Below are 113,332 nucleotides of genomic sequence, written 5' to 3'. Positions count from 1 at the left end.
CAGCGGGCCCAGCAGGTGCCCGAGCGGCACTACCAGGCCCAACAGCGCGGAGAGGTGGCAGAACATCGCCCATTGCCGGATTTCGGCATTGGGCGGGGTGATCGACAGGTTCGAATCGCTCATGCCCCGCACCTCCGTGGCTGGCTTCAGTCAGCCAGTGCTGCCTGCTGCAGCTCGAAAATCTCGTTCATGCCCTTCTGCGCCAGAGCGAGCATGGCGTTGAAATCTTCCGGCTGGAACGGTGCGCCTTCGGCAGTACCCTGCACTTCGATGAAACCACCAGCGCTGGTCATGACCACATTCAGGTCGGTTTCGGCTGCGGAGTCTTCCAGGTAGTCCAGGTCGAGCACCGCTTCGCCTTGGTACATGCCGACAGATACCGCTGCGATCATGTGCTTGAGCGGGTTGCCGCCCTTGAGGCCGCCGCGCTTCTTGATGACTGCCAAAGCGTCGCACAAGGCAACCATGGCGCCGGTGATGGACGCGGTACGGGTACCGCCATCGGCCTGGATCACGTCGCAATCGACGTACAGGGTGATGTCACCGAGCTTGCTCATGTCCAGCGCGGCGCGCAGCGAACGGCCGATCAGGCGCTGGATTTCCAGGGTGCGGCCACCCTGCTTGCCACGGCTGGCTTCACGCTGGTTACGTTCGCCGGTGGAGCGCGGCAGCATGCCATACTCGGCGGTCAGCCAGCCTTGGCCCTGGCCTTTGAGGAAGCGCGGTACACCGTTTTCAACGCTGACCGTGCAGATGACTTTGGTGTCACCGAACTCGACCAGTACCGACCCTTCGGCGTGCTTGGTGTAGTTGCGGGTGATGCGGATCGAGCGGAGCTGATCGGCAACGCGACCACTTGGACGTTTCATCTGGGATACCTGTACTGGGACTTTGAATCTGCCGAGCATTATAGAGCCCGCAGCCCGGGGAAGACATGCCTATTGTCGCGCCCGGCACAGCCCGTCGCCTTTTCCTATCGCAGTAGCCACCCGTCGGTAACATAGGCGGATTGGGCGCCACGGCGACACTGCGCTACAATCCTGCGCCTTGCAGCCGAGAGGCTCCCACCGTTCATTCATCTACGCGAGGTACTCCCCATGGTGCACAGCATGACCGCTTTTGCTCGTGTCGAGCGCGCCGGCAGCCAAGGCACCCTGGTCTGGGAGCTGCGTTCGGTCAACCACCGTTACCTGGAGCCGCACCTGCGCCTGCCCGAGGCCCTGCGCGACCTCGAAGGCGGTGTACGTGAAGGCCTGCGCCAGGGCCTGTCACGCGGCAAGGTGGAATGCACCTTGCGCCTCAACGAAGACAGTAATGGCAAACCGCTGAAAGTGGACCATGAGCGCGCCAAGCAACTGGTTGCCGCCGCCGAAGAAGTGGCGGGCCTGATCAAGCAGCCTGCCCCCCTGAACCCGCTGGAAGTGCTGTCATGGCCAGGCGTGCTGGTGGCCGACACCAGCGACCCACAGGCACTGAACGCCGAAGCCATGGCGCTGTTCGACGAAGCGTTGGCCGAACTCAAGGCCGGGCGCCAGCGCGAAGGCCAGGAACTGGCGCGGCTGATCAACGAACGCCTGGACAACATGGCCAGCGAAGTCACGACCCTGCGCGCCCTGGTGCCGCAGATGCTGGCGGCGCAGCGGCAGAAGATTCTCGACCGCTTCGGCGACATGCAAGCCGAGCTGGACCCACAGCGCCTGGAGCAAGAGATGGTACTGCTGGCCCAGAAAAGCGACGTGGCAGAGGAGCTCGACCGCCTCAGCACCCACGTCACCGAAGTGCGCCGCGTGCTCAAGGGTGGCGGCGCCGCTGGCCGGCGCCTGGACTTCCTGATGCAGGAGCTCAACCGCGAGGCCAACACCCTTGGCTCCAAGGCCTTCGACCCACGCAGCACGCAAGCGGCGGTCAACCTGAAGGTACTGATCGAACAGATGCGTGAACAAGTACAGAACATCGAGTAAGGCCACCCCTACCATGAACCACAGCAGCGGCACCCTCTACATCGTTTCGGCCCCCTCGGGTGCCGGCAAGACCAGCCTGGTCACCGCCCTGACCAAAGACGACCAGCAGATTCGCGTCTCGGTCTCGCACACTACCCGCGCCATGCGCCCGGGCGAGCAGCACGGGGTGAACTATCACTTCGTCGTCCACGAGGAGTTCAAGACGCTGATCGCGCAAGGAGACTTTCTGGAGCATGCCGAAGTGTTCGGCAACTTCTACGGTACTTCGCGCAGCGCGCTGCAGCACACCTTGGACCAAGGCTACGACCTGATCCTGGAAATCGACTGGCAAGGTGCCCAGCAAGTGCGCAAGCTGATGCCAGAGGCGCTGTCGGTGTTCATCCTGCCTCCAAGCCAGGAGGCGCTTCGCCACCGCCTGGACGGACGCGGGCAGGACAGCGAAGAGATCATTGCCGGGCGCATGAAGGAAGCGGTCAGCGAGATGGTGCACTACGACGAGTATGACTACGTGATCATCAATGATGATTTCGACGCGGCGCTGGCAGACTTGAAAGCGGTGTTCCGCTCGAATCGGCTGCTGTTGAAGAAGCAGCAGCAGCGTCATGCGGCGCTGCTGAAGCAAATGATCGGCTAAAGATCGATGGGGCCGCAGAGCGGCCCCATTGGTTTATTCCTGCAGTGGCAAGGTAGCCTGCTGACGCAGGGTAGCCCCGAGGAAGTACGCCGGCGCACGCATGCGCGACAGCATCATCAGGCCGATACCAAGCACCGAGATGATCGCGGCAATCACGAACACCAGCCCCAGACCGCCCACATGCGAGCCGCTGCCGAAGTCCGGCGACGCACTGTCGATGGCGGTACGCACGAAGATCACCGACAAGATCACCCCACCCACCAGCGGGCACAGGCCGCGCATGATGAAATGGCGCAGGCTGTCGAACAGGCTGCCGCGGAAATACCAGACGCAGGCAAACGCGGTCAGCGAATAGTAGAAGCAGATCATCATGCCCAATGCCGTGATGGTATCTGCCAGCACGTTCTCGCTCAGCGTACGCATGGTTACGTAGAACAGGCCTGCGGCCAGGCCGGCGCAGATGGTGGCATAGCGCGGCGTTTGCGAGCGCGGGCAGACGCTGGCGAACTTCTGCGGTACAGCGCCGTAATAACCCATGGCCAACAGGGTGCGCGCCGGCGCCACGAAGGTGGACTGCAGCGACGCCGCCGTACTGGCCAGCACAGCGATGGACATCAGGATCGCCAGCGGCCCCATGACCGGGCCGGCCAGGTGGGCAAAGACGTTCTCCTGGATGCGCGGGTTGTTCAGGCCCAGACCCGTTTCACTGATACCGGCAAACTGCAGGGTGGCGATGGCAGTGAACAGGTACAGGCCGAGAATCAACATCACGGTCCAGGTAGCGGCCTTGCCCGGCACCTCTTCGCTGCCCACCGATTCTTCACTGACGGTCAGGCAAGTGTCCCAGCCCCAGAAGATGAAGATCGACAGTGACAGGCCAGCGGCAAAGGCCGAGAACGACTCGACACCGAACGGGTTGAACCAGGCGAAATCGAACGCCAGCGGTGGCGGCGCGGTGGTGCCGCCGAAAGCGGCGAAAGCAAAGCCGATCAACACCAGCAACTGCAGGGCCACCAAGCCGTACTGCACAGTCATTGTGGTGGCGATACCCCGACAGCAGATCCACACTGCCAAACCAATGAACACGCAACAGGTAACGATGTTGATCAACAGGTTGTCGGCCAACGCTGCCAGCTCATGCTTGCCGGTGATCTGGCCAAGGAACAGGTAGAAGAAGTCCACCGCCACACCTGCCAGGTTCGACAGCACGATCGTGGTGGCAACCACCAGTCCCCAGCCGCCGATCCAGCCGATCATCGGGCCGAATGCACGCGCCGACCAGGTAAACGAAGTACCGCTGTCCGGCTCCGCCGAGTTCAGCTCGCGATAGCCCAGGGCAACCAGCAGCATCGGCAGGAAGCCCACGATGAACACGGCCGGCAGGTGGGCGCCCACCTCACGTACGGTCGGGCCAAGGGCCCCGGTCAGGGTATAGACCGGGGCGATGGTGGAAATGCCCAGCACCACGCTGGCCAGCAGGCCCAAGCGGCCCTTGGCCAGGCCTTTGCTGCGCTGAGTGTTGCCCGCGTCGGCCGCCACATCGGGTGGGCGGCCGGCTTCTGTGTAATTGCTCATGAGTATTTGCCGTAAATTTTGGAATTGTTTTAACAAGCCTTGGGTACAAGGCTCGCTTTCACTCATTGAAAGCTTGCTATCGGGGACGAGTCATCCGAGACCTTCGGCTGACGCCAGAATCATTCCTGCCGTGAGCCCTCCCGTGCTGCGTAGGCATTGCAGGCCTCGCGAAACGCCTCAAACAGACGCAGCGAAACCGGGTTTTCGTTGAAGCGCCACTCCGGGTGCCACTGCACCCCGAGCACAAAGCCCGGCGCCGCAGGCATGGACACCGCCTCGATCAGGCCATCCGGGGCCCGTGCCTCGACGCGCAGGCCCGGGGCCAGACGGTCGATGCCCTGGCTGTGCAGCGAATTGACCTCGAACTGCGCCACCAGCCCCAGGCGCTCGAACAACCCGCCAGGCTCGATGCTGACCGAGTGGCGAGGGCCGTATTGCACCTCCAGGGGGGCGTCCTCAGGTTCGCGGTGGTCAAGGTAGCCAGGCAGTTCCTGCACACGCTGGTGCAGGCTGCCGCCAAGGGCCACATTCAGCTCCTGATAGCCTCGGCAGATGCAGAATACGGGCACACCGACGGCAATGGCTGCCTGCAGCAGCGGCAGGGTCAGGCGATCACGCGCCAAATCATGCCGGGTACCCGCCACACTGGGGGCGCCATTGTAATGATGCGGCTCGATATTTGAAGGCGAGCCGGTAAAAACAATGCCGTGCAGGCGGGCCAGCAGCGCTTGCGTGTCGCTGCCGCCATCACGGGCCGGCAAGATCAGTGGCAAGCCGGCAAAGCCGGCCGCCTCGACATACTTGTCGCCGACCGTATGCGAGGAGTTCTTCCCTACCTGCTGACGGCAGGCGCTGACACCGATCAAAGGGACCGCATTTGCGCTCATGGGCTTACACCGTGTGCAGGTACCAGTTGTACTCGAGGTCGGAAATCGACACTTCGAACTCGGCCAGTTCGCTTTCCTTGCAGGCCACGAAGATATCGATGTAGTCCGGGCTGATGTATTGGTTGAGGACTTCGCTGTCATCCAGCGCGCGCAGGGCATCGCGCAGGTTGTTCGGCAGGCTTTGCTCCAGCTGCTCGTAGGAGTTGCCTTCGATCGGCGCCTCGGGCTCGACCTTGTTGGTCAGGCCATGGTGAACGCCGGCAAGGATCGCCGCGAGCATCAGGTACGGGTTGGCATCGGCGCCGGCTACACGGTGCTCAAGGCGCACATTGTCGCTGCTGTCGGTGGGCACGCGTACGGCCACGGTGCGGTTGTCCAGGCCCCAGCTCGGCGCATTGGGCACGTAGAACTGCGCACCGAAGCGGCGGTAGGAGTTGATGTTGGGGCACAGGAAGGCCATCGACGCCGGCATGGTTTCCAGCACGCCACCAATGGCGTGGCGCAGCGTATCGCTTTGCAGCGGATCGTCACTGGCGAAGATGTTCTTGCCGGTTTTCTTGTCCAGCAATGAAATGTGCACATGCAGGCCGTTGCCTGCCTGGCCCGGGTAGGGCTTGGCCATGAAGGTGGTGTCCATTTCATGGTCGTAGGCGACGTTCTTGATCAGGCGCTTGAGCAGGATCGCATAGTCGCAGGCCTTCAGCGGATCCGCCACGTGGTGCAAGTTGACCTCGAACTGCGCTGGGGCGCTTTCCTTGACGATGGCGTCGGCAGGCAGGCCCTGTTCCTTGGCTGCTTCGAGCATGTCCTGCAAGCAGTCGGCGTACTCGTCGAGGTCGTCGATCAGGTACACCTGGGTCGACTGCGGGCGCTTGCCGGAGATCGGCGAGCGCGGCGGCTGCGGGCGGCCGTTGAGGTTGTCCTGGTCGATCAGGTAGAACTCCAGCTCGAACGCGGCGCAAATATCCAGGCCCAGGTCGTCGAACTTGCTCACCACCTGGCGCAGCACTTCACGCGGGTCGGCGAAGAACGGCTGGCCATCCAGCTCGTGCATGGTCATCAGCAGCTGGGCGGTGGGGCGCTTCTGCCACGGCTCGTCCGACAACGTGCCGGGGATCGGGAAACAGATACGGTCGGCGTCGCCGATGTCCAGGCCAAGGCCGGTGCTTTCGACAGTGGAACCGTTGATATCAAGGGCGAACAGCGATGCGGGCAGGTTGATGCCCTTCTCGTACACCTTGTGCAGGCTGGCCCGCTCGATGCGCTTGCCACGTACCACGCCATTCATGTCGGAGATCAGCAGGTCTACGTACTGCGTGTCCGGATGGGCCTGGAGGAAGTCATTCATCTCGCTGGAAGAACTGGCGCACGGGGTTACCGACGTCATGGTGTACATCCTTTGATGTGCTGCGGCGATGTGGGGATACGGCTGGCGCCTCACGGGCGACGATGGTTGCAGCTGTTGTTCTTTTCACTTTCCCATCGTGGGGACTGGTTACCCGACCGGGCGCATTGATTCCGGGGGGCCGTTTCACTATAAAATGGCCCAGACGCAACAGACATTGGCAATTTGGCAAGCAGAGCGTGCATCAATGCAATATCAGATAACCCACGCAGACCTCTCTCTGGTCCTGGCACTGGAACGTGGCCGCTCGCTGGCCAAAGCCGCCGAACTGCTCAAAGTCGACGTTTCGACCGTATTCCGCTCGATCCGCCGATTGGAGTCAGCGCTGGGCACTGCTTTGTTCGTCAAGAGCCGAAAGGGCTATCTGCCGACTGACACTGCACAGGCCTTGGCCGAGCAGGCCGAACGTGCCGAGCAGGCGCTGGAAGCGGCGCGCATTGCCATGACCAGTGGCGAGCAGGTGGTCAGCGGCACGGTGCGCCTGACCTGCACAGAGGCGGTGATGCACAGCCTGTTGCTGCCGGCGCTGGCCGAGTTCATGTCCAACTACCCGGCTTTGTCGCTGGAGATGGGCACCTCCAATACCTTCGCCAACCTCAGCCGGCGCGACGCCGACATCGCCCTGCGCCTGACCAACACACCTCCGGAGCACCTGGTTGGCCGCAACCTGGGTTCGACCTCCTATGTAGTCTGCGGCCAGCCACAGTGGCGCGAGCGCCTGAGCGAGTCCCCCGCCAGCGTGCCGTGGATCGCACCAGACGACTCGATGCAGGACCACCCGACGGTGGTCTGGCGCAACCAACAACACCCGGGCCTGAGCCCGCGCTACCAGTGCAGCAGCATGTCGACCATCGCCCAGTTGGTAATGGCCGGCCTGGGCGTGGCAGCACTCCCGGACTACATGGTGCATGCGCTGCCTGGGGTGGATGCTCTCAGCGGTCCCCTGCCCGGCTGCGACACTCAGCTGTGGTTGCTGACCCGGCCGGATTGCCGGGCGTTGCGCTCGGTGCAGACCTTGTTCGAAGAGCTGACCCCGCGGTTGCGTGACGCGATGCTCTGAGGTTATCGTCAGGCTCATGCACTGAGGGTGTCTGTTCCGGCTCTTTCGCGGGTAAACCCGCCGCGACAAGCTACGCGGTCCCTGTAGGAGCGGGTTCACCCGCGAAGAAGGCATCGCAGGGTTTGCAGGTACCGCCCGGCAAAACAGCGCTTCCCTATTGGCTGGTGAATTTTTATACTATCGAGTCCGCCTGCCCATTAATGGGCTGCACGCCCACCGCAATTGCTACTGAGGAAGACCATGGCCCGCGTAACTGTTGAAGACTGCCTGGAACACGTGGATAACCGCTTTGAGCTGGTCATGCTCTCGACCAAGCGCGCTCGCCAGCTGGCGACCGGCGGCAAAGAGCCACGCGTTGCGTGGGAAAACGACAAGCCAACCGTTGTTGCCCTGCGTGAAATTGCCGAAGGCATCGTCACCAACGAGTTCATCGCCGCTGAAGAGATCGTCACCGAGGATCCGGTGTTCGCCGCGTTCGAGGACGAGAACAACGAGGCTGTCTGATTGATGCCAGGTCGACGTCGTACGGCGCAAGGCCCTCTTCCTCGGCAGGAGGTGAACCCATGCCGGGTATAGAAGCCTTGGCCGAACGGCTGTCGACCTATCTTGGCCCCGAACAGGTCAACCTGGTTCGGCGTGCCTATTTCTACGCCGAACAGGCTCACGATGGGCAACGCCGCCGCAGTGGCGAGCCCTACGTGACCCACCCGCTGGCCGTGGCCAGCATCCTCGCCGACATGCACATGGACCATCAGAGCCTGATGGCGGCCATGCTGCACGATGTGATCGAAGACACCGGCATCGCCAAGGAAGCCCTCAGCCAGCAATTTGGCGAGACCGTGGCCGAATTGGTCGATGGGGTCAGCAAGCTGACCCAGATGAATTTCGAGACCAAGGCCGAGGCGCAGGCGGAAAACTTCCAGAAGATGGCCATGGCCATGGCCCGCGATATCCGCGTGATCCTGGTCAAGCTGGCCGACCGCCTGCACAACATGCGCACCCTGGAAGTGCTGTCTGGCGAAAAACGCCGGCGCATCGCCAAGGAAACCCTCGAGATCTACGCCCCCATCGCCAACCGCCTGGGGATGCACACCGTGCGCGTGGAGTTCGAAGACCTTGGCTTCAAGGCCATGCACCCGATGCGCTCGTCGCTGATTCATCGTGCAGTGAAGAGCGCACGCGGCAACCGCAAAGAAATCGTCGCCAAGATCGAGCACTCGCTGGCCAACTGCCTGTCCGCCGACGGCATCGAGGGCGAGGTCAGCGGTCGGCAGAAACACCTCTATGGCATCTACAAGAAGATGCGCGGCAAGCGCCGTGCCTTCAACGAGATCATGGACGTGTATGCCTTCCGCATCATTGTCGACAAGGTTGACACCTGCTACCGCGTGCTCGGCGCCGTGCACAACCTGTACAAGCCGCTGCCCGGACGCTTCAAGGATTACATCGCGATCCCCAAGGCCAATGGCTACCAGTCGTTGCACACGACCCTGTTCGGCATGCACGGCGTGCCCATCGAAATCCAGATCCGCACCCGCGAAATGGAAGAAATGGCCAACAACGGCATCGCCGCGCACTGGCTGTACAAGTCAAACGACGACGAGCAGCCCAAGGGCAGCCACGCGCGTGCCCGCCAGTGGGTCAAGGGTATCCTCGAACTGCAGCAACGTGCCGGCAACTCCCTGGAATTCATCGAGAGCGTGAAGATCGACCTGTTCCCGGACGAGGTCTACGTGTTCACGCCCAAAGGCCGAATCATGGAGTTGCCCAAAGGCTCCACGGCCGTCGACTTCGCCTACGCGGTGCACACCGACGTTGGCAACAGTTGCATCGCGTGCCGCATCAACCGCCGCCTGGCGCCGCTGTCCGAACCGCTGCAAAGCGGCTCGACAGTGGAAATCGTCAGCGCCCCGGGCGCTCGGCCAAACCCGGCCTGGCTCAACTTTGTGGTCTCAGGCAAGGCACGCACGAATATCCGCCACGCGCTCAAGCAACAGCGCCGTTCCGAATCCATCAGCCTGGGCGAGCGCCTGCTGAACAAGGTGCTCACTGGCTTCGACAGCAGCCTGGAGAAAATCCCCCAGGAACGCATCGAGTCTATTCTCGCCGAGTACCGCCTGGAGCTGATAGAAGATCTGCTCGAAGACATCGGCCTGGGCAACCGCATGGCCTACGTGGTCGCGCGCCGCCTGCTGTCGGCCGAAGGCGAACAGCTGCCGGCGCCAGAAGGCCCGCTGGCGATCCGCGGCACCGAAGGCCTGGTGCTCAGCTACGCCAAGTGCTGCACGCCGATCCCGGGTGACCCGATTGTCGGCCACCTGTCGGCCGGCAAAGGCATGGTCGTGCACCTGGAGAACTGCCGCAACATCAGTGAAATCCGCCACAACCCCGAAAAGTGCGTGCAACTCTCCTGGGCCAAGGACATCACTGGCGAGTTCAATGTCGAACTGCGTGTCGAACTGGAACACCAGCGCGGGCTGATCGCCCTGCTGGCCAGCAGCGTCAACGCCGCCGACGGCAACATTGAAAAGATCAGCATGGACGAACGCGACGGCCGTATCAGCGTGGTCCAACTGGTGGTCAGCGTGCACGACCGCGTGCACCTGGCGCGTGTGATCAAGAAGCTGCGTACCCTGACCGGTGTGGTCCGCATCACCCGCATGCGTACGTAGTCCGCCAACCGCAAGGAGTCATCATGAGCAAAACCGTCATCAACAGCGACAAGGCCCCTGCCGCCATCGGCACCTACTCGCAGGCGATCAAGGCCGGCAACACCGTGTACATGTCGGGCCAAATCCCTCTGGACCCGAAGACCATGGAACTGGTTGAAGGCTTCGAAGCCCAGACCGTGCAGGTGTTCGAGAACCTCAAGGCCGTGGCTGAAGCTGCTGGCGGTTCGTTCAAGGACATCGTGAAACTGAACATCTTCCTCACAGACCTGAGCCACTTCGCCAAGGTAAACGAGGTGATGGGCCGCTACTTCGAACAGCCCTACCCGGCCCGCGCCGCCATCGGCGTTGCCGCGCTGCCGAAAGGCTCCCAGGTCGAAATGGACGCCATCCTGGTCATCGAATGATGCCCTGGTGACGGGCCCTGCCCGTCACCCTCCTTCCTCTGCAAGGTTACCCCGTCATGCGTCAAGCACTGCCCTTTGCGCTGGCAGCCCTGCTACTGGGCGGCTGCACCAGCCACAAACCCGAAGATTTCAACGGCATCTGGATCAACCAGGAAGCCATCACTGCGGCGGTCAAAGCCGGCAGCCTGCGCCAGGCGCTGAATGAGCACGGCCCAGTGTTCGAGTGGAAGCTCGACGTGGCCAATCAGCAAGCTAGCTATAGCAATGGTTTCGAGGCCGCTGACGGCCAGCTGAGCGCCAATGAAAAGCAATGGCAGGCCCGTTTCCAAGGCGGCCAGACCGAGCAGCTTTCGCTCGATGGCGACGAGCTGCTGGCCGTCGCCCAGAACGGCGCCAAGCAAACCTTCGTGCGCGCCAAGACACCGGCGACAGCCAATGCACCACTGGGCAGCAGCTTCGAGAAAGCGCTTTACCAGGCCTACCTGGGTGGTGACTGGAAGATCGTCGACGGCCAAGGCAAAGGTGCCAGTGTACGCTTCAGCGATACCGGCAACGTCACCGGCCTACCGGGGCCGGACCGCTTCGCCCTGTGCCTGGCAGGTGATTGCGCGACCATGGGTGGCAACAATGACAGCCTGTGGCTGGAGCGCAACCAGCGTGGTGCACCGTTCATCATCAAGCGCGATGGTGACAAGCTGGAGATTTTCCAGGCAGTGAACCGTGCACAGCCGGATGAAATGCCAGAACTGGCAGCGGGCAAGCGTCAGTGGGCGCTGGAGCGCAGCTGAGATGATGCGCGGCCCCTGTAGGAGCGGGTTTACCCGCGAAGAAGACACCGCGGTGGATGGCACGGGCTTCGCCCGTGTTCGCGGGCAAGCCCGCCCCCACAGGGATCGCGCCAGCTTTTAGAAATTGAGCAAGACAGTTGCTCCCACAAGGCATCGCGCCACTTGCCAGCTAGGCTTTTCCTGCCAGGATCGCGGCGTAGCCTTCCTTGTAGCTCGGATACTCAGGCGCCCAGCCCAGCGCCCGCGCCCGCGCATTGCTGCAGCGCTTGCTGCCAGTACGCCGCACCCGCTGCTCATCGGACCATTCGGTAACCCCCATGTACGCCCGTAGCCAGGCCACCACATCGGCCAGTGGCGCCGGGTCGTCATCAACGCCAATGTAGCAGTCGTCCAGAGCCTTGCCATCAGCATCGGCCTGCAGCAGAAACGCCAGCAGGCTGGCGGCATCTTCGGCATGAATGCGGTTGCCATACAGCGGCGGCTCCTCGGCAACGCGGTAACCCTGACGCACCTGGCTCAGCAACCACTCACGCCCTGGGCCATAGATACCGGTCAGGCGGACCACGCTCGCCGGGATGCCGCTGGCCAATGCCAACCGTTCAGCCTCCAGCATCACACGCCCGGAATAGCCCTCAGGCTCGGTGGCAGCGCCCTCCTCTATCCACTCGCCGCCTTTCTGCGCATACACACTGCTGCTTGAGATGAACAGCAGGCGACGCGGGCGCTGGCCACGCTCGGCCAACCAGGCCAACACATGGCGCAAACCATCGACATAGGCTGCTTGGTAACCCGCCTCATCGTGCTGGCTGGCCGCCACGCAGTACACCAGGTAGTCCAGCGGGCCCTGTGGCCAGGCCTGCGGTATCGACGGTTCGGCCAAATCTGCGGCAACCGGCTGAACCCCTGCGGGCAGCTGACCAACAGAACGGCGCAGGCCGCTCACCTGCCAGCCTTTAGCCAACATCTGCTTGGCCAGACGCCCACCCACATCACCACAACCCACCACCATCACGGAAAGGTCTGACATCTCTAAACTCCCTAGACCAATTGATCAGCCTGGCCACGCTACACGATGGGCGGCTAGACCATAGGCGAAAAAAGCTACAATATTACTTTTGTTAACAAGAATTACTTGCAATAATGGCCGCCAAATTGTTCTCGGCCTACATCGAGGCCTTGGAGAACGTTCACTTTTTCTTCATCAGGTCCGGCCAGCATGACACGTACTCAACCTTCCGCTTCGCCAACCCCGTCGCGCGCCTGGCGCGCCATCGCCGCGCTGACACTCAGCCTGGTGCTGGCCCCGGTGGCCATGGCCGATGAGCCAACCACCAACGCAGCCACACCTGCGGCTGCTACTGCCCCGGCCGCACCCGCTGCTGCCCCGGTCGATGCGCCGGCGCCTGGTGCCACTGCCACCAACCCGGCAGATGCAGACCCAAGCGTTCAAGCCCTGGTCGAAGACACCTCGCTGGGCATGGCCCATGACCTGTCCCCATGGGGCATGTACAAGAACGCCGACATCGTGGTGAAGATCGTCATGATCGGCCTGGCCATCGCCTCCATCATCACCTGGACCATCTGGATTGCCAAAGGCTTCGAGCTGATGGGCGCCAAGCGCCGCCTGCGGGGTGAAATCGCCCAGTTGAAGAAGTCCACCACCCTGAAGGAAGCCAGCGAAGTCTCCAACAAGGAAGGCACCCTGGCCCATACCCTGGTCCACGATGCCCTCGAAGAGATGCGCCTTTCGACTAACGCCCGCGAAAAAGAAGGCATCAAGGAGCGCGTCAGCTTCCGTCTGGAGCGCCTGGTGCATGCCAGCGGCCGTACCATGAGCAACGGCACCGGCGTCCTCGCAACCATCGGCTCCACCGCACCGTTCGTTGGCCTGTTCGGTACCGTATGGGGCATCATGAACAGCTTCATCGGCATCGCCAAGACCCAGACCACCAACCTGGCCGTCGTTGCCCCAGGTATCGCCGAAGCGCTGCTGGCCACGGCTCTGGGCCTGGTCGCGGCAATCCCGGCCGTGGTCATCTACAACGTCTTCGCCCGCTCCATTGCCGGTTACAAGGCGCAGGTGTCCGATGCCTCCGCTCAGGTACTGCTGCTGGTCAGCCGTGATCTGGACCACCAGGGTAGCGAGCGCGCCGCCCCGCACATGGTGAAAGTGGGGTAAGCCATGGGCCTGCATCTCAACGAAGGTGGCGACGACCTCGCCGAAAACCACGAAATCAACGTTACGCCGTTCATCGACGTGATGCTGGTGCTGCTGATCATCTTCATGGTCGCCGCCCCCTTGGCCACGGTCGACATCAAGGTCGACCTGCCGGCCTCAACCGCCAAACCGGCGCCAAGGCCAGAGAAACCGGTGTTCGTCAGCGTCAAGGCCGACCAGAAGCTGTATGTCGGCGACGATCAGGTTGCTGCACCCGACCAGCTTGGCCCGATGCTCGACGCCAAGACCAAGGGTGACAAGGAAACCACCATCTTCTTCCAGGCTGACAAAGGCGTGGATTACGGCGACCTGATGGAGGTGATGAACAACATGCGCGCGGCCGGCTACCTGAAAGTCGGTCTGGTAGGTCTCGAGACGGCAGCCAAGAAATGATGAAAACGCGCTCTAACATGGCGCGCTACGGTGGCAGCCTGGCGATCGTGCTGGGTGTGCACGTGGTCGCCGTGCTGCTGACGCTCAACTGGTCGGTACCACAGGCCATCGAACTGCCCCCGGCAGCGATGATGGTCGAACTGGCACCGTTGCCGGAGCCTGCGCCACCACCACCCCCAAAGGCAGCTCCGCAGCCACCGGCACCGGTCGAGGAACCACCGTTGCCGAAGCTGGCAGAAGCGCCCAAACCCAAGATCGCCATCCCCAAGCCGCCCAAGCCAAAGGCCAAGCCGCAGCCGCCCAAGCCCGAGAAAAAGCCTGAGCCGCCGAAGGAAGCACCACCCACCGAGCAAACGGTGGACGCACCGCCCAGCAACACGCCACCGCAGAAGTCCGCGGCACCGGCACCGAGCATTGCGTCCAACAGCAACGCCCTGCCAACCTGGCAGAGCGACCTGCTGCGCCACCTTGCCAAGTACAAGCGTTACCCGGAAGACGCGCGCCGTCGTGGCCTGCAAGGCATGAACCGCCTGCGCTTCGTGGTCGACGCCGAAGGCAAGGTCGTGTCGTACTCCATGGCCGGTGGCTCGGGCAGTGCCGCACTGGACCGGGCGACCCTGGAAATGATCCGTCGGGCCGGCACGGTACCCAAGCCGCCACCCGAGTTGCTGAACAATGGCACGATTGAAGTCGTGGCACCGTTCGTCTACTCACTGGACCGCCGCTAAGACTTTTGTTTCTGTCACAATTCGGCAAGTCTGATAACGTGCGTCTATCAATTGCAGCCGCTATGCTGGGCTCGCAACTTCATGGACGCACGTTATGACCCTCACAGAATTACGCTACATCGTCACACTCGCCCAGGAACAGCACTTCGGCCATGCCGCCGAGCGCTGTCACGTGAGCCAACCCACCCTGTCGGTCGGTGTGAAGAAGCTCGAGGACGAGCTTGGCGTTCTGATCTTCGAGCGCAGCAAAAGCGCAGTACGTCTGACCCCGGTCGGCGAAAACATCGTCGCCCAAGCGCAGAAGGTACTGGAGCAGGCCCAAGGCATTCGCGAGCTGGCCCAGGCCGGCAAAAATCAGCTGACCGCTCCGCTCAAGGTCGGCGCTATCTACACCGTCGGCCCCTACCTGTTCCCGCACCTGATCCCGCAGCTGCACCGCGTAGCGCCGCAAATGCCGCTGTACATCGAAGAAAACTTCACCCACGTACTGCGCGAAAAGCTGCGCAACGGCGAACTGGACGCGGTGATCATCGCCCTGCCGTTCAACGAAGCCGACGTGCTGACGCTACCGCTATACGACGAACCGTTCTGCGCCCTGATGCCTGCCGACCACCCATGGACGGCGAAGAAGACCATCGACACCGCCATGCTCAACGACAAGAGCCTGCTGCTGCTTGGTGAGGGCCACTGCTTCCGTGACCAGGTACTGGAAGCCTGCCCTACCCTGAACAAGGGGGGTGAAGGCTCACGGCACACCACGGTTGAGTCCAGCTCGCTGGAAACCATCCGTCACATGGTGGCTTCCGGCCTTGGCGTATCGATCTTGCCGCTGTCGGCAGTGCACAGCCATCACTATGCCCCCGGCGTCATCGAAGTGCGCCCGCTGACGGCACCGGCACCGTTCCGCACGGTCGCCATCGCCTGGCGCGCCAGCTTCCCGCGGCCAAAGGCCATCGAGATCCTCGCCGATTCGATCCGCCTGTGCTCGGTCGCCAAAAACCCTGCGGAACAACCGGCCTGAGTCATGAGTGAGCTGTCGAAGGTCCCGGTCACAGTACTGAAAGGCGTGGGCGAGGCTATGGCGGAGAAACTTGCCAAGGTCGGCCTGGAAAACCTGCAGGACGTGTTGTTCCACCTGCCCCTGCGCTACCAGGACCGTACGCGCGTGGTGCCAATCGGCCAACTGCGTCCCGGCCAGGACGCGGTTATCGAGGGCGTGGTCAGTGGTGCCGATGTGACCATGGGCAAGCGCCGCAGCCTGGTGGTGCGCCTGGGCGACGGGAGCGGTGTGCTGACATTGCGCTTCTACCACTTCAGCAACGCGCAGAAGGAGGGCCTGAAGCGGGGCACCCACCTGCGCTGCTACGGAGAAGCCCGCCCCGGCGCTTCGGGCTTGGAAATCTACCACCCGGAGTACCGTGCGCTGAACGGCAACGAGCCACCACCACCGGTGGAGCAGACCCTGACGCCGATCTACCCGTCCACCGAAGGCCTTACCCAGCAACGCCTGCGCCTGTTGTGCCAGCAGAGCCTTGCGCTGCTTGGCCCGCGTAGCCTGCCCGACTGGCTGCCTGACGAACTTGCCCGGGACTACCAGCTGGCACCCTTGGACGAAGCCATCCGCTACCTGCACAACCCGCCGGCCGACGCTGACCTCGACGAGCTCGCCGAAGGCCAGCACTGGGCTCAACACCGCCTGGCCTTCGAAGAGTTGCTGACCCATCAGCTGTCGCAGCAACGCCTGCGCGAAAGCCTGCGCAGCCTGCGTGCGCCGGTACTGCCCAAGGCCACGCGCCTGCAGGCGCAATACCTGGCTAACCTGGGCTTCCAGCCGACCGGCGCGCAGCAGCGGGTAGCCAACGAAATTGCCTACGACCTTAGCCAACACGAACCGATGATGCGCCTGGTGCAGGGCGACGTGGGTGCCGGCAAGACCGTGGTCGCTGCACTGGCGGCGCTGCAGGCGCTGGAGGCTGGCTACCAGGTGGCATTGATGGCACCCACCGAGATCCTCGCCGAGCAGCACTACATTACCTTCAAGCGCTGGCTGGAACCGCTGGGCATCGAAGTCGCCTGGCTAGCCGGCAAACTCAAGGGCAAGGCCCGGGCTGCTTCCCTGGAGCAGATCGCCAACGGTGCACCCATGGTGGTCGGCACCCACGCGCTGTTCCAGGAAGAGGTAAGGTTCAAGCACCTGGCCCTTGCGATCATCGACGAACAGCACCGGTTCGGCGTGCAGCAGCGCCTGGCCCTGCGCAAGAAGGGCGTGGCCGGCGAACTGTGCCCGCACCAGTTGATCATGACCGCCACACCTATTCCGCGCACGCTGGCCATGAGCGCCTACGCCGACCTGGACACCTCGGTGCTCGACGAATTGCCGCCAGGCCGTACGCCGGTGAACACCGTGCTGGTGGCCGACAGCCGCCGCTTCGAAGTGGTCGAGCGGGTACGCGCCGCCTGCGCCGAGGGGCGCCAGGCCTATTGGGTATGCACGCTGATCGAAGAGTCCGAAGAACTCACCTGCCAGGCCGCCGAAAGCACCTACGAGGAGCTTGGCAGCGCGCTAGGCGAGCTGAGGGTGGGGTTGATCCACGGGCGCATGAAACCGGCGGAAAAAGCCGAGATCATGGCCGAGTTCAAGGCTGGCAACCTGCAGCTTCTGGTCGCGACCACGGTCATCGAGGTGGGCGTGGACGTGCCCAACGCCAGCCTGATGATCATCGAGAACCCCGAGCGCCTGGGCCTTGCACAGTTGCACCAGCTGCGCGGCCGGGTAGGCCGAGGCAGTGCCGTGAGCCATTGCGTGCTGCTGTACCACCCGCCGCTGTCGCAGATCGGCCGCGAGCGCTTGGGGATCATGCGCGAGACCAACGACGGCTTCATCATCGCCGAAAAAGACCTTGAACTGCGGGGCCCGGGTGAGATGCTCGGCACCCGCCAGACCGGTCTGCTGCAGTTCAAGGTCGCCGACCTGATGCGCGACGCCGACCTGCTGCCGGCCGTGCGCGACGCGGCCCAGGCCTTGGTATCACGCTGGCCGGAACACGTCAGCCCGCTGCTGGACCGCTGGCTGCGCCACGGCCAACAATATGGCCAAGTGTGACGCCAGTCCCAGAATGGATCCAGATTTGCTCGCAGGCTGGTTATACTTCGCGTTTAAAAGAAACAGTGGATACGGACCATGACTGAAGTTGCCCTGGACACCGCAACCCCACACGCCCCCTCCGTCATCAGGCTGCTGCTCGACAAGCTCGGCGTGCCCTACCGCCAGGTGGTCGAACACTCGCACCTGCCTGCGGCTTCGCGGGTGCAGGCTGTCCTTCTCGACGACGAGGTCGGCGCCCTCATGGTGCTGTTCCCGCAGAGCCACCTGCTGGACCTCAACCGCCTGGCCGAGCTGACCGGGCGCAAGCTGACCGCGGTGTCGGTGCCGCGCCTGAAGCAGATGCTCGACAAGCACCACCTCAAGGCCCTGCCGGGCATCCCGGCGCTGACCAGCTCGCCATGTCAGTACGAAAAGAGCCTGCTCGACGCCGAAACTGTCTTTATCCAGTCAGGCGAAGCCGGCCTGTTGCTGGAAATCGAACGCGCACACTTCAAGCGCATGCTGGCCAAGGCCAGCGCCAGCAGCTTTGGCCAGCAAGTCGAAGCGATCAGCCCCAATCTCGACCGCCCCGATGACGACACCCGGGAAATCACCGATGCGGTCCAGGCCTTCACTGCCCGACGCATTCAGAAACGCCTGGAAGAAACCATCGAAATTCCACCGCTCGCCGACACCGCGCAGAAGATCATCAAGCTGCGGGTAGATCCCAACGCCAGCATCGACGACATCACCGGCGTAGTCGAAACCGACCCGGCGCTGGCGGCACAGGTGGTGAGCTGGGCTGCATCGCCCTACTATGGATCACCGGGCAAGATCCGCTCGGTAGAAGACGCCATCGTGCGTGTGCTGGGTTTCGACCTGGTGATCAACCTGGCCTTGGGCCTGGCGCTGGGCAAGACCTTGAGCCTGCCCAAAGACCACCCGCAGCAGGCCACGCCCTACTGGCAACAATCGATCTACACCGCCGCGATCATCGAAGGCCTGACCCGCGCCATGCCGCGCGCAGAACGCCCCGAGGCCGGGCTGACTTACCTAGCCGGGCTACTGCACAACTTTGGCTACCTGCTGCTGGCGCACGTGTTCCCACCGCATTTTTCGCTGATTTGCCGCCACCTTGAGGTCAACCCGCATTTGAACCACACCTATGTGGAACAACACTTGCTGGGCATCAGCCGCGAACAGATCGGTGCCTGGCTGATGAAGCTGTGGGACATGCCAGAAGAGCTGTCGACTGCCTTGCGCTTTCAGCACGATCCAGCCTACGACGGCGAATATTTCGCGTTCCCCAACTTGGTGTGCCTGGCCACCCGCCTGCTGCGCTCGCGAGGTATAGGCTCAGGGCCGCAGGAAGAGATTCCTGACGAGCTGTTGGAACGCCTGAGCATTACCCGGGACAAGGCTGAGGATGTGGTGAACAAGGTGCTCGAAGCCGAGAACCTGTTGCGTGAGCTGGCTTCGCAGTTCCACACACCGCATTAAGCATTAGCACATAGCCTGTGGGAGCGGGCACGCCCGCTCCCACAGGTGAAGCGTCAGCATCCCCGTCGGGTTTCAGCCTTTCTTCTTAGGTTTCAGGTATTTCATCAACCCTTGGAACCACATCACCAGCGCCGGATTGCCCTTGATCTGGATGTGCTTTTCCTGAATCCCCTGCATGAACGCCAGCTGCTTGTTACCCGCCTGCATGGTGGCGAAGCCATAAGCGGCGTCCCTGAAGGCAATGGCGAACGCCGGCTGTGGGTGCGCGCCGCCCTTGCTGCTGATGCGTTCGTTGTGGACGATGAAGTGTCGGGCGACCTTGCCGTCCAGGGTCTGCATCTGGAACACCAAGTCCTTGCCCTTGAGCTGCTGCTGGAATGCGGGGTTATTACGGCTGGCCCTGGCCATCAACAGCCCCATGGCCCAGAGAAGAAAGCGGAACTTCATCAACGCGCCTCGAATGAAAAGTGACTAAGGCGCGCAGTTTATCCTTTTCCAGAACTATTTATGCAAGTTCGAAACATTTTGCCTGCAGAAAGCACAACGGGCGCCTTGGGGCGCCCGCTTGGCCGACACTGGGGTTGTCAGGGAGCGATCACTTGCCTTTCTTGGCTGGTTTGGCGGGGGCGTTAACGCTGTCGCGCAGGTTCTTGCCAGGCTTGAAGGCCACGGTATTGCTGGCCTTGATCTTGACCGGTTCCCCAGTTTGCGGGTTCTTGCCGGTACGCGCGCCGCGATGACGTTTTTCGAAGGTGCCGAAACCGACCAAGGTCACGGTGTCCTTGTCCAGGGCACCGGTAATGCTGTCGAGAATCGCGTTCAAAACCTGATTGGCCTTTTCCTTGGTCAGATCAGGGCGGTTGCAGGAGCTGAGTGCAACACGGTTATTGAATTGAAACCGGAGCATCATGCCGCATTGCCATGGCATTTTGCATGACCTCTCCCATCACCTCGATGGGGCATTTGAAGTCGAAGCGCTTGCGCGGTCGCATGTTCAGTTGCAGCGCAATGGCGTCCAGCTCCTCCTGGCTATGTACCGACAGGTCTGTGCCCTTGGGCAAGTACTGGCGAATCAGGCCGTTGATGTTTTCGTTGCTGCCGCGCTGCCAGGGGCTGTGCGGGTCGCAGAAGTAGATCGCCACGCCGGTTCTTTGGGTGATCTCGGCGTGTCGCGCCATCTCCCGGCCCTGGTCGTAAGTCATGCTCTTGCGCATCTCCAGCGGCATGCTATTGAGCGCGGCGCTGAAGCCTTCCAGCGCCGAAGTCGCCGTTGCGTCGTTCATCTTCACCAACATCAGGTAGCCACTGGTGCGTTCCACCAGCGTACCGACGGACGAGGCGTTGGCCTTACCCTTGATGAGGTCGCCTTCCCAATGCCCCGGCATCAGCCTGTCTTCAATCTCCGGCGGGCGCACATGAATACTGACCATCTCGGGGATCTGGCCGCGCCGATCCACGCCACCAGAGCGCGGCCGGCGCGTCGTCTTGCCTTGGCGCAGACAGATGATCAGCTCCTTACGCAGCTCACCCACTGGCAGGGCATAGATCGCGTTGTAGATCGTCTCGCGACAGACGTAGGCATCTCGCAGGTTGGGTATGTTCATGCTGCGCAGCTTGCCGGCAATCTGCTCGGGAGACAAACGCTCACGCAGCATATGGGTCACCAGTTCGAAGCGCTCGCTACCCGGCAACAGTTTTCGCATCGGTCGACAAACCTGGCGGCGGGCCTGCATTTGCTGCTGAGCCAGACGGGCCGAGTAGCCACCGCAAGCACCTCGGTTACGGCGCAGCTCACGGCTGATGGTCGAAGGGGATCGGTTGATCAAGCAGGCAATCCTGCGCAGGCTGAAGCCTTGGGTACGACCGATTTGAATGGTGGCGCGCTCTTCAACGCTGAGTTCGGTATAAGACATAGGGGCAGCACCGTACCGGAAAGGTCAGGTGTTGCACTCAGTTTTTGCCGCCGCCCAGCCTTATCGGCGATGACGGCGGCGAGTTCTGGTTTGCGCATAGTGAAGCCTCTTTGACGGAATTCTTGTTGTTATGCCGTGCTGCCTCTGGGAGCAGCGCTCAAGGCACCGCAGGCTCTAATCTGCGGCAGACGGGAGTGAGAATGGCACGAGCTCAGGGGCCGCGCCAGTATCTGGGCGGCCATTGTGCAGGCAACAACAGGATAAATCCGACAGAACAGCCGCTATTTACGCCATAACCGCTGGTAACTGACGATTCAGCGCCAGCTTCTCCATCACCGCCGCTCCGGTCAGGGCGTAGCCCAGCAACTTGCCGTCGGCATCAAGGCAGAGCACCTTGAGGTCACTGCCCTGCCCCTCTACCTGCCAGGTGCCTTCGCAACCCTGTGGCGCTGGCGAGACGACCAGCGGACAGGCCGGGGTTTTAACGGTGATAGGCATCGGCCCGTAGGAAACTGCCGTCGGCTTGCCGGCCAGGGTTTGCGCCAGCGCCCGGGCACAGCTCATCAGCGGCATCACGTACAGCAGGTTGATGCCATCGACTTCGGCACAGTCGCCAAGGGCGAAGATGTTGGCGTGTGATGTACGTAGCTCGCGGTCTACGCTTACACCTCGATTGGTCTGCAGCCCAGCTGCGGCAGCCAGGTCGGTACGTGGGCGCAGGCCGATGGCCGAAACCACCAGGTCGCAGGCAATCACGCTGCCATCCGACAGGTGCGCCTCCAGGCCTTGGGTCACCTGCTGCAGGCGGGTCAGCACCGGCCCCAAGTGAAAGCGTACTCCCAGCCCCTCCAGCCCACCCTGTACAGCCGCCGCAGCGGCCGGGTGCAGCAGGGTCGGCATGACCTGTTCACACGGCGCCACAACGTCGACCTTGAAACCACCCAGGCTCATGTCGTTTGCGAATTCGCAGCCGATCAGGCCGGCGCCGAGGATCAGGACACGCTGCTTGCCCGCGGCGGCAGCACGGAAGCGCGCGTAGTCCTCCAGATCGTTGATCGGGAATACCAGATGGCCGCCATCACCCTCGATCGGCACTTGCACGGTCTGCGCCCCCCAGGCCAGCACCAGATCGCGGTATTCCACGGCTTCTTCGCCGATCCACAGCCGCTTGTGGCCCGGGTCGATGCCGCTGATGCGGGTATGGGTGCGGACCTCGGCGTTCAATTGCTCGGCCATGGCACCCGCCTCAGCCATGCACAGGCCGTCGGCGTCCTTCTGCTTGGCAAAGCCCATGGACAGCATCGGCTTGGAGTACGAACGACCATCGTCGGCGGTGATCAGCAACAGCGGCGTCTGCGTATCGAGCTTGCGAAATTCACGGGCCAGGTTGTAGCCCGCAAGGCCGGTACCGATGATTACCACAGGGGACGTCATGTCGTGCTTTCCTCGATTAACCGATGGAGATCATTTCAAAGTCGCTTTTGCCGACGCCACAGTCGGGGCACAGCCAATCCTCAGGCACATCCTCCCAACGGGTGCCGGGGGCGATGCCGTCGTCGGGCCAGCCTTCGGCTTCGTCGTAGATCAGGCCACAGACAATACATTGCCACTTTTTCATCAGGTCTATTTCCTCGGTTCAGGCTGGGGCTTGTGTTGCGGCTGATGGCCTCTTGGCGGGCAAGCCCGCGCCTACAGTGACCGCGCAGGCCGGGCGGGCTTGCCCGCGAATGGGGCCAGCGCGCAATGCGTGGGGGCTTTGTAGCGGCCCTGCCGGCAGTATGCAAGCAGTTGGGGCAATCATGCTAAGCTCGCCGCCTCTCTGGCTGTAACAAAGCATACCGACGTGTCGTACGAATCCCCGCAAGCAGCCGCTGTCGCGTGGCTGCCGTATTCACAGCTGGCGACCGACATCGACCAGCCCACCCTTGACTGGCTGTTCGACGAGGGCTCGCTGACCCGCCGCCTGACCCGTCTGTCCATCGATCACTTTTCCGTCACCCCGCTGTTCGAGGGCTGGCAGCTGCTGCGCGATGACGAATGCCAAGCGCTGGGCATCGCTGCTGGCGCCGAAGGCTGGGTGCGCGAAGTGTACCTGCGCGGCCATGGCCAACCTTGGGTGTTCGCCCGCAGCGTGGCCAGCCGTAGCGCACTGGAACGTGGTGGCCTGGACCTGGAATCCTTGGGCAGCCGCTCGCTGGGCGAGCTGCTGTTCTGCGACCAGGCGTTCATCCGTCATCCGCTCGAAGTGTGTACTTACCCACAGGCATGGCTGCCGTCCGAAGCTGCACATGCGGCGCTTTGGGGCCGCCGCTCGCGCTTCGAGCGCAACGGTCTGGACCTGCTGGTGGCAGAAGTGTTTCTGCCGGCATTGTGGCAAGCGGCCAAGGAGGAAAACCGCTGATGTACCTGCAACTGCTCAAGTCGCTCAACCGCCTGCACCCACGGGCCTGGGACTTCGTCCAGCTCAGCCGTATGGACCGGCCGATAGGCATCTACCTGCTGTTGTGGCCGACCCTGTCGGCAGTGTGGATTGCCGGCAATGGGTCACCCACCCTGGCCAATGTGCTCATCTTCGGCCTTGGTGTGGTGCTGATGCGCGCCGCCGGCTGCTGCATCAACGACTTTGCCGACCGCAAGGTTGACGGCCACGTCAAGCGGACCGCCGACCGCCCCCTGGCCAGTGGCCGGGTGCGGCCACGCGAGGCGCTGACACTGTTCGCGATTCTGGTCGGGGTAAGTTTCCTGCTGGTGCTGTGCACCAACAGCCGCACCGTCTGGCTGTCGTTCGGGGCGGTGGCCTTGGCGTTCTGCTACCCGTTCATGAAGCGCTACACCTACTACCCGCAGGTGGTGCTGGGGGCGGCGTATTCGTGGGGCATTCCCATGGCTTTCACAGCCGCTGGCGGTGAATTGCCGGCCGGCGCCTGGCTGCTGTATATCGCCAACCTGCTGTGGACGGTGGGTTATGACACCTATTACGCCATGGTCGACCGCGATGACGACCTGAAAATTGGTGTGAAATCCACTGCGATCCTGTTCGGCGACGCTGATCGCAGCATCATCCTGACCCTGCAGTTGCTGTCGCTGGGCTGCCTGTTGCTGGCCGGTAGCCGCTTCGACCTGGGTGGCTGGTTCCACCTTGGGTTGCTGGGGGCGGCGGCGTGCTTTGCCTGGGAATACTGGTCAACACGCAAGCTGGACCGGGAATCGTGCTTCAAGGCGTTTCTGCACAACCACTGGGCGGGGATGCTGGTGTTTATCGGGGTGGTGCTGGATTACGCGTTGCGCTGAGTAGTTTGGGGCTGCTGCGCAGCCCATCGCGACACAAGGCCGCACACATTGATCGGCGTACGTCGAACCATGTAGGAGCGGCCTTGTGTCGCGATGGGCCGCACAGCGGCCCCGGCTGTCTCAAGGCTTGGCAACGTGCCAGACGTCTTTCATGCCGTCACCGGTCATGTCACCGGCCTTCTTGTCCTTGATGAAGGTATACAGCGGCTTGCCGTCGTAAGCCCACTGCATCGACCCGTCGTCACGCTCTACATGGGTCCATTTATCCTTCGGTGCTTCGTCTTCTTTCTTGACCATCAACGGTGGCCAGTTCTTGGCGCACTCGCCATTGCACATCGACTTGCCACCCGCATCCTTGTCAAAGGTGTACAGGGTCATGCCGGCATCATCGACCCACTTGCCATCCTTCTCCATGGCATGGTGGGCCAACGCCACCCCCGGGAGCGCCAACGCAGTGAAAAGGGCCATCCAGCTCAGCGTATGTCGTGTCATTGGATTCACCATTGTTTCGGGGGAAATGGGTTCGGGTTGCCATTAAAGCGGCCCTCTGTAGCCTAGTTCAGTCATGGAATGTCGCCAGAACGGCCAACACCCTGTCACACAGCTGCAATAATTCCGTTATCTAATGCGGGCCAAGACACCGAATCCAGGAGAGGTTTTGAGCATGGTAGGCAGGAACATTCTGATCGTCGACGACGAAGCACCCATTCGCGAGATGATCGCCGTTGCCCTGGAAATGGCCGGCTATGACTGCCTGGAAGCGGAAAACTCCCAACAGGCCCACGCGATCATCGTCGACCGCAAACCGGACCTGATCCTGCTCGACTGGATGCTGCCGGGCACCTCCGGCATCGAGCTGGCCCGCCGCCTGAAGCGCGACGAACTGACCGGCGATATCCCGATCATCATGCTCACCGCCAAGGGTGAAGAGGACAACAAGATCCAGGGCCTGGAAGTGGGCGCCGACGACTACATCACCAAGCCGTTCTCGCCGCGTGAACTGGTAGCGCGACTGAAAGCCGTGCTGCGCCGCACGGGTCCGAGCGACAGCGAGGCGCCGATCGAGGTCGGCGGCCTGCTGCTTGACCCGATCAGCCACCGTGTGACCATCGACGGCAAGCCGGCCGAGATGGGCCCTACCGAATACCGCCTGCTGCAGTTTTTCATGACCCACCAGGAGCGCGCCTACACCCGAGGCCAATTGCTGGACCAGGTGTGGGGCGGCAACGTCTACGTCGAGGAACGTACCGTCGACGTGCACATCCGTCGCCTGCGCAAGGCGCTGGGTGAAGCTTACGAGAATCTGGTACAAACCGTCCGGGGCACTGGCTACCGCTTCTCGACCAAGAGCTGATCGAGCTCTGGAGCGCCAAGCTGCACATCGTTGTACAAGGATCGTCAATTGAACCAGAACTGGCATGCAACCCTGATTCGCCATCTGCTGTTGCTGATTACCGTCTGCCTGATCGGCGGGCTGGTCAGCGGCTACTATGGCTGGAGCCTGGCCATTGGCCTGGCGCTCTATCTGGGCTGGACCCTCAAGCAACTGCTGCGCTTGCACGACTGGCTGCGCAATCACCAACCGGACGAAGCACCGCCCGATGGCTACGGCCTGTGGGGCGAGGTATTCGATAGCATCTACCACCTGCAACGCCGCGACCAGCGCGTACGGGGCCGCCTGCAGGCAGTGATCGACCGGGTGCAGGAGTCCACTGCTGCGCTGCGTGACGCGGTGATCATGCTCGACAGCGACGGCAACCTGGAATGGTGGAACCGCGCCGCCGAGACCCTCCTTGGCTTCAAGACCCCACAGGACGGCGGCCAGCAAGTGACCAATCTGGTGCGCCATCCGCTCTTCAAAGAGTACTTCGAGGCAGAAAACTACCTCGAACCGCTGGAAATCCCTTCGCCAATCAATGACCGCATGCGTGTGCAGTTGCACATCACCCGCTACGGCAACAATGAACACCTGATGCTGGTGCGCGATGTCACCCGTATTCACCAGCTGGAACAGATGCGCAAGGACTTCGTCGCCAACGTGTCTCACGAGCTGCGCACGCCGCTGACGGTAATCACCGGCTACCTGGAAACCCTGCTGGACAACGTCGAGGACGTGAACCCGCGGTGGAGCCGCGCCTTGCAGCAAATGAGCCAGCAAGGCTCGCGCATGCAAACCCTGCTCAACGATTTGTTGCTACTGGCCAAACTGGAAGCCACCGATTACCCATCGGACAACCAGCCGGTGGCGGTCGATGCCCTGCTCGCCGCCATCAAGAACGACGCCCAGGCCCTGTCCGGGCCGCGCAACCAGCGCATCAGCCTGGAAGCTGCGCCTGGCGTCAAGCTGAAGGGCAGCGAGTCGGAATTGCGCAGTGCCTTTTCCAATCTGGTGTTCAATGCAGTCAAGTACACCCAGGACGAAGGCAGCATCCGCATCCGCTGGTGGGCCGATGCCCAGGGCGCACACCTGTCGGTGCAGGACTCGGGGGTGGGCATCGATGCCAAGCATTTGCCACGCCTGACCGAGCGCTTCTACCGCGTAGACTCCAGCCGTGCATCGAATACCGGCGGTACCGGGCTGGGGCTCGCAATCGTCAAGCATGTGCTGATGCGCCACCGGGGCAAGCTGGAAATCAGCAGTGTACCGGGGCATGGCAGCACCTTTACCTGTCACTTTGCGCCAGCACAATTGGCCAACGAAAAGGCTTGAGATTGAGGCTGCTGCGCGGGCCTTGGCGGGCATGCCTGCTCCCACAGGGACTGCAATGAGTCCGCTGCCCTTTGCTTTTACGGCCCCAGCCGCTACATTGGATCCCCTGTGCCAGCAAAAGCTGGCACTTTTTTTCTCTCTATCTCAAAGACGGACCCCGTAAAAACTCCATCATGGACCCTTCCTCTGGTATTAGCCTCACCTCGTTATTCGCCGACTTCGGCATGATCATCTTTGCCTTCCTGCTGGTGCTGCTCAACGGCTTCTTCGTTGCTGCGGAGTTCGCCATGGTCAAGCTGCGCGCTACACGCGTAGAGGCCATCGCCGAAAAGCACGGCTGGCGTGGCAACATCCTGCGCAAGGTTCACAACCAGCTCGACGCCTACCTGTCGGCCTGCCAATTGGGCATCACCCTCGCCTCGCTGGGCCTGGGCTGGGTGGGTGAGCCCGCCTTCGCCCACCTGCTGGAACCATTGCTGGCCTATTTCGGCGTGGACAGCGCCGAGCTGGTCAAGGCGATCTCGTTCTTCGTCGCCTTCTTCGTCATCTCGTACCTGCACATCGTGGTCGGCGAGCTGGCCCCCAAGTCCTGGGCTATCCGTAAGCCAGAGCTGCTGTCGCTGTGGACCGCCGTGCCGCTTTACCTGTTCTACTGGGCGATGTACCCGGCCATCTACCTGCTCAATGCCAGCGCCAATACCATCCTGCGTATTGCCGGCCAGGGCGAGCCTGGCCCGCACCACGAGCACCACTACAGCCGCGAAGAACTTAAGCTGATCCTGCACTCCAGCCGTGGCCAGGACCCAAGCGACCAAGGCATGCGCGTGCTGGCCTCGGCCGTGGAAATGGGCGAGCTGGAAGTGGTCGACTGGGCCAACTCGCGTGAGGACATGATCAGCATCGACGCCCATGCGCCTCTGAAGCAGATCCTGGCCCTGGTGCGCCGCCACAAGTTCAGCCGCTACCCGGTGTACGACGCCGAGCGCGAAGAATTCACCGGCCTGCTGCACATCAAGGACCTGCTGCTGGAGCTGGCTGAGCTGGAGCACTTGCCAGAGACCATCGACCTGGAGGACCTTGCCCGGCCACTCGAACGCGTGTCGCGGCACATGCCGCTGGCCCAGTTGCTGGAGCAGTTCCGTAAGGGCGGCGCGCACTTCGTGCTGGTAGAGGAAGCCGATGGCAAGGTGATCGGCTACCTGACCATGGAAGACGTGCTGGAAGTGCTGGTGGGCGACATCCAGGACGAGCACCGCAAGACCGAGCGTGGCATTCTCGCCTACCAGCCGGGCAAGTTGCTGGTGCGCGGCGACACCCCACTGTTCAAGGTCGAACGCCTGCTGGGTATCGACCTTGACCACATCGAGGCCGAAACCCTGGCCGGGTTGATCTACGAGACGCTCAAGCGCGTGCCGGAAGAAGAGGAAGTGCTGGAAGTCGAAGGGCTGCGCATCATCATCAAGAAGATGAAAGGGCCCAAGATCGTACTGGCCAAGGTGCTGAAGCTGGATTGATGGCCCAATCGGTCAGGGGTTGCCGGCAGTGAAATCCGGCATCCCGCTGATCGGCCTGTCGAAGCGGTAAGGTATCGACTCCAGCGCCAACCCCACATTGCGCTGCACCACAAAATGCAGGTGCGGCCCAGTGCTGTTGCCGGTATTGCCCGACTTGGCCAGCATCTGGCCCTGCCGTACCCGTTGCCCCTCCGCCACCATCACCGAACCACGCATCAGGTGAAGGTAGACGCCCATGGTGCCGTCCGGGTGCAAAATCCTGACAAAGTTACCCGAGGGGTTGGGGCCGCGCCCGCTCTGGCTGTTCTGCGTCTTCACCACCACCCCTTCCCGCGCCGCGATGATGGGGGTGCCTTCGGGCATGGCGATATCCATGGCGTAGCGCCCTCGGGGCCCAAAATGACTGACACGGCCATTGGGGCCCTGAGTGACGCGGAACGGCCCGCCAATCCACGGGAACGCATAGCGGAAACCTAGCGGCCGTTTGCCCGGATCACCCATGGCCTGCAGCAGGGTCGAACGGTAGTTCAGCAGCAGCCCGGGCCGCCCCCTGAGCACACTGAGCATCTGCGTGGTGCGCGGCGGCAGCAGCCGGCGCACGATACGCGGTGCATCACCGCCTTGTGCGTTGACCAGGTTGTCCAGCCGCAACTCTACCTCTACCGGCACATGCAGCTCGTTTCGTGCCGAAAAGCTCACGCCACCGTCGAAGGTTTTCGCGTTCAGCAGTACCTGGCCTTCGAGCGTTTCGACCATGGGTTCGAGCAACACCAAGGGCTTGGCGCCGGGGCCAGGGCGGTCGGAATAGGAGACGACACCGGAATCGTCAGTGATCTTGTAGAGCGTCACGCCCTGGCTCGACGCCGAGGCCATGAGCAATGCACAGAACAGCAGCAGGCGCGCGGGCATGATAGTGGCTTTTTGACAGTTATGATCTGTCGAAGCCTAGCAGCGGGTTTTACGGTAGGTATTGCAGTTGGTCGGATGGGGCAACTCGGGCTTGGGCAGGAGCACCCGTGTGCTGCTCCTGCCCAAAGCATGACCCGGGGCCGGGGTCAGGCACCGGGGGTGAAGTGCTTCTGCGCAGTGCCGCGGGCAATCAACCGAGACAGGTAGTCGAGCTTCTGGGCATCCTGGTCGACAAACTTGAACGTCAACTGCAACCAGTCGCTGTCAGGTTTTGGCTCCAGCGCCGCCACCGCATGCAGGTAGCCGTTCAGGCGAGCAACTTCGGCACTTTCGCCCTGCTCCAGGTCCAGCACCGCACCTTCCAGCACCTGTGGCAGCACTTCGCTGCGGCGTATCACCAGCAGTGCCTCTTTCAGGCTCAACGCCTTGATCACGCATGGCTGCATGCCACTGGCCAGGCGCAGCTGGCCCTGGCCACGGCCGCTCGGCGCGGGGGCAGCAGGTGCGGGTGCGGCGACCAAAGGCTTGGCCGGTACCGGCGCCGCAACCTTGACCGCTTCGGGCTTGCCCGCAGTCAGCGCGTTCAACGAATCGTTGGCAAACGCCGGGTTGGCTCGCGCCGGGCCGGTGGCCATCAGGCTGTCGAGCTTACCGATCTTGGTCAGGGCTTTTTTTACCTTGGTCAGCAGTTGCTCGTTGGTGAACGGCTTGCCTACAAAATCGGAAACGCCCGCCTGGATCGCCTGAATGACGTTTTCCTTGTCGCCACGGCTGGTCACCATGATGAACTGCAGGTTCTTCAGTGCAGGCTGCTGACGGCACCAGGTCAGCAGTTCCAGGCCTGACATTTCCGGCATTTCCCAGTCGCAGAGGACCAGATCGAACGCTTCCTTGCCGAGCATGGCCATGGCCTTGCGACCGTTGACCGCGTCGTCGATGGCCATACCCGGGAAGGCGTTGCGCAGACACTTGCGGACCAGATCACGGATAAACGGGGCGTCATCCACGACCAGCACATTCACTTTACTCATCGATACTCCTTATGAATCCCGACTAGCCTACTGCCAAATGATGGCCATTTGCTACAACCTGGTCACGCCGGGACTTCTTCACATCGTTCGCGGGTGCCTGCCGGCTCTCGACCGCAAACGAAAACGCCCGGCCAAGGCCGGGCGTCGATGCTCGGGAGCAACCTTACTTATCGTCAGATTCACCCGGAACATTAGCCTTTTCGCCGTTGGCGACAGCAGTGCCCTGCACTTCTGCCGTCATGCGCTTGAGGCCCATGTGGCGCACGTCGGTACCGCGCACCAGGTAGATCACCAGTTCGGAGATGTTGCGCGCATGGTCGCCAATACGCTCCAGCGAGCGCAGCACCCAGATCACGCTCAGCACCCGCGAGATAGAGCGCGGGTCTTCCATCATGTAGGTCACCAGCTCACGCAGCGCGGTCTTGTATTCGCGGTCGATGGTCTTGTCGTACTGGGCCACCGACAGCGCCAGGTCGGCGTCGAAGCGGGCAAAGGCGTCCAGCGCATCCCGGACCATGTTGCGCACCTGGTCGCCAATGTGGCGCACCTCGACATAACCACGCGGCGACTCGCCCTCTTCGCACAGCTGGATGGCGCGGCGGGCGATCTTGGTCGACTCGTCACCGATGCGTTCCAGGTCGATCACCGACTTGGAAATGCTGATGATCAGGCGCAGGTCCGAGGCCGCTGGCTGACGGCGGGCGAGGATGCGCAAGCACTCCTCGTCGATGTTGCGCTCCATCTGGTTGATCTGCTCGTCAACCTCGCGCACCTGCTGGGCCAGACCAGAGTCGGCTTCGATCAGCGCGGTAACCGCGTCGTTGACCTGCTTTTCCACCAGCCCGCCCATGGCCAGCAGGTGGCTGCGCACCTCTTCCAGCTCGGCGTTGAACTGCTGGGAAATGTGATGGGTAAGGCTTTCTTTGTTGATCATCGTTTTGTCCTTTGGTAGCGCGGCCCTGTAGGAGCGGGTTCACCCGCGAACACCGGCAACGCCGGTGCCAGACACCGAGGTGCCTGTTTCGCGAGCGGCGCTTAGCCGTAGCGACCGGTGATGTAGTCTTCGGTCTGCTTCTTCGCCGGGTTGGTGAACAGGGTATCGGTATCCCCGAATTCGACCAGTTTGCCCATGTACATGAACGCGGTGTAATCCGAAACACGCGCCGCTTGCTGCATGTTGTGGGTCACGATGACGATGGTGTACTTGGATTTCAATTCATAGATCAGTTCTTCGACCTTCAAGGTCGAGATCGGGTCCAGCGCCGAGCACGGTTCGTCAAGCAGCAGCACCTCCGGCTCCACGGCAATGGTGCGGGCGATGACCAGACGCTGCTGCTGGCCACCGGACAGGCCCAGCGCCGACTCGTGCAGACGGTCCTTGACCTCGTCCCACAAGGCCGCACCCTTCAACGCCCACTCGACGGCCTCATCAAGCACGCGCTTCTTGTTGATGCCCTGGATGCGCAGGCCGTAGACCACGTTCTCGTAGATGGTCTTGGGGAACGGGTTCGGCTTCTGGAACACCATGCCCACACGCCGGCGCAGTTCGGCAACGTCTTCGCCCTTGCGGTAGATGTTGTTGCCGTACAGGTTGATGGCACCTTCCACACGGCAACCGTCAACCAGGTCGTTCATCCGGTTGAAGGTGCGCAGCAGGGTCGACTTGCCGCAGCCGGATGGGCCGATGAAGGCGGTCACACGCTGCTTCGGGATGTTCATCTGCACGTCGAACAGCGCTTGCTTGTCGCCATAGAACAGGCTCAGGCCCGGCACTTCGATGGCCACGGTTTCTTCAGCCATTCGCAGGCTTTGCTTGTTGCGGCCCAGGGCAGACATGTCGATGCCATGGGTGTGGGAATCTTGCTGCATGGTCAACTCCATACGCTATCAAGTCGTTTCAAAGGGCCGCCCGGCTTACGGGCGACACGCTTGCAATCAGGGTCAGCCGTCCAGCGCCTTGTACTTCTCGCGCAGGTGGTTGCGAATCCACACGGCAGAGAGGTTGAGGGTCGCGATCACCAGCACCAGCAGCAGCGCAGTGGCATAAACCAGCGGCCGCGCAGCTTCGACGTTCGGGCTCTGGAAGCCGACGTCATAGATGTGGAAGCCCAGGTGCATGATCTTCTGGTCCAGGTGCAGGTACGGGTAGTTACCATCCACCGGCAGCGACGGCGCCAGCTTCACCACACCTACCAGCATCAGCGGCGCCACTTCGCCGGCGGCACGGGCCACGGCGAGGATCATGCCAGTCATCATGGCCGGGCTGGCCATGGGCAGGACGATTTTCCACAGGGTCTCGGCCTTGGTTGCGCCCAACGCCAGCGAGCCCTCACGCACGGTGCGCGGAATTCGCGCCAGGCCTTCTTCGGTGGCCACGATCACCACCGGTACCGCCAGCAATGCCAGGGTCAGCGATGCCCACAGCAGGCCCGGGGTACCCAGGGTCGGCGCGGGCAACGCTTCGGGGAAGAACAGGCGGTCGATCGAGCCGCCCAGCACATAGACGAAGAAGCCCAGACCGAACACACCGTAGACGATCGCAGGAACACCGGCCAGGTTGTTCACCGCAATACGGATAAGCCGGGTGACCGGGCCCTGCCTGGCGTATTCACGCAAGTACACGGCAGCCAGCACGCCAAACGGGGTAACGATCACGGCCATGATCAGGGTCATCATCACGGTACCGAAGATGGCCGGGAAGATACCGCCCTCGGTGTTGGCTTCACGCGGGTCGTCGCTGAGGAACTCCCAGACCTTGCCGAAGTAGGTGCCCAGCTTGGTAAACGCCGACATGCCGTTCGGCTGAACGGCATGCACCACCTTGCTCAGGTTGATTTCCACTTCACGGCCGTTGCCATCCCGGGCCACCAGGCTGTCGCGGGAGAAAGCCTGGTGCAGGCCGGTCAGGCGTTCTTCGATAGCCTTGTAGCGGCTGTTCAGTTCGGCACGGTCGGCGTCCATGTCGGCCTGGGCGGCGGCGTCCAGCTTGCCGTCCAGCTCCAGCTTGCGCGCTTGCAGGCGCAGGCGCTCAAGGCCATGGTTGATGGCACCAATGTCCTTCTTCTCCAGCTGCTGCAGCTCGCTGTTGAGCTGGTTGGCACGCTTGAGGCGGGCCTGCAGTTCGTTCCAGGCAGCGGGGCCTTCGGCAACCACACGGCCCTGTTCCTTGACGCTGACCAGGTAGCCATAGAAGTTGCCCCACTCGCGGCGCTCAAGGGCCATCAGGTCAGCCGGACGCTGTTCGTCGACCAGCCAGTCGCCGACCACCCAGGTAAAGTCGCTGCCGTTGAGGTCGCGGTTACCCACCTTGATCAGCTCCCGGGTCATGAACTCCGGGCCCTGGTCCGGTACCGGCAGGCCAGCACCCTTCAGACGAGCTCGGGGTACTTCCTCCTTCTGCACCACTTCGCCAATGACAACGTGATCGGCCTGGCCCGGCACCTTGTAGGTGGCCTGGACAAGATCGGCTGGCCAGAAGTGGCCCAGGCCGCGCACGGCGATCACCGCCAGCAGGCCGACGGTCATGATCACGGCCATGGCCACCGCGCCGCCGCTCATCCAGACGCCTGGGGCGCCGCTCTTGAACCAGCCTTTGAGGGAATCCTTTTTCACGGATCGCTACCTTTCTATCAAAGCGACGAGTATTTCTTGCGCAGACGCTGGCGAATCAGCTCGGCCAAGGTGTTCATGATGAAGGTGAACATCAGCAGCACCAGGGCGGCCAGGAACAGCACGCGATAGTGGCTGCCACCGACTTCCGACTCCGGCATTTCCACGGCCACGTTGGCGGCCAGGGTGCGCATGCCCTCGAACAGGTTCATCTCCATCACCGGTGTGTTGCCGGTGGCCATCAGCACGATCATGGTCTCGCCGACCGCACGGCCCAAGCCGATCATCAACGCCGAGAAGATGCCCGGGCTGGCGGTGAGGATGACCACGCGAGTCAGGGTCTGCCAAGGCGTCGCGCCCAGTGCCAGCGAGCCCAGGGTCAGACTGCGCGGCACACTGAACACGGCATCTTCGGCAATCGAGTAGATGTTCGGGATGACCGCGAAGCCCATGGCGATACCGACTACCAGGGCGTTGCGCTGGTCGTAGGTGATGCCTAAATCGTTGGTGATCCACAGGCGCATGTCGCCGCCGAAGAACCAGCTTTCCAGGTGCGGGCTCATGGTCAGGGCGAACCAGCCGGTGAACAGGATGACCGGAATCAGGATCGCCGCTTCCCAACCATCCGGTACACGCAGGCGGATCGACTCCGGCAGCCGGCTCCAGAAGAAGCCGGCCAGCAGGATACCGATCGGCATCAGCAAGAACAGGCTGAACACACCGGGCAGGTGGCCTTCCAGGTACGGGGCCAGGAACAGGCCGGCGAAGAAGCCGAGGATCACCGTCGGCATCGCTTCCATCAGCTCGATCACCGGCTTGACCTTGCGGCGCATGCGCGGGGCCATGAAGTAGGCGGTGTAGATGGCTGCGGCAATGGCCAGCGGGGCGGCCAGGATCATGGCGTAGAACGCGGCCTTCAGGGTTCCGAAGGTCAGCGGCGACAGGCTCAGTTTGGGCTCGAAGTCAGTGTTCGACGCGGTCGATTGCCAGACGTACTTCGGCTCGTCGTAGTTCTCGTACCACACCTTGCCCCACAGCGCGCTGAACGAAACTTCCGGGTGCGGGTTGCGCAGGCTAAACGGCAACAATTTGCCGCCTTCTTCGATGATGATGCGGTTGGCGCGTGGCGACAGGGCCAGCGTGCCAGGGCCTTCGGCAGCCGGCTCTACCAGCAGGGTTCGGTGTGCAGTGCTGTGGAACACGCCCAGTTTGCCTTCGGCGTCCAGGGCGATGAAGCCCTTGCGGCGCTCTTCGGCGTCGATCTGCACGATCGGCGCCTTGCCCATCTGGAAGGTACGGATCTGCTTGAAGCGCGATTCGCCATCCGGGTCGCGGGCCATGAACCACTGGGCCAGCCCGCCCTTGGAGTCACCGATGATCAGCGAAATGCCGCCAACCAGCTGGGCCGTGGCAGTAATTTCGGTGTCGGCGCTATCAGACAACTTGTAACGGCCGTTGAGGCTCTTGTCGCGCAGGCTGAACACGTCGGCCGTGGCGCGGCCGTTGATCACGTACAGCCAGTGCTGGCGTGGGTCGATGAAGATATTCTTCACCGTCTCGGTCATTTGCGGCAGTTCGATGCGGTTCTGCTCGGTGGTGACCTCTTCGGTCATCATGTTTTCCGTGCGCGTCAGCTCGACCACCTGCAGCTGAGCACCGGTAGAGCCGGCCAGCAGCAGGGTGTCACCATTGACGTTGACGCTGACGTGGTCCAGCGCACGCCCCTGCTCGTCGAGCACGAACGATTGCTCGCCGTACGGATAGTCGATGCCAGGGGTGATGGTTTTCTTGTTGTCCGGGTAGGTGATCTTGTAGGTGTGGTGGAACACCAGGGCCTGACCATTGGACAAGCCCAGAACCACCAGCGCGCTGCCCGGCTGGTCAGTACTGATGGACGTGACCTGGGTGTCCGCCGGCACTGCCAGATCGACACGCTTGAGTTCGTTACCGGTCTTGGTATCGAAGAACAAAGCCTGGCCCTTGTCCGAAACACGCATCCCCACCTGATTCTGCTCTTCAAGCGCGATCATCAGTGGCTTACCGGCATCCTGCTGCAGCCATGTCGGCTCCAGGGCTTTCTTGCTGGTCAGCTCGGCGCCCTGGAACAGTGGCAACACCACATAAGCCAGGTAGAAGAAGATCAACGTGATTGCCGCCAATACGGCAAGCCCGCCTACCAGCACATACCAGCGGGTCAGGCGGTCCTTGAGCGCGCGCATGCGGCGCTTGCGTTGCAACTCGGGCGTATTGAAATCAATGCGCACGGGCTGGGAGTTTTGGGTCATGTTGGAATTGGCCAGATCATTCATGCGCACACCCTAGCGGTCCCGTGTGACAAAAACATTACAAAGTGGTGACGCGCGAAAGCCCGCCGCACAGGGGACCTGGCTTCGGACTGGAAATTCGTGGAAGAGGCCGGGCTGTGGCACCGGCCTCCTCTTAATTACTTACTTCTTTGCAACGTTACCGGCGTGCGACAGGCCCAGGTCAGCCAGGGTCTTGTCGACGATTTTGGCCGGCAGCGGGATGTAGCCATCCTTCACCACCACCTGCTGGCCCGCTTGCGACAGCACCAGCTTGACGAACTCGGCTTCCAGCGGGGCCAGAGGCTTGTTCGGCGCCTTGTTGACGTAGACGTACAGGAAGCGCGACAGCGGGTAGGTGCCGTTCAGGGCGTTGGCTTCATTGTCTTCAATAAACTCACCGCCGTCTTTCTTGGCCAGGGCTACGGTCTTCACGCTGGCGGTCTTGTAACCGATGCCCGAGTAGCCGATGCCGTTCAGCGAGGAGCTGATCGACTGCACGACCGAAGCCGAGCCAGGCTGTTCGTTGACGTTAGGCTTGAAGTCGCCTTTGCACAGGGCTTCTTCCTTGAAGTAGCCGTAGGTGCCCGATACCGAGTTGCGGCCGAACAGCTGGATTGGCTTGTTGGCCAGGTCGCCGGTCACACCGACGTCGCCCCAGGTCTTGATCTCGGCCTTGCCACCGCACAGGCGAGTGGAAGAGAAGATGGCGTCAACCTGAGCCATGGTCAGGCCCTTGATTGGGTTGTCCTTGTGCACGAACACTGCCAGAGCGTCGACGGCGACTGGGATGGCGGTCGGCTTGTAGCCGTACTTCTGCTCGAAGGCTTGCAGCTCGACGTCCTTCATCTTGCGGCTCATCGGGCCGAGGTTGGCGGTGCCTTCGGTCAGCGCGGGTGGCGCGGTAGAGGAGCCGGCAGCCTGGATCTGGATGTTTACGTTCGGATATTCCTTCTTGTAGGCCTCGGCCCACAGAGTCATGAGGTTCGCGAGGGTGTCGGAACCAACGCTGGAGAGGTTGCCCGAAACACCCGTGGTCTTGGTGTAGGTCGGGATCGCAGGATCGACAGCGGCTACCGCGTTGGCGGTTGCAACGCCAGCGGCGGCAAAGGTAAGGGCCGCCATCAAACGCTTCAGTTTCATGCCTTGCTCCTAGCAGGAATATTGGGGTGTTGGATGGAACGGGCCCAAGTATCGGCAGGCCGCATGAACACGATATGACTTCATTATGACAATTGGATGAAAGGCCATCACTGAAAGCAGGTGTGGCCTCTTCGCGGCTAAAGCCGCTCCTACAGGTTCGGTGTCGGCCTTGAGGCCTGTGCAAAACCCTGTAGGAGCGGCTTTAGCCGCGAAGAGGCCAGTAGCCGTAGCGCAGATCAGCGCTTGTTGGCGAGCAGGTACAGGCCCACGGCCAGACCGACGGCGCACAGGCCTGCCACGTAGTAGGCAGGCGCCATCGGGCTCACCTTCAGCAGTGCGGTCACCACCATCGGTGTCAGCCCACCAAAGATGGCGTAGGCCACGTTGTACGAGAACGACAACCCGCTGAAACGCACCACCGCCGGGAACGCCTTGACCATTACATAAGGCACTGCGCCAATCACACCCACGCACAGGCCGGTCACGGCATACAGCGGGAACAGCAACTCGGGGCGGGTCGGCAGGCTGTGGTAGAAGGTCCAGGAGCTGGCCAGCAGCAGCAGGCTGCCGATCACGAACACGCGGCCTGCACCAAAGCGGTCGGCCAGGCTGCCGGCACCTATACAACCAAAGCTGAGCAACACAATGGCCAGGCTGTTGGCTTTGAGCGAGTCGGTCGGGCTGATGTGGTAGAAGCTCTGCAGCAGCGCCGGGGTCATCAGGATGACCACCACGATGCCGGCTGAAAGCATCCAGGTCAGCAGCATGGACAGGATGATCGGACCACGGTGGTCACGCAGCACGGCGCGCAGAGGCAACTCCTCGGCCAGTGCCTTGCGTTGCTGCATTTCGGCGAACACCGGGGTTTCGTGCAGCCAACGGCGCAGGTACACCGAGAACAGGCCGAACACACCGCCAAGCAGGAACGGGATACGCCAGGCGTAGTCAGCCACTTCTTCCGCGCTGTACACGCTGTTGATCAAGGTCGCTACCAGCGAGCCCAGCAGAATGCCGGCAGTCAGGCCGGCGGTCAGGGTGCCGCAGGCATAGCCGGTGTTGCGAGCCGGCACGTGTTCAGAGACGAACACCCATGCGCCCGGTACTTCGCCGCCGATTGCCGCGCCCTGGATCACACGCATCAGCAACAGCAGGATCGGTGCCCACATACCGATCTGCGCATACGTCGGCAGCAGGCCCATGATCAGGGTCGGCAGGGCCATCATGAAGATGCTCAGGGTGAACATCTTCTTGCGCCCGAGCAAGTCGCCGAAGTGGGCCATGATGATGCCGCCCAGCGGCCGCGCCAGGTAGCCGGCGGCAAAGATGCCGAACGTTTGCATCAGCCGCAGCCACTCGGGCATGTCGGCCGGGAAGAACAACTTGCCCACCACCGTCGCGAAGAACACGAAGATGATGAAATCGTAGAACTCCAGCGCGCCGCCCAGGGCGGACAGTGAGAGGGTCTTGTAGTCGCTGCGGGTCAGCGGCCGCGAGGGCTGCTCGATACTGCTGGGCACGGAAGTCATCGCTCGTTGTTCTCTTTATAGGGCATGCAGGCCGCTTGGCGCGCGGCTTCTGGATTGGAGACAAGCGAAGATAGCAAATTGCCGAGCTACGCCGAAAGCGATACAAAATCCACACAGATATTCGTGAATGCGCGGTCGTCGCTGGCCGTTATGCCCTATATACTGGCATTTCGTAGGATTATGTTGCTCCTAACGTGGGATGTTGTGCGAAAACGCCGGTCACTATTGTCAGGCGGTTTCGCAGAGTTTCCCTACGGCCGCCCAGTGAAACGAAATCGGCGTAGTATGTTTCAAGCTGAATCGTTTACCCGGCCTTTGCGCCACACCAACGAAAAGCGTCACGGGTCAGAGGCCCCATCGCATGATTGAGCTCGAACAAGAAGATCCAATCCCGCAAGGCGACCTGGCCTTGCAAATCACCGCATTGCCGCGAGAAACCAACGGTTTCGGCGATATTTTCGGCGGTTGGCTGGTTGCCCAGATGGACCTGGCAGGCACGGCCATGGCCAGCCGTGTCGCCGGCGGCCGCGTAGCCACCGTCGCCATCGACCGCATGGCCTTCCTGGTGCCCGTCGCGGTCGGCGCACAGCTGTCTTTCTATACCCAGACCTTGGAAATCGGCCGCAGCTCGATCCAGATGATGGTCGAAGTGTGGAGCGACGACCCGCTGTCCAGCGAATGGCGCAAGGTCACAGAAGCGGTATTCGTCTTCGTCGCCATCGACGGCAGTGGTCGTACCCGCTCGGTGCCTCGTCGCTGAGCCACGCTGGCGGTAAACTCATTGCATCTGCCCGGGTCCAAGGCCCACTGGCAATCAATGAGAAGAACGCAATGGCTACCTTTCAGGTCGTAACCGAGCAACATGGCGAACTCAACTGCTGGCGTATCAGCAGTGACCGTGCCGAACTCCTGATCGCCCAGCAGGGCGCACAGGTCCTCAGCTACCAGCAGGTGGGCGAACCGCCGCTGCTGTGGCTGAGCGACCAGGCCATCTTCCGCCAGGGCAAGTCGGTACGCGCCGGGGTACCGGTGTGCTGGCCATGGTTTGGCAACCTGCAGCGCAACCCTGAGGCCGTCCAGGCCATGTACCAGGGAACACCGGCGCCTGCCCACGGGCTTGCGCGCACGCGTGACTGGCAATTGCTGGGTATCGAGGAAGTGGGCGAGGCCCTGCGGATCGAGTTCGAACTGCCTGAAGCGCGGGGCGACCTGCCCGGTTGGCCCCATGATGTCGAGCTGAAACTGGTGGTGGAGATGGGCGCAGACCTGACACTGAGCCTGACCAGCCGCAACATGGGCAATACCCCCGTGACCATCAGCCAGGCCCTGCATAGCTACTTCGCGGTCAGCGATGTGCGCCAGGCGCGGGTCGAGGGTGTCGACGGGCTGGGTTATATCGAGACCCTGGCGAACTGGGAACAGCGCCAGCAGCAAGGGGCACTGATGTTTGCCGGGGAGACGGACCGGATCTACCTGAACACCCCGCAGACCCTCAGCATCGTCGACCCGCATTGGAATCGGCGGATTACCTTGGCCAGCAGCGGCTCGCGCTCGGCGGTGATCTGGAACCCGTGGACCGAGCGGGCGAAGGAGCTGGCGGACATGGCTGACGATGGATGGCAGCGAATGCTGTGCATCGAGACGGCGAATGTGTGGGATGACCTGGTGGAATTGAAGCCCGGGCACAGCAGTTCGCTAGCGGTCAGGATTGTCAGCGAAATGATCTGAGTTTTACGGCGCCTGTGCCGGCCTCTTCGCGGGTAAACCCGCTCCTACAGATACCCCGCGGCATGCGAGGCCTGTGGACGCCGGGTAGGAGCGGGTTTACCCGCGAAGAGGCCAGCACAGCCGTTCAGAGATCAGCATCCTCCACCACCCTCACCTTCCCCGCATCCAGCGCATAGGCCGCATCGGCCAGGTCATTGCTGACCTTCTCCACCTTCAGCTTGCCGCTGACCCACAGCGGGGTGTAGATGTCATCGATCTTCAGGCCTTTCGGGTAGCGCACCAGTACCAACTGGTTGGGCGGCGGTGGCGGCACATGGATGCACGCCCCCGGGTACGGCACCAGGAAGAACAACGTGCTGTTGCCCTTGGCGTCACTCTCCAGCGGCACAGGGTAGCCACCTAGGCGGATATCCTTGCCATTCATGGCTGCAACGGTCTTGGTCGAGTACATCACCGCAGGCAGGCCCTTGCTCTGCTTGAGGCCTCCCTTGGCGGTAAAGGTGCCCATGGCTTCCGGTGAGTTGTGGTCGATTTCAGGCATTTGTTCGAGTGCCTTCTGGTCCGACCTGGGCATCAGCTCCAGCCAGTCGGTTTCGGGCAGTTCGGCATGGGCCAGGGTACTGGCCAACAGCAAGGGGACAAGGAAAAAGGCACGCATGGAAATGCTCGGCAACTCGAATGAATTGCCGAGCATTCTAACCAGTAATCAGCGTTTCTTGATGAATCCGTAGATCACCAGCAGCACCACGGCACCGACCAGCGCGCCAAGGAAGCCTGCCGCTTGCCCAGCCTGGTATATACCCAGTGCCTGGCCACCATAGGTAGCCAACAAGGAGCCGGCAATACCCAGCAGGATGGTCATGATCCAGCCCATGCTGTCATCGCCCGGCTTGATGAAACGGGCCAGGAGGCCGACGATGAGGCCGATGAAGATGGTTCCAATGATACCCATGGCAATCCCTCTGCAGTGAAGTTGGAACAAGCCAAAGCCTAGACGGGCTTCGGCTTGTTGCCATATTCAGAGGGCATGCCGCTTGCGGAAGTTCGATTCGAAGCCCGATCAGTTGCTGATCAGCGCCTCTACTTCGGCAATCTTGCGCTCGAGGGTGGCCATGTCAGGGCAGCGCAGGGTGGCGTGTCCTACCTTGCGGCCAACCTTGAAGGCCTTGCCGTAGTGGTGCAGGTGACAGTCGCCGATGGCGACAACCTTGTCCACGGCCGGCACTTCACCGATGAAGTTGAGCATCGCGCTCTCGCCCACCTTGGCGGTCGAGCCAAGTGGCAGGCCGGCAACGGCACGCAGATGGTTCTCGAACTGGCTGCACTCGGCGCCTTCGATGGTCCAGTGCCCGGAGTTGTGCACGCGCGGGGCGATTTCGTTGGCCTTCAAGCCACCGTCAACCTCGAAGAACTCGAAGGCCATCACGCCAACGTAATCCAGCTTCTGCAACACGCGGCCGACGTAATCTTCGGCCAGAGCCTGCAGCGGGTGTGCCTGGCTGGCTACCGACAAGCGCAGAATGCCGCTCTCGTGGGTATTGTGCACCAGCGGGTAGAAGCGGGTTTCACCATCGCGGCCACGCACGGCCACCAGCGACACCTCGCCGGTGAACGGCACGAAGCCCTCCAGCAGGCATGGCACGCTGCCCAGCTCGGCGAAGGTACCCACCACGTCTTCTGGCGTGCGCAGCACCTTCTGGCCCTTGCCGTCGTAACCCAGCGTGCGGGTTTTCAGCACGGCCGGCAGGCCGATGCTGGCCACCGCGGCGTCCAGATCTGCCTGCGAGAGGATGTCGGCGAAGGCCGGGGTGGGGATGCCCAGGTCGCGGAACATGCTCTTTTCGAACAGGCGGTCACGGGCGATGCGCAGCGATTCGGCGCTGGGGTACACGGGCACGAACTGCGAGAGGAAGGCCACGGTCTCGGCCGGGACGCTTTCGAACTCGAAGGTGACCAGGTCGACTTCGTCGGCCAGCTGACGCAGGTGGTCCTGATCGCCGTAGTCGGCACGCAGGTGTTCGCCCAGGGGCGCAGCGCAGGCGTCCGGTGCCGGGTCGAGGAAGGCGAAGTTCATGCCCAGCGGGGTACCCGCCAAGGCCAGCATGCGGCCCAGCTGGCCGCCACCGATTACACCGATCTTCATGGGTTGAGCCTCAAGCCTGGCGCGGGTCTGGGTTGTCCAGCACGGTGTCGGTCTGTTCCGTGCGGAACTGCTTCAACGCCGCGTGGTACTGCGGGTACTTGGCGCCCAGAATGCTGGCCGACAACAGGGCAGCGTTGACCGCACCGGCACGGCCGATGGCCAGGGTGGCAACCGGCACACCGGCTGGCATCTGCACGATCGACAGCAGCGAATCGACGCCCGACAGCATCGACGACTGCACCGGCACGCCCAGCACCGGCAGGTGGGTCTTGGCGGCGCACATGCCTGGCAGGTGGGCTGCGCCACCGGCACCGGCGATGATCACCTCGATGCCACGGCCCTCAGCCTCCTCGGCATACTGGAACAGCAGATCCGGGGTGCGGTGGGCGGAAACCACCTTCACTTCGTAGGGAATGCCGAGTTTTTCCAGCATATCGGCGGTGTGGCTAAGGGTGGACCAATCGGACTTGGAGCCCATGATCACGCCAACCAGTGCACTCATCGTCGAGCCTCTCCTGCAAGCGCCTTCTGGCGCGCTAAAAGCAACAAGCCACGCAGGTGGGCCGGCGTGGCTTGTCATACGGATTCTGAATCGACCAGGTCGGCCGAAGGCGCGGGATTGTAACGTATTTAAAGGCTGGCCGCCCACCCCTACAAGCACATGCCGGATCAAAGGGCAAGCTGTCTCGTGGGACAACTTTTTCCTGCTGCCTCGGGGTCGACGAGTGCTGCACGCTCGCAGCCCTTAACTCGCGCACTTTGGTACGTCTACATGAAAACTCCATGCTTTTTCGCACTTTCGTTTGGCCTGGTACTCAGCTTGCAATTGCCAAGTGCTTCAGCGGCCCACTCGCTCACCGTCACCGTCTATGTGCACGACGACCTGGCCGATATGCACGACGGGCAATTGAACGAAGACTTCTTCCAGCATTGGCTGAACGAAATGCGCCGTTTCAGCCAACATCCCATCGAAGTGATATTTCAACGCAATGTAAAACACATAACCGATATTGCTTATGCAGGAATGCCGTCCGAAAAGCTCCTGGAAGCTTTCAGCCAGCAGGTGTATGCACAACAGCGACACCGGCTCTACTCTCTCATGGACAAACATCTCCTGCTCACTCGCAACAGCTACGATCATAGCGGCCTGAACTACAACGCCGGCTTGGCCTATTTCAAGCAGAAAACGGCCATTGCCTCTGTGGCCGCATACGGTGCTGCCGCTCATGAAATTGGCCATCTGCTAGGCGCCACGCATGAAGACGCCGAACTGAAGTTCAATGGCTGGGTGTGCGAAACGTACACGCACCCCCGTGTACCGGCACGATCCAACTGCTACCGCTACAGCGACAGGAATCGTGCAAATATCACTGATTACCTGACATACAACTCAAATTGACGCTTCACCTTGTGCGCCAGACGACTCCAGCTTGCGCCATAGCAAGCGGACGTTAGCCTTACGCACCAAAGCACAGCGGTACAGGCGGATTTCCAGCGGCACATGCCATTGGCTACCGCCGCAGATCGCCAGTTCACCGCGTTCGAGCTCGCCACGCATCGACAGGCGCGGCACCCAAGCGATGCCCATCCCCTCCAGGGCCATGCTCTTGAGGCTGTCGGCCATGGCGGTTTCGTAGACGGTGGTATAACGCAGGTTGCGCTGGCGCAACAGCAAGTTGACCGAGCGGCCGAGGAATGCGCCGGCGGTGTAGGCTAGCAACGGCACACTGCCCTCGCGCTCCAGGTCGAACAACGGCTTGCCATCGGCATCCACGGCGCACACCGGCAGCATTTCAGTGGTGCCCATGTGCAGCGACGGGAAGATCTCGGCATCCATCTGCAAGGCCGCGTCCGGGTCATAGAACGCCAGCATCAGGTCGCAGCCGCCTTCGCGCAGTGCATGCACAGCATCTCCGACGTTAGTCGCAACCAGGCGGGTGGCGATGTTCAAACCGTCGTTGCGCAGCTGGGCCACCCAACGGGGGAAGAAACCCGACGCCAAGGAGTGTGCCGCAGCTACCTGCACCACTTCGCCCTGCCCGCCTTCCAAGTGATGCAAATGGCGGAGAATTTCGCTCAACTGGTCGACAACAGTACGCGCTGTGACGAGAAATAGCTGACCCGCCTCGGTCAGCTCGATGGGTGTGCGAGAGCGGTTCACCAGTTGCAGGCCCAACGCCGCCTCAAGGCTGCGAATGCGCCGGCTGAAGGCCGGTTGGGTCACGAAACGCCGCTCTGCGGCCTGGGAAAAACTGCGGGTAGCGGCCAGAGCACTGAAGTCTTCCAGCCATTTGCTTTCAAGGTTCACGAAGCACATCTCCCGGCGCGCACCAAAATGGAACACGCTCGAATATCAATTGGCGTCACATGAAACACTATGCCGTTTGTGCATAGGTTAGCGTGCAATAGCATTGGCCGCAAAAACACCTTCAGGCCTAGGATTGGCGCCATTCCGGCATGTGCCGGGTCAAAATCGAGATGATATACATCATGTCCTCTGCTGCATCGTTCCGCGTCGAAAAAGACTTGTTGGGTACCCTTGAAGTTCCTGCAGATGCCTACTACGGCATCCAGACCCTGCGCGCTGCCAACAACTTCCACCTCTCCGGTGTTCCGCTGTCGCACTACCCGAAGCTGGTCGTGGCCCTGGCCATGGTCAAGCAGGCCGCTGCCGACGCCAACCGTGAGCTGGGTCACCTGAGCGATGCCAAGCACGCTGCCATTTCCGCAGCCTGCGCCCGCCTGATCAAAGGCGATTTCCACGACCAGTTCGTGGTTGACATGATCCAGGGCGGCGCTGGTACTTCTACCAACATGAACGCCAACGAAGTCATTGCCAACGTTGCGCTGGAGGCCATGGGCCACCAGAAGGGTGAGTACAAGTACCTGCACCCTAACAACGACGTGAACATGGCGCAGTCGACCAACGACGCCTACCCGACCGCAATCCGCCTGGGCCTGTTGCTGGGTCACGACGCGCTGCTGGCCAGCCTTGATAGCCTGATCCAGGCCTTCGCTGCCAAGGGTAAAGAATTCGACCACGTACTGAAGATGGGCCGTACCCAGCTGCAGGACGCCGTCCCGATGACCCTGGGCCAGGAATTCCGCGCCTTCGCCACCACCATGACTGAAGACCTGCAGCGCCTGCGCTCGCTGGCTCCGGAACTGCTGACCGAAATCAACCTGGGCGGTACCGCCATCGGTACTGGCATCAACGCCGACCCTGGCTACCAGGCCTTGGCCGTACAGCGCCTGGCCACCATCAGCGGCCATCCGCTGGTACCCGCTGCCGACCTGATCGAAGCCACCTCCGACATGGGCGCCTTCGTGCTGTTCTCCGGCATGCTCAAGCGCACCGCGGTCAAGCTGTCGAAGATCTGCAACGACCTGCGCCTGCTGTCCAGCGGCCCGCGTACCGGCATCAACGAGATCAACCTGCCAGCGCGTCAGCCAGGCAGCTCGATCATGCCAGGCAAGGTCAACCCGGTTATTCCAGAAGCTGTGAACCAGGTGGCCTTCGCCATCATGGGCAACGACCTGGCCCTGACCGTCGCCGCCGAAGGTGGTCAGCTGCAGCTGAACGTGATGGAGCCGCTGATCGCCTACAAGATCTTCGACTCGATCCGCCTGCTGCAACGCGCCATGGACATGCTGCGCGAGCACTGCATCGTCGGCATCACCGCCAACGAACAGCGCTGCCGTGAACTGGTCGAGCACTCGATCGGCCTGGTTACCGCACTGAACCCGTACATCGGCTACGAGAACGCCACCCGTATCGCCCGCGTTGCCCTGGAAAGCGGCCGCGGCGTACTGGAACTGGTGCGCGAAGAGAAGCTGCTGGACGACGCGATGCTCGACGACATCCTGCGTCCGGAAAACATGATCGCTCCACGTCTGGTTCCGCTGAAAGCGTAATCAGGCCGCTGTAAACAGTCTCACCAGGTCGAGGGACTAGACACCTCTCAACCTTTCCAAGGCCCGAGCGCTTGCTTCGGGCCTTTTTTTGCCTAAAGGTTTTGGAGGCCGCTATGCAGGCCTTCGCAACACCCGGCCGCGCCGGCAGGGTATGTGGTTTGCCTGCAGCCCCGGAGATCGGCACACAACTTGCTCCATAATGCGTCCCAGCCCAACGGGATTACCCAGCATGCTGCACAGCCACCTGACCACCCTCAACGCAGTTTCGCTGATCCTCAACGTCTTCCAGGCAGACGGTTGCGAGGCGTCGGCGTTGCTGGCCGGCAGCGGCATTGGCCCGGCAGACCTGGGGCATGCCGATGCGCGCATCACCACCCAGCAGGAGCTGCAGGTTTGCGCCAATGCTGTGGCCCGGCGCGAGGACATTGGCCTGGAACTGGGCCAGCGCATGCGTGTGTCGTGCTACGGCATGCTCGGTTACGCGCTGCTCTCCAGTGCCACTTTGGGTGACGCCTTACGCCTGGCGCTGCAGTATCCGGCACTGCTGGGAACAGTCTTCAAGCTGCGCTTGCTCGACGACGGCCAACGTGTCTGGTTCAGCGCCAGCGATTACCAGGACAGCCCGGCGCTGAGCGCTTTCAACGCCGAGTTCTGCCTGGTGTCGTTGAAAGTCATCTGTGACGACCTGCTTGGCCGGCCGTTGCCGCTGCTTGGCGCACGCTTCGAACACCCTCGCCCTGGTTACCACGCGCTCTATGCCGAAGCGTTTCAATGCCCGATCGGTTTCGCCGCCGAGGACAATGCCTTTGCCTTCGAACGGCGATGGCTGGATATGCCGCTGCCGCTGGCCGACCCGATTACTCACAAAGCCATGAGCGAGCGCTGCCGGCGCCTGAACCTTGAATTCACCGGTCGCCAGGCATGGCTGGGGCGGATTCGCCAGCTGCTGGCGCAGCAACTGGACGCAGCACCTGGGCTGGAAGGGCTTGCGCGGCAGATGAACTGCTCGTCGCGCACCCTGCGCCGGCATTTGCAGGCGCTGGGCAGCAGTTATCAACAGCTGCTGGACGAGCTGAGGTTCGAGCGGGCCAAGCAGTTACTGGCCGATGAACAGATGCCGATCTACCGGATTGCGGAGACTTTGGGGTTCAGTGAGACGGCCAGTTTTCGGCATGCCTTCCAGCGCTGGAGTGGCGTGGCGCCCAGCCATTTTCGTGGTTGACCTGTTCTGGCCTCTTCGCGGGTAAACCCGCTCCTACAGGGGCGTCACAACCCCTGACGCCCTGGTGGCCATTGCAGGAGCGGGTTCACCCGCGAAAGGGCTGGGCCTGCCGGCCAATGTCCAAAGGCCGTTCACCGTTGCCGCCGCTGCCTTACCCGCGACGAGGCTGGGATAGGTCACCACCTATCTGGCCATAGACCTTGGCCATATCGATCCCCTTTTGGCCGTTTGCGTCGTTCTCCCCTGCTGATCAGCCCATGACAATGGACCCACGCCAGTCCCACCGGAGAACAACAATGCTGACGATCTATTCCGATGACCACCGCCTGCACCACGGCCGCTGCGAGCTGATCGATGGCAAGCTGATGCCCTGTTTCGAAATGCCTTCGCGCGCCGACCATGTGCTCGACCAAGTGAAAAAACGCAACCTCGGCGACATCCAGGGCCCGACCGACTTCGGCCGTGCGCCGCTGTTGCGCGTCCACAGCGCCGATTACCTGGATTTCTTCGAAGGCGCCTGGGCGCGCTGGGCTGCACTGGGCCAAGAGGGTGACCTGCTGCCCTTCACCTGGCCAGCCCGCACACTGCGCCAGGTCAAGCCGACCGGCCTGCATGGCGAACTGGGTTACTACAGCTTCGATGCCGGCGCCCCCATCACCGCGGGTACCTGGCAGGCGGCCTATAGTGCTGCACAAGTTGCCCTGACCGCCCAGGCAGCGATTCAGCAAGGCGCCCATGCGGCGTTCGCCCTTTGCCGTCCGCCAGGGCACCACGCTGCCGGCGAAGTGATGGGCGGCTACTGCTATCTGAATAACGCCGCCATCGCTGCCCAGGCCTTCCTCGACCAAGGCCGACGCAAGGTCGCCATTCTTGACGTCGACTACCACCACGGCAACGGTACCCAGGACATCTTCTACAGCCGCGATGACGTGTTCTTCGCCTCGATCCACGGCGACCCGCAGGACGAATTCCCGTTCTTCCTCGGCTATGCCGATGAAACAGGCGAAGGCGCAGGCCAGGGCTACAACATCAACTACCCCTTGCCGGCCGGTAGCGACTGGGCCGCCTGGAGCGCAGCCCTGGAGGATGCCTGCAAGCGCATCGCCAGCTATGACGCCGACGTGCTGGTCATCTCACTGGGTGTGGACACCTTCAAGGACGACCCCATCTCGCAGTTCAAGCTGGACAGCCCGGACTACCTGGAAATGGGCAAGCGCATCGGCCAACTCGGCAAGCCGACCCTGTTCGTGATGGAAGGCGGCTACGCTGTGGAGGAAATCGGCATCAACGCGGTCAATGTGCTGGAAGGCTTCCAGCGCGCCCAGCCAGGAGCCCGATAATGGTCCGACTCAAACGTCTGCTCGCCCCGTTCATCGCTGCCACCCTGTTCGCGGGCGCCCTGCATGCGCAAGCCGAGCAGCGAACCCTGCGTGTATATAACTGGTTCGATTACATCACCCCGCAGACCTTGACTGCCTTCCAGAAGGACAGCGGCGTGAAGCTGGTGTACGACATCTTCGACACCAATGAGGCGCTGGAAGCCAAGCTGCTAACCGGCAACTCCGGCTATGACGTGGTAGTACCGTCCAACGTGTTCCTCGCCAAGCAGATCGAAGCCGGGGTGTTCCAGCCGCTGGATCGCAGCAAGCTGCCGAACTGGCAACACCTGGACCCGGCACTGATGAAGCTGATCGAGGCTAACGACCCGGGCAACAAGTTTGCCGTGCCGTATATGTACGGCACCGTGCTGATCGGCTTCAACCCGGCCAAGGTCAAGGCTGCGCTCGGCGACAACGCGCCGGTGGACAGCTGGGACCTGATCTTCAAGGAAGAGAACATCGCCAAGCTCAAGCAGTGCGGCGTGGCCCTGCTCGACTCGCCGTCGGAGATTCTACCGCTGGCCCTGCAGTACCTGGGCTTGCCGCCGAACAGCGACAAACCGGCTGACTACAAGAAGGCCGAGGAGCTGATGCTGAAGATTCGTCCGCATATCACCTACTTCCACTCCTCGAAGTACATGGCAGACATCGCCAATGGCGACATCTGTGTGGCAGTAGGCTACAGCGGCAGCTTCTCGCAGGCAGCCAACCGCGCCCGTGAGGCAAACAACGGCGTGGTGGTGGACATGCGCCTGCCCAAGGAAGGCGCGCCGATCTGGTTCGACATGCTGGCGATTCCAAAGGGCGCTGCGAACCCGGAGGATGCGCATACGTTCATCAATTACCTGCTGCGGCCAGAGGTGATTGCGCCGATCAGCGACTTCGTGGGGTATCCGAACCCGAACAAGGATGCGACCGACAAGGTGAATCCGACGATTCGCAACAACCCCAACCTGTATCCGACGGCAGAGGCGATGGCCAAGCTGTATACCCTCAAGCCTTTGACGCGAGATGCCGAACGGGCCAGGACCCGCGCCTGGACGCGGATAAAGTCCGGTACCTGATGTTGAACCGGGGGCTGCTTTGCAGCCCCACTCATTTTTTCCAGACTTTGCGTAGTTTCATCAAGGCCTCGGCAATCTCGCCCTCCGGCACTGCCGCAAAGCCCAGCACCAGCCCTGCCCGCTTATCCACAGGCACCTCGCAGTCCGCCAACCAGAAATTGCTCAGTGGTGTCACTTCCACCCCCACCGCCTCAGCCTTGGCCACCAACTCCTGCTCCCGAGCAAAGTTATCCACATCGACCTTCACATGCAGCCCAGCCGCCACTTCCGGCATTGCGCCCAACCCCGGAATATCCACAGGCCAACCGGCCTTGAGCACATCGCGCCGCTTCAATGCCGCCTTGCGCATACGGCGGATATGCCGCTGAAAATGGCCACGGGCCATGAACTCGGCCATCACGCACTGGCTGCTGACCTCCGAATGCCGCACCGCCAACGCTTTGCCTTGGCTGAAAGCCTGCACCAGCTTCGACGGAAGCACCAGGTAGCCCAGACGCAACGCCGGGAAGGCGATCTTGCCGAAGGTGCCGACATACAGCACCCGCCCGTGCCGGTCGAGCGCTGCCAGCGGGGCCAGCGGCGCACCGCTGTAGCGATACTCGCCGTCGTAGTCGTCCTCGATGATCCAGCCGTCACTGCGTTCAGCCCAGGCCAGCAATGCCAGGCGACGTGCAAGGCTCATGGTCACCCCGGTCGGGTATTGGTGCGCAGGCGTGACATAGGTCAGTCGGCAATCCGTCAATTGTTCCAGCCGGCTGCAGTCCAGCCCGTCTTCATCCACAGGCACGCCACACACCCGGCCGCCCGCGAGCGTAAAAGCATGAGCGGCCGCCCGATAGCCTGGGTTTTCCACAGCCACACCGTCGCCCGGTTGCAGCAGCAACTGTGCACAAAGGCTGATGGCCTGCTGCGCACCGCTTGTGATCACAATTTGTTCAGCCGTACAGCTCAGCCCCCGCGAGCGGCGTAGATAGGCCGCTATCAGTTCGCGCAAAGCCGGCTCGCCAGCGGGGTCACCATAACCCAGTTGCGCAGGGGACGGGTTGCGCCAGAAACCCGCCTGTAGCTTGGCCCAGACGTCAAACGGGAACAGGTCAAACGCCGGAATGCCAACGCGAAAAGCACGCGGCGCACCGCTTCTGGGCGGTGGCAAATGGTTGTTTTTCAGGCGCTGCAGAGGTGCGCTGAAAAGCCTCCCGCTGGATAAATCCTCAGTATTTTCTTCACGAAATGTGGATAACCCTGTTGATAAGCCCAGGGATAACCCTGTGGATACTTGTGTGGACAGTTTTGGCAGCCGGCTAACGTAGGTGCCATCACCGACCCGGCTTTCGATGAAGCCCTCGGCATACAGTTGATCGTAGGCGCGCACCACGCTGTTGCGTGAAAGCGCCAACATGGCAGCCAGGTCGCGCGTAGCCGGCAGGCGAGTACCACTGCTCAGGCGCCCATCCAGTACCCGCGCTCGCAACACCTGATACAGCTGCTGGCTAAGCCCGCGGCTGCGATCCAGGGCGATCCCGGCAGGGTCGAAAGGCAAGATGAGGGACGACTCGCGCATGATATTGGACCTATGAAAACAGGCATTAATGGATCTTACCCAGAACCAATAGCCTGCCTAGGATGGAACCATTCGACAAGGATCCCGCCATGTACAACAGTAAGCCGCACCAGGAACACGACCTCACCCGCTTACACCAGCACATGCTAGACACCCGCCTGGCCGTTCTGGTCAGCCAGGGCGAACAGGGCCTTCTGGCCACGCACCTACCGGTGCTGGTCGATACCGCCGAGGGCGATTTCGGCACTGTGTATGCCCACCTGGCCCGGGCCAACCGCCAATGGCAAGACCTTCAACACGGCGGCGAAGCACTGTTGGTATTCCCCGGCGCCGATGCCTATGTCAGCCCCGGCTTTTACCCGAGCAAGGCCGAAAACCCAAAGGTGGTGCCGACCTGGAACTACCTGGCGGTGCACGCTTATGGCCCGGCCGAAGTTATCCATGAGGCCGAGCCGCTACTGGCTATCGTAAGCCGCCTGACCGACCGCCACGAACAGGGTCGCAGCGAACCCTGGAAAGTCACCGATGCCCCTGCCGACTACATCGAGGGCATGCTCCGCGCCATCGTCGGTATCCGTCTGCCCATCGCGCGCCTGCAAGGTGCGCGCAAGCTCAGCCAGAACCGCTCCGGGCACGACATCGATGGCGTGCGCGAGGGCCTGAGCGCCAGCCCCGATCAACGGGACAATCAACTCGCGGCGCACATGCGCCAACTCTGAAGGAATAGCCCATGCCCAACCTTACCCTGCGCCCTGTCACTGCCCAAGATCACGCGGCCTGGCACGCCCTGTGGCAGGCCTACTTGCACTTCTACGAGACCGAGCTGGCCGATGCCGTCAGCCTGAGCACCTGGCAACGCCTGCTCGACCCCAGCGAGCCAACCCATTCGGCACTGGCCTGGGTCGACGGCAAGGCGGTGGGGATGGTCAACTTCATCTACCATCGTTCCAACTGGAGCATCGAGAATTCCTGCTACCTGCAGGACCTGTATGTGGACAGCACGCAACGTGGCCTGGGCATTGGTCGACAGTTGATCGAGCACGTCTACACCACTGCCAAAGCCGACAACTGCATCAAGGTGCACTGGCTGACCCACGAAACCAACGCCACCGCCATCAGCCTGTACCAGCAGGTTGCCGAGCGCTCGGGCTTCATCCAATTCCGCAAAGGCTTGTAGGCCGAACATGACAGACGCATTGAACTGGAAACCCGCCGCAACCCCCAAGGCCGAGCCCATTGAAGGCCGCTTCATCCGCCTGGAGAAGCTCGATCCAGGGCGCCATGGCGAAGACCTCTGGGAAGTGCTGCAGGGTCCGGCCTCCGATCCGGTGCTGTGGGACTACCTGCCGTACGGCCCGTTCGCCGAACGTGCCGCCTTTGACCGCTGGCTGGAAGGCAACGCTGCTGGCCGCGACCCGCTTTTCTACACCGTCATCGACCGCGCCAGCGGCCAGGCCCAAGGCATCCTCAGCCTGATGTCGATCGTGCCTGACCACGGCCGGATCGAGATCGGCCACATTGCCTTCGGCGCCGCCATGCAGCGTACGCCCAAGGGTACCGAGGCGGTGTACCTGCTGGGCAAGCTGGGCTTCGCGCTGGGTAATCGACGGCTGGAGTGGAAGTGCAATAACGCCAATGCCCGTTCCAAACGTGCGGCAGAGCGATTCGGCTTCGTCTACGAAGGGGTGTTCCGCAAGCACTTGGTGGTGAAAGACCATAACCGCGATACGGCGTGGTATTCGATTACCGATGATGAATGGCCGGCGGTGGCTGCCGGGTTTGAGCGGTGGTTGAGTGAAGAGAACCAGCAGCCGGGTGGCCAGGTGGAAAGCCTTGAGGTGTGCCGCAGAGGTTGAGCGGTGTGCTGAATCAGCTGGCCTCTTCGCGGGTGAACCGCCCCTACAGGGATGCGCGTTGTGAGGTTCGGGTCTACCCGCGCAGAGGCTAGTGATTCCGGCACAAAAAAAGGGGAGCATCCGCCCCCCAGAGGTTAACCAGTTGTAGATGAGGGCTTAAATCAGCCCTCGATCTCGATCAGGATCTCACCTGGCGTCACGCGATCACCCTTGGCCACATGGATGGCCACGACCTTGCCTGCGATGGCCGCCTGCACTTCGGTTTCCATCTTCATGGCTTCGGTGATCAAGACCGCCTGGCCGGCCTTGACCATGTCACCTTCCTTGACCAGCACATCAACGATGTTCCCCGGCATGGTGGTGCTTACGTGGCCAGGGTCAGTAGCCTGCTTGCGCTTGCTGCCGCCACCGCTGACGAACTCGTTGAGTGGCTCGAAGACCACTTCCTCCGGCATGCCGTCGATCGACAGATAGAAGTGACGCTTGCCTTCGGCCTTCACGCCCACACCGGTGATGTCGACGCGGTAGGTTTCGCCGTGTACGTCGATGACGAACTCGGTCGGCACGCCTTCACCGCCTGGGGCAGCCACGGCACCGGCTTCCGGAATCGGCAGCAGAACTTCAGGCGTCAAGGTGCCAGCTTCGCGTTCTTCGAGGAACTTGCGGCCAATGTCCGGGAACATGGCAAAGGTCAGCACGTCTTCTTCGCAACGGGCCAGGGCACCGATGTCGCTACGCAACTTGGCCATTTCCGGCTTCAGCAGGTCAGCCGGGCGCACATCGATCACTTCTTCGCTGCCGATAGCCTGGCGACGCAGTTGCTCGTTGACCACACCCGGAGCCTTGCCATAGCCACCTTGCAGGTACAGCTTCACCTCATTGGTGATGGTCTTGTAGCGCTCACCCGCCAGCACGTTGAAGAAGGCCTGGGTGCCGACGATCTGCGAGGTCGGGGTGACCAGCGGCGGGAAGCCGAGGTCTTCACGCACACGCGGGATTTCGGCCAGCACTTCGTTCATGCGGTTGAGGGCGCCCTGCTCCTTGAGCTGGTTGGCCAGGTTGGAAATCATGCCGCCCGGTACCTGGTTCACCTGCACCCGGGTGTCCACCGCGGTGAACTCGCTTTCGAACTGGTGGTACTTCTTGCGCACGGCGTAGAAGTACAAGCCGATCTCCTGCAGAAGCTCCAGGTCCAGGCCGGTGTCGAACTCGCTGCCCTTGAGCGCAGCAACCATCGACTCGGTACCCGGATGGCTGGTGCCCCAGGCGAAGCTGGAGATGGCGGTATCGATGTGGTCCGCGCCATTTTCCACAGCTTTGAGCTGGCACATGGCAGCCAGGCCGGCGGTATCGTGAGAGTGGATGAACACCGGCAGCGACTGTTCAGCCTTCAGCGCCTTGACCAGCTCGCCAGTGGCGAACGGGGTCAACAGGCCAGCCATGTCCTTGATCGCCACCGAGTCGCAACCCATGGCTTCCATCTGCTTGGCCTGGTTCACGAAGGCTTCGATGGTGTGTACCGGGCTGGTGGTGTAAGCGATAGTGCCCTGGGCGTGCTTGCCGGCGGCCTTGACCGCTTCGATGGCCACGCGCAGGTTACGCACGTCGTTCATGGCGTCGAAAATGCGGAACACATCGATGCCGTTGACCGCCGCCTTGGCGACGAAGGCCTTGACCACGTCGTCGCTGTAGTGGCGGTAGCCCAACAGGTTCTGGCCGCGCAGCAGCATTTGCAGGCGGGTGTTTGGCAGCGCTGCGCGCAGCTTGCGCAGGCGCTCCCACGGGTCTTCCTTGAGGAAGCGCACGCAGGCGTCGAAGGTGGCACCACCCCAGACTTCCAGCGACCAGTAGCCAACCTTGTCGAGCTTATCGCAGATCGGCAGCATGTCTTCGGTACGCATGCGGGTAGCCAGCAGGGACTGGTGAGCGTCGCGCAGGATCGTGTCGGTTACGTGAATTTTCTTGGACATTATAGGGTTCCTCACAGGCCTGCGTGGGCGGCGATGGCGGCGGCGATGGCCAAGGCCAGCTCTTCGGGTTTGCGCTTGATCGAGTAGTTGGTCAATTCAGGGTGGCTTTCGACAAAGCTGGTATTGAACTGGCCGCTACGGAATTCCGGATTGCGCAGGATTTCCTGGTAGTACGCGGCGGTGGTCTTCACCCCTTGCACGCGCATGTCGTCCAGGGCCCGCAGGCCGCGGTCCATGGCTTCTTCCCAGGTCAACGCCCACACCACCAGTTTCAGGCACATGGAGTCGTAGAACGGTGGAATGGTATAGCCGGTGTAGATCGCCGTGTCGGTGCGCACGCCCGGGCCGCCGGGGGCGTAGTAACGGGTGATCTTGCCGAAGCTGGGCAGGAAGTTGTTTTTCGGGTCTTCAGCATTGATACGGAACTGCAAGGCGTAGCCGCGGTGCTGAATGTCTTCCTGCTTGACCGACAGTGGCAGCCCCGAGGCGATGCGGATCTGCTCACGAACGATGTCGATACCGGTGATTTCCTCGGTAATGGTGTGTTCCACCTGCACCCGGGTGTTCATTTCCATGAAGTACACTTCGCCATCGGCGAGCAGGAACTCCACGGTACCGGCGTTCTCGTAATTCACCGCTTTGGCCGCACGCACCGCCAGGTCGCCGATGTAGGCGCGCTGCTCAGGAGTGAGCTGTGGGCTCGGGGCAATTTCGATGAGCTTCTGGTTACGACGCTGGATAGAGCAGTCGCGCTCGAACAGGTGCACTACGTTACCGAAGCTGTCACCGAGAATTTGCGCCTCGATGTGCTTCGGGTTGACGATGCATTTCTCCAGGAACACTTCGGCCGAACCGAATGCCTTGGTCGCCTCGGAAATGACCCGCGGGAAGTTCTGTTCCAGTTCTTCGCGGCTATTGCAACGGCGAATACCACGGCCGCCACCACCGGAGGTAGCCTTGAGCATCACCGGATAACCGATGCGATCACCTTCGCTCAGGGCTTCATGAATATCGGCAACGTTGCCTTCGGTGCCCGGGGTTACCGGCACACCGGCGGCGATCATGGTGCGGCGCGCTTCGGTCTTGTCGCCCATACGGCGAATCACGTCGGCGGCCGGGCCGATGAACTTGATCCCGCGCTCGGCGCAAATTTCTGCCAGTTCAGCGTTTTCCGAAAGGAAACCATAGCCCGGGTGCAGGGCATCACAGCCGGTTTCCACAGCCAGGTTCACCAGCTTGCGCGGGTTGAGGTAACCGGCCAGCGGCTCGGCACCGATGCTGTGTGCTTCGTCAGCGCGCTTGACGTGCAAGGCATGCCGGTCGGCGTCGGAAAAGATCGCTACCGAGCGAATGCCCATCTCGGCGCAAGCACGCACGATCCGAACTGCGATTTCACCTCGGTTGGCGATCAGGATTTTTTTTATCACTGGAGTCTTCCCAAAGCCGTAGGAACAGTCGAGCCGGTTCTACCGGTCGGCGCGTGACCAGACGATGCTGGCCAGTCGCGTATTCACCCTAGCGCTGTAGGTCGATAAACAAAAATCAATATTTGTTAGAGGCTGTATTAGCAAAAGCTTATAGTTGGGTAACAAGGTGTTGCCGAAGAGCAGATTAAAATGCGTAAGTCCTTGATGCGTATGACATTGCGTCAACTCCAGATCTTCAATGAGGTGTGCGATTTGCGGTCGTACAGCCGTGCTGCGGAGGAGATGGCGCTGACGCAACCCGCCGTTAGTCTACAGATCCGTCAGCTTGAAGAGCTGATCGGTCAGCCATTGTTCGAGTACGTGGGCAAGAAGCTCTACCTGACCGAGGCGGCCGAGGCCCTGCAGCGCGCCAGCCACGATATCTTCGGGCGCCTGGAGAGCCTGGACATGCAGCTGTCGGACATGCAGGGCTCACTGCAGGGTCAGTTGAAACTGGCGATCGAGTCCAGTGCCAAGTACTTCGTGCCACACCTGTTCGCCGCCTTCAAGCAGCGTCACCCGGAAGTCAACCTGACCCTGACGGTAGTCAACCGTGCCCAAGCCATCCGCCGCCTTTCCGATAACCGCGACGACCTGATCATCATGTCGATGGTGCCGCAAGACATGGGCCTGGAGTTTCTGCCGTTCCTCAACAACCCGATCGTTGCGGTTGCGCCGCCACAGCACCCGCTGTGCAAGCTGGACCAGTTGCGCATGCAGGACCTGGAGCCTCATACGCTGCTGGTCCGCGAGCAAGGTTCGGGAACACGCAAGGCGTGCGAAGAGTACTTCAAGGACAAGCGTGTGCATTTCGCCCAAACGCTTGAAGTAGCCTCGGCCGACGCCCAGCGCGAATGCGTGATCGCCGGGCTGGGGATCGCCCTGTTGACCCGTCACGCAGTCAACCTGGAGCTGGCCACCGGGATGCTGAAGGAATTACCGGTCGAGGAGCTACCGCTGTACCGTAGCTGGTGCGTGGTGCAGGCCAAGGCCAAGCGGCAGTCGCCGGTGGCCTTGGCGTTTCTTGCATTCATCCGCGGTGAACGTGCATTGATCAGCGCGCTTGTTGAACGTTTTTCGGGGAAACTGCCGCCGACGACTGCCATACCGTGAGTGCTTGCAGCTCGGGGTAGTCCGCCAGGTCGCGGAGCAGTTGACGTTGGTCGCAATAGCTCTCGATCGCGCGGCGGTATTCCATGCGACGCTGATCTTTTTCCTGCTGCTTGCGAGCCTTGGCGTTGGGTTGGTACGTACCGTCGAAGTCACGAGCCATTGCCTGTCTCCCAGATAGTATGCGGGAGTTTCAGACTGGCCTTGATGGTTTACCGTTTGGCGGTGGAATGGTGACAGAATCGTGAATTTTCACTGCCTGTACCGGCCTCTTCGCGGGCTTACCCGCTCCCACAGGAATTGCACCGATTTATAGAGGAGCACAGTACCTGTGGGAGCGGGCAAGCCCGCGAAGAGGCCAGTGCAGGTTGAATTCAGTCGTCGGTAGCCTTGATCGACTTGGGCGACAGACGCAAGCTGCGCAGGCTGCGTTTCACGCTCTTCAGGTGGTTGACCAGGCTAGGCCCGCGCGCCATGGCAACGCCCATGGCCAGCACGTCGATCACCACCAGGTGGGCAATACGCGAGGTCAGTGGGGTGTAGATCTCGGTGTCTTCATGCACGTCGATCGCCAGGTTGACCGTCGATAGCTCGGCCAGCGGCGTCTGGCTGGGGCACAGGGTAATCAGGTTGGCGCCGCTCTCACGGACCAGGTTGGCAGTGATCAGCAGGTCCTTGGAACGGCCCGATTGGGAAATACACACCGCCACATCACCCGGTTTCAGGGTAACCGCCGACATCGCTTGCATGTGGGGGTCGGAATACGCTGCCGCGCTGAGCAGCAGGCGGAAGAACTTGTGCTGGGCATCGGCCGCAACGGCACCGGAAGCGCCAAAGCCATAAAACTCTACCCGTTGCGCCTGGGCCATGGCGCTCACGGCTTGTTGCAGTGCCTGCGGATCAAGGTGCTCGCGCACTTCCATCAGGGTGTGCAGGGTGGTGTCGAAGATCTTCAGACTGTAGTCGGCGACCGAATCGTCTTCGTGGATGGCGAACTGACCGAAGCTGGCCCCGGCAGCCAGGCTTTGCGCCAGCTTCAGCTTCAGGTCCTGGAAGCCCGAGCAGCCAATGGCCCGGCAGAAACGCACGATGGTCGGCTCACTGATACCCACGCTGTGCGCCAAATCGGCCATGGAGCTGTGCATGACGGCAGCCGGGTCGAGCAGCACGTGGTCGGCCACTTTCAGTTCCGATTTGCGCAGCAGGTGGCGCGATTGGGCGATATGTTGCAACAGATTCACAGGCTGGACTCGGTTATGATCGGCGTGCCGGGTTGTAGCTTTCTTGTAGTTATACTACATGGACGCCAACCCGCCCAGTTAAACGAACGTGGAGAGTGGTGGTTTGACTATTCCTTGCGACATTCTGGTCTTCGGCGGCACCGGTGATCTGGCCCTGCACAAATTACTTCCGGCGCTCTACCACCTGTTTCGCGAGGCCCGTCTGAACCCTGCCGTGCGGGTCATCGCACTGGCCAGACGCAACCTGCCACGCATCGACTATCTCAAGCTCGCCGAACGCCATTGTCGGGCGCAGATTGCCCGCAGCGACTTCGACGAAGAGGTGTGGCAGCGGTTTTCCGCGCGGGTCGACTACTTCCCGATGGATGCTTCACAGAGCGCCGATTTTGGCCGCCTGGCACGCTACCTGGGTGAACCCGGCGGGCTGACGCGCATCTTCTACCTGGCCACCGCCCCCAACCTGTTCGTGCCAATTGCCAACCACCTGCGCATTGCCGGGCTGGCCGACACCGAAGCGCGCATCGTGCTGGAAAAACCGATCGGCCATTCCCTGGAATCCGCCACTGCCATCAATGAAGCCATTGGCACGGTGTTCGAAGAAAGACAGGTGTTCCGCATCGACCACTACCTGGGCAAGGAAACCGTGCAGAACCTGATGGCCCTGCGTTTTGCCAATGCCCTGCTGGAGCCGGTATGGCGCAACAACCAGGTCGACCATGTACAGATCAGCGTTTGCGAGACACTGGGCGTAGAAAACCGCGGTGCCTACTACGATCGCGCCGGGGCTATTCGCGACATGCTGCAGAACCACCTGCTGCAACTGCTTTGCCTGGTGGCCATGGAGCCACCCGCGCAATTCGAGGCAGAAGCGGTACGCGACGAAAAGGTGAAAATCCTGCGCGCCCTCAAGCCAATCACCGGCCAGGATGTGCAGGACAAGACGGTACGTGGCCAGTATGGTGCCGGGCGTATCGGCGGCCAGGAAGTGCCGGCCTACTACTTTGAAAAGGACGTCGACAACGACAGCGATACCGAAACTTTCGTTGCCATCGAGGCGCACATCGACAACTGGCGCTGGGCGGGCGTGCCTTTCTATCTGCGCACCGGCAAACGCATGGCGCGGCGCGCTTCGCAGATCGTCATCCAGTTCAAGCCAGTGCCTCACGAACTGTTCAGCGGCGGCCAGGTCAACCAGTTACTGATACAGCTGCAACCGGACGAACGCATCAGCCTTCGCATGATGACCAAGAGCCCAGGCAAAGGCATGCGCCTGGAACCCGTGGACCTGGACCTTAATCTGGCCCAGGTGTTCAGCCAGACTCGCCGCTGGGAAGCCTACGAGCGTCTGCTGCTGGATGTGCTCGAAGGTGATTCGACGCTGTTCATGCGCCGCGATGAAGTGGAAGCAGCCTGGGCTTGGGTAGATCCAATCATCAAGGGCTGTGAAGAGCACTTCCAGGCGCCCCGCCCCTACCCGGCTGGCAGTTTCGGGCCCGAGCAAGCCAACAGCCTGCTCGCCAGGCATGGCAGGCACTGGCATGGCTGAATGACCTGCGCGATGGCGCGACCTTTAATCTGAAACAGCAGCAGATGAAATTCGAAGGTGCGAAATCCATAACGTGAAGGCCTTCGACTAACGATGCCTCAGCCAGCTTGCGCAGGCCGTGACCTGGCCCCGGACCGATGAGCGGGATGCCGCCAGGTGAATATTCATACAGTAGATATTTGCCCCTTACCCGGCATCGCCCTAGAATGGCCCGATGCGCACAGACGACCTCTCTCTCCTGCTGAATTCCCTCAACGATGCCCAACGCCAGGCCGTAGCGGCCACGCTCGGGCGTCAACTGGTGCTTGCCGGCGCCGGTTCCGGTAAAACCCGCGTGCTGGTACACCGCATCGCCTGGCTGATCCAGGTCGAGCAGGCATCACCGCACTCGATCCTGTCGGTGACGTTCACCAACAAGGCCGCAGCAGAAATGCGCCAGCGGATCGAGCAACTGTTGGGCATCAACCCGGCAGGCATGTGGGTCGGCACCTTCCACGGCCTGGCCCATCGCCTGTTGCGGGCCCACTGGCAGGAAGCGCGGCTGGTGCAGAACTTCCAGATCCTCGACAGCGACGACCAGCAGCGCCTGATCAAGCGGGTCATGCGCGAGTTGGGCCTGGACGAGCAGAAGTGGCCGGCACGCCAGGCCCAGTGGTTCATCAATGGGCAGAAGGACGAAGGCCTGCGCCCGCAGCACATCCAGGCGGGGGGCGACCTGTTCCTGGCGACCATGCGCGAGGTCTATACGGCCTACGAGCAGGCGTGCGAGCGCGCCGGTGTCATCGATTTCTCCGAGCTGCTGCTTCGCGCCCTGGACCTGTGGCGTGACCATCCGGGCCTGCTGGAGCACTATCAACGACGCTTCCGCCACGTGCTGGTGGACGAGTTCCAGGATACCAACGCCGTGCAGTACGCCTGGTTGCGCCTGCTGGCACGCGGTGGCGACAGCCTGATGGCGGTAGGCGATGACGACCAGTCGATCTACGGCTGGCGCGGCGCCAAGATCGAAAACATTCACCAGTACACCGCCGACTTCCCCGACGCCGAAATGATCCGCCTGGAGCAGAACTACCGCTCCACCGGCGGCATCCTCAAGGCGGCCAACGCGCTGATCGCCAACAACAGCGGGCGCCTGGGCAAGGAACTGTGGACCGACATGGGCGAAGGCGAACCACTGACCCTGTACGCGGCCTACAACGAGCACGACGAAGCGCGCTATGTCGTGGAAACCATCGAGAGCCTGGTCAAGCAGGGCAATGCGCGCAACGAGATCGCCATCCTGTACCGCTCCAACGCCCAGTCGCGCGTGCTGGAAGAGGCCCTGCTGCGCGAGCGCATCCCCTACCGCATCTATGGCGGCCAGCGCTTCTTCGAGCGCGCCGAAATCAAGAATGCCATGGCTTACCTGCGCCTGATCGAAGGGCGTGGCAACGATGCCGCTCTGGAGCGGGTGATCAACGTGCCGCCGCGCGGTATTGGCGAAAAAACCGTCGAAGCCATCCGCGAGCACGCCCGCCACAGCCAGCTGTCCATGTGGGAGGCCATGTGCCAGCTGCTCGCCGCCAAGGCCCTGAAGGGCCGCGCCGCCAGTGCCCTGGGGGCCTTTATCGAGCTGATCGAGGGGCTGGCCGCCAAGGTTGTGGACATGCCGCTGCATACCATGACCCAGACCACCATCGAACAGTCCGGCCTGATCACCTATCACCAGGAGGAAAAAGGTGAAAAGGGCCAGGCACGGGTAGAAAACCTTGAGGAACTGGTCAGTGCGGCACGCAACTTCGAGTCCACCGACGAAGACGCCGACCTGTCCCCGCTCTCGGCCTTCCTTGGCCACGCCTCACTCGAAGCTGGCGATACTCAGGCTGACGAGCATGAAGACAGCATCCAGCTGATGACCCTGCACAGCGCCAAAGGCCTGGAGTTCCCCTATGTGTTCCTGGTGGGCATGGAAGAAGGCTTGTTCCCGCACAAGATGAGCCTGGAAGAACCCGGCCGCCTGGAAGAGGAACGACGCCTGGCCTATGTAGGCATCACCCGCGCCATGCGCCAGCTGGTCATGACCTACGCCGAAACACGCCGCCTTTATGGCAGCGAGACGTATAACAAGGTGTCGCGATTCGTGCGTGAAATTCCGGCCGGCCTGGTTCAGGAAGTACGCCTGTCCAACAGTGTCAGCCGCCCGTTCGGCGGGGCCAAGACGGCCACCAACAGCAACCTGTTCGCCAATGCCAGCATTCCGCAGACCGCGTTCAACCTTGGCCAGCGTGTGCAGCATGCGGTATTCGGCGAAGGCGTAATCCTCAACTTCGAGGGTTCTGGCGCTCAGGCGCGGGTGCAGGTGAATTTTGCCGAAGGTAGCAAATGGCTGATGCTGGGGTATGCCAAGCTCGAGGCTGTCTAAAGCCCACAAGGGTCGGGCCTGCCAACTTTGTAACATCAGGCAAAAGCTCGAAACACTATGTCGCTGGTCATGTGCCCGGGAACCTGTGCACCATGACGCGCGTGCAATCCACAACAGGGGATATCCCACTTATGCAACGTTTTCTTAGCATCGCACTGGCGCTCTGCGTCGGCCTGACGCTGAGCCTGGACGCCAGCGCCAAGCGTTTCGGCGGCGGCAAGAGCTCGGGCTCCGCGCCTATCCACCAGACCCGCCAGGCTACGCCAACCACGCCTGCTGCCGCGCCGACCGCACCTGGCCGTGCACCGGCTGCCGCCAGCGGTGCTTCGCGCTGGTTGGGCCCACTGGCCGGCCTCGCCGCCGGTGGCCTGCTGGCTTCCATGTTCATGGGCGACGGTTTCGAAGGCTTCCAGATCATGGACTTCCTGATCGTGGCGCTCATCGCCTTCCTCGTGTTCCGCTTCATCGCCGCGCGCCGCCGCCAGCAGCAGCCACAAATGGCCATGCCAGGCCATGCGCCGATGCAGCGTGAGGCTCACGCGCAGCCTGCCCAGCCTTCGATTTTCGGTGGTTCGGCCGCACCTGCTGCCGCAGCCGCACCGGTGATCAACGCCCCGGCCTGGTTCAACGAGCAGAGCTTCCTGGCGGCAGCCCGTAACCACTTCCAGTCGCTGCAGCAGCACTGGGATGCCAATGAAATGGACAAGATCAGCGAGTTCGTTACCCCGCAAATGCTTGAGTTCCTCAAGCGTGAGCGTGCTGAACTGGGTGATGGCTTCCAGTCTACCTACATCGATAACCTGGAAGTGCAACTGGACGGTGTCGATGACCGCGCCGACCGCACCGACGCGACCCTGACCTTCCGTGGCGTGTCGAAGAATTCGCGCTTCGACCAGGGCGAAGTGTTCAGCGAAAGCTGGCACATGGTTCGCGCCCAAGGCGAGAACCAGCCTTGGCTGGTAGCCGGTATCCGTCAAAACGGCTAATCGCTGCGTGCTAAACAGAGAACCCCGGGCTTGCCCGGGGTTTTTGCTTTTGCCAAAGTGGGCTACTAGGGTATAAGGCGCAGCGTTGTCATCTAGGTCAGAGGAAGTGAACCGTGGAAGAAGTGATCGAACAACTCCGTGAAGCGAATGAGCCAGTACCAGTGCCCCTGGAGCTTCCCGATGAAGACCAGCTGGTAGAGATCGAAGAACAGCTGTTCATCAATATTCCATTCGTGTTCAAAGAGTTTCTGCTGACCGTAAGTGATGTGGTTTACGGCTCCCTTGAGCCTGTTACCGTCACTGATCCGCAGTCGCACACCTACCTGCCAGATGTGGCCTCCAACGCCTGGGATGCCGGCGTACCGCGTGACCTGATTCCGCTGTGCCAGGACGGCGACAATTACTATTGCGTCGAAGAGGACGGCACCGTGGTGCTGTGGGATGCCGAAGAGGAAATTGTCGGCGAAGACAGTTGGGAATCGGTGTGGCACTGGGCGCGAGATGTTTGGCTGGAGAGCTGATCGCTAGCACCTATAGAGAAGCTCGCGATCTGAGTCAGTAACAATGACGTCTCAGCGCCTCAAGGTCGTTAAAATCGCCAGGCTTTTTGCGCCTGGCGACATCGCTATAATCCCATCTCCTCGGGCGGGCGAGATACCTTGCCCAGGGCGTAACCCCCTCAGTGCGAGTTCTCGCGACTGTTCTCCAGCGTCTCCAGCAACGCGATCTGCATGCGCGTGTGCACGCGGATAAACCAGCGCCACAACAACGCCACCACCACCGCAGCTACCACGGCAATCACCAGCAGCAATTCGCTGGTGGGCAGAATGCTGGCGGACAATGCCGACAGCAGCAGGAAAATCACCAGCAACGACAACAGCGGGATCACTTCGGCGATCACACGGCGCACGCGCTGGGTATGTCGCCCGGCCATTTCCGGCTTCACGCCCATCTCTGCCAGCAGCATCGAGAGTGCCTTTAGCTTGCGGTACGCAGCGATCAGGAATGGCAGTGACAGCAACAAAGCAGCCCCCCATATGACGGCCTTCTGCTGGCTGACATCGCTGACCCACTCGCTGAGCCAATTGCCGATACGCCCTGCAAAGTAGCCGCCACTGAAGAAAATGGCGATCACCAGCGCCAGGTTCACCCCCACCTGCAACAGGATGCGCCGGATCATCGCCGCCAGCATGGCACTCTCGCCCTGGGGCTGGATGTTGCGTAACCACTCGCCATACAACGACAACACGCGTGCGAGGCGGGCGGGCACCACATTGCCCAGTTTCTGCGACAACGGGTCAGCCGCGCGGATGAGGTAGGGCGTCAGCAGCGTAGTGATTGCCGATACTGCGACCGCCACCGGGTAAAGGAAGTCGCTGGTCACCTGCAGGGTCATGCCCAGCGCGGCAATGATGAAGGAGAACTCGCCAATCTGCGAAAGCCCCATGCCCACACGCAAAGACGTACGCCCGTCATTGCCGGCTATGAACGCCCCCATGCCGCAAGACAGCATTTTGCCCAGCACCACCGCCAGGGTGATGACAACGATAGGCCAGGCATAGTCGATCAGTACCTGAGGGTCGATCATCAGGCCGATGGCGACGAAGAAGATGGCACTGAACAGGTCGCGTACAGGCTCGATCAGGCGTTCGATCTTCAGCAACTGGCGTGATTCGGCCATGATTGCGCCAATCAGGAAAGCGCCTAGCACCATGCTGTACTCCAGCTTCACAACCAGCAGGCAGAAGCCGAAACACAGGCCCAGAACAGTGATCAGCAACATTTCGTTGCTTTCGAACTTGGCGACATAGGCCAGTAACCGCGGTACCAGCAAAATACCGATGACCAAGGCGACGATCATGAACAGCGACAGCTTGCCGACAGTGGAGAACACTTCGCCCGAGCTGACCGTGCCGCTGACCGCGATGCCCGACAGCAGGGCAATGATACCGATACCCAGAATGTCCTCGACGATCAGCACGCCGAAGATCAGCTGGGCAAAGCGCTCGTTCTTCATCTTCAAGTCGTTGAGCGCCTTGACGATGATGGTGGTGGAGGAAATGGCCAGGATGGCGCCCAGGAACAGTGAATCCATGGTGCTCCAGCCAAACCAGCGGCCAATCTCGAAACCGATCCAGATCATCAGGACGATTTCCAGGAACGCTGCGATAAACGCCGTGGCACCAACCTTGAACAGCTTGCGCAAGCTGAACTCGAGCCCCAGGCAGAACATCAGGAAGATCACCCCCAGTTCGGCGAGGGTCTTGATGGTGTCTTCGTCATGAATCAGGCCGAACGGCGGAGTGTGCGGGCCAATGATGAAGCCGGCGACAATGTAGCCCAGCACCACCGGCTGCTTGAAACGGTGAAAAAGAATGGTGACCACGCCAGCGACCAGCATGATGACTGCCAGGTCCTGGATGAAGCTGATGGCATGCATGGCGTGATACTCCTTTTCTCGTCTTGTGAATGCCTGGGCAGACCGCTCCTCTGCCGAGGCAAACCTGAGCGAGCAGCAAGTACATACTGTATTGAATCCGGGAACACCCACGTTGCATGGGCGTACTCAGGTTAACATCGCACCCCGCCGCAAAAAGCCAGTGCAATATGCAGAAACAGATCGGCTGGAAAAGCGCCGCTGATGGCATGATCAGCGTGACGATGATGCGCCAGCCAACGTCCCGTATCAGCAAGGCACATTCAAAAGAGGGGAACAGCAGTGTCAGCAGATAACGCCCTCCATTCGCCCGATTCAGCGCAACCTCACCGTGAGCACACTATGGAACCTGGAAACGCCCAGCTGAGCATGACCGTCCTGATGACCCCGGACATGGCCAACTTTTCTGGCAACGTACATGGCGGCACCCTGCTCAAGTACCTCGACGAAGTGGCTTATGCATGTGCCAGCCGTTACGCCGGCAGTTATGTGGTGACCCTGTCGGTCGACCAGGTGATCTTCCGTGAACCCGTGCACGTGGGTGAACTGGTGACCTTCCTGGCGTCGGTCAACTACACCGGCAACACTTCGATGGAAGTTGGCATCAAAGTCGTGACCGAGAACATTCGCGAGCGCTCGGTGCGCCATTCCAACAGCTGCTTCTTCACCATGGTCGCGGTCGACGACAACCGCCGTCCGGTGCCGGTGCCACCACGCCAGCCGCACAGCAGCGAAGAAAAGCGCCGCTTCCTGCAGGGCCAGCAGCGCCGGCAGATCCGCCAGGAGCTGGAAAAGCGCTACCAGGACCTGAAAACCGACGCCATTTAAAGCGCGAGCAACTGCGCTTCGAAGCGCACCCGTGGGTGCGCAATGCGGTCCTGGGCCCGTACCAGCTGCAATTCGTAGCTGGCGCAGGCCTGGGTTTCCAGCAGCACTTCATGCACTGCCGCAGCCGTGAATTCGAATGCCTGCACCCAGCTGTCGCCAAGCAGCACACGCGCCAGGAACAGGCCTGAGGTCAGGTCACCCACCCCCACCGGCTGACGCGGAAACGCCAGCAGTGGGCGGCGTAAGTGCCAGCTGTGCTCGGCGGTCACCAGCAGCATTTCGAAATGCTCTTCGGCCCGCCCGGGGTACGCCAGGTGCTTGACCAGTACAACCTGTGGTCCACGCTGCAGCAGGCTGCGCGCCATGTTCACGCAGTCCTCCAGCGACTGGGCGCGGCGCCCACAGAAGCTGTCCAACTCCAGCTGGTTGGGGCACAGGATGTCCGCCGTGGCTGCCGCCTCGTCAAGCAGGAACTCACTGACTTCGGGCGGCACGATGCAGCCCTTTTCCGGGTGCCCCATGACCGGGTCGCACAGGTATAACGCTTTTGGGTTTACCGCCTTGATCCGCTCGACACCGGCCAGGATCGCTCGCCCTTGTTCGGCACTGCCCAGGTAGCCGGAAAGCACTGCATCGCAGTGGCCCAGCTCACCGATGTTGGAAATGCCTTCCACCAACGCAGGAATTTGCGCTGGGGCAAGCACTTCGCCCGCCCACTGGCCATACTGTGTGTGATTGGAGAACTGCACGGTATTGAGTGGCCAGGCATTGACCCCGATACGCTGCATGGGGAATACCGCGGCGCTGTTGCCGGCGTGGCCGAACACCACGTGGGACTGAATGGCGAGCAGGTGCGGGGTACGTTTCATGCGGGAGGTTTCCAAAGCTGTTTCTAGGATTGTGCGCAGCGCAGTATGAACTCGATTGCTACCTGTACGACAGGCCAGGAACGCAGTTAAGCTGGATCTACCTGTTTGGAGCATATGCAAATGTTGACCCTGGAGAACCTCTTCGTCCTGATGCTGGTAGCCACGGCAGGCGCCTGGTTGTGGCACAACCATGGGTTGCGTGAAAAGGCCCTGGAACGGGTCAAACAGCATTGCGCCAAACTCGACCTGGAGTTGCTTGACGATGCCGTAGCGCTCAAGCGCATCGCCTTTGTCCGGGATGCCAATGGCCGCAAGCGCCTGGCACGCGTCTATGCCTTCGAATTCACCGTCACGGGTGAGCAACGTCACCCCGGCACCGCGACCCAGTTCGGCGCCCACAGTGTGCAGATCGAGCTGGCGCCCTACCCGTTCGAAATCAAGACCCCACCGCGCGCCGACAACGTCATAGAGATGCAGCAATGGCGCCAGGAGCATAACCGCTGGCGCAACTGATCAACTGACGCGACATTCATCCAACCCGGCTTGCAATGCGGGTTGCGGTTGCGGCTGATCGAAAATCAGCTCGATACGCGTGTCCTTCCGCCAGTCGCTGGGCTGCCAAGCGGGCATATCCCCATTCAGCCCATTGAATGACCACCAGCCCTCCATGCTGTGGATAACTCCCTTGGCCCGTCGCCATGGCCAAGCACACAAGAAAGCCTTTAGCCGCTGTGGATAAAACTGTTGGCCAGGGTGCCACCGCCAGCCAATACTCCAACCACCCTCCCCCTGCTGGGCAAGGCAAATCGGTTGACTCGGGTCAGCCCACAGTGCTGCTGGAGCGATTCCAGGATTGTCGACAATCCTGTTTTTCAAGAATGGGCTGTCAACAATCTGTGGAGATACCGTCGGGAGGCCGGAAAAAGGCAACTGCCCCTGCACGGTCCACATGATCTTCTTTTCTTTAAATTTATTACTTATCAACAACTTATGTATTTCATCCACAGCCTCTGACTTATTGAAAATCACGCTTTCAGAGGCGTTGAAAGCCTGCTGTTGAGCCTCTGGCAGAGGCTCGTTTCGAGCCATGGCCTGGGCATCCACAACCATCATGAGTGGCTGAATTGTCAGCACTCCAATCCAAGGCGCTTGTTGCAGCTGAGCCAGCAGCTGCAAGGGATGGCCCAGGCCGGAAGGTTCGATAAACAGCCGGTCAGGCCGCGATTTGCGCAGCAGTCGTCCCAGGCCCACCTGGAACGGCATGCCGTTGACGCAGCACAGGCAGCCCCCTGCGACCTCGCCGATGGCGATGCCGTCTTCGTCACGGCTGAGTAAGGCCGCATCCAGGCCGACAAGGCCGAACTCGTTGATCAATACCGCCCAGCGCTCGTTGGCTGGGCGCTGAGCCAGCAAGTGACGGATCAGCGTGGTCTTGCCAGCACCCAGCGGGCCGGCAATTACATGGGTGGGAATGTTCTGCAGCATGGGGTGGCTTCAGGCGGCGGTGATGCCTCACTATGCGCCGTCAGGCCAGCCAGTCAAGGCTGAGCAGCAAACGCCCCCGCTGCGTAGAAGGGGACCGATGCACCAGGCCTGCCCCTTCGTTACCCTGCCATTGTTCGCCTTTAAGTACCGCAACCTCGGCGGCTTGAAGGTGCTGGATGTTATCCACAGGTGGCTGAGCTGTGTGTAACTCTCCACGACAGCTATCCCGCTCTTGCAACCACTCACTACCTGGGCCGACGTAAGTGGTGAGCAAGCGCAACGGTACGTTATCCACATGGAAGCGTGGGCACATCGGAGCGTTCAACACGCGCAAGCGCAAACCGACCCGTCGTGCGCCAACCAGACAGGTATAAGCCGCCACCAACCACGTCACATCAGCAACGAAAGCTTCATACCCATGCAAATCCGCCGCTTCACGCAGCAGATCTGGCAATACCGGCTTCTGCTCCTCGTTCACATCAATCACCCGCTGATCAGCCAAGGGCTGGCCAAGGCTGATCACCAATGCGGCAAAGTCCTCCAGTTGTGCCGGCAAGCGCCGCCGCCAGACGGCCAGGTTCACGCCATCCTGCAGCACTTCGGCCAGCACTTGAGGCGTCTCGCCAAACACCTGAAAGATATCCACAGGTCGGTGAGCCAGGTTCATGCTGCCGCTTCCTCATGCCATGGGCCAAATGGGTCAGGTAAACGCAGCCAGCCCATGTGACCCAAGCCCATTTCTTGATCCGTCAACAGGCATGCATCCAGGGCTGTGGATAATTTTTCGACGTTGATATTCTGCCCAATAAACACCAACTCCTGTCGGCAGTCACCGGTGTCGGCGGTCCAGTGTTTCAAGATCGCATTCGTGTTATCCACATCCTGTGGCCACTGCTCGCGTGGCACGAAGCGCCACCAGCGGCCAGCCAGACCATGGCGCATCATGCCGCCCGCTTGCGACCAGCTGCCAGCTTCCTGATATTTGCTGGCCAACCAGAAAAACCCTTTGGAACGCAGCAGCCTTCCGTTTTCCCAGTCCTTGTGGATAAAGTCGTAAAAGCGCTGTGGATGAAGCGGGCGTCGAGCCTGCCAGGTCATGGCCGCGATACCGTACTCTTCGGTTTCTGGTACATGTTCACCGCGCAGCTCCTGCAACCAGCCTGGTGCCTGGGCCGCTTGATCGAAGTCGAACAGCCCGGTGTTGAGGATCCGTGCCAGCGGCACTTGGCCCATGACCATGGGTACGATCTGCGCCCGGGCATTGAGGCTGCGCAAAATGGCGATGAGTTCTTCGCGCTCATGTTGGCTGATCAGGTCGATCTTGCTCAGCAGCAGTACATCTGCGAACTCGACCTGTTCGATCAGCAAATCACTGATCGACCGCTCGTCTTCTTCGCCCAACGTTTCACCACGGCTGGCCAGGCTCTCTGCTGCTTGATAGTCGCGCAGGAAGTTCAAGCCATCGACCACGGTGACCATGGTGTCCAGTCGCGCCATATCGGACAGACTGCGACCCAGCTCGTCACGGAAAGTGAAGGTCTCAGCCACTGGCAGTGGCTCAGAGATACCGGTGGATTCGATCAACAAATAATCGAAACGTCCCTCTTCGGCCAGCCGTGCAACCTCCTCAAGCAGGTCTTCGCGCAACGTGCAGCAAATGCAGCCGTTGCTCATCTCGACCAGTTTCTCTTCAGCGCGGTTGAGGCTGACATTGCGCTGCACCTCACTGGCATCGATGTTGATTTCACTCATATCGTTGACGATTACCGCCACCCGCAGGTTGTCGCGGTTGCGCAGCACATGGTTGAGCAGCGTGCTCTTGCCGGCGCCCAAAAAGCCGGACAGCACGGTGACGGGAAGACGATTGGACATGGCGAACCCCTTCAGGCAGACGCATTCGAAACGATGCATTGCACAATGTTATAAAGTAACAATACAATTTCGCCAAGTGCTTCTCGACGGACGAGTGCTCACAGGGGATGAAAAATGAATCTGCCACGCGTCATGGCATTGCTGGTGCTCACCATGCCTGCCTCGCTGTTGGCCATGCCGCAAAACGGTGCATTGGCCCTTTGTACGCGAAGCGCGACGCTGCTCGCTTGCCAGGACGGCAAAGGCAACTACTACAGCGTGCGCACCGAAGGCAGCACGTTCTACCTTCGCGGCTATGACTTCAGCAGCCGCCGACTATGGGCACAAACCAACAGCCGCTATGGCACGTTGACTTTTTTTACCGGCCTGGCCAGCAATGGTGAGGCCTGGGTGGGTTACAGCCGCCGAGTAGGCTGGACCACCTTGAACCGCGTATCGAGTTCCAGCGGGGAGCGCTTCAAGCTGCATTGCAGCTTGATCGAGGGCTGCCGTTGATGCCTTCTTTTGTTTTGAAGGCTTTGCCTCTACTGCCGCCTATTCGCACATCAGCTTCGAGCACTTGCTGAAAACGCCTGCCTTGATCAGCCGTTCTCAGGCCTAAAAGCTATGCCTTAACCGCGTCGAGGCAAGGATTGAAAACGAAATGTTCCACGTGGAACTATTCGTTTCCCTACCGACTTCTGGAACTGGCCATGCTCGGCTGCTCGAACGGCAACAGAGGCTGCATGCCCACGACGCGGTTGCCACCCGCCAGTGGCAATGGAACTTCAGCTGCGCGGTTTGACTGTCCCGCAGTCATTGCCTAGCCACACCGCACGCGTGTTCATGCTGCCTTGCTGCTGCACACCCGATGCGTTGAACGTGCCACTGACCTGGGTGGTGAATTCCCGATCACTGAGAAATGTAGCCTGGCCACTACCCTGTGCCTTCGGGCAGCTGAACTGGAATTTCCACACGTTACCGGTACGGTCGGTAATCTTCTGAGTGCAGCCCGATTTCGGGTCCTGCAGCGGAATGTCATTCGTTGCCACCTGTTCTGGTGTCAGGCACGATCGCACACCCTTGCCACCTACACTGACCCCTTGTTTGGCCAACACCCCCTCCATCATTGCGCGCTGCTCTGGCGGCAGGTTCTTCAACTGGCCAAGCATGAATTCCATGTCGGGCAGCGGCTTGCCATCGACCTGCATGTTGCTGGTGGTCAGCTCCCACAACCCCGGTTGCAGCATCTGGGCTTGCACCAGCGGACTGCTCATGCCTAGGGCCAACGCCAACAGTGGCAGACGAATCTTCATGGACGAACGCTCCTGGAAAAAAACCGGTCAAACGGGCCGGACTGAGCCTTAGACGCCAAATCCGCCTGCGGGTTGCAGGCGGACCGGGAACGTGTTCTGTTACCTCAAGTGTACTCGGCAAGCAGGATGCATATGGATTACCACAGCCCCTACTTCTTTGGTTACCTACTCGGCCTGATCCATCTGCTGGGTATAGTCGCCGCACTGCATGCGCTGTTCACCGTGCGGACAGCTCAGGGTGCCATTGCGTGGGCGATGCCCTTGCTCTTCATCCCCTACCTCACCTTGATCCCCTACCTGATCTTCGGCGCCCGCTCGTTCTACGCCTACATCAAGGCTCGGCGTCAGGCCAACCAGGAAATGCACGTGGCCATGGCCAACCTCAACTGGCGACCTTGGGTTGAAGAAGCCCTTACCGCCCGCGAGTCCGAAAGCTACGCAGCGTTGCGGGCGATGCCCAAGCTGGGTCGCATGCCATGCCTGGCAAATAACCAGGTAAAACTGCTGATCAATGGCAAGGCCACCTTCGATGCCATCTTCGCAGCCATCGAAAAAGCACGCGATGTGGTATTGGTGCAGTTCTTCATCATTCATGACGACACCCTCGGCAAGGCACTGCAGCAACTTTTGCTACGCAAAGCCGCCGAAGGCGTGCAGGTGTTCGTGCTGTATGACCGTGTCGGCAGCCACGCCTTGCCGGCCAGCTACAGCCAGATGCTGCGTGACGGCGGCGTGCGGATCCATGCATTCGCCACCCGTCGCGGCTGGTTCAACCGCTTCCAGGTGAACTTCCGCAACCATCGCAAGATTGTGGTGGTGGATGGCTTGCTCGGCTTCATTGGCGGTCACAACGTGGGAGACGAGTATTTGGGTGAACACCCACAGCTTTCACCCTGGCGTGACACCCACGTACAGATCAGCGGGCCGGTACTGGCCTGCCTGCAAGAGTCGTTCGCCGAGGACTGGTACTGGGCCACGCGCCAGCTACCGCCGCTGATCCTGCCCGATACGTACCCGGATAACGGCGTACTGTGTCAGGCCCTGGCCAGCGGCCCGGCAGACCCACAAGAAACCTGCTCGCTGTTCTTCCTTGAAGCGATTCATTCGGCCACCCGCAGGGTGTGGATCACCAGCCCCTACTTCATCCCTGACGAGGCCGTGTTCGCCGCCTTGCGGCTGGCGGTACTACGAGGAGTCGATGTGCGGGTGCTCATCCCGTCACGGCCGGACCACCGCATCGTCTACGCCGCCTCCAGCCTGTTTGCCTTCGAAGCGGTGCGCGCGGGGGTACGTATGTTCCGTTACCAACCCGGGTTTCTGCATCAGAAGGTGGTGCTGGTGGATGATGACGTCAGCGCGATTGGGAGTGCCAACCTGGACAACCGCTCGTTCCGTCTGAACTTCGAGATTACCCTGCTGACAGTCGATCGCGGCTTCGCCGACCAGGTCGAGCACATGCTCCACGAAGACTTCGAACACGCGCGGGAAATTACTGCAGAAGACACCCAAGACACCCATCGACTACAGCAGTTGGGGATGCGGATTGCGCGGCTGATATCGCCGATTCTTTAAGGTGAGCACGCCCGTTGTGAGAGCGACCTTTACCGCGAAAGGGCCGTAACGCGGCCCCAGCAATATAGGCTGCACAGATAAAATGCAGGGGCCGCATTGCGGCCCTTTCGCAACACAAGGCCACTCCTGCAAAGCCTTATCAGCGCTGTGATACTTACGATTTCAGCGGTACAGGTCTTCCCGCGTCCAAGGCAGGTCATGATGCCCGTCGGCGTATGGCTTCACGGCCAATATCTGGTGCAGGTTGATCCAGCCCTTCTGAAAGGCGTAGGCACACCCGGCCAAGTACAAACGCCAGATCCGCAGGGTCTTCTCAGGCACCAGCGCTGCCGCCTTGTGCAATTGGTTCTCCAGGTTCTCGCTCCAGTGGTGCAAGGTTTTAGCGTAGTGCAGGCGCAGGCTCTCCACGTCCACCACCTCCAGCCCGGCTTCACAGATACTGGCGCTGATCATCGACAGGTGCGGCAGCTCGCCGTGGGGGAATACATAGCGATCGATGAACTCACCCGCCCCGCGCCCGACCGGTCGGCCATCGACGTGCTTGGCAGTGATGCCGTGGTTCATCACCAGCCCCCCTTCCCTCACCGCCCCGAACAGCTTCTGGCAGTACAGCGCCAGGTTGGCATGCCCGACATGCTCGAACATACCCACGCTGACAACCTTGTCGAAGCGACCATCCTGGGGTAGATCGCGGTAATCGAGAATCTGCAGGTCGACCTTGTCGGCAAGCCCTTCCGCTTGCACACGCTTGCGGCCGAGCTTCAATTGCTCCTTGCTCAGGGTAATGCCGAACACCTTGGCGCCATATTCACGGGCAGCGAACCGCGCCAGCCCGCCCCAGCCACAGCCAACATCGAGCAGGTAGTCACCGGCATCCAGACGCAGCTTGCGGCACAGGTGGTCAAACTTGTCCTGCTGCGCCTGGTCGAGCGTATTGTCCGGCTCACGGAAGTAGGCGCAAGAATAGGCCATGTCCTGGTCCAGCCAAAGCTGGTAGAACGCGTTGGACACGTCATAGTGGTAGGAGATGGCTTTGGCGTCGGTGCTCTTGTCATGAGACAAACGTGGCGGCGGCGTTTCATCCTCATCCGCCAGCAGCGCTTCGCTCAGCTCGTCGCACACGCGGATAGCCTCACCGATATCGCCTTCCAGCTCCAGCTTGCCTTCGACGAATGCGGTGCCCAGTTGGTCCATGCTTGGGTGGGTCAACTGGCTGATCAGCTGCGGTTCCTTCACCAAAATGGTGACCTGAGGACTAGGCCCAAGATCAATCTGGTTACCGTCCCACAGCTTCAGCCTCAGCGGCAGATGCAAGCTCTGCAATGCAGGTGGAAGTTGAGCAAGCATGAAACACCCCTCCTGTCCGTAATTAGCCACGACGCCTAATATTTCGAACGTCGCCGGATCAGAGTAGTTCATCTGTGGGATGTTTCCTCTAAACAAGACCATGGTCTAGAACCAACTGATCTTATCCATACAGCAGATTGTATACAATCTCTGCGTCTCAGCTTAACCTTGTGCCCTCTCGCGCTTCTACATCCTGGAGTTGAACCCATGAAATCCTATGACGTGGTGATCATCGGCGGTGGCCCTGGTGGCTATAACGCAGCCATCCGCGCTGGCCAGTTGGGCCTGAGCGTTGCCTGCGTGGAAGGCCGCTCGACCTTGGGCGGTACCTGCCTGAACGTCGGCTGCATGCCATCCAAGGCACTGCTGCATGCTTCGGAGCTTTACGAAGCTGCCAGCGGTGACGAGTTCGCCCACCTCGGTATCGAAGTAAAGCCCACCCTCAACCTCGCCCAGATGATGAAACAGAAGGATGAGAGCGTGACAGGCCTGACCAAGGGCATCGAATACCTGTTCCGCAAGAACAAGGTCGAGTGGATCAAAGGCTGGGGCCGCCTGGATGGCATCGGCAAGGTCGTGGTCAAGGCCGAAGACGGTAGCGAAACCGCGTTGCAGGCCAAGGACATCGTCATTGCCACCGGCTCTGAGCCCACCCCTCTGCCAGGTGTGACCGTCGACAACCAGCGCATTATCGACTCGACCGGCGCGCTGTCGCTGCCGCAAGTGCCCAAGCACCTGGTCGTCATCGGTGCTGGCGTGATCGGTCTTGAGCTGGGTTCGGTCTGGCGCCGCCTGGGTAGCCAGGTCACTGTCATCGAATACCTGGACCGCATCTGCCCCGGCACCGACACGGAAACGGCCAAGACCCTGCAGAAGGCGCTCGCCAAGCAAGGCATGGTGTTCAAGCTGGGCAGTAAAGTGACTCAGGCTACCGCAGGTGCCGATGGCGTCAGCCTGACGCTGGAGCCTGCCGCCGGTGGTACCGCAGAATCGCTGCAAGCCGATTACGTGCTGGTGGCTATCGGCCGCCGCCCTTATACCAAAGGGCTGAACCTGGAAAGCGTGGGCCTGGAAGCCGACAAGCGCGGCATGCTCAGCAACGAGCACCACCGTACCTCAGTGCCGGGTGTCTGGGTGATTGGCGACGTCACTTCGGGCCCGATGCTGGCGCACAAGGCCGAAGACGAAGCGGTGGCCTGTATCGAACGCATCGCCGGCAAGCCCCACGAGGTCAACTACAACCTCATCCCTGGGGTGATCTATACCCGCCCGGAGATGGCCACTGTGGGCAAGACTGAAGAGCAGCTCAAGGCCGAAGGGCGTGCCTACAAGGTTGGCAAGTTCCCCTTCACCGCCAACAGCCGTGCCAAGATCAACCACGAGACCGAAGGCTTCGCCAAGGTCATCGCCGATGCCGAAACCGATGAAGTACTGGGTGTGCACCTGGTGGGCCCAAGCGTCAGCGAGATGATTGGTGAGTTCTGCGTGGCTATGGAGTTCTCGGCCTCGGCAGAAGATATCGCCCTCACCTGCCACCCTCACCCGACGCGCTCCGAGGCCCTGCGCCAGGCGGCGATGAATGTGGATGGCATGGCCATGCAAATCTGACGAGCCCCATTCGCTGCGTCAGGCCATGCCCTTGCCTTCGGCATTCGCTTGGCGGGCATACAGGGATAGAGCCGCCTTTAATTCCGGCCGGCTCTATCTTCAGGTATCAAGTCACAGCCAAGCCTTGATCTGTGCGCTCACTGCGCCGGTGGAGATGCCGTAGCGGTCATGCAGCGTCGGCAGGGCGCCAGCATCGAGGAAGGCATCGGGCAAGGCGATCTGGCGGAATGTCGGCGTTACCCCGTTGCGCAGCAGCAGGCCCGCCACCGCTTCGCCCAGGCCGCCGATGATCGAATGGTTTTCGGCGGTGACACTGCCATCTCGCCAAGCATTCGCATTACCAGCACCACCAGAGCGCCAGCAAGCGCATAGGCAATGATTGCTGCCGGACCTGCCGCAGCGATCGCTTGTTCGGACCCTACGAACAAATCCGCGCCGATCACACCGGCAATCGACAACATGGTCACATGTCGAGGCTTGAATCCCTGAGCCAACTGATCGCTGGCTTTCCCAGACGTCGTCATAGTCATTATGGTCCCTGCTTTTGCTCTTGTTATGGGTAGGGTGCAGTGCCAGGGGCACTTCACCGCTTATCCATAGAGAGCGAAAACAGGGCTCAATTGACTGGTTCGGACATCAAATGGAGTGAGGCGGACATATCCCTGGGCTCCGACGTTTCATGACAACCTTGCCAATGACACATCAACGCCGGATTTATTCCTTATAAAGCAAACAACCATAGCCGTTACACCAATGCCGAACAGATACAGTGCTTGTGGACCGGCATGCTCCATCATCGCCCCTGCAACCAGCGGGCCGATGGTCGCGCCGATACCAAAGGTCATCAGCAGCACTCCGGCCAGCGATACACGCAGTTCCGGCTCTAGGTTGTCATTGGCATGAGCAACGCCCAGCGGATACAAACAGAACTGCAAGAAGCCGATGGCAGCCCCGGCCAACATGATCCACAGCTGCCCTGATGCCAGCCCGAAGGCCAGCGGCAAATAGGCTATGCACAGCAATGCAGCGGTAGCGCGGATCAAGGTGATGCGGGAAATATGATCCGACAGTTTACCCAGCGGTAGTTGTGCTAGAAGCCCGGCGGCAATGCTGACAGCCATGAACTGCCCGACCTGCGCCGGACTAAAGCCCAGTTGCGCAGCAAAGATCGGCGTCAGCCCATACAGGCAACCGTTCAGCAATCCCGAGGCAAGAATCGTGAACAACGATTGAGGAAGTCTACGCAGGTACAGCAAGGGTTTGATCCGGGCCTGGTTGATGTTGCTCGGCTGGGTACCGTTGTGCAGAGCCACGGGGATCAAACCAATGGCAAAAGCCATGGCCACGCCCGTCAACGCCAAGGTGTGCAGCCCATCTCCCAGACTGAGCATCAATTGCCCTAGCATCATGCCGACATAGCTGGCCACCATGTACAGCGACATGGCGCCGCCTCGCCGGCTGACCGGTGCGCAGTCGTTGAGCCAGCTCTCGATGACCATCAATTGGCCCATCATTGCCGCACCAACGACAAATCGCAGGGCAAGCCACAGCAGTAAGCCATCACTGAGCTGGTGCGAGAGCACCGCAGTGACAATCACCCCGGCGCTCACCACAAAGGCCCGAGCATGGCCGACCAGGCCAATCAGCCAATAACCGGAGCGGGCTCCCAACACCATGCCCAGCGCGTTGGCGGCCATAAGCGCACCACCCCATACCTGCGCCACACCGGAAGCATTCAGGCGCAGGGCCAGGTAGGTCATCAGCAGGCTGGAACCCAGCTGCATCAACAAGGCAGCGACATAAATCGTGCCGAACCGTTTGGATATTGCGAACAATTGGATTCCCCAGACCAGGGTGGTCGGTAGTCAGGCAAGGCCGTGGCGCTGTTTCCAATCACCCGGGTACACCACATAACCGAACAGCGCGTGGCCTGCGTACACCAGCTCCGTGCCTTCGGGAATCCACAGCACCTGACCTGGCGACACGCGGTACACCTCGCCGTTGGCCTGGAGTTCAAAACAGCCCTCAATGACAAAAATCACTTCGTCATAGAGCACCGTCCAGGCCACTTCAGCACCTTCCCAGCGGGCAAAGCCGATACCCAGGTTGGGCGACACCTCATTACTGACAGCACGCGCTACCGAGGCGCCGCCAGGCGGCCCGCCCCGGTGGACAAAGTCCAGGTTCCGGTGGTCGACCAGACGCACCGGGCCTTTTCCGCTGAGTGTGCGGGTCATACTTCGCTCCTACTGTTGAACGCGGCCCAGCGGATCCGGGCCCGCACCCCCATACCCAAGAACGGCTCAGGCGGGTTACGGGAGGGCAGGCCAGTCACTGCGCGGATGTCACTCAATTGCTGGGAGTCCGCCCCCACCGCCATGTCTGCCAGGAGCGTTCCGGAAATGGTGCCCCAGGCCGCGCCCACGCCGTTGTCGCAGGCGGTGGCGTAAACACCCTGATCGAGTTGGCCGAAATAGTTGGTAAAGTTGCGTGAGATCGCATAGACCCCACCCCAGGTATGGGTAAACGGCACTTGGGCCAGTTGCGGATAGCGCGCCTCGAAGGCCTTGCGATGGTCATCGCGAATCTTGTTGCGGGTAGCATCGGTTACGCTGCGACCGTAGCGAGGGACATGCTTGTAGGTATTGCGGATGATCAGGCGCCGGTCCTGGGTCATTCGTACGGTGGTACCGGCGTGGTCGGCAGGGGTGAGGCCCCAGTCGGCCTGGGCACCAACCGTCGCCATCTCGACGTCGCTCAGTGGTCGCGTCCAACTGGCGAAGGTCATCACCGGCAGGAGTCGGTTGCGCAAGTAGCCGAACTCCTGGGTGAAGATGCTCGTGCCCAGCAATACCTGCGGGCTCCGGATCAGCCCGTTGTCGCCCCGCACCAGCCACGTGCCGCAGGGGTCTTTCTGGAGTGTGCGGATTGGCGACTCTTCAAGCACTTCGACGTTGCCGGGAAGCGAATTACCCAGGCCACGTACCAGGGCAGCAGGCTGCATCAGGTAGCAACCGGGGGTGTAGATGGCGCGGCTGTAGTAGCGGCTACCGAGTACACCGGCTAGTTCGTCACGCCCGACCACGCGATAGGGCTCACCCAGGTCGGCCATCAGTTTTTCAAAGTGATCCAGATAACCCTGGCCACGTTCTCCCACCGCGCCCTGGTATTTTCCCGCATGGGACCACTGGCATTCGATGCCGTGACGGCCGATCAATGTTTGCAGTTGATCGATGGCTGAGCGGTTTAGGCCCAAGAGCCGTTGTTTATGCTGAGGATCGGGATGTTCGAGGGCGAATTTGTGCGGCAGGTCGATGACGAAACCCGAGTTGCGCCCGGAGGCGCCGTAGGCGATTCGCTGGGCATCTACCAAAACAATGCGCGACTGCGGCAGGTGCTCGGCCAGGCGCCGTGCGGCGGCAAGCCCAGCAAAGCCAGCACCGATCACCACATAATCGGCGTTATGTTCGCCACTTAGGCGCTTGCTCGGCGCCTGTTCAGGCAGCGCGGCATACCAGCCGCAATTGCGGTCATCGTGAGGCAGATTGACGATACTGTTCATGGTTCAGCCTCAGGCCACATTTTGTTGGGTGTCCTGGCAGTTTTGCAGCCAGGTATTTCGTTGCATTTGTGCCTGACGGCCGAGCAGCACGAACCCGCGCAGGGCACCTGCGTGGTCATGAAACGCAGCGCTCAATCCATCGCTGGTCGCATCGCAGCGCCATTGGCCCTCGCAACCACCGGGAGGTGTCAGCAGGCACAGAGGGGCGACCGGGGTTTTCACCGTCACGGGCGCCAATGGGTAGTGGGCGGCGGTCGGTTGGCCCAGCAAGGTCTTGGCGAGGGCACGAATGCCTTCGTTGATCGGCGCGAGGTAAGGCAGCAACTGGCCGTTGATCTCGACGCAATCGCCCAAGGCATAGATGCCCGGTTGTGAGGTCTGTAGTTGTGCGTCGACCTTGATCCCGCGGCCACAGTCCAGGCCGGCTTCCAGCGCCAGCTCAAGGTTGGGGCGCAAGCCCACTGCACTGAGCACCAGGTCTGCACCGACGACCTGACCGTCGGCAAGGGTCAGTCGGTAGCCTTCGCCGTCCGGCTCGATGCACTGCAAGGTGGTACGCAGGCTCCATTGCACCCCCAACCCCGATAGCGCTTGCTGCAAGTGCTGGCCTGCCGCCTCGGGCAGCAGGCGTTCCATGGGCCAGGCACCCAGGCCGATTACCCGAACCTGATAGCCATTGCTCGCAAGGTCGTTGGCAAACTCGCAGCCGATCAAACCGTCGCCCAGAATGGCCACTCTGCGCACGCCATCAAGGCGTTGGCGGAACGCCTGGTAATCCTGCAGGTTGTTGACACTGAGCAGTGCCTCGGCGCGGCCCTCGATAGGCAACCGCACGGGAGAAGCACCACTGGCTAGCACCAGTTGGCCGTAGTCCATTTCGCCGAGGCTGGTGTACAAGCGCTGCGCCTGGGCATCGATGCGTTCGACTTTGCAGCCGGTATAGATACGAATGCCAAGCCTCTGTTCGATCGCCAGCGGCGTTTCGGTGGCCAGGGCTGCGGCGGTGCGCCCCTGAGCCAGGGCGATGGATAGCGCGGGCTTGGAATAAAGATGCCCCGATTCCTGGGTCAGTACGCGAATCTCCAACTGCGGGGCGGCCTTGCGCAGGGCCTGTGCCAGGCCGTAGCCGGCATGGCCGCTACCGATGATGACCACGGGTTGGGCGGGACGAGCGGCAACCAGTGGTTGCGCCTGGATAACCGGCGCGGTAGCCACTGCTGCGATCGGGGTGCTGAGTTCGATCATTTCAAAGTCGGCTTTGCCGACCTTGCACTCAGGGCATAGCCAGTCTTCGGGCACGTCCTCCCAGCGGGTACCGGGGGCAATGCCGTCGTCGGGCCAACCTTTGGCTTCGTCGTAGATCAGACCACAGATGATGCAGAGCCAGGTTTTCATCATGCTGCCTCCTCACTCGCCCTTGATACGCACGGCCAGGTTCTTGGTCCTGACGTAGCTGTAGAGCGCCTCCTGGCCTTTTTCCCGTCCGAAGCCCGAGAGCCCGACGCCGCCGAACGGCGTTTCGATGCCACCGGCATACCATTCGTTGACGAACACCTGGCCGGTGCACAGTCGCCGGGCACAGCGCAGGGCGCGATTGAGGTCCTGGGTGAATACGCCGGCCACCAGACCGAACACGGTGCCGTTGGCAATGGCGAGGGCCTCCTCTTCGCTGTCGAAGGGAATTACTGCCAGCACAGGGCCGAAGACTTCAGTCTGGGCGATCTCCATCTGCGCAGTCACATCGCGCAATACGGTTGGCGCCATGTAATGCCCGCTCAGGCCGCTGATGGCCTCGCCGCCGGTTGCGACCACCGCGCCTTGCTGCTGGGCACGTCGGCACAAGGCCTCGATGCCTTCGAGCTGAGCAGCAGAAATCACGGGTGTGTGGTCAGGGTTGTCCTGGCCCAGGCCCACGGTCAGCCCCTCGGCCATCGCGACCACGTCAGCTACAACCTCGTCGTAGATAGAGCGATGTACCAGCAAGCGCGACATGGCAGAGCACACCTGGCCGGCATTGAAGAAGATGCCGCTTTTAACGCTACTGATCAGTTGCTCACGATCGGCATCCGGGAACACTAGGGCCGCCGACTTCCCGCCCAGCTCCATGACGCTGGGAATCGCGTGTTCGGCGGCACTGCGCAGAATGCTCTGGCCGGTGCCGACGGAACCTGTGAAGACGATCTGGTCGACATCGCGATGGCCGGCCAGGTAGGCACCCACTTCACGACCACGGCCGCAGATCAGATTGACGGCCCCCTGTGGCAGGCCGGCACGCTCGATGGCCTGCATCAGCACGCACAGGCCCAGTGGCGACAGTTCCGGCGACTTGATCACTACCGCGTTGCCGGCCGCCAAGGCAGGGGCCAGGGAGCGGGCGCAGATGGATACCGGGAAATTCCACGGCACGATCTGCAGCGACACGCCCAAGGGGTCGTAGACGGTGAAATCTATGTAGCCGTCGCCCAGCGGAATCGACTTCCCTTCGATCTTGTCGGCCATGCCGGCGTAGTATTCGAAGTAGCGCGCGGCCTCGATGAATTCGTCACGGGCATCACGCAGGCTCTTGCCGTTTTCCTGGCAAAGCACCCACGCCCCTTCGTCGGTGATCGCACGAATCTGCGCGGCAACCTCAAGCAACCAGGTCACCCGCTGCGCAGGACGCACACGGTTCAGAGCGTTGCTGTCAGCACAGCGCCGAGCCGCCTGCAGGGCGCATTCGGCGTCGGCCACACTGGCTTGGGCGATGGTCGCCACAAGGTCCGTGGTGCCAGGGTTGTGGATGCTCAGGTGCTGCTCACTGTCGGTCCACTGGCCGTCGATGAAGTTCAGCCAGTGCGGAGCTATCGGATGCATGATGATCACCTCAGGCGCGTTGAGCACAGTCAAGCAACTGGCGGGCAGCCCACTTGTGGAAGTAGTGAGTCGGCAGATCCATTTCCGGCGAGAACGCACCGCCGCTGTAACCAGGCGAGGAGCGGCCCTTCTGCATGCCTTCGACCGAGGCGATGTCTTCGGCGAACACTACGCGCCAGGATTCCATTACCGCTTTGCGCGAGGCGTCGTAACGGCTGTCGAGCGCTTCGTCACCCACGTAGAACAGGCGCAGGTGCTCGATGGTTTTACCCGGCGCCACAGGCTCGAGCATCATGGCGAACGCATGGTCGGCCTGGATGCCCAGCAGCACATTGGGGAAGAACGCCACGTACTCAGCAGTGCGCAGGCGGTCCTGTGGCCAGGATGGGAAGATCGGCAAATGGGTACCGGCAACGGCCGAGAGGTTGTAGGCGTGGCTGCCTTGGCCAGCGAATTCCTCGAACATGATGTTGTAGTGGTCTTCCAGGCGCGAGTAGCTGTTCAGGCTCGGGTGCACCCACGGCAGGTGGTAGGCCTCACAGTAGTTCTCGACTGCTAGCTTCCAGTTGCAGTTGACCTCGATGCTCATAGCACCACCGTTCGCTTCACGACGCAGCAGACTCATGCCGTCATTGCCCAGGAACTGAGTCCAGCGTTCGGTCAACGGCTGCAGTTGCTCTTCAAGCGCCGGTGCCTCGCCAGACAGGTTGATGAACACCATGTCCATCCAGATCGTGGTGCGCAGCGCCTTCAGGCCGTGTTTCTCGCATGCGAAACGTTCGTCTTTGTGCTGGTTGATCCCGCCAATGTGCGGAGTGCCTTTGAGACCTCCGTTCAGGTCGTAGGTCCAGGAGTGGTAGGGGCAGCGGATCACACCCTGCACTTCACCCGCCTGTTGAACCAGTTTCACGCCGCGGTGGCTGCAAACGTTGTGAAACACCTGCACCAGGCCTTCACGGTTGCGCATCATCAGCAGCGGCAGGCCCATGAAATCGACCGGCTTGACGTAGCTGTTGGTCGGCAAGTCGCTGGCAAAACCTATACACGCCCAGTTACGCCCCAGCACTTCGTCGCGCTCGAGTTCGAAATAGCGCTGGTCGGTGTAGAACTCGTTGGTCAGGCCATGAGCTTCATGGATAGGCGCCAGAACGGTTTCCAAGACGTGGACGGGAATAAGGCGGGAGTCAGTCGATACGGTCATTTTTTGTTTTCTCTTGTTAGATGCACGGCAGGCAATGCCTTGATGCCTGGTGCCAGTTTCAGCAAGAGAAGAAGGGCGCGACAAACGATTTATTTCAACGCTATTTATCAGTTTTTATCATTAATGATTTATTCGTCGATGACGGCAGTGGTAGATAATCGTTGATGAACTGCCAGGCTCTGGAATTTTCAGATTAATGACTTTTGGTAATCAATTAATGACTAGAAATGGTTTGTCGAAGAGCGGGTAATTCTCCCATTTTGATAGGGCCCGAGAGAGCGTACCGCGCCTTGGGCCTGCGGGAAGACCGCCGCCAGGGATCCGGCACCTGCCTGTGGCAGCGGCTCTACCCAAACCGTGACATCAAACCCTTGAACAAAAACAATAGGGGATAACCAATGCGTGCCGAATCTGGCCTGCTCAAAGGCCTCAATCCCACCGTGACGATCTGGTCGTTACTGGCCGTAGTAGCCTTTGTGCTGTTTTGCGCCCTGTTTGCCGAACATGCAGCAGCGGTTTTTCAACGTGCATCCGACTTCATCCTGCAGAATTTCAAATGGTTCTACCTGATTTCCGTCACGGGTGTGCTGGGGCTACTGATCTATCTGATGTGCAGCAAGTTTGGGTCTATGAAGCTTGGGCGAGACGACGACAAACCCGAGTTCAGCTTCGGCTCCTGGATCGCCATGTTGTTCAGTGGCGGCATGGGCATCGGACTGATCTTCTGGTCGGTTGCCGAACCCATGTGGCATTACGCTGGCAACCCGTTCGCCACCGGCCTCACCGACGAAGCCGCCACCACAGCTATGCGAATTACCCTATTCCACTGGGGCCTGCATCCCTGGGCTATTTTCACCATCGTTGGCCTGGGCCTTGCTTACTTTGCCTATCGCAAGGGCTTGCCGCTGAGCATGCGCTCGATCCTTTACCCGCTGATTGGTGAGCGCATCTATGGGCCCATCGGACATGTGGTGGACATCCTTGCCGTGGTGATTACCGCGTTCGGTGTATCCCAGTCGCTGGGCCTGGGTGTGGTGCAAATGAACACCGGGCTGAGCCAGGTGTTTGACCTGCCCATCAGCCTGGGGGTGCAGATCACCCTGATCGTGCTCATTACCCTGGTTACTACCGTATCGGTGATGGCCGGCGTGTCGCGTGGCATGAAGCGCCTTTCGGAATGGAATATGCTGTTGTCGGTGGTGCTGGTGGTGTTGATCCTGCTGCTGGGGCCAACCCGCTACATCATCAACCTGATGTTGGAGAGCACCGGCGACTACGCCAGCCATGTAGTGGGTCTGAGCTTTTGGAGCGATACCCAGAAGGACAGCGGCTGGCAGAACTGGTGGACGGCGTTCTACTGGCCGTGGTGGATGACCTGGGGCCCGTTTGTCGGTCTGTTCATTGCGCGAATTTCCAAAGGCCGCAGCATCCGTGAACTGATCGCCGGCGCGCTGTTGGTACCCACCCTGGTGACGATCATCTGGATGTCGGTGTTCGGTGGTACCGCGCTCAAGGCTGAGCAGCTCGATCGTCAGCAGCACGCAGAACTGGTTGCCAGTGGTGAGCTGCAGGGCGACAAGGCCAAGTTCGAAGGTGGCACGGTATTGCTGGCGACCAAGCAGGAAACCACCGCTGCCATGTTCACCCTGCTGCACAAGATCGACGCCGGTACGTTGGGCAAGGTGCTGAGCGTGCTGGTCTGTATCCTGCTGGCGACGTACTTCATCACCTCGGCCGACTCCGGCACCCAGGTGCTGTGTACGTTGAACTCCATGGGCAGCGCCAACCCGCCGCAGAGTATCCGCCTGCTCTGGTGCATCCTGGAAGGTGCTATAGCCATGGCTCTGCTGATGGCGGGGGGGCTCAAGGCGATCCAGATGGCGAGCATTGCGGCGGGATTGCCGATTGCGGGGTTCATCCTGCTGATTAGTTACACCCTGATGCGCAGCTTGCGCCAGGAGATGGCTGACGGCCTGCTTGATACGCCGCCGGGTGGGCGCCTGCCTATACCTGGGATTCACCCGCAAGGCATCACGCCGGTGGCTGGGCCCTTGGCCTGCGAGGGGCTTGATATGGGGCTGACAGCGAAGAAAGCCAGCTAACCTAAAGCCACCCTGGAAGACACAAGACCGACAGCCATCAGCTGTCGGTCTTGTGTTTTGGCCAAGCTATTTCTGCACCGAAGGCAGGGCCATCAACCAGTCCCGGAACAGCCGCACGCTTTCACGAGGACCACGCTCGGTGGACGACTCCAGCAGGCAGAACTTGGCGTCGGTCTGGAGTACCACATCGTTGGGCTTGACCAGCGCACCGGTGCTCAACGCATCGTCCACCAGGTTGCCCCAGGCCAGGGCCACGCCCTGGCCACTGATCGCCGACTGGATCAGCATACCGTAGCTGTTGATATTGACGCGATGCTTGGGGGTCATGGGCTCGTATCCCAGGCGCTTGAACCATTCGGGCCAACCTACCCAGTCGCGCTGGGAGTCTTCAAGCCAGAGCCAGGTACACGACGACAACCCTTCGATGCTGCTCAGTTGCGGATGCCTGGCCAGATAGGTCGGGCTGCACACCAGGAAGATTTCTTCCGAGAACAGCGGCGTGACAGCCATGTCCTTGGGCGGTGGGTTGCAGTAGTAAAGCGCCAGGTCGCTGTCGAGCCTGGCGTAATCCTTCACATGATCGTGGGCGATGATCCGCAGGTCGATGTTTTCATGGGCACTCTGGAATTCCGACACCTTGGGCAGTAACCACAGCGACGCCATGGCGGTACTGGTGGCAACGGTGACTTGTTGGTTGCCTTGCCACTGGCGTATATCGCCGGTGGCGCGTGCCAGGTGAAGCATGCATTCACGCACCGTTTCGTAATACTGCGCGCCGGTGGGGGTCAGGGACATGCTGCGGGTGGTACGGGTGAATAGTGCCTTGCCCAGGTAGTCCTCAAGAAGGCGAACCTGACGGCTAATTGCACCCTGGGTAACATTCAATTCCTTGGCGGCAAGGGTAAAGCTCAAGTGGCGTGCCGCAGACTCAAACGCATGAAGACTGTTGAGCGGCGGAAGAGGCTGGATTTTCACAGGCAGGGGTTCCACTCATTTTTATTATCATCCGCTCACTGGAGTGGCGGTTTCCTCTCTAACGCATTCAGGGCAGAACGAAGCAACCGGTTCACTATACTGCACATTTGCAGAAAGATATTCGTTCCCTGAATAGGCAATATCCCAATCACTTTTAATGCCATTGAATCACCCCTGGTTTCGAAGACACCTTCAAACTCCCACTAGACGGTCAATTCCGAACCTCGCCCCTTCAGTAGGGTGTCCCACTGAAGTTTTCTCTTCAGGCTTGGACCTTATCCGCCGATGCAGCGTGTTTGCGCAGCGCTTCGTCACGCAGTTCACGGCGCAAAATCTTTCCGACGTTGGTGGTCGGTAAGGTTTCACGGAACTCCACCGCCTTAGGTACCTTGTAGCCGGTGACGTTAGCGCGCATGTGCTCCATAACCTGCTCTGTACTCAGCTCACTGCCCGGTTTAACCACCACCAGCAGCTTGATCGCTTCACCGGATTTCTCGTCCGGAATACCGATAGCGGCACACTGCAATACGCCTGGTAAGGTGGCCAGCACGTCCTCCAGTTCGTTAGGGTAAACATTGAAGCCAGACACCAGAATCATGTCCTTCTTACGATCGACGATGCGCATGAAGCCGTCGGCCTGAATTACCGCGATATCACCAGTCTTCAACCACCCATCCTTGTCGAGGATTTCGTCGGTGGCTTCCTGACGTTGCCAATAGCCCTTCATCACCTGTGGTCCCTTAACACACAGCTCGCCGCGCGCCCCAAGTGGCAGGTCTTTGCCGGCTTCGTCGATTACTTTGCACTGAGTCGAAGGCACCGGGATGCCTATAGTGCCAATCTGGATGTTACTAAACGGATTTACCGAAGCGAGTGGACTGGTTTCGGTCATGCCAAAGCCTTCGCAAATCGAACAACCGGTGACCTGCGTCCAACGCTCGGCCGTGGCGACTTGCAATGCCATACCGCCCGAGAACGTGGCTTTTAAGTTGGAGAAATCCAACTGACGAAACGCCTCGTTGTTGCACAGGGCGACAAACAAAGTGTTGAGGCCGACAAAACCAGTGAACGGGTGCTTGGCCAGATCTTTGGTCATCGCTGGCAAATCACGCGGATTAGTAATCAACACGTTATGCCCACCCATCAGCATCATTGCCATGCAGTGAAAGGTGAACGCATAGATGTGGTACAGCGGCAATGGCGCAATCAGCACTTCGACGCCCTCACGCATTTCCGAACCCATCAACGCCTTGGCCTGCAGCATGTTGGCGATCAGGTTGCGGTGAGTCAGCATCGCTCCCTTAGCTACGCCCGTGGTGCCGCCGGTGTATTGCAATATGGCAATATCAGCGCTGCTCGGATTGACCGCTTTAGCCGTTTTTCCCCGCCCTTGTACCATCGCTGTAGTGAACGGAATGGCGTGCGGCAGCTTATAGGCCGGCACCATCCTCTTCACATGTTTGACCATGGTGTTTACCAGCACACGCTTGAATGGCGAAAGCAGGTCACCGATTTCGGTGACGATAACGGTTTCGATGCCGGTTTTAGGTAGCACTTGTTCGGCCAAGTAGGCCATGTTGGCAAGGCAAACCAAGGCCTTGGCACCGGAGTCGTTAAATTGATGTTCCATTTCCCGAGGGGTGTATAACGGATTGGTGTTCACCACCACTAGGCCAGCACGCAAGGCACCAAAGACCACCACCGGATACTGCAGCACATTGGGCATTTGCACGGCGATACGATCACCAGGTTGCAAGTCGGTGTACTGCTGCAAATAGACAGCAAAGGTGTCCGACAACTCGTACAGCTCCGCATAGGTGATGGTTCTACCCAAGTTGCTGAAAGCTGGTTTGTCGGCAAAACGTTGGCAGGACTCTTTCAGTACCGCCTGGATATTCGGATACTGGTCAGGGTTTATTTCAGCAGCAACCCCAACGGGATACTTGTCCTTCCAAAAATTATCGGTCATGAAAACCCACTCCTAAACAACGGTTTATGTTCACAGCAACAGTGCAGTTGATCGTTGTGTTCTGTGCGGTTATGTCCTTGGATTCAGGCCTGGCAGTACCTCGCTGCCTCGCACTGACACTTGGTAAGCGCGAGGCATACCGCTCAGCGATTGCTTTTGTTGAAGACCAGCAGTGACAGCAGCGCAGGCATCAGCAGCAACGCGCCGACCATGTTCCAGAGAAACAGCAGCACTAGCAGCAGGCCCATGTCGGCCTGGAACTTCAGTGCCGAGAACACCCAGGTGGCCACCCCCAGTGCCAGGGTGAGGCCGGTAAAAGCCACCGAGGTGCCGGTGGTTTTCAGCGCCTCAAAGAACGCCGCACGCAACCTCAGGCCCTGGTGAAGGAAGCCCTCCATGCGGCTGTACAGATAGATGCCATAGTCCACGCCGATGCCGACGCCGAGAGCGATCACCGGCAACGTCGCGATCTTCACGCCCAGCCCCATCTTTGCCATCACTGCCTCGCACAGCACCGTGGACAGGTACAGCGGAGCCATCAGGGCGAAAGTCACTTTCAGCGACCTGAATTCCCACCAGACCACCAGCGAGATGATCACGAACACCAGGAACAGCATCAGTGGCTCGGAGAATTTGATGACAATGTTGGTGGCCGCCTCAATCCCGGCATTACCAGCGGCCTGGAGGATTTCAAAGTCGCCGGTGCTGTACTGCTTGCTGAACGCTTCGACCGCGTTGACTACCCGGGTCAGTGTTTCGGCCTTGTGATCAGCCAGGTACAGGCTGATTGGGGCAACGCTGCAGTTGGGGTCGACGAACTCGGCGGCGACGCCGGAGCGGGCGTTGTTCATCACGAACTGGTCGCGGGAGAACTCGGCCCATTTCGGATTGCCTTCGTTACGCGCGAGTATGTTGAAGCGCATAGTGCGGTACAGCGACTGCACCGACTCGACACCTTCGACTTCCTGTAGAGTCTGCTCCAACTGGGTCGCGAGGTCGGCGGCGGCGAAACGCGCACACTGCTCCTGTGGGGTTTTGAATATCACCACATAGACATCGGTGCTGGTGCTGTAGTGGTCCAGCAGGTAGGCGTTGTCCTGGTTGTAGCGGGACTCTGGGCGGAACTCCGGCGCCCCCTTGTCTAAATCGCCGATCTTCAGGTCCTGCCTGGCGTGGTAGCCATAGCCGAGCAGGAGCAGGCTGCCGAGCACCAGCGCTATAGCGAAACGCGGCTCGACCACCCGCGCCACACGACGGAACACCGGCCAGGAGGAGTTGGCGCGTTTTTCCTGCTGGCGCAGGCCGCGCGGACTGATACCGACGTAGGACATCAGCACTGGCAACAGGAACATCTTCGTGAACAGAGCAACGAACACGCCGATGCTAGCGGTGATGGCCAGTTGCTTGATCACGCCGATGTCAATCACCAGCAGCGTGATGAAGCCCACGGCATCGGCGATCAACGCCGTCGAACCGGGGATGAACAGCGCGCGGAAGGTACGTTGCGAGGCCTCCAGCGGCGTAGCGCCCTGCCCCATCTCGCTCATCATCAAGTTGATGTTCTGCACCGCGTGACTAATGCCGATAGCGAAAATCAGGAACGGCACCAGGATCGAGTACGGGTCCAGGCCAAAATTACCCAGACTGAGCAAGCCGAGCAGCCAGACCACTGTCAGCAGACAGGTCAGTACCGTCACCATGGTGCTGCGCCAGCAATGGCAATAGAAGTACAGCAGCAGCGTGATCAGGCCAACAGTGACGGCGAAGAACAGCGCGATGTCGCTGGCGGAGTCAAGCAGTTCGCCGATGATCTGGGCAAAGCCGATGACGCGGATGTTCACACCCTGATCGGCAAAGTGCTCGCGCACCTGCTGTTCCATGGCCTTGGCGAAAGCGCCGTAGTCAAGCGGCTTGCCGCTGTCCGGATCGTTTTCCAGCAGGGGCACGCGGATCACCGCCGACTTGAAATCGTTGGCGACGTAGCTGCCGATCATGTTGGCGCGCTGGATGTTCTGCCGCACCTGGGCCAGCGACTCGGGCCCGCCGTCGTAGGTGTCGGGGATCACCCGACCGGCGCGCAGCCCCTCGGTGGTAACCTCCGCCCACATGGCGTTCGGGGTCCAAAGCGACTTCAAGTTACCGCGGTCGACGCCCGGCAGATAGAAGATCTTGTCGTTGACCTTACGCAGGGTTTCCAAGAACTGTTGATTGAGGATCTCGCCTTCGGCGTTTTCAACCACCACCCGCAGCACGTTGCTCTGCGGACGCAGCACCTCTTCGAACTTCAGGTAGTTCGCGATGAACGGGTGGCCAGTAGGAATCATCCGCGAGAAGCTAGCATCCGGGCGTACTGACAAGGCGCAATAGGCCAGCAGCAGCGATACCAACAGAAAAAACCCAAGCACCGCGGGACGATTGCGGAACAGGACGCGCTCGCTGATAGCGACCAGGCGGTTCAGAGTAGTCAGGTTGTCCGGCAAGGATTGCGGCATGGTCATTGCTTTTGCTCCTTCAACTCGGCCAACGACAAGGCCAGCAGGCCTCCGTTACCACTTAGAACCAATTGTCCAGGTGCAGCTTCGGCTACGCTCAGCCAGGCATTCTTCCTGCCCGGCAACTGCCAGAGTTCAAAACTCCGGCCGTCGTCGCTGTGCAGGAGCACACCACCATGACCACCGAGCAGCAGGCTGCCGTCGACCAGTTGTGCAGCGCCATACAGACCGGCTCGGGCCGGTACGCTCAGGGGTTGCCAGCTGGCACCTTGATCGTCACTGCTCAGCAGCGTGCCGCCGAAGCCGAGCACTAGCAGGCGACCTCCGTTCAGTTGCAACAACTTGTACAGCGAAGCATTGCTGCCGGAGTCAAGCGTCTCCCAATGCTGGCCGCCGTCGCTGGATCGGTGCAGCTGCCCTCCCTCGCCTGCTACCAGCAAACCGCCGTCAGCCAGCCCGAGTAAGCCGTTTAGATGCAAGCGCTCGGGGTTTTCCGGGCCGGCGAGGAACTGCCAGTGCTGACCGCCATCAACGGTGTGCAAAAACATTCCATAGGCGCCCACCGCCCAGCCTTCTTTGGCATTCTTGAACCAGACATCCAGCAGAGGCCGCGACGGACCATACTCACTGCCGGCCTGAATATCTTCGAGGGCGAATTGGGCGCTCTCCAGAGCTGTGCTCAGCGCCTCGTCATCCGCCGCCGCGGCACTGGCCGTCTCAAGCCGGGTCACCTCAGACTCAGCCCAAGCCTTCGCCAAATCATTGATGGCACGACCATCGAGCTGCTTCTGCCAGCTCCTTCCGCCATCCACGCTATGCAAAATCACGCCGTCATGACCGACAGCCCAGCCCTGCTGCGCATCGACAAAATGCACCGCGGTCAACAGCACCTCGACTGGCACACGGGCCTGGCTGAGGCTGCCGTTGGCGGCGCGCACTAGCACCCGCCCATCCTGGCCGACTAGCACCACTTGCCCGTCCACTACCTGAGAGTCGGTGAACAACGACTGGGCCGCCAGTGGCGAAAGCCGCGCCGGCCGCTCCAGGCGGTCGGACAGTGCTGCCGGACCGTGCGCATATGCGAAACTGGCGCTCAGGCCGAGCGCCAACACCAGGCAGGTGAGCGTCTTCATAACGGGAAGCCCTCAAAACTAAACCTACGAATTAAAAAGGGCCGAGGGCTCACGCCGCCCGACCCAAGTACCACTTGGAGTAGTGCTGGCTTAGCGACCGCTGCGGCGCAGCGCGGCAGGGCTGAAGTCCTTGATGCTGGCCTTGACGCCAAACTCGGTGAGCTTCTCCTCGTTCTCCAGGCCGTAGGCGAGGTAGCGGCGGGCCTGCAGGTCGTAGATGACGTCGCTGATCTGAATGCTCGACAGCACATCGTAGCGCTGCAGGCTATGAGCCTCCTGCATACGCCATAGCTCACCGCGACCGTCGTAGAGGTCGACCGCGAGGATGCCCCAACTGTCCTCGTCGATGTAGAACACACGCTTGGCGTAGATGTGCCGCTCGCCCGGTTTCAGGGTAGCTTCGACCACCCAGACACGGTGCGGCTCGTAGCGCATCAGGTCCTGGTTCAGGTGGTTGGCCTGGATGATCTGCTTATACTTCAGCGTGCGGTCCGCCAGCTTGTAAGTGTTGTAGGGCACCAGCATTTCTTTTTTGCCGACCAGCTTCCAGTCGTACTTGTCTGGGGCGCCGTTGTACAGGTCAGCCGAATCATTGGTACGCAGACCGTCAGAGGTGCTGACCGGGGTGTCATAGGACACTTCAGGAGCCCGCAACACGCGGCGCTGGCCAGGATTGTAGGTCCAGGCCAGACGGGATTCCTTGGTCTGGTCGATGGGCTCGTGGATCAGGGTCTGGGCGCCCGCCACGCTTTCCGGTGAGGTCACGTTGTTCCAGAGGTAGAACAAACGGTTTGGTTCAGGATTACCCAAGGCAGTTGCCATGACGACCTTGCGCACACGCCGCACCGGGGTGAAGCTGCCGTCGGATTGCACCACCATCTCGGTGGGATAGTCGATAAAACCACCCACGCGATAACGCACCAGATGATTCCACATTACCTCCAGACCAGTCTTGGGAATCGGAAAAGGCACCGAGGTCTTATCGTAACGGGACATACCATTGCCACTTACCGCCAGTTCGACGATGCCGGCCTCCTTGGCGATCTGCACGTACTCGGTCTGGGGCAGCGCCGCGGTGCGATGACTCGGGTAGACCGCCATCTTGTAGTCGGGGTACTTCTCCAGCATGGCCTTATGGCCGACGCTCAGCTGATCGGCGTACTGCCCCATGTTGGCCTTGCTCACGGTGTACAGCGGCTGTTCGTTGGCGAATGGGTCGAGATAACCCTTGCTAGCGTCGAAGCCAGCAGGCGGTGTGGTCAGACCGCCGTCCCAAGCCGGGATGGTGCCGCTGGCATTGCCGGCTTTCTCGGCCCCGACCGGGGTCAGGTCCTGGCCCAGGCGCGCCACTTCGGCGGCGTCTAGCTTGGCCAGCGCGGAGCCGCTGGCGAGGCTGATGAGTGCGCCGAGAATGACGCTGGACAATAGGTGCTGATTCATCTGCATACCTCTTTACTTAGAAGCCTGCGCGCAGGCTGAGGGCGATAAAGTCTTTATCGGTTGGGGCCCAGAAGGAGTTGCCGGAGCCGGCCCAGGACAGTTCGGCGGAGTAGTTCTGCAGGTAGTCAGCCTTGACGCCGAACGAGCCCAGCAGGCGATCCTCGAAGAAGTTGCCGTCATAGGAGGTGCCATTCACGTCCTGACCGAAGGCTACGAAGGGCGAAACGTTGATCCCGGCGAACAGACCCGGATAGTTCAACTGGGCGCGTAAGCGATAGCCCCAGGAGAAATCGGTAACGAAGCCTTCGTTGCTGCAGACTTCCTTCTGGTAGCGCGCATTGACCCCTACCGTGCAGCCTGCCGAGCCGAGGCCCTGATTGGCGGCGAAGTTGGTGCCAAAGGAGTCGGTGCGGCCATAACGACGATCATCGAGGCTTGGCAGATTGTGTATGTACTTGGCAGCCACCTCGCCCATCAAACTGAGGTTGTCCGCACCTAGTACCTGCGATACCGTTTTGATAAAGCCCAGCGATAGTTGCGAGATTTCCAGACGGTCGTAGCCATTGAAGCGTGAGCCGGACGTGGCATTGATGGCGTCCTGGCCGAGAGTCAGGTTCTCGCCGATCAACCCTGCAGTGGCGACTGGGTTACCGGCGAAGGCCGGAATAATGTCACCGGAATGCAGGGCTGCCGGCTGGTTCGGCCGATAGCTGTATTCGCCGAACACCGAGGTGCCAAGCAGTGTGGTGGAGAAGCTCAGGCCGAAGATGCGGATATCCTCGGGGAAGGCTGCGTAATACTCGACGTTAGTGGCCTGCTGACCGGCAATCCAGCCAGCACCGCCTGCCGCGCGCTGGGCGGTCATCACGCTGGGGGTGGGGGCGCGGGAGTGAATATTCATCGCATAGGCGCCGAACTCTGCACCCAGGCTGTCAGCATAGTAGCGGGCGGCCAGGCCGAATTGGCCACTGTTGCGCGCCTCGTCGTCCTCGGCTCGGTGAATGATGAAGTCTTGGGCATAACCAACCTGGTCGTTCGGATTCTGCGCGAGGGACCCGCGCGATATGCCGTAGCAACCCTCGGGAAAATAGTCGTTGAGTGCGAAGTAGGTCCCGCAGCCTTCCAGCACCGACTGACGCCATTGCAACTGATAGAAGGCCTCTACGCTGAGGGCGTCGGTCAGGCCAAAGTTGGCATACAGCAGCGGTACCGGCAGCAGGGCTTCCTTCAACTGCGCGCCGGGGCGGCGCAGGGCGGCCACGTCCACCGGGTTAACGGCGTTCAGGCCGTTCTGGAAGAACAGCCCCTCTCCCCAGTTGATCACCTGATTGCCGGCGCGCAGATGCAGCGGGTGATCGGCAAGATCGAAGTCGCCAAACACATAGGCGTCCAGCAGCTCAGCGCCCTGAAACTTGGCCATTTCGTCGAAGTGACTGTCGTCCAGTTTGCTGTCCGGCTCATAGCTATTGGGCGAGTGGCCGTGTTCGACCTTGGAGTTTTCCAAGGTGTAGTCATACCAGGCCTTGGCGCGCACAAAGGCACCGAAGTTGCGCCAGTTGAGTTCAACTTCGCCGAGCAGGGTGGTCGGCGAAGACACCAAATCATCTTTTTTGTAGTTGAGGCGGCTGTCGTCGGCGTTACGTGCACCAGTGGGGTTGAATTGGCCTGCTGAGCCATACCCGTTGTGGTCGGCATTGCCCTGGAAGATCAAATTCCGATTAGGATTTTCCGCGCTCCAAATAGCCCCGGTGGTGACGCTGCCGTTGGCGCGGCCACTAATCTCGCCCCACTCAAATTCGCCGGCATTAGCTTGCAACGAAATGGCGCAGGCCAAGGGGGTCAAGGTCAGGGCGGCTTTGCCCAGCCAGCTACGACTATGCATGGAGAAGTTGGCGAGTGAAGTCATGCGACTCCCTCCTTATTGTTGTTATTGGATGGGGTGCTACTTGTATCGTCGCAAGTCGGTAAGACCGGGCGAGGACTGCGGTTCGGTTTCTAGGGCTAACTAACTCAACTCAAGCCACCGAAAACCGGCCGGACAATCGCAGTTGTGAGTGAAGGATCGGCCTCAGAAACGCTCGCGCAGCCAACTGATGATTGTGTCGGCGACCTGTTGAGGTTGTTCGGGCAACAGCGCATGGCCGGCGTAGGCAAGCTTCTGAACTTTCACCCGTTCGGGGTAGGCCTTGAGCAGCTTGTCGGCATTTGCCGGCGGGGCCACGCGATCTTCCAGAGGCTGGATTACCAGCATGGGTGCCACACCGCCCGCCCACCAACTCTGGAGCGGGGTGGCCTTCGTAGCGGCTTCCTGATAAATCGCCACCTCGGGGTACCAGCCGTCACGCCAAGCCGCCGGTTCATTGCCTTCAGCAAAGAAGGCCAAGCGGACAGCCTCAAGATGTTCCGCCTCAGGCAGATCCGTCCTGAAGCTGTCGCGCAGGGCTTTGACTATTTCTTTGGGGATGTTGGTCGAACCACCGGCCGCTAGCAGGATCACGCCCTTGGTTTGTTGCGGATACTCGCTGGCGAACGTACGTGCCACTCGGTTACCAAAAGCATGGCCTACCACGATAACAGGGCTGTTGGTCACGGCCTTGCTGACCGCGTACACATCCGCTGCGAGGTCTTGCAGCGTCAGTCCCACAGTGAGTCCGCTGCTTTGGCCAATGCCGCGCGGTTGCGGCAGGATTACCTGATAACCGGCATCAACCAGACGCATCTTCAGATCATCGAAGTCCTGCACGCCACGGCCCAGCGAGGGAATGAGCACCACGGGCAGGCCCTCGCCGAGCACCTCAACATGAATGCTGCGCTGGTCTTCTTTCACCATCAACTCACGTGCCTCACTCAAACCCGGCGTCTGCAGCAGCATGAGGCCGCAGAAAATATGGGCGGCGAGAACCATGGGAGTAATTGAGCGCATTGCTTGCATCGAGAACGGAGACTGGCGCATGAGTAATTCTCACTGGCTAGGCCGACTGCACGGGCTAAGGCTGCGCCTGATCTTTTGGCTCAGGGTACCGAGAACCCGTGATATGGCGTTTGTATTTGTTGTGTGCGCCGGAGTCTAGGCTTGTGAAATAAATATAAATAGTTTAAAAAAATTATTTATCGATGCATTTTAGGAATCACCATGCTCACCCTCAAACAGCTCAAACACCTGATGGCCATTCATCAACATGGAAGCATCCACCGCGCTGCCGAGGCCTTGTACATCACCCAGCCGGCACTGACTCGCAGCCTCGGAAATCTAGAGGAGGCCTTTGGAGTACGGCTGTTTGACAGGAGCAAGAGCGGTATGCAGGCCACCGATTTTTATCTAAAAATCAGGGACCGCTGTGCCCACTTGTTGCTGGAGGTAGAAGAGCTCGAACGCGAAGCGGGGCTTTACCGCAACCTAGAATCGGGGAAGCTGTCGATTGGTATGGGGCGGGCCTCCCGGGAGCTGATCTTGTGCACGGTCTTACCCAAGTTCGTAAAGCAGCACCCCCATATACAGGTGCAAATCCGCGAGGGGGTTTCGGAAGAACTTGCCTACGGCCTGACAAACTGCAGCTACGATCTGGTGATTGCCGGCGTGGGCAGCTATCGACACTTTGAAGGGCTGATATGGCAAGAGCTCCAGCGCTTGAGAATTTCGCTCGTCGTAAGGAGCGGCCACCCGCTGACACAACAGCAAGGCATTCCTCTGACGGAACTGATGAATTTCCCCCTGGTTTCAGCCACTGAGCTTTCGCCAAGCCATCCCGTGTACAAGCGACACCCCGCGCTAGCCGAACTGAACATCAGCGTGCTGTGCAGCGACTTCCACGTGCTCAAACAGATAACGCTAGAGACAGATGCCGTGATGGTTGCACCGGAACGACAGTTCCAAGCAGAGCTGGACGAAGGCAGTCTGGTGATACTGGATATCGCCGGGCTGGAACTCATGATCGAGCTATGCGCCATCGAGCTGGCTGGCCGTTCTCGTTCTCCAGCCGCACAACGCTTCATAGAGCTGTGTCAGGAGCTACTGCCTACGCTGGCCTGAACACAAGCCTATTGTGTGCTTCCAATAACCGATACTTAAAATGCATCAATCAATGAATATAATGAACTGTTAGTTATCTATCTGCCCGCCTACTCTAGCCTTGGCAGTCGAGCGTCCATTACGTACGCACAACTTATTTCTCAGGCGCCGGAGTACCTCAATGTTCACAACAAAAAAAATAGACCCATTAACTCAAACGGCTGTCAGCCTCAGTCGCACAGCAAAACAAGGGGGGCTGAGCCTAGGTTTGGTTCTCTCTCTCGCCGGGGGCACAGTACTGCCTGCCGCCGCTGCCGACAGCGTCTGTGGACCCAAGAATATAGAGGCAGTTGCAAGCTACTTCTCCACGGCCACCGCATCGGCACCGCAGAATTATCGGAACGCTTATCAGCACTTCCCGTCTCGCGAAATCCCCGCTGCGGCCAAGCCTTTCGCGCTAACCGCAGGCCAGCCTCTGGGCAAGGTCGACTACAGCTATGAAGGCAAGGAACGCAGTCTCGACGACTTTCTGAAAAGCACGCGCAGCAACGCTTTTCTGGTTCTGCACGATGGGCAGATTCTGCAAGAGCAGTACTTCAACGGCGCTTCGCAGCAGAGCCATTTCTTGATCAACTCGATGACCAAGTCCCTAGTTGGCTTGCTGGTCGGTGTCGCCGTGGAGCAAGGAAAGATCGCTAGCCTGGACGACCCAATAACCCGCTATTTACCGGAACTGGCACACAGTGCTTATGCCACAGCCACGGTCCGCCAGGTGCTGGACATGACCACCGCAATGCAATTCGCAGGACAGAACCCCGAAGCCGCGGGCCGTGGAAGAGACATTGAAGCCGCCGCAGGTAAGAGCTTCGGCTGCAATCAGTCAATCCGGCAGCATCCTACTACTGCACTGTACAGCGAGCGCAGCCATCACGGTGAGCGATTCACCTATATCAATACCAATACTCAGGTTCTGGGGATGCTTGTCGAGCGTGTTACCGGCACCTCCCTATCGCAGTTCATGGAGAACAATATTTGGTCGCGAATAGGCACAGAGAGCAGTGCCTACTGGCTCCTCGATCAGACCGATAAGAGCAAGGCGATAGAGCATGCCTGGGTGGGTTTGAATGCACGCCTGCGCGACCTTGGCCGCATGGGGATGCTATTGGCTCATGGCGGAGAGTGGCAAGGCCAACAGCTGATCAGCAAGGCCTGGATAAATGAAAGCATGCACCCTTCCGAACCTTTCCTGCAGCAATTGCCAGAGCGCCCTCTGTTTGGTTACAGCCACCAGTGGTGGGTTCCGGTTGGCGGAGAGGGAGAGTTCATGGGAATAGGCTTTGGCGGACAATACCTTTATGTCAATCAGCCCAAGCAGTTGGTGGTGGTTCAGCTGAGTACCAATCCTGCGTACGACCCCAAGAAAACTTCGGAAGAAACTCTAGCAGCGTTCCGCGCCATCGCCACTAAACTCTAAAGGGATTAACAGCATGAGTTCAAATACTCTCAAAGGAATACGAAAACTGTCGGCGGCTCTCATGTTGCTATCCGGTGTAACCCATTTGTCACAACTAGTGGTTTATGGTTTCGCGCTAAACGTAATTGGTGCTGCAACGTTCGGGGCGATCTATCTTGTTGTAGGCATATACCTCCTAAAACCTGGCACACTAGGCCTGTGGCTGGGTTCTTATCTGCCTTTGGCGGGAGGTATCATGGGTGCATGCCGCTACCTGCTTGTGCATAACAACCCATTTAGCTTGTTCCATATCGGAATTGATCTAATTGTCGTCCCTAGCTGTTTGTATCTGCTGGCGCTTGAATACCGTCGACTGCAACAAGTGGCGGTTAAGTCATACACATGACTTGCGTTTTAATATAGATGAGCAGGCCCCGCAGTGGGCCTACTCTCTCTGCGAGGCGCCTTGAACTGATTAATGTGAGAAGCCACTGAACGGAAAGCGAACCGAGGAATCCTCGGCCGCTTCCGACAGTTTTAATTCTCTAAATCCAGTTGATCAACACCTGACTACCCGTTACTCGACAGTCACCGACTTGGCCAGATTACGCGGCTGGTCAACGTCGGTCCCCTTTAGCACGGCCACGTAATAAGACAGCAACTGCAGCGGAATGGTGTACAGGATTGGCGCCAGGGCATCGGCAATGTGCGGCACCTTGATCACGTGGGTGCCTTCACCATTGGTCATGCCAGCGTGCTCGTCGGCGAACACGACCAGCTCGCCACCACGGGCACGCACTTCCTGCAAGTTGGACTTCAGCTTCTCCAGCAGTTCGTTGTTGGGTGCAACGGTAACCACCGGCATGTCGTTGTCCACCAACGCCAGCGGGCCGTGCTTCAACTCGCCTGCAGGGTACGCTTCGGCGTGGATGTAGGAGATTTCCTTAAGCTTGAGAGCACCTTCCATCGCCACCGGGTACTGCGCGCCGCGGCCAAGGAACAGGGTATGGTGCTTGTCGGCGAACAGCTCGGCAATTTTCTCGACGGTGGCATCCATGGCCAGGGCTTCGCCCAGGCGGGTCGGCAGGCGACGCAGCTCTTCAACCAGCTCAGCTTCGACACCGGCTTCCAGCGTACCGCGCACCTGACCAAGGGCCAGGGTCAGCAGCATCAGCGAAACCAGCTGGGTGGTGAACGCTTTGGTCGAAGCCACGCCGATTTCAGGGCCGGCCAAGGTCAGCAGGGTCAAGTCCGACTCGCGTACCAGCGAGCTGATACCCACGTTGCAGATCGCCAGGCTGCCAAGGAAACCCAACTCCTTGGCGTTGCGCAGTGCGGCCAAGGTATCGGCGGTTTCGCCGGACTGCGAGATGGAAACGAACAGCGTGTCCGCCTGCACCACCACCTTGCGGTAGCGGAACTCGCTGGCCACTTCCACCTGGCAAGGGATGCCGGCCAGGCTTTCCAGCCAGTAACGCGCAACCATACCGGCGTGGTAGCTGGTGCCACAGGCAACGATCTGCACGTTGCGCACCTTGGCAAACAGGTCGGCAGCTTGCGGGCCAAAGGCCTGGACCAGCACGTTGTCCTTGCCCAGGCGGCCTTCAAGCGTGCGCTGAACAACGCTTGGCTGCTCGTGAATTTCCTTGAGCATGAAGTGACGGTAAGCGCCCTTGTCGGCAGCCTCGGCACCTTCGTGGTACTGCACGGTTTCGCGCTGGACCTTGTTGCCCTGCTGGTCCCAGATAGAGACCTGATCACGGCGGATTTCAGCGATGTCGCCTTCCTCCAGGTACATGAAGCGGTCAGTAACCTGACGCAGCGCCAGCTGGTCGGACGCCAGGAAGTTCTCGCCAAGGCCCAGGCCGATAACCAGCGGGCTACCACTGCGTGCTGCCACCAGGCGGTCCGGCTGCTTGGCACTGATCAGCGCGAGGCCGTAAGCGCCGTGCAGGCGCTTCACCGCCGCCTTAAGGGCGTCGGTCAGGTCTGGAATGTTCTTCAGGGTGTGGTGGATCAGGTGGACGATGACTTCGGTATCGGTCTGCGAAGTGAAGACATAGCCCAGGCCCTTCAGCTCTTCGCGCAGCTCCTCGTGGTTCTCGATGATGCCGTTGTGCACCACGGCCACGTCATTGCCCGAGAAGTGCGGGTGGGCGTTGCCTTCAGTCGGCGCGCCGTGGGTAGCCCAGCGGGTGTGGGCAATACCCAGCTGGCCTGCCAGTGGGTCATCAGCAACAGCAACCTCCAGCTCACTGACCTTACCAATGCGCCGGCGGCGCTGCAGTTCACCGTTCTGGGTGAGTACAGCCAAACCGGCGCTGTCGTAACCGCGGTATTCAAGACGCTTGAGGCCTTCGATCAGGATGGCTGTGATATTACGCTCGGCGACAGCACCAACGATTCCACACATGTTTTATTGCTCCTGGCTGATCGCGGCGCAGATCAGGTTGATGCCGCGGGCTTGAATTTGTTCGCGCGCTGCTGCTGGCAGGCGTTCATCTGTAATAAGGGTGTGCACACTGCCCCAGGGCAGCTCGAGGTTAGGGATCTTGCGCCCCACCTTGTCCGACTCGACCATCACGATTACTTCACGGGCAACTTCGGCCATGACCCGGCTCAGCCCAAGCAGCTCGTTGAAGGTGGTGGTACCCCGGCCGAGGTCGATGCCATCGGCACCGATGAATAATTGGTCGAAATCGTAGGAGCGCAGTACCTGCTCCGCGACCTGGCCCTGAAACGATTCGGAATGCGGGTCCCACGTGCCACCGGTCATCAGCAGCACCGGCTCGTGTTCGAGGTCGCAGATTGCACGGGCCACATTCAGCGAATTGGTCATCACCACCAGGCCTGGCTGGCGCCCCAGTTCGGGGATCATTGCCGCCGTAGTGCTGCCGCTGTCGATGATAATGCGCGCATGTTCGCGGATACGCCCCACAGCAGCACGCGCAATGGCCTTTTTATAGGAAGAGACGGGTTGTGCCGGTTCACCGAGCAACTCTTGCGGCACCGGCACCGCACCACCGTAGCGGCGTAACAACAAGCCGTTGGTTTCCAAGGCGGCGAGGTCTTTGCGAATGGTCACTTCCGAGGTGGCGAAACGCTTGGCCAACGCGTCCACACTTACCTCACCCTGCTCGCTGAGCAAAGCCAGAATATTGTGTCGCCGTTGTGGTGTGTTTCGTTTCGACATGTGCGTTTAAGTTTCGATTCGAAAGTTAGTGGTTGCAATCAAAACCTAAGACGCGCGATTCGTCAAGCTGTCGCTGACCTGTGGATTGTTTGCTTCTGCTTTGACGCGGTCCTTTTGGCGCGGCAGCGCCAATAAAAAAGCCGACTTATTCACATAAGTCGGCTTTCGATCGAAACGGCTGTGAATAACTCAGCTCTTCTTGATCTTCTCCGGGCGCTTCCAGCCCGAAATGTTGCGCTGGCGCGCACGGGCTACAGCCAGGTCACCCGCTTCTACGGCCTGGGTGATGGTCGAGCCGGCTGCGGTGGTCGCGCCGGCCTTGATTTCCACAGGCGCCACCAGCGAGTTGTTCGAACCGATGAACACGTCTTCACCCATCACGGTCTTGAACTTGTTGGCGCCATCGTAGTTGCAGGTGATGGTGCCGGCGCCGATATTGGTGCGCGCACCGATTTCGGCATCCCCCAGGTAGGTCAGGTGACCAGCCTTGGCCCCCTCACCCAGGTGGGCGTTTTTCAGTTCGACGAAGTTACCCACATGGGCCTTGGCGTCCAGTACGCTGCCCGGACGCAGGCGGGCGAACGGGCCAGCATCGCTGCCTTCGCCCATCACAGCGCCTTCGAGGTGGCTGTTGGCCTTGACCACCGCGCCTTTGCGCAGGGTCGTGTTCTTGATCACGCAGTTAGGGCCGATCTGCACATCGTCTTCGATGACCACCTTGCCTTCGAGAATCACGTTGATGTCGATCAGCACATCACGACCAACGCTGACTTCACCCCGAACATCGAAGCGTGCCGGGTCACGCAGGGTAACCCCCTGAGCCATCAGACGGCGGCCTTCACGCAACTGGTAGTGACGCTCCAGCTCGGAGAGCTGGCGGCGGTCGTTGGCGCCCTGCACTTCCATAGCGTCGTGTGGCTGTTCAGTTGCCACCACCAAGCCATCGGCCACTGCCATGGCAATTACGTCGGTCAGGTAATACTCGCCCTGGGCGTTGTTGTTCGACAGCCGGCCCATCCAGTCAGCCAGACGCGCGGCTGGCAGCGCCAGAATGCCGGTGTTGCCTTCCTTGATCGCTTTTTGCGCGTCGTTGGCGTCCTTGTGCTCAACGATGGCAGTTACCCTGCCCTGCTCGTCACGCACGATCCGGCCATAACCGGTCGGATCGTCGAGGGTGACTGTCAGCAGTCCCAGCTGTTGATCGTTGGCCTTCGCCAACAGACGCTGCAGGGTCTCCACTTCGATCAACGGCACGTCGCCGTACAACACCAGCACGGTATCAGCGGTCAGCGCTGGCAGTGCCTGGGCAACAGCATGACCGGTACCCAGCTGTTTATCCTGCATGACGAAATTCAGGTCGTCAGCGGCCAAGCGCTCGCGAACCAGCTCGGCACCATGGCCAATGACCACATGAATACCTTGCGGCTGAAGTTGGCGCGCGCTGTGGATAACATGGCCGAGCATGGAATTGCCAGCTACCGGGTGCAACACTTTGGGCAGCGCCGAGCGCATGCGGGTGCCTTGGCCGGCGGCGAGAATAACGATATCGAGTGACATTACTGGCTACCAATCCTGGGCGGTCAGTGAAAGACCGGGGGGAGAAAACAGAAAAAGAAAAAGGGTAGCCGAGGCTACCCTTTTACTCAATCGCAACAGCAGTTATCAGCCGGGGCCGATTACTTGCCTTTGCGCATTTGCTGGACGGTACGCAGCTGGGCTGCGGCCTCGGCCAGACGTGCGGCGGCGGCACTGTAGTCGAAGTCCGCGCCTTTCAGATTCAGGGCGTTCTCGGCAGCCTTGAGGGCCTCCTGAGCCTGAGCTTCATCCAGGTCTGTAGCACGTTGCACGGTATCGGCAAGCACCTTGACCATGTTCGGCTGAACCTCGAGGAAACCACCAGAGATGTAGAACACCTCTTGTGCGCCACCCTGCTTGGTCAGCGTGATCGGACCAGGCTTGAGATTGGTGATCAGCGGCGCATGGCCTGGAGCGATACCAAGATCACCCAGGTTACCGTGCGCAACCACCATCTCGACCAGGCCGGAGAAGATCTCTCCTTCCGCGCTGACGATATCGCAATGGACTGTCATAGCCATCTGCTTGCCTCAACCTGATAGCGCCCCTTGCGGGGCGCAGGAATTACAGTTTCTTGGCTTTCTCGATCGCTTCGTCGATGCTGCCGACCATGTAGAACGCTTGTTCTGGCAGGTGGTCGTAGTCACCTTTGAGGATGCCGCTGAAGCCAGCGATGGTGTCTTTCAGGGAAACGTACTTACCTGGCGAACCGGTGAAGACTTCTGCCACGAAGAACGGCTGCGACAGGAAGCGCTGGATCTTACGAGCGCGGGCTACCAGTTGCTTGTCGGCTTCGGACAGTTCGTCCATACCCAGGATCGCAATGATGTCCTTCAGCTCTTTGTAGCGCTGCAGAACATACTGAACGCCACGAGCGGTCTCGTAGTGCTCGTTGCCGATCACGTTCGGGTCCAGCTGGCGCGAAGTCGAGTCCAGTGGGTCGACCGCTGGGTAGATACCCAGGGAGGCGATATCACGGGACAGAACGACGGTGGCGTCCAAGTGGGCGAAGGTGGTCGCTGGCGACGGGTCGGTCAAGTCGTCCGCAGGTACATATACGGCCTGTACGGAGGTGATCGAACCTTCCTTGGTGGAGGTGATGCGCTCTTGCAGAACGCCCATCTCTTCAGCCAGGGTCGGCTGGTAACCTACTGCCGAAGGCATACGGCCCAGCAGTGCGGATACTTCAGTACCGGCCAGGGTGTAACGATAGATGTTGTCGACGAACAGCAGAACGTCGTTACCTTCGTCACGGAACTTCTCGGCCATGGTCAGGCCGGTCAGCGCTACACGCAGACGGTTTCCTGGTGGCTCGTTCATCTGACCGTAGACCAGCGCTACTTTGTCGAGAACGTTGGAGTCCTTCATCTCGTGGTAGAAGTCGTTACCCTCACGAGTACGCTCACCCACACCAGCGAACACGGAGTAACCGCTGTGTTCCATGGCGATGTTACGGATCAGTTCCATCATGTTTACGGTCTTGCCGACACCGGCACCACCGAACAGACCAACCTTACCACCCTTGGCGAACGGGCAAACCAGGTCGATAACCTTGATGCCGGTTTCCAGCAGGTCGTTGCCGCCTGCCTGGTCAGCGAACGAAGGCGCTGGCTGGTGGATACCGCGACGCTCTTCTTCGCCGATCGGGCCGGCTTCGTCGATCGGGTTGCCCAGTACGTCCATGATACGGCCCAGGGTGGCCTTACCAACTGGAACGGAAATGGCAGCGCCGGTGTCGACGACATCCAGACCGCGCTTCAGGCCTTCGGTCGAGCCCATCGCAATGGTACGAACCACGCCGTCGCCCAGCTGCTGCTGAACTTCCAGGGTGGTTTCCGCGCCTTGTACTTTAAGCGCGTTGTATACACTCGGCACGACGTCACGTGGGAATTCCACGTCGATGACGGCGCCGATGATTTGAACGATACGTCCGCTACTCATAGCTGGATCCTCTGAATATGTGAACCGTTAAACCGCGGCAGCGCCGCCGACGATTTCCGAGATCTCCTGGGTGATCGCAGCCTGACGCGCCTTGTTGTAGATCAACTGAAGCTCTTTGATCAAATCACCGGCGTTGTCTGTGGCGTTCTTCATGGCGATCATCCGGGCCGCTTGTTCAGCAGCGTTGTTCTCGACCACCGCCTGGTATACCTGCGACTCCACGTAGCGCACCATCAAGCCGTCCAGCAGCTCTTTTGCGTCGGGTTCGTACAGGTAGTCCCAGTGATGCTTGAGATCCTGATCCGGGGTTGCCACCAACGGTACCAATTGCTCGACCGTCGGCTTCTGGGTCATGGTATTGATGAACTTGTTCGAAACCACCGAGAGGCGATCGATACGGCCGTCCAGGTAGGCGTCCAGCATCACTTTGACGGAGCCGATCAGATCGTTGATCGATGGCTCTTCGCCCAAGTGGCTGATCGCTGCTACGACGTTGCCGCCAAAGATGCGGAAGAAAGTCGCACCCTTGCTGCCGATCACGCACAGGTCGATTTCCACGCCCTGTTCGCGGTTTGCGCTCATGTCCTTGACCAGGGCCTTGAACAGGTTGGTGTTCAAGCCACCGCACAGACCACGGTCACTGCTCACCACGATATAACCAGCGCGCTTTACAGGGCGCTCGATCATGAACGGGTGGCGGTATTCCGGGTTGGCGTTGGCCAGATGACCGATCACCTGGCGGATACGTTCCGCGTAAGGACGGCTAGCAGCCATGCGCATTTGTGCCTTGCGCATCTTGCTGACCGCCACTTTCTCCATGGCGCTGGTAATTTTTTGCGTGCTTTTGATGCTCGCAATCTTACTGCGAATCTCTTTTGCGCCTGCCATGTATCACCTATCAGGTTAGCAAGCGGGGGCCTGAGCCCCCGCTGCGGCTTACCAGGTCTGGGTGGCCTTGAACTTCTCGATACCGGCTTTCAGGCCTGCGTCGATTTCGTCGTTGAAGTCACCCTTCACGTTGATCTTCGCCATCAGTTCAGCGTGATCACGGTTGAAGAAGGCGATCAGAGCTTGCTCGAAGCTGCCGATCTTGGAGACTTCTACGTCGATCAGGAAGCCACGCTCAGCGGCGTACAGCGACAGAGCCATGTCCGCGATGGACATCGGCGCGTACTGCTTCTGCTTCATCAGCTCGGTAACGCGCTGACCATGCTCCAGCTGCTTGCGGGTCGCTTCGTCCAGATCGGACGCGAACTGGGCGAATGCAGCCAGTTCACGGTACTGAGCCAGAGCGGTACGAATACCACCGGACAGCTTCTTGATGATCTTGGTCTGAGCGGCACCACCTACACGGGATACCGAAACACCGGCGTTCACTGCAGGGCGGATGCCCGAGTTGAACATGGCCGATTCCAGGAAGATCTGACCGTCAGTGATGGAAATCACGTTGGTCGGAACGAACGCAGAAACGTCGCCAGCCTGGGTTTCGATGATCGGCAGAGCGGTCAGGGAACCGGTTTTGCCAGTGACAGCACCGTTGGTGAACTTCTCGACGTACTCTTCCGAAACGCGCGATGCACGCTCCAGCAGACGGGAGTGGAGATAGAACACGTCGCCTGGGTATGCTTCGCGTCCTGGTGGACGACGCAGCAGCAGGGAGATCTGACGGTAGGCAACGGCCTGCTTGGACAGGTCATCGTAAACGATCAGTGCGTCTTCACCGCGGTCGCGGAAGAACTCGCCCATGGTGCAACCGGCGTATGGCGCCAGGAATTGCAGTGCGGCGGATTCCGAAGCACTGGCAACAACCACGATGGTGTTGGCCAGGGCGCCGTTTTCTTCCAGCTTGCGAACGATGTTGGCAACAGTGGAACGCTTCTGGCCGACAGCAACATAAACGCAGAAAATACCGGAGTCTTTCTGGTTGATGATGGCGTCGATGGCCATGGCGGTCTTGCCGATCTGACGGTCGCCAATGATCAGCTCACGCTGGCCACGGCCGACAGGGATCATGGCGTCGACGGATTTGTAACCAGTCTGTACAGGCTGGTCTACCGACTTACGCCAGATCACGCCTGGAGCCACTTTCTCGACTGCGTCGGTCTGGGTGTTGCCCAGAGGACCTTTGCCGTCGATCGGGTTGCCCAGTGCGTCGACGACGCGACCCAGCAGTTCCTTACCAACCGGAACTTCCAGGATGCGGCCGGTGCACTTGGCGCTCATGCCTTCGGCGAGGGTGTCGTATGCACCCAGGATCACTGCACCTACGGAGTCTTGCTCCAGGTTCAGGGCCATGCCGTAGACGCCGCCAGGGAACTCGATCATTTCGCCGTACATAACGTCGGCCAGACCGTGGATCCGCACGATACCGTCGGATACCGAAACGACGGTACCTTCGTTACGGGCTTGGGAGCTCACATCGAGGTTATCGATGCGGCCCTTGATGATTTCACTAATTTCGGAAGGATTGAGTTGCTGCATTGCTCTGCTGCCCCTTCAAACTCAAGATTTCAATGCTTCGGCCAGTTTCGCGATTTTGCCGCGAACAGAGCCATCGATTACCAGGTCACCGGCGCGGATGACGACGCCGCCAATCAGGCTGGCATCCTCCGACGCGTGCAGGCGCACTTCCTGGCCTAACCGTGCACTGAGAACCTTGGCGAGTTTGTCTTGCTGTTCTTGGTTCAACGCGAAGGCACTGGTGACTTCCACGTCCACGGATTTCTCTTGCTCGGCCTTGTACAGGTCGAACAGGGCGGCAATCTCCGGCAGAAGCAGGAGACGGTCGTTTTCCGCGGCAACATGAATGAAATTCTGTGCCTGTGCATTGAACTTGTCACCGCACACGTCAATGAACGTGGCGGCCTTTTCTGCGCTCGTCAGTCGCGGGGCCTTGAGCAGGCGCTGCATGGTGTCGTCTTGCGACACCGCAGCAGCCAGGCCGAGCATGGCTGACCAATTGGCCAGTTGCTGATGGGCCTGGGCATGCTCAAAGGCAGCCTTAGCGTAAGGTCGGGCCAACGTGGTCAGTTCTGCCATGATCGCCCTCGCTTAAATTTCAGCGGCCAGTTTGTTAACCAGCTCCGCATGCGCGTTTTGATCGATTGTGGCGCCAAGGATCTTTTCAGCACCACCAACGGCCAGAGCACCCACTTGGGCACGCAGGGCGTCTTTAGCGCTGTTCAGTTCCTGTTCGATCTCGGCCAGAGCCTGAGCCTTCACACGGTCAGCTTCGACGCGGGCCTGTTCACGGGCTTCCTCGACAAGCTGAGCAGCGCGTTTCTTGCTTTGCTCGATGATTTCGGCTGCTTGTGCTTTAGCTTCACGCAGTTGCTGACCCGCTTTCTCTTGGGCCAGCTCCAGGTCGCGAGCTGCGCGGTTGGCAGCGTCCAAGCCGTCGGCAATCTTCTTTTGGCGCTCTTGCAGAGCAGTGATGACCGGAGGCCATACATACTTCATGCAGAAGAGTACAAAAATCAGGAAAGCAACGGATTGGCCAATCAGGGTTGCATTAATGTTCACGCCAACACCTCGCTCGGTCTTAATTCATACAGCCATCAACTCGTGGTGACGAGTGATTAGCCGGCGATCTGACCAACGAACGGATTCGCGAAGGTGAAGAACAGAGCGATACCAACACCGATCATGGTTACGGCGTCGAGCAGACCGGCAACGATGAACATTTTGACCTGCAGCATCGGAACCATTTCTGGCTGACGAGCAGCGCCTTCCAGGAATTTGCCACCCAGCAGGCCGAAACCAATGGCGGTACCCAGAGCACCCAGGCCGATCAGCAGAGCAACAGCGATAGCGGTCAGACCAACTACAGTTTCCATCTTTCCTCCCGACTTTTACGTCGTATTGGTTAGGTTTTTAGTTTGAAGCGGTAAAACAAATCGTTTGGTACAGCATGCCCTTGCGGACTTTTTAAGCCCTCCCCCCGTACCGGCAGGGAAGGCTATCAGACACGCCAGGCGGTCTTAATGGTTATCTTCGTGAGCCATCGACAGGTAGACGATGGTCAGCATCATGAAGATGAAAGCTTGCAGGGTGATGATCAGGATGTGGAACACAGCCCACGCCCATTGCAGCACCACACCCAGGCCGCTGAGCCACAGCAGGCCGGAGCCGAACATTACAGCGATCAGGATGAACACCAGCTCGCCAGCATACATGTTGCCGAACAGACGCAGTGCCAGCGAGATCGGTTTGGCGATCAGGGTGACGAATTCCAGCAGGAAGTTGACCGGAATCAGCAGGATCTGCACGAAGATATTCTTGCTGCCAAACGGGTGCAGGGTCAGCTCACCGATGAAGCCGCCCAGTCCCTTGACCTTGATGCTGTAGAAGATGATCAGGGCGAAGACGCAGAAGGCCATGGCCAGGGTCGCGTTCGGGTCGGTGGTCGACACGGCGCGGAACGGAATGTGCGGGTCACCGGAAATCAGGATGGCCAGCTGAGGAATCCAGTCGACCGGTACCAGGTCAACGGCGTTCATCAGGAATACCCAGACGAAAATGGTCAGCGCCAGTGGTGCGATTACCGGGCTACGGCCGTGGAAGGAGTCCTTCACGCTGCCGTTGACGAAGTCGACCATCACCTCAACGAAGTTCTGCAGACCGCCAGGTTGGCCGGAAGTCGCCTTCTTGGCCGCCATGCGGAAGATCAACAGGAAGATCAGACCCAGCGCGACGGACCAACCCAGGGTGTCCAGGTGGAACGCCCAGAAGCCCATTGCCTTGGCTTCTGCAGCCGAATGGGCGAAGCCCCAGCTGCCGTCTGGTAGTTGACCGTAGGTCAGGTTCTGCAAGTGGTGCTGGATATAGCCCGAAGCGGTTTCTGCTGCCATGGTTGCCTCAAACGCCCTAAGGTCTCGAAAGTCTTTTATTCATCAGCAGGGGCGCGAACCAGCTGACCAAAAGGGTCAACACGAAGACGCCGAATACTGCTAGCGGCGCCAGTGGCTTCACTCCTGCAAAGGTCAGTGCAAAAAGCACTGCCGTCAAAATCATCTTGCCTGCCTCGCCAGCGTAAAACGACTTGACGATAGCTTGTGCCGCCCGAGCCCCGCTGAAGCGAAAAGCCTTCCAGGCGAAATACACATTGGGCAGCCAGGCAATCAAACCTCCGCAAAGGCCTGAATATCCACTGACCGACCCTTTCCACTGCCACACCACCAAGGTTGCCAGCAGCAGTACGACAAATTGAGCCAGCAGTACCGGAAAAACCGCCCAGCGATGGAAAGGCAGGCGGTTTGGCGTGCGTATTTCCAT

Annotated in this window: 104 protein-coding genes and 3 pseudogenes (1 of these 107 cut by a window edge); 42 read left to right on the top strand and 65 right to left on the bottom strand. The window is 60.6% G+C overall.

Features of this window, described 5'->3' with window-relative positions; genetic code table 11:
• Window positions 1-123 carry the beginning of a DUF4870 domain-containing protein gene (locus AA098_RS00515; RefSeq protein WP_003253399.1) on the bottom strand. Its footprint begins 246 nt before the window's first position, so 123 of the gene's 369 nt are visible here — the first part of the coding sequence; the start codon lies at window positions 121-123; its stop codon lies beyond the left edge, outside the window.
• A 23-nt stretch (window positions 124-146) separates the two neighbouring features.
• Window positions 147-869: a ribonuclease PH gene (gene rph / locus AA098_RS00510; RefSeq protein ID WP_003253397.1), complete on the bottom strand. Its 723-nt coding sequence runs from the start codon at window positions 867-869 to the stop codon at window positions 147-149.
• Window positions 870-1,097: 228 nt separating this feature from the next.
• On the opposite strand from rph, the gene AA098_RS00505 reads away from it, so the two are divergent.
• Window positions 1,098-1,961, top strand: a complete 864-nt coding sequence (locus AA098_RS00505) for a YicC/YloC family endoribonuclease (RefSeq protein WP_003253395.1) — start codon at window positions 1,098-1,100, stop codon at window positions 1,959-1,961.
• 13 nt (window positions 1,962-1,974) lie between these two features.
• Window positions 1,975-2,595: a guanylate kinase gene (gene gmk / locus AA098_RS00500; protein WP_004575215.1), complete on the top strand. Its 621-nt coding sequence runs from the start codon at window positions 1,975-1,977 to the stop codon at window positions 2,593-2,595.
• 33 nt (window positions 2,596-2,628) lie between these two features.
• On the opposite strand, the gene AA098_RS00495 is transcribed toward gmk, so the two are convergent.
• The 3 genes from AA098_RS00495 to AA098_RS00485 form a co-directional block, all read right to left on the bottom strand.
• Window positions 2,629-4,170, bottom strand: a complete 1,542-nt coding sequence (locus tag AA098_RS00495; RefSeq protein WP_003253391.1) for an APC family permease — start codon at window positions 4,168-4,170, stop codon at window positions 2,629-2,631.
• Window positions 4,171-4,289: 119 nt separating this feature from the next.
• Complete coding sequence (locus AA098_RS00490) at window positions 4,290-5,057, bottom strand: gamma-glutamyl-gamma-aminobutyrate hydrolase family protein (RefSeq protein WP_003253389.1); 768 nt, start codon at window positions 5,055-5,057, stop codon at window positions 4,290-4,292.
• A gap of 4 nt (window positions 5,058-5,061) precedes the next feature.
• Window positions 5,062-6,444, bottom strand: a complete 1,383-nt coding sequence (locus AA098_RS00485; protein ID WP_003253387.1) for a glutamine synthetase family protein — start codon at window positions 6,442-6,444, stop codon at window positions 5,062-5,064.
• A gap of 205 nt (window positions 6,445-6,649) precedes the next feature.
• Here AA098_RS00485 and AA098_RS00480 point away from each other — a divergent pair, with 205 nt between their 5' ends.
• The 5 genes from AA098_RS00480 (at window position 6,650) to AA098_RS00460 (ending at window position 11,386) form a co-directional block, all read left to right on the top strand.
• A complete protein-coding gene (locus AA098_RS00480; protein WP_003253385.1) occupies window positions 6,650-7,522 on the top strand; it encodes a LysR family transcriptional regulator in 873 nt (290 codons plus the stop codon).
• 240 nt (window positions 7,523-7,762) lie between these two features.
• Entirely contained in the window at window positions 7,763-8,026 is a 264-nt protein-coding gene (gene rpoZ, locus AA098_RS00475) for a DNA-directed RNA polymerase subunit omega (RefSeq protein ID WP_003253383.1), read from the top strand.
• A 59-nt stretch (window positions 8,027-8,085) separates the two neighbouring features.
• A complete protein-coding gene (gene spoT / locus AA098_RS00470) occupies window positions 8,086-10,194 on the top strand; it encodes a bifunctional GTP diphosphokinase/guanosine-3',5'-bis pyrophosphate 3'-pyrophosphohydrolase (protein ID WP_003253381.1) in 2,109 nt (702 codons plus the stop codon).
• Between the two features lie 23 nt (window positions 10,195-10,217).
• Window positions 10,218-10,598 (top strand): RidA family protein, encoded by a 381-nt coding sequence (locus AA098_RS00465; RefSeq protein WP_003253379.1) that lies wholly within the window; start codon window positions 10,218-10,220, stop codon window positions 10,596-10,598.
• Window positions 10,599-10,654: 56 nt separating this feature from the next.
• On the top strand, window positions 10,655-11,386 hold the full coding sequence (locus tag AA098_RS00460; protein WP_003253373.1) for a hypothetical protein: 732 nt from the start codon (window positions 10,655-10,657) through the stop codon (window positions 11,384-11,386).
• Between the two features lie 169 nt (window positions 11,387-11,555).
• On the opposite strand, the gene AA098_RS00455 is transcribed toward AA098_RS00460, so the two are convergent.
• A complete protein-coding gene (locus tag AA098_RS00455; RefSeq protein ID WP_019752798.1) occupies window positions 11,556-12,413 on the bottom strand; it encodes an SDR family oxidoreductase in 858 nt (285 codons plus the stop codon).
• A gap of 189 nt (window positions 12,414-12,602) precedes the next feature.
• Here AA098_RS00455 and exbB point away from each other — a divergent pair, with 189 nt between their 5' ends.
• The 6 genes from exbB to AA098_RS00425 all read left to right on the top strand — a co-directional run bounded on the left by exbB (window position 12,603) and on the right by AA098_RS00425 (window position 19,310).
• Entirely contained in the window at window positions 12,603-13,565 is a 963-nt protein-coding gene (gene exbB, locus AA098_RS00450) for a tonB-system energizer ExbB (RefSeq protein WP_064613729.1), read from the top strand.
• Window positions 13,566-13,568: 3 nt separating this feature from the next.
• Complete coding sequence (exbD, locus tag AA098_RS00445; protein ID WP_003253367.1) at window positions 13,569-13,997, top strand: TonB system transport protein ExbD; 429 nt, start codon at window positions 13,569-13,571, stop codon at window positions 13,995-13,997.
• A complete protein-coding gene (locus tag AA098_RS00440) occupies window positions 13,994-14,725 on the top strand; it encodes an energy transducer TonB (protein ID WP_003253366.1) in 732 nt (243 codons plus the stop codon). Before exbD ends, AA098_RS00440 begins: the two co-directional genes overlap by 4 nt.
• 94 nt (window positions 14,726-14,819) lie before the next feature.
• On the top strand, window positions 14,820-15,746 hold the full coding sequence (locus tag AA098_RS00435; protein WP_003253362.1) for a hydrogen peroxide-inducible genes activator: 927 nt from the start codon (window positions 14,820-14,822) through the stop codon (window positions 15,744-15,746).
• Window positions 15,747-15,749: 3 nt separating this feature from the next.
• Entirely contained in the window at window positions 15,750-17,828 is a 2,079-nt protein-coding gene (gene recG / locus AA098_RS00430) for an ATP-dependent DNA helicase RecG (protein WP_014861179.1), read from the top strand.
• A 78-nt stretch (window positions 17,829-17,906) separates the two neighbouring features.
• Window positions 17,907-19,310, top strand: a complete 1,404-nt coding sequence (locus AA098_RS00425; protein ID WP_003253359.1) for an aminoacyl-tRNA deacylase and HDOD domain-containing protein — start codon at window positions 17,907-17,909, stop codon at window positions 19,308-19,310.
• Window positions 19,311-19,382: 72 nt separating this feature from the next.
• Here AA098_RS00425 and AA098_RS00420 read toward each other — a convergent pair whose 3' ends face one another.
• The 5 genes from AA098_RS00420 to AA098_RS00400 form a co-directional block, all read right to left on the bottom strand.
• A complete protein-coding gene (locus AA098_RS00420; protein WP_003253357.1) occupies window positions 19,383-19,757 on the bottom strand; it encodes a hypothetical protein in 375 nt (124 codons plus the stop codon).
• Between the two features lie 148 nt (window positions 19,758-19,905).
• Window positions 19,906-20,217, bottom strand: coding sequence for an HU family DNA-binding protein (locus tag AA098_RS00415; protein ID WP_064615152.1), 312 nt, complete (start codon window positions 20,215-20,217; stop codon window positions 19,906-19,908).
• On the bottom strand, window positions 20,195-21,223 hold the full coding sequence (locus AA098_RS00410) for an IS30-like element ISPsp7 family transposase (RefSeq protein ID WP_011911495.1): 1,029 nt from the start codon (window positions 21,221-21,223) through the stop codon (window positions 20,195-20,197). Before AA098_RS00410 ends, AA098_RS00415 begins: the two co-directional genes overlap by 23 nt.
• Before the next feature lie 285 nt (window positions 21,224-21,508).
• On the bottom strand, window positions 21,509-22,657 hold the full coding sequence (locus tag AA098_RS00405; protein WP_060544887.1) for an NAD(P)/FAD-dependent oxidoreductase: 1,149 nt from the start codon (window positions 22,655-22,657) through the stop codon (window positions 21,509-21,511).
• Window positions 22,658-22,673: 16 nt separating this feature from the next.
• Window positions 22,674-22,841 (bottom strand): rubredoxin, encoded by a 168-nt coding sequence (locus AA098_RS00400; RefSeq protein WP_003253349.1) that lies wholly within the window; start codon window positions 22,839-22,841, stop codon window positions 22,674-22,676.
• Window positions 22,842-23,066: 225 nt separating this feature from the next.
• Between AA098_RS00400 and AA098_RS00395 the strand changes: the two genes are divergently transcribed.
• Together AA098_RS00395 and ubiA are read left to right on the top strand one after the other, a co-directional pair.
• Complete coding sequence (locus AA098_RS00395) at window positions 23,067-23,624, top strand: chorismate lyase (RefSeq protein ID WP_004575207.1); 558 nt, start codon at window positions 23,067-23,069, stop codon at window positions 23,622-23,624.
• Window positions 23,624-24,514, top strand: a complete 891-nt coding sequence (gene ubiA, locus AA098_RS00390) for a 4-hydroxybenzoate octaprenyltransferase (RefSeq protein ID WP_004575206.1) — start codon at window positions 23,624-23,626, stop codon at window positions 24,512-24,514. The genes AA098_RS00395 and ubiA overlap by 1 nt, the downstream gene beginning before the upstream one ends.
• 120 nt (window positions 24,515-24,634) lie before the next feature.
• Here ubiA and AA098_RS00385 read toward each other — a convergent pair whose 3' ends face one another.
• Entirely contained in the window at window positions 24,635-25,006 is a 372-nt protein-coding gene (locus tag AA098_RS00385) for a hypothetical protein (RefSeq protein WP_003253343.1), read from the bottom strand.
• Between the two features lie 172 nt (window positions 25,007-25,178).
• Here AA098_RS00385 and phoB point away from each other — a divergent pair, with 172 nt between their 5' ends.
• The 3 genes from phoB to AA098_RS00370 all read left to right on the top strand — a co-directional run bounded on the left by phoB (window position 25,179) and on the right by AA098_RS00370 (window position 28,738).
• Window positions 25,179-25,868: a phosphate regulon transcriptional regulator PhoB gene (gene phoB, locus AA098_RS00380; protein ID WP_003253341.1), complete on the top strand. Its 690-nt coding sequence runs from the start codon at window positions 25,179-25,181 to the stop codon at window positions 25,866-25,868.
• Window positions 25,869-25,916: 48 nt separating this feature from the next.
• Window positions 25,917-27,224 (top strand): phosphate regulon sensor histidine kinase PhoR, encoded by a 1,308-nt coding sequence (gene phoR, locus AA098_RS00375; RefSeq protein ID WP_003253338.1) that lies wholly within the window; start codon window positions 25,917-25,919, stop codon window positions 27,222-27,224.
• Window positions 27,225-27,397: 173 nt separating this feature from the next.
• Window positions 27,398-28,738, top strand: a complete 1,341-nt coding sequence (locus tag AA098_RS00370; protein ID WP_003253336.1) for a hemolysin family protein — start codon at window positions 27,398-27,400, stop codon at window positions 28,736-28,738.
• 12 nt (window positions 28,739-28,750) lie between these two features.
• Here the strand turns inward: AA098_RS00370 and AA098_RS00365 are convergent, their stop codons facing one another.
• From AA098_RS00365 to AA098_RS00330, 8 genes are all read right to left on the bottom strand, one after another.
• A complete protein-coding gene (locus AA098_RS00365) occupies window positions 28,751-29,647 on the bottom strand; it encodes a peptidoglycan DD-metalloendopeptidase family protein (RefSeq protein WP_003253334.1) in 897 nt (298 codons plus the stop codon).
• A gap of 146 nt (window positions 29,648-29,793) precedes the next feature.
• On the bottom strand, window positions 29,794-30,678 hold the full coding sequence (locus tag AA098_RS00360; protein ID WP_054888370.1) for a response regulator: 885 nt from the start codon (window positions 30,676-30,678) through the stop codon (window positions 29,794-29,796).
• A 163-nt stretch (window positions 30,679-30,841) separates the two neighbouring features.
• A complete protein-coding gene (gene phoU / locus AA098_RS00355; RefSeq protein ID WP_003253329.1) occupies window positions 30,842-31,612 on the bottom strand; it encodes a phosphate signaling complex protein PhoU in 771 nt (256 codons plus the stop codon).
• 101 nt (window positions 31,613-31,713) lie between these two features.
• Window positions 31,714-32,547: a phosphate ABC transporter ATP-binding protein PstB gene (pstB, locus tag AA098_RS00350; protein WP_003253327.1), complete on the bottom strand. Its 834-nt coding sequence runs from the start codon at window positions 32,545-32,547 to the stop codon at window positions 31,714-31,716.
• Window positions 32,548-32,619: 72 nt separating this feature from the next.
• Window positions 32,620-34,236 (bottom strand): phosphate ABC transporter permease PstA, encoded by a 1,617-nt coding sequence (pstA, locus tag AA098_RS00345; RefSeq protein WP_173881456.1) that lies wholly within the window; start codon window positions 34,234-34,236, stop codon window positions 32,620-32,622.
• Window positions 34,237-34,307: 71 nt separating this feature from the next.
• Window positions 34,308-36,596, bottom strand: coding sequence for an ABC transporter permease subunit (locus AA098_RS00340; RefSeq protein WP_003253322.1), 2,289 nt, complete (start codon window positions 36,594-36,596; stop codon window positions 34,308-34,310).
• Window positions 36,597-36,734: 138 nt separating this feature from the next.
• Complete coding sequence (locus AA098_RS00335; RefSeq protein ID WP_003253320.1) at window positions 36,735-37,733, bottom strand: phosphate ABC transporter substrate-binding protein PstS; 999 nt, start codon at window positions 37,731-37,733, stop codon at window positions 36,735-36,737.
• A 236-nt stretch (window positions 37,734-37,969) separates the two neighbouring features.
• Entirely contained in the window at window positions 37,970-39,259 is a 1,290-nt protein-coding gene (locus AA098_RS00330) for an MFS transporter (protein WP_003253318.1), read from the bottom strand.
• A gap of 361 nt (window positions 39,260-39,620) precedes the next feature.
• Between AA098_RS00330 and AA098_RS00325 the strand changes: the two genes are divergently transcribed.
• Together AA098_RS00325 and AA098_RS00320 are read left to right on the top strand one after the other, a co-directional pair.
• Window positions 39,621-40,019 (top strand): acyl-CoA thioesterase, encoded by a 399-nt coding sequence (locus AA098_RS00325; protein WP_003253317.1) that lies wholly within the window; start codon window positions 39,621-39,623, stop codon window positions 40,017-40,019.
• Window positions 40,020-40,090: 71 nt separating this feature from the next.
• Window positions 40,091-40,987, top strand: coding sequence for a D-hexose-6-phosphate mutarotase (locus AA098_RS00320; protein ID WP_004575202.1), 897 nt, complete (start codon window positions 40,091-40,093; stop codon window positions 40,985-40,987).
• A gap of 124 nt (window positions 40,988-41,111) precedes the next feature.
• Here AA098_RS00320 and AA098_RS00315 read toward each other — a convergent pair whose 3' ends face one another.
• From AA098_RS00315 to purE, 4 genes are all read right to left on the bottom strand, one after another.
• Window positions 41,112-41,645 carry a DUF3299 domain-containing protein gene (locus AA098_RS00315; RefSeq protein ID WP_003253310.1) on the bottom strand — a complete coding sequence of 178 codons (534 nt, stop codon included), beginning with the start codon at window positions 41,643-41,645 and terminating at the stop codon, window positions 41,112-41,114.
• 48 nt (window positions 41,646-41,693) lie between these two features.
• Window positions 41,694-41,939 (bottom strand): GlsB/YeaQ/YmgE family stress response membrane protein, encoded by a 246-nt coding sequence (locus AA098_RS00310; RefSeq protein WP_003253308.1) that lies wholly within the window; start codon window positions 41,937-41,939, stop codon window positions 41,694-41,696.
• 108 nt (window positions 41,940-42,047) lie between these two features.
• Window positions 42,048-43,130 carry a 5-(carboxyamino)imidazole ribonucleotide synthase gene (locus tag AA098_RS00305; RefSeq protein WP_010955825.1) on the bottom strand — a complete coding sequence of 361 codons (1,083 nt, stop codon included), beginning with the start codon at window positions 43,128-43,130 and terminating at the stop codon, window positions 42,048-42,050.
• A 10-nt stretch (window positions 43,131-43,140) separates the two neighbouring features.
• Entirely contained in the window at window positions 43,141-43,632 is a 492-nt protein-coding gene (gene purE / locus AA098_RS00300; protein ID WP_003253304.1) for a 5-(carboxyamino)imidazole ribonucleotide mutase, read from the bottom strand.
• A 270-nt stretch (window positions 43,633-43,902) separates the two neighbouring features.
• On the opposite strand from purE, the gene AA098_RS00295 reads away from it, so the two are divergent.
• Entirely contained in the window at window positions 43,903-44,529 is a 627-nt protein-coding gene (locus AA098_RS00295) for a zinc-dependent metalloprotease family protein (RefSeq protein ID WP_003253301.1), read from the top strand.
• Here AA098_RS00295 and AA098_RS00290 read toward each other — a convergent pair.
• Complete coding sequence (locus AA098_RS00290; protein WP_177342660.1) at window positions 44,521-45,438, bottom strand: LysR substrate-binding domain-containing protein; 918 nt, start codon at window positions 45,436-45,438, stop codon at window positions 44,521-44,523. The two genes, AA098_RS00295 and AA098_RS00290, sit on opposite strands and share 9 nt — an antisense overlap.
• A 182-nt stretch (window positions 45,439-45,620) precedes the next feature.
• Here AA098_RS00290 and aspA point away from each other — a divergent pair, with 182 nt between their 5' ends.
• From aspA to AA098_RS00270, 4 genes are all read left to right on the top strand, one after another.
• Window positions 45,621-47,045 carry an aspartate ammonia-lyase gene (gene aspA / locus AA098_RS00285; RefSeq protein ID WP_003253297.1) on the top strand — a complete coding sequence of 475 codons (1,425 nt, stop codon included), beginning with the start codon at window positions 45,621-45,623 and terminating at the stop codon, window positions 47,043-47,045.
• Between the two features lie 229 nt (window positions 47,046-47,274).
• The gene (locus AA098_RS00280; protein ID WP_003253295.1) at window positions 47,275-48,267 is read left to right on the top strand and encodes an AraC family transcriptional regulator; all 993 of its coding nucleotides are present in this window, start codon (window positions 47,275-47,277) and stop codon (window positions 48,265-48,267) included.
• 296 nt (window positions 48,268-48,563) lie between these two features.
• Window positions 48,564-49,607, top strand: coding sequence for a histone deacetylase family protein (locus AA098_RS00275; protein WP_004575200.1), 1,044 nt, complete (start codon window positions 48,564-48,566; stop codon window positions 49,605-49,607).
• Window positions 49,607-50,710 (top strand): polyamine ABC transporter substrate-binding protein, encoded by a 1,104-nt coding sequence (locus AA098_RS00270; protein ID WP_003253292.1) that lies wholly within the window; start codon window positions 49,607-49,609, stop codon window positions 50,708-50,710. The genes AA098_RS00275 and AA098_RS00270 overlap by 1 nt, the downstream gene beginning before the upstream one ends.
• A gap of 31 nt (window positions 50,711-50,741) precedes the next feature.
• On the opposite strand, the gene AA098_RS00265 is transcribed toward AA098_RS00270, so the two are convergent.
• Window positions 50,742-52,271 (bottom strand): PLP-dependent aminotransferase family protein, encoded by a 1,530-nt coding sequence (locus AA098_RS00265; RefSeq protein WP_064613727.1) that lies wholly within the window; start codon window positions 52,269-52,271, stop codon window positions 50,742-50,744.
• A gap of 89 nt (window positions 52,272-52,360) precedes the next feature.
• Between AA098_RS00265 and AA098_RS00260 the strand changes: the two genes are divergently transcribed.
• From AA098_RS00260 to AA098_RS00250, 3 genes are read left to right on the top strand one after another with little or no spacing between them, the layout of a single operon-like run.
• A complete protein-coding gene (locus tag AA098_RS00260; protein WP_003253288.1) occupies window positions 52,361-52,990 on the top strand; it encodes an FMN-binding negative transcriptional regulator in 630 nt (209 codons plus the stop codon).
• Window positions 52,991-53,001: 11 nt separating this feature from the next.
• Complete coding sequence (locus AA098_RS00255; RefSeq protein WP_003253286.1) at window positions 53,002-53,448, top strand: GNAT family N-acetyltransferase; 447 nt, start codon at window positions 53,002-53,004, stop codon at window positions 53,446-53,448.
• A gap of 7 nt (window positions 53,449-53,455) precedes the next feature.
• Window positions 53,456-54,127 carry a GNAT family N-acetyltransferase gene (locus AA098_RS00250; protein ID WP_004575198.1) on the top strand — a complete coding sequence of 224 codons (672 nt, stop codon included), beginning with the start codon at window positions 53,456-53,458 and terminating at the stop codon, window positions 54,125-54,127.
• Between the two features lie 161 nt (window positions 54,128-54,288).
• Here the strand turns inward: AA098_RS00250 and oadA are convergent, their stop codons facing one another.
• Both oadA and AA098_RS00240 read right to left on the bottom strand, forming a co-directional pair.
• Window positions 54,289-56,097 carry a sodium-extruding oxaloacetate decarboxylase subunit alpha gene (oadA, locus tag AA098_RS00245; RefSeq protein ID WP_003253282.1) on the bottom strand — a complete coding sequence of 603 codons (1,809 nt, stop codon included), beginning with the start codon at window positions 56,095-56,097 and terminating at the stop codon, window positions 54,289-54,291.
• 11 nt (window positions 56,098-56,108) lie between these two features.
• Window positions 56,109-57,524, bottom strand: coding sequence for an acetyl-CoA carboxylase biotin carboxylase subunit (locus tag AA098_RS00240; protein WP_003253279.1), 1,416 nt, complete (start codon window positions 57,522-57,524; stop codon window positions 56,109-56,111).
• 189 nt (window positions 57,525-57,713) lie between these two features.
• Between AA098_RS00240 and AA098_RS00235 the strand changes: the two genes are divergently transcribed.
• Complete coding sequence (locus tag AA098_RS00235) at window positions 57,714-58,676, top strand: LysR family transcriptional regulator (protein ID WP_003253277.1); 963 nt, start codon at window positions 57,714-57,716, stop codon at window positions 58,674-58,676.
• Here AA098_RS00235 and AA098_RS27690 read toward each other — a convergent pair.
• Together AA098_RS27690 and hexR are read right to left on the bottom strand one after the other, a co-directional pair.
• The gene (locus AA098_RS27690) at window positions 58,618-58,836 is read right to left on the bottom strand and encodes a PA3496 family putative envelope integrity protein (protein ID WP_003253275.1); all 219 of its coding nucleotides are present in this window, start codon (window positions 58,834-58,836) and stop codon (window positions 58,618-58,620) included. The genes AA098_RS00235 and AA098_RS27690 overlap by 59 nt on opposite strands.
• Before the next feature lie 211 nt (window positions 58,837-59,047).
• Entirely contained in the window at window positions 59,048-59,914 is an 867-nt protein-coding gene (hexR, locus tag AA098_RS00230) for a transcriptional regulator HexR (RefSeq protein WP_003253273.1), read from the bottom strand.
• A gap of 103 nt (window positions 59,915-60,017) precedes the next feature.
• Here hexR and zwf point away from each other — a divergent pair, with 103 nt between their 5' ends.
• The 4 genes from zwf (at window position 60,018) to AA098_RS00210 (ending at window position 65,368) form a co-directional block, all read left to right on the top strand.
• The gene (gene zwf / locus AA098_RS00225) at window positions 60,018-61,460 is read left to right on the top strand and encodes a glucose-6-phosphate dehydrogenase (RefSeq protein WP_003253271.1); all 1,443 of its coding nucleotides are present in this window, start codon (window positions 60,018-60,020) and stop codon (window positions 61,458-61,460) included.
• Between the two features lie 214 nt (window positions 61,461-61,674).
• The gene (uvrD, locus tag AA098_RS00220) at window positions 61,675-63,861 is read left to right on the top strand and encodes a DNA helicase II (RefSeq protein WP_004575197.1); all 2,187 of its coding nucleotides are present in this window, start codon (window positions 61,675-61,677) and stop codon (window positions 63,859-63,861) included.
• Window positions 63,862-63,992: 131 nt separating this feature from the next.
• A complete protein-coding gene (locus tag AA098_RS00215; RefSeq protein ID WP_003253268.1) occupies window positions 63,993-64,847 on the top strand; it encodes a Tim44 domain-containing protein in 855 nt (284 codons plus the stop codon).
• A gap of 113 nt (window positions 64,848-64,960) precedes the next feature.
• Entirely contained in the window at window positions 64,961-65,368 is a 408-nt protein-coding gene (locus AA098_RS00210; RefSeq protein WP_003253266.1) for an SMI1/KNR4 family protein, read from the top strand.
• A gap of 158 nt (window positions 65,369-65,526) precedes the next feature.
• Here AA098_RS00210 and AA098_RS00205 read toward each other — a convergent pair whose 3' ends face one another.
• Complete coding sequence (locus AA098_RS00205) at window positions 65,527-67,287, bottom strand: cation:proton antiporter (protein WP_003253264.1); 1,761 nt, start codon at window positions 67,285-67,287, stop codon at window positions 65,527-65,529.
• Window positions 67,288-67,626: 339 nt separating this feature from the next.
• On the opposite strand from AA098_RS00205, the gene AA098_RS00200 reads away from it, so the two are divergent.
• A complete protein-coding gene (locus AA098_RS00200) occupies window positions 67,627-68,112 on the top strand; it encodes an acyl-CoA thioesterase (protein ID WP_003253263.1) in 486 nt (161 codons plus the stop codon).
• Here the strand turns inward: AA098_RS00200 and pdxY are convergent.
• Complete coding sequence (gene pdxY / locus AA098_RS00195) at window positions 68,109-68,981, bottom strand: pyridoxal kinase PdxY (RefSeq protein WP_004575195.1); 873 nt, start codon at window positions 68,979-68,981, stop codon at window positions 68,109-68,111. The two genes, AA098_RS00200 and pdxY, sit on opposite strands and share 4 nt — an antisense overlap.
• Window positions 68,982-69,101: 120 nt before the next feature.
• On the opposite strand from pdxY, the gene AA098_RS00190 reads away from it, so the two are divergent.
• Window positions 69,102-69,494, top strand: coding sequence for a DUF3301 domain-containing protein (locus tag AA098_RS00190; protein ID WP_003253259.1), 393 nt, complete (start codon window positions 69,102-69,104; stop codon window positions 69,492-69,494).
• On the opposite strand, the gene AA098_RS00185 is transcribed toward AA098_RS00190, so the two are convergent.
• From AA098_RS00185 to zigA, 3 genes are read right to left on the bottom strand one after another with little or no spacing between them, the layout of a single operon-like run.
• Window positions 69,495-70,466, bottom strand: a complete 972-nt coding sequence (locus AA098_RS00185) for a GTP-binding protein (protein WP_064613726.1) — start codon at window positions 70,464-70,466, stop codon at window positions 69,495-69,497.
• A gap of 40 nt (window positions 70,467-70,506) precedes the next feature.
• Complete coding sequence (locus AA098_RS00180) at window positions 70,507-71,133, bottom strand: DUF1826 domain-containing protein (RefSeq protein ID WP_054888363.1); 627 nt, start codon at window positions 71,131-71,133, stop codon at window positions 70,507-70,509.
• Complete coding sequence (zigA, locus tag AA098_RS00175) at window positions 71,130-72,338, bottom strand: zinc metallochaperone GTPase ZigA (protein WP_004575192.1); 1,209 nt, start codon at window positions 72,336-72,338, stop codon at window positions 71,130-71,132. The genes AA098_RS00180 and zigA overlap by 4 nt, the downstream gene beginning before the upstream one ends.
• A gap of 114 nt (window positions 72,339-72,452) precedes the next feature.
• Between zigA and AA098_RS00170 the strand changes: the two genes are divergently transcribed.
• A complete protein-coding gene (locus tag AA098_RS00170; RefSeq protein WP_004575191.1) occupies window positions 72,453-72,833 on the top strand; it encodes a hypothetical protein in 381 nt (126 codons plus the stop codon).
• Window positions 72,834-73,105: 272 nt separating this feature from the next.
• On the opposite strand, the gene AA098_RS00165 is transcribed toward AA098_RS00170, so the two are convergent.
• Window positions 73,106-73,633 (bottom strand): DUF3617 domain-containing protein, encoded by a 528-nt coding sequence (locus AA098_RS00165; RefSeq protein ID WP_003253248.1) that lies wholly within the window; start codon window positions 73,631-73,633, stop codon window positions 73,106-73,108.
• 132 nt (window positions 73,634-73,765) lie between these two features.
• Here AA098_RS00165 and cls point away from each other — a divergent pair, with 132 nt between their 5' ends.
• Window positions 73,766-75,205 carry a cardiolipin synthase gene (cls, locus tag AA098_RS00160; RefSeq protein WP_064613725.1) on the top strand — a complete coding sequence of 480 codons (1,440 nt, stop codon included), beginning with the start codon at window positions 73,766-73,768 and terminating at the stop codon, window positions 75,203-75,205.
• A gap of 162 nt (window positions 75,206-75,367) precedes the next feature.
• Here cls and cfaB read toward each other — a convergent pair whose 3' ends face one another.
• Window positions 75,368-76,552, bottom strand: a complete 1,185-nt coding sequence (cfaB, locus tag AA098_RS00155) for a C17 cyclopropane fatty acid synthase CfaB (protein WP_004575189.1) — start codon at window positions 76,550-76,552, stop codon at window positions 75,368-75,370.
• 207 nt (window positions 76,553-76,759) lie between these two features.
• On the opposite strand from cfaB, the gene lpdA reads away from it, so the two are divergent.
• Window positions 76,760-78,160, top strand: coding sequence for a dihydrolipoyl dehydrogenase (gene lpdA / locus AA098_RS00150; RefSeq protein ID WP_004575188.1), 1,401 nt, complete (start codon window positions 76,760-76,762; stop codon window positions 78,158-78,160).
• Between the two features lie 111 nt (window positions 78,161-78,271).
• Here the strand turns inward: lpdA and AA098_RS27685 are convergent.
• From AA098_RS27685 to AA098_RS00115, 9 genes and pseudogenes are all read right to left on the bottom strand, one after another.
• Window positions 78,272-78,472 (bottom strand): annotated as a pseudogene (locus tag AA098_RS27685) (transketolase family protein); the annotation flags it as partial.
• Window positions 78,457-78,690: pseudogene (locus AA098_RS00145) on the bottom strand (GABA permease); the annotation flags it as partial. The pseudogenes AA098_RS00145 and AA098_RS27685, both read right to left, overlap by 16 nt.
• A gap of 147 nt (window positions 78,691-78,837) precedes the next feature.
• Window positions 78,838-79,995: an MFS transporter gene (locus tag AA098_RS00140; protein ID WP_064613724.1), complete on the bottom strand. Its 1,158-nt coding sequence runs from the start codon at window positions 79,993-79,995 to the stop codon at window positions 78,838-78,840.
• Window positions 79,996-80,025: 30 nt separating this feature from the next.
• Entirely contained in the window at window positions 80,026-80,397 is a 372-nt protein-coding gene (locus AA098_RS00135; protein WP_003253236.1) for an ethanolamine utilization protein EutQ, read from the bottom strand.
• Window positions 80,394-81,722, bottom strand: a complete 1,329-nt coding sequence (locus tag AA098_RS00130; protein WP_003253234.1) for an FAD-binding oxidoreductase — start codon at window positions 81,720-81,722, stop codon at window positions 80,394-80,396. Before AA098_RS00130 ends, AA098_RS00135 begins: the two co-directional genes overlap by 4 nt.
• 9 nt (window positions 81,723-81,731) lie before the next feature.
• The gene (locus AA098_RS00125) at window positions 81,732-82,967 is read right to left on the bottom strand and encodes an NAD(P)/FAD-dependent oxidoreductase (RefSeq protein WP_227743113.1); all 1,236 of its coding nucleotides are present in this window, start codon (window positions 82,965-82,967) and stop codon (window positions 81,732-81,734) included.
• Window positions 82,956-83,117 (bottom strand): annotated as a pseudogene (locus AA098_RS29660) (rubredoxin); the annotation flags it as partial. The gene AA098_RS00125 and the pseudogene AA098_RS29660, both read right to left, overlap by 12 nt.
• A gap of 12 nt (window positions 83,118-83,129) precedes the next feature.
• Window positions 83,130-84,575 carry an aldehyde dehydrogenase family protein gene (locus tag AA098_RS00120; protein WP_010955853.1) on the bottom strand — a complete coding sequence of 482 codons (1,446 nt, stop codon included), beginning with the start codon at window positions 84,573-84,575 and terminating at the stop codon, window positions 83,130-83,132.
• 10 nt (window positions 84,576-84,585) lie between these two features.
• Entirely contained in the window at window positions 84,586-85,776 is a 1,191-nt protein-coding gene (locus AA098_RS00115) for an aromatic ring-hydroxylating dioxygenase subunit alpha (protein WP_003253228.1), read from the bottom strand.
• A gap of 398 nt (window positions 85,777-86,174) precedes the next feature.
• On the opposite strand from AA098_RS00115, the gene AA098_RS00110 reads away from it, so the two are divergent.
• Window positions 86,175-87,878 (top strand): BCCT family transporter, encoded by a 1,704-nt coding sequence (locus AA098_RS00110; RefSeq protein ID WP_003253226.1) that lies wholly within the window; start codon window positions 86,175-86,177, stop codon window positions 87,876-87,878.
• A 66-nt stretch (window positions 87,879-87,944) separates the two neighbouring features.
• On the opposite strand, the gene AA098_RS00105 is transcribed toward AA098_RS00110, so the two are convergent.
• From AA098_RS00105 to AA098_RS00075, 7 genes are all read right to left on the bottom strand, one after another.
• Complete coding sequence (locus AA098_RS00105; protein WP_003253225.1) at window positions 87,945-88,853, bottom strand: LysR substrate-binding domain-containing protein; 909 nt, start codon at window positions 88,851-88,853, stop codon at window positions 87,945-87,947.
• 262 nt (window positions 88,854-89,115) lie between these two features.
• Window positions 89,116-90,822 carry a long-chain-fatty-acid--CoA ligase FadD1 gene (fadD1, locus tag AA098_RS00100; RefSeq protein WP_064613723.1) on the bottom strand — a complete coding sequence of 569 codons (1,707 nt, stop codon included), beginning with the start codon at window positions 90,820-90,822 and terminating at the stop codon, window positions 89,116-89,118.
• 143 nt (window positions 90,823-90,965) lie between these two features.
• Window positions 90,966-93,314, bottom strand: coding sequence for an RND family transporter (locus AA098_RS00095; RefSeq protein WP_064615151.1), 2,349 nt, complete (start codon window positions 93,312-93,314; stop codon window positions 90,966-90,968).
• A 2-nt stretch (window positions 93,315-93,316) separates the two neighbouring features.
• The gene (locus AA098_RS00090) at window positions 93,317-94,447 is read right to left on the bottom strand and encodes a YCF48-related protein (RefSeq protein ID WP_054888361.1); all 1,131 of its coding nucleotides are present in this window, start codon (window positions 94,445-94,447) and stop codon (window positions 93,317-93,319) included.
• Window positions 94,448-94,537: 90 nt separating this feature from the next.
• Window positions 94,538-95,893, bottom strand: a complete 1,356-nt coding sequence (locus tag AA098_RS00085) for a DUF1329 domain-containing protein (RefSeq protein ID WP_100774163.1) — start codon at window positions 95,891-95,893, stop codon at window positions 94,538-94,540.
• A 10-nt stretch (window positions 95,894-95,903) separates the two neighbouring features.
• Window positions 95,904-97,793, bottom strand: a complete 1,890-nt coding sequence (locus AA098_RS00080) for a DUF1302 domain-containing protein (RefSeq protein WP_003253214.1) — start codon at window positions 97,791-97,793, stop codon at window positions 95,904-95,906.
• Between the two features lie 162 nt (window positions 97,794-97,955).
• The gene (locus AA098_RS00075; protein WP_177342659.1) at window positions 97,956-98,840 is read right to left on the bottom strand and encodes an alpha/beta fold hydrolase; all 885 of its coding nucleotides are present in this window, start codon (window positions 98,838-98,840) and stop codon (window positions 97,956-97,958) included.
• 180 nt (window positions 98,841-99,020) lie between these two features.
• Here AA098_RS00075 and AA098_RS00070 point away from each other — a divergent pair, with 180 nt between their 5' ends.
• The 3 genes from AA098_RS00070 to AA098_RS29055 all read left to right on the top strand — a co-directional run bounded on the left by AA098_RS00070 (window position 99,021) and on the right by AA098_RS29055 (window position 101,755).
• Window positions 99,021-99,917, top strand: a complete 897-nt coding sequence (locus AA098_RS00070) for a LysR family transcriptional regulator (protein ID WP_003253209.1) — start codon at window positions 99,021-99,023, stop codon at window positions 99,915-99,917.
• 160 nt (window positions 99,918-100,077) lie between these two features.
• Complete coding sequence (locus AA098_RS00065; protein WP_064613721.1) at window positions 100,078-101,370, top strand: serine hydrolase; 1,293 nt, start codon at window positions 100,078-100,080, stop codon at window positions 101,368-101,370.
• A 13-nt stretch (window positions 101,371-101,383) separates the two neighbouring features.
• Window positions 101,384-101,755, top strand: a complete 372-nt coding sequence (locus tag AA098_RS29055; RefSeq protein WP_127644111.1) for a hypothetical protein — start codon at window positions 101,384-101,386, stop codon at window positions 101,753-101,755.
• A 171-nt stretch (window positions 101,756-101,926) separates the two neighbouring features.
• Here AA098_RS29055 and glmS read toward each other — a convergent pair whose 3' ends face one another.
• The 12 genes from glmS to AA098_RS00005 form a co-directional block, all read right to left on the bottom strand.
• The gene (glmS, locus tag AA098_RS00060) at window positions 101,927-103,762 is read right to left on the bottom strand and encodes a glutamine--fructose-6-phosphate transaminase (isomerizing) (protein ID WP_003253205.1); all 1,836 of its coding nucleotides are present in this window, start codon (window positions 103,760-103,762) and stop codon (window positions 101,927-101,929) included.
• A 3-nt stretch (window positions 103,763-103,765) separates the two neighbouring features.
• The gene (locus AA098_RS00055; protein WP_003253204.1) at window positions 103,766-104,542 is read right to left on the bottom strand and encodes a DeoR/GlpR family DNA-binding transcription regulator; all 777 of its coding nucleotides are present in this window, start codon (window positions 104,540-104,542) and stop codon (window positions 103,766-103,768) included.
• A 189-nt stretch (window positions 104,543-104,731) separates the two neighbouring features.
• Entirely contained in the window at window positions 104,732-106,099 is a 1,368-nt protein-coding gene (gene glmU / locus AA098_RS00050; protein WP_003253201.1) for a bifunctional UDP-N-acetylglucosamine diphosphorylase/glucosamine-1-phosphate N-acetyltransferase GlmU, read from the bottom strand.
• A gap of 119 nt (window positions 106,100-106,218) precedes the next feature.
• Window positions 106,219-106,638 carry a F0F1 ATP synthase subunit epsilon gene (locus tag AA098_RS00045; protein WP_003253199.1) on the bottom strand — a complete coding sequence of 140 codons (420 nt, stop codon included), beginning with the start codon at window positions 106,636-106,638 and terminating at the stop codon, window positions 106,219-106,221.
• Between the two features lie 43 nt (window positions 106,639-106,681).
• Entirely contained in the window at window positions 106,682-108,058 is a 1,377-nt protein-coding gene (gene atpD, locus AA098_RS00040; RefSeq protein WP_003253197.1) for a F0F1 ATP synthase subunit beta, read from the bottom strand.
• 27 nt (window positions 108,059-108,085) lie between these two features.
• Window positions 108,086-108,946 carry a F0F1 ATP synthase subunit gamma gene (atpG, locus tag AA098_RS00035; RefSeq protein ID WP_003253195.1) on the bottom strand — a complete coding sequence of 287 codons (861 nt, stop codon included), beginning with the start codon at window positions 108,944-108,946 and terminating at the stop codon, window positions 108,086-108,088.
• 48 nt (window positions 108,947-108,994) lie between these two features.
• Window positions 108,995-110,539: a F0F1 ATP synthase subunit alpha gene (atpA, locus tag AA098_RS00030; RefSeq protein ID WP_003253193.1), complete on the bottom strand. Its 1,545-nt coding sequence runs from the start codon at window positions 110,537-110,539 to the stop codon at window positions 108,995-108,997.
• Between the two features lie 21 nt (window positions 110,540-110,560).
• A complete protein-coding gene (locus AA098_RS00025) occupies window positions 110,561-111,097 on the bottom strand; it encodes a F0F1 ATP synthase subunit delta (RefSeq protein ID WP_003253191.1) in 537 nt (178 codons plus the stop codon).
• A 12-nt stretch (window positions 111,098-111,109) separates the two neighbouring features.
• Window positions 111,110-111,580: a F0F1 ATP synthase subunit B gene (locus AA098_RS00020; protein WP_003253189.1), complete on the bottom strand. Its 471-nt coding sequence runs from the start codon at window positions 111,578-111,580 to the stop codon at window positions 111,110-111,112.
• Window positions 111,581-111,636: 56 nt separating this feature from the next.
• A complete protein-coding gene (atpE, locus tag AA098_RS00015) occupies window positions 111,637-111,894 on the bottom strand; it encodes a F0F1 ATP synthase subunit C (protein WP_003097235.1) in 258 nt (85 codons plus the stop codon).
• A 144-nt stretch (window positions 111,895-112,038) separates the two neighbouring features.
• Window positions 112,039-112,908: a F0F1 ATP synthase subunit A gene (gene atpB, locus AA098_RS00010; protein ID WP_003253188.1), complete on the bottom strand. Its 870-nt coding sequence runs from the start codon at window positions 112,906-112,908 to the stop codon at window positions 112,039-112,041.
• A 16-nt stretch (window positions 112,909-112,924) separates the two neighbouring features.
• Window positions 112,925-113,332 carry a F0F1 ATP synthase subunit I gene (locus tag AA098_RS00005; protein ID WP_003253187.1) on the bottom strand — a complete coding sequence of 136 codons (408 nt, stop codon included), beginning with the start codon at window positions 113,330-113,332 and terminating at the stop codon, window positions 112,925-112,927.

Origin of the sequence: Pseudomonas sp. JY-Q (assembly GCF_001655295.1) — a bacterium.
Classification (GTDB): domain Bacteria; phylum Pseudomonadota; class Gammaproteobacteria; order Pseudomonadales; family Pseudomonadaceae; genus Aquipseudomonas; species Aquipseudomonas alloputida.
The sequence above is the reverse complement of the archived record's forward strand: the minus strand, read 5'-3'. Positions and strand labels throughout refer to the sequence as shown.

Bases quoted from the DNA above. Each gene is read 5' to 3' on its own strand.
- pstA (WP_173881456.1), bottom strand. From the start codon at position 34,236: ATGAGCGGCGGCGCGGTGGCCATGGCCGTGATCATGACCGTCGGCCTG.
- AA098_RS00185 (WP_064613726.1), bottom strand. From the start codon at position 70,466: ATGCTGCAGAACATTCCCACCCATGTAATTGCCGGCCCGCTGGGTGCT.
- AA098_RS00205 (WP_003253264.1), bottom strand. From the start codon at position 67,287: ATGCATGCCATCAGCTTCATCCAGGACCTGGCAGTCATCATGCTGGTC.
- zigA (WP_004575192.1), bottom strand. From the start codon at position 72,338: ATGTCCAATCGTCTTCCCGTCACCGTGCTGTCCGGCTTTTTGGGCGCC.
- AA098_RS00330 (WP_003253318.1), bottom strand. From the start codon at position 39,259: ATGACTTCCGTGCCCAGCAGTATCGAGCAGCCCTCGCGGCCGCTGACC.
- fadD1 (WP_064613723.1), bottom strand. From the start codon at position 90,822: ATGACCGATAATTTTTGGAAGGACAAGTATCCCGTTGGGGTTGCTGCT.
- AA098_RS00260 (WP_003253288.1), top strand. From the start codon at position 52,361: ATGTACAACAGTAAGCCGCACCAGGAACACGACCTCACCCGCTTACAC.
- uvrD (WP_004575197.1), top strand. From the start codon at position 61,675: ATGCGCACAGACGACCTCTCTCTCCTGCTGAATTCCCTCAACGATGCC.
- AA098_RS00180 (WP_054888363.1), bottom strand. From the start codon at position 71,133: ATGAACCTGGCTCACCGACCTGTGGATATCTTTCAGGTGTTTGGCGAG.
- atpG (WP_003253195.1), bottom strand. From the start codon at position 108,946: ATGGCAGGCGCAAAAGAGATTCGCAGTAAGATTGCGAGCATCAAAAGC.
- AA098_RS00405 (WP_060544887.1), bottom strand. From the start codon at position 22,657: ATGACGTCCCCTGTGGTAATCATCGGTACCGGCCTTGCGGGCTACAAC.
- aspA (WP_003253297.1), top strand. From the start codon at position 45,621: ATGTCCTCTGCTGCATCGTTCCGCGTCGAAAAAGACTTGTTGGGTACC.
- pstB (WP_003253327.1), bottom strand. From the start codon at position 32,547: ATGCAGCAAGATTCCCACACCCATGGCATCGACATGTCTGCCCTGGGC.
- AA098_RS00465 (WP_003253379.1), top strand. From the start codon at position 10,218: ATGAGCAAAACCGTCATCAACAGCGACAAGGCCCCTGCCGCCATCGGC.
- exbD (WP_003253367.1), top strand. From the start codon at position 13,569: ATGGGCCTGCATCTCAACGAAGGTGGCGACGACCTCGCCGAAAACCAC.
- AA098_RS00420 (WP_003253357.1), bottom strand. From the start codon at position 19,757: ATGAAGTTCCGCTTTCTTCTCTGGGCCATGGGGCTGTTGATGGCCAGG.
- AA098_RS00310 (WP_003253308.1), bottom strand. From the start codon at position 41,939: ATGGGTATCATTGGAACCATCTTCATCGGCCTCATCGTCGGCCTCCTG.
- glmS (WP_003253205.1), bottom strand. From the start codon at position 103,762: ATGTGTGGAATCGTTGGTGCTGTCGCCGAGCGTAATATCACAGCCATC.
- AA098_RS00365 (WP_003253334.1), bottom strand. From the start codon at position 29,647: ATGCCCGCGCGCCTGCTGCTGTTCTGTGCATTGCTCATGGCCTCGGCG.
- atpE (WP_003097235.1), bottom strand. From the start codon at position 111,894: ATGGAAACTGTAGTTGGTCTGACCGCTATCGCTGTTGCTCTGCTGATC.
- AA098_RS00410 (WP_011911495.1), bottom strand. From the start codon at position 21,223: ATGTCTTATACCGAACTCAGCGTTGAAGAGCGCGCCACCATTCAAATC.
- AA098_RS00400 (WP_003253349.1), bottom strand. From the start codon at position 22,841: ATGAAAAAGTGGCAATGTATTGTCTGTGGCCTGATCTACGACGAAGCC.
- AA098_RS00340 (WP_003253322.1), bottom strand. From the start codon at position 36,596: ATGAATGATCTGGCCAATTCCAACATGACCCAAAACTCCCAGCCCGTG.
- AA098_RS00005 (WP_003253187.1), bottom strand. From the start codon at position 113,332: ATGGAAATACGCACGCCAAACCGCCTGCCTTTCCATCGCTGGGCGGTT.
- AA098_RS00255 (WP_003253286.1), top strand. From the start codon at position 53,002: ATGCCCAACCTTACCCTGCGCCCTGTCACTGCCCAAGATCACGCGGCC.
- AA098_RS00455 (WP_019752798.1), bottom strand. From the start codon at position 12,413: ATGTCAGACCTTTCCGTGATGGTGGTGGGTTGTGGTGATGTGGGTGGG.
- AA098_RS00275 (WP_004575200.1), top strand. From the start codon at position 48,564: ATGCTGACGATCTATTCCGATGACCACCGCCTGCACCACGGCCGCTGC.
- AA098_RS00280 (WP_003253295.1), top strand. From the start codon at position 47,275: ATGCTGCACAGCCACCTGACCACCCTCAACGCAGTTTCGCTGATCCTC.
- AA098_RS00235 (WP_003253277.1), top strand. From the start codon at position 57,714: ATGCGTAAGTCCTTGATGCGTATGACATTGCGTCAACTCCAGATCTTC.
- AA098_RS00435 (WP_003253362.1), top strand. From the start codon at position 14,820: ATGACCCTCACAGAATTACGCTACATCGTCACACTCGCCCAGGAACAG.
- AA098_RS00425 (WP_003253359.1), top strand. From the start codon at position 17,907: ATGACTGAAGTTGCCCTGGACACCGCAACCCCACACGCCCCCTCCGTC.
- AA098_RS00385 (WP_003253343.1), bottom strand. From the start codon at position 25,006: ATGACACGACATACGCTGAGCTGGATGGCCCTTTTCACTGCGTTGGCG.
- AA098_RS00360 (WP_054888370.1), bottom strand. From the start codon at position 30,678: ATGAGTAAAGTGAATGTGCTGGTCGTGGATGACGCCCCGTTTATCCGT.
- AA098_RS00370 (WP_003253336.1), top strand. From the start codon at position 27,398: ATGGACCCTTCCTCTGGTATTAGCCTCACCTCGTTATTCGCCGACTTC.
- AA098_RS00250 (WP_004575198.1), top strand. From the start codon at position 53,456: ATGACAGACGCATTGAACTGGAAACCCGCCGCAACCCCCAAGGCCGAG.
- AA098_RS00125 (WP_227743113.1), bottom strand. From the start codon at position 82,967: ATGATCGAACTCAGCACCCCGATCGCAGCAGTGGCTACCGCGCCGGTT.
- AA098_RS00480 (WP_003253385.1), top strand. From the start codon at position 6,650: ATGCAATATCAGATAACCCACGCAGACCTCTCTCTGGTCCTGGCACTG.
- AA098_RS00065 (WP_064613721.1), top strand. From the start codon at position 100,078: ATGTTCACAACAAAAAAAATAGACCCATTAACTCAAACGGCTGTCAGC.
- AA098_RS00495 (WP_003253391.1), bottom strand. From the start codon at position 4,170: ATGAGCAATTACACAGAAGCCGGCCGCCCACCCGATGTGGCGGCCGAC.
- recG (WP_014861179.1), top strand. From the start codon at position 15,750: ATGAGTGAGCTGTCGAAGGTCCCGGTCACAGTACTGAAAGGCGTGGGC.
- phoB (WP_003253341.1), top strand. From the start codon at position 25,179: ATGGTAGGCAGGAACATTCTGATCGTCGACGACGAAGCACCCATTCGC.
- phoU (WP_003253329.1), bottom strand. From the start codon at position 31,612: ATGATCAACAAAGAAAGCCTTACCCATCACATTTCCCAGCAGTTCAAC.
- AA098_RS00200 (WP_003253263.1), top strand. From the start codon at position 67,627: ATGGAACCTGGAAACGCCCAGCTGAGCATGACCGTCCTGATGACCCCG.
- AA098_RS00130 (WP_003253234.1), bottom strand. From the start codon at position 81,722: ATGAACAGTATCGTCAATCTGCCTCACGATGACCGCAATTGCGGCTGG.
- spoT (WP_003253381.1), top strand. From the start codon at position 8,086: ATGCCGGGTATAGAAGCCTTGGCCGAACGGCTGTCGACCTATCTTGGC.
- AA098_RS00115 (WP_003253228.1), bottom strand. From the start codon at position 85,776: ATGACCGTATCGACTGACTCCCGCCTTATTCCCGTCCACGTCTTGGAA.
- AA098_RS00485 (WP_003253387.1), bottom strand. From the start codon at position 6,444: ATGACGTCGGTAACCCCGTGCGCCAGTTCTTCCAGCGAGATGAATGAC.
- AA098_RS00095 (WP_064615151.1), bottom strand. From the start codon at position 93,314: ATGCCGCAATCCTTGCCGGACAACCTGACTACTCTGAACCGCCTGGTC.
- AA098_RS00120 (WP_010955853.1), bottom strand. From the start codon at position 84,575: ATGCATCCGATAGCTCCGCACTGGCTGAACTTCATCGACGGCCAGTGG.
- rph (WP_003253397.1), bottom strand. From the start codon at position 869: ATGAAACGTCCAAGTGGTCGCGTTGCCGATCAGCTCCGCTCGATCCGC.
- AA098_RS00025 (WP_003253191.1), bottom strand. From the start codon at position 111,097: ATGGCAGAACTGACCACGTTGGCCCGACCTTACGCTAAGGCTGCCTTT.
- AA098_RS00165 (WP_003253248.1), bottom strand. From the start codon at position 73,633: ATGAAGATTCGTCTGCCACTGTTGGCGTTGGCCCTAGGCATGAGCAGT.
- AA098_RS00045 (WP_003253199.1), bottom strand. From the start codon at position 106,638: ATGGCTATGACAGTCCATTGCGATATCGTCAGCGCGGAAGGAGAGATC.
- AA098_RS00315 (WP_003253310.1), bottom strand. From the start codon at position 41,645: ATGCGTGCCTTTTTCCTTGTCCCCTTGCTGTTGGCCAGTACCCTGGCC.
- AA098_RS00070 (WP_003253209.1), top strand. From the start codon at position 99,021: ATGCTCACCCTCAAACAGCTCAAACACCTGATGGCCATTCATCAACAT.
- AA098_RS29055 (WP_127644111.1), top strand. From the start codon at position 101,384: ATGAGTTCAAATACTCTCAAAGGAATACGAAAACTGTCGGCGGCTCTC.
- AA098_RS00270 (WP_003253292.1), top strand. From the start codon at position 49,607: ATGGTCCGACTCAAACGTCTGCTCGCCCCGTTCATCGCTGCCACCCTG.
- cfaB (WP_004575189.1), bottom strand. From the start codon at position 76,552: ATGCTTGCTCAACTTCCACCTGCATTGCAGAGCTTGCATCTGCCGCTG.
- AA098_RS00085 (WP_100774163.1), bottom strand. From the start codon at position 95,893: ATGCAGATGAATCAGCACCTATTGTCCAGCGTCATTCTCGGCGCACTC.
- AA098_RS00170 (WP_004575191.1), top strand. From the start codon at position 72,453: ATGAATCTGCCACGCGTCATGGCATTGCTGGTGCTCACCATGCCTGCC.
- AA098_RS00090 (WP_054888361.1), bottom strand. From the start codon at position 94,447: ATGAAGACGCTCACCTGCCTGGTGTTGGCGCTCGGCCTGAGCGCCAGT.
- AA098_RS00265 (WP_064613727.1), bottom strand. From the start codon at position 52,271: ATGCGCGAGTCGTCCCTCATCTTGCCTTTCGACCCTGCCGGGATCGCC.
- AA098_RS00305 (WP_010955825.1), bottom strand. From the start codon at position 43,130: ATGAAGATCGGTGTAATCGGTGGCGGCCAGCTGGGCCGCATGCTGGCC.
- AA098_RS00080 (WP_003253214.1), bottom strand. From the start codon at position 97,793: ATGACTTCACTCGCCAACTTCTCCATGCATAGTCGTAGCTGGCTGGGC.
- exbB (WP_064613729.1), top strand. From the start codon at position 12,603: ATGACACGTACTCAACCTTCCGCTTCGCCAACCCCGTCGCGCGCCTGG.
- oadA (WP_003253282.1), bottom strand. From the start codon at position 56,097: ATGTCCAAGAAAATTCACGTAACCGACACGATCCTGCGCGACGCTCAC.
- atpB (WP_003253188.1), bottom strand. From the start codon at position 112,908: ATGGCAGCAGAAACCGCTTCGGGCTATATCCAGCACCACTTGCAGAAC.
- AA098_RS00505 (WP_003253395.1), top strand. From the start codon at position 1,098: ATGGTGCACAGCATGACCGCTTTTGCTCGTGTCGAGCGCGCCGGCAGC.
- AA098_RS00110 (WP_003253226.1), top strand. From the start codon at position 86,175: ATGCGTGCCGAATCTGGCCTGCTCAAAGGCCTCAATCCCACCGTGACG.
- AA098_RS00490 (WP_003253389.1), bottom strand. From the start codon at position 5,057: ATGAGCGCAAATGCGGTCCCTTTGATCGGTGTCAGCGCCTGCCGTCAG.
- AA098_RS00075 (WP_177342659.1), bottom strand. From the start codon at position 98,840: ATGCGCCAGTCTCCGTTCTCGATGCAAGCAATGCGCTCAATTACTCCC.
- AA098_RS00295 (WP_003253301.1), top strand. From the start codon at position 43,903: ATGAAAACTCCATGCTTTTTCGCACTTTCGTTTGGCCTGGTACTCAGC.
- AA098_RS27690 (WP_003253275.1), bottom strand. From the start codon at position 58,836: ATGGCTCGTGACTTCGACGGTACGTACCAACCCAACGCCAAGGCTCGC.
- pdxY (WP_004575195.1), bottom strand. From the start codon at position 68,981: ATGAAACGTACCCCGCACCTGCTCGCCATTCAGTCCCACGTGGTGTTC.
- AA098_RS00055 (WP_003253204.1), bottom strand. From the start codon at position 104,542: ATGTCGAAACGAAACACACCACAACGGCGACACAATATTCTGGCTTTG.
- AA098_RS00460 (WP_003253373.1), top strand. From the start codon at position 10,655: ATGCGTCAAGCACTGCCCTTTGCGCTGGCAGCCCTGCTACTGGGCGGC.
- AA098_RS00190 (WP_003253259.1), top strand. From the start codon at position 69,102: ATGTTGACCCTGGAGAACCTCTTCGTCCTGATGCTGGTAGCCACGGCA.
- rpoZ (WP_003253383.1), top strand. From the start codon at position 7,763: ATGGCCCGCGTAACTGTTGAAGACTGCCTGGAACACGTGGATAACCGC.
- glmU (WP_003253201.1), bottom strand. From the start codon at position 106,099: ATGTCACTCGATATCGTTATTCTCGCCGCCGGCCAAGGCACCCGCATG.
- AA098_RS00135 (WP_003253236.1), bottom strand. From the start codon at position 80,397: ATGACCCGCACACTCAGCGGAAAAGGCCCGGTGCGTCTGGTCGACCAC.
- purE (WP_003253304.1), bottom strand. From the start codon at position 43,632: ATGAGTGCACTGGTTGGCGTGATCATGGGCTCCAAGTCCGATTGGTCC.
- AA098_RS00335 (WP_003253320.1), bottom strand. From the start codon at position 37,733: ATGAAACTGAAGCGTTTGATGGCGGCCCTTACCTTTGCCGCCGCTGGC.
- AA098_RS00415 (WP_064615152.1), bottom strand. From the start codon at position 20,217: ATGCTCCGGTTTCAATTCAATAACCGTGTTGCACTCAGCTCCTGCAAC.
- AA098_RS00215 (WP_003253268.1), top strand. From the start codon at position 63,993: ATGCAACGTTTTCTTAGCATCGCACTGGCGCTCTGCGTCGGCCTGACG.
- AA098_RS00320 (WP_004575202.1), top strand. From the start codon at position 40,091: ATGGCTACCTTTCAGGTCGTAACCGAGCAACATGGCGAACTCAACTGC.
- atpA (WP_003253193.1), bottom strand. From the start codon at position 110,539: ATGCAGCAACTCAATCCTTCCGAAATTAGTGAAATCATCAAGGGCCGC.
- ubiA (WP_004575206.1), top strand. From the start codon at position 23,624: ATGTACCTGCAACTGCTCAAGTCGCTCAACCGCCTGCACCCACGGGCC.
- cls (WP_064613725.1), top strand. From the start codon at position 73,766: ATGGATTACCACAGCCCCTACTTCTTTGGTTACCTACTCGGCCTGATC.
- AA098_RS00325 (WP_003253317.1), top strand. From the start codon at position 39,621: ATGATTGAGCTCGAACAAGAAGATCCAATCCCGCAAGGCGACCTGGCC.
- lpdA (WP_004575188.1), top strand. From the start codon at position 76,760: ATGAAATCCTATGACGTGGTGATCATCGGCGGTGGCCCTGGTGGCTAT.
- gmk (WP_004575215.1), top strand. From the start codon at position 1,975: ATGAACCACAGCAGCGGCACCCTCTACATCGTTTCGGCCCCCTCGGGT.
- AA098_RS00440 (WP_003253366.1), top strand. From the start codon at position 13,994: ATGATGAAAACGCGCTCTAACATGGCGCGCTACGGTGGCAGCCTGGCG.
- atpD (WP_003253197.1), bottom strand. From the start codon at position 108,058: ATGAGTAGCGGACGTATCGTTCAAATCATCGGCGCCGTCATCGACGTG.